The sequence below is a fragment of the Pseudomonas fluorescens genome (genome assembly GCF_001708445.1).
GTDB classification, from domain to species: domain Bacteria; phylum Pseudomonadota; class Gammaproteobacteria; order Pseudomonadales; family Pseudomonadaceae; genus Aquipseudomonas; species Aquipseudomonas gorinensis.
On sequence record NZ_CP015637.1, the window covers coordinates 6352674 to 6465003 of the forward strand.

Below are 112330 nucleotides of genomic sequence, written 5' to 3' on the forward strand. Positions count from 1 at the left end.
CGCAAATAACAAAACCCGTCGTCGTTTCCTGCCGAACCTGCAGCATCACCGCTTCTGGGTTGAAGAAGAGAAACGTTTTGTTCGCCTGCGTGTATCTGCCAAAGGCATGCGTATCATCGACAAGCGTGGCATCACTGTCGTGCTGGCCGAAATCCGCGCCGCTGGCAAGATCTAAGGAGCTCTATCATGCGTGAATTGATTCGAATGATCTCTAGCGCCGGTACTGGTCACTTCTACACTACCGACAAGAACAAGCGTACTACCCCGGACAAGCTCGAAAAGAAAATGTTCGACCCGCGCGTTCGCAAGCACGTGATCTACAAAGAAGGCAAAATCAAGTAATTGGTTTTCTTCCTTGTGAAAAAAAGCCCGTATCTCACGATGCGGGCTTTTTTTTGCCTGGCGTTTGTTGATCAGGCCTTCTGCTCGAACACCACGTAGATCTTGCGGCACGGTTCCAGCACTTCCCAGGTACCACTGAAGCCGGCGGGGATCACGAAGCGGTCGCCGGCGCGCAAGGTCTTGGCGTTACCGTCGCCGTCGCGCAGTACCGAAACCCCCTGCACAATTTCGCAGTATTCATGCTCGGTATAGTTGACCTTCCACTGCCCGACTTCTCCTTCCCAAACCCCGGCGCTCATCTGGCCGCATGGGCTGTTGTAGTGGTTGTAGATCGTTTGTTCGGGGTCGCCCTTGAGGATTTTCTCGGCGGCAGGGCGGTAGCGGTCGGGCGCCGTGTTGGCCTGGCTGAAGTCGACGATGTCCTGGATGCTCATGTGCGTGTCCCGTCTGGCCTGCGGTTGGAGAGCCCAAAGTCTATGTTTATTAAAATGAACATCGCAAGGGCGTTTACCGCCGTTATGTCAAATATATTGAAACATCCCCAGCCGCTGGTTTAGGGTGGCAGCTGCCTTGAGCCGAACAGCAGGCTGGCCGGGCAAGAATTCTTTGAGGCTGCCGGGGGACATCACCTGGCCCTTGTATTCAATAAGAGGAGGACACTCGCATGACCACCCTGACCCGTGCCGACTGGGAACAACGCGCCAAGGACCTGAAGATCGAAGGCCGCGCCTATATCAATGGCGAATACACTGCCGCCGCTTCCGGTGACACCTTCGAATGCATCAGCCCGGTCGATGGCCGCCTGCTCGCCACCGTTGCCAGTTGCGATGCCGCCGACGCCCAGCGCGCCGTGGAAAATGCCCGTGCCACCTTCAATTCCGGCGCCTGGTCGCGCCTGGCACCGGCCAAGCGCAAGGCCGTCATGATCCGTTTCGCCGCGTTGCTCAAGGCCAATGCCGAAGAGCTGGCGCTGCTTGAAACCCTGGACATGGGCAAGCCGATCAGCGACTCCCTGAACATTGACGTGCCTGGCGCAGCCAATGCCCTGAGCTGGAGCGGTGAGGCGATCGACAAGATCTATGACGAAGTCGCCGCCACCCCTCACGATCAGTTGGGTCTGGTAACCCGTGAACCGGTTGGTGTCGTCGGCGCCATCGTGCCGTGGAACTTCCCGCTGATGATGGCCTGCTGGAAACTGGGGCCGGCGCTGTCCACCGGTAACTCGGTCATCCTCAAGCCCTCCGAAAAATCCCCGCTGACTGCCATCCGCATTGCGGCCCTGGCCGTTGAGGCCGGCATTCCAAAAGGCGTGTTCAACGTGCTGCCGGGCTATGGCCATACCGTGGGTAACGCGCTGGCGCTGCACATGGATGTCGACACCCTGGTGTTCACCGGCTCGACCAAGATCGCCAAACAGCTGTTGATCCGCTCCGGCGAATCGAACATGAAACGCGTATGGCTGGAGGCGGGCGGCAAGAGCCCGAACATCGTGTTCGCCGATGCCCCGGATCTGCAAGCCGCGGCCGAATCCGCCGCGGGTGCCATTGCCTTTAACCAAGGCGAAGTCTGCACTGCCGGTTCACGCCTGCTGGTGGAGCGCTCCATCAAGGATAAATTCCTGCCGCTGGTGATCGCCGCGCTGAAGGGCTGGAAGCCAGGCAACCCGCTGGACCCGGCCACTAACGTCGGCGCGTTGGTGGACACTCAACAGATGAACACCGTGCTGTCCTACATCGAAGCCGGCCATGCCGACGGTGCAAAGCTGGTGGCAGGCGGTAAGCGTACCCTCGAAGAAACCGGTGGCACCTACGTCGAACCTACGATTTTCGATGGTGTGACCAACGCCATGAGGATCGCCCAGGAAGAAATCTTTGGCCCGGTCCTGTCGGTCATTACCTTCGACAGCGCTGAAGAAGCCATCGCCATCGCCAACGATACCCAATATGGGCTGGCGGCGGCGGTATGGACGGCCGATATCTCCAAGGCGCACCTGACCGCCAAGGCCCTGCGTGCCGGCAGCGTGTGGGTCAACCAGTACGATGGCGGTGACATGACCGCGCCATTCGGGGGGTTCAAGCAGTCGGGTAACGGTCGCGACAAGTCCTTGCATGCGTTCGACAAGTACACCGAGCTGAAGGCGACCTGGATCAAGCTGTAAGCAGCGCCGCTGAACCCCTGTAGGAGCGAGCTTGCTCGCGAAAAACGTCAACGATAACGCGTGCTGTCTGGTAACACGCGGTGTCCTTGAGTTCTTCGCGAGCAAGCTCGCTCCTACAGTTCGTTTGCAACCCTGAAAAGTATCCACAGGAGCGTGGAAATGCGTTGGGCGACTTATTTCGCCGTCCTGGCCTCGGTACTCAGTGTCGGCCTGGCGCTGGGCGTGAGCATGCCACTGGTATCCCTGCGCCTTGAGGGCTGGGGCTACGGCAGTTTCGCCATCGGCGTGATGGCCGCGATGCCTGCCTTTGGTGTGCTGCTGGGTGCCAAGGTCTCCAGCCGCCTGGCCTCTTGGCTGGGCACTGCCAACCTGATGCGTCTGTGCCTATGGGCCGGTGCCGTGTCCATCGGTTTGCTGGCGATCCTGCCCAGTTACCCGGTGTGGCTGGTGCTGCGGCTGATGATCGGGGTGATCCTGACCATCGTGTTTATCCTGGGTGAAAGCTGGATCAACCAATTGGTAGTGGAGCAGTGGCGCGGCCGGCTGGTGGCGCTGTACGGCTGCAGCTATGCCTTGAGCCAGCTGTCAGGGCCACTGCTGCTGGGTGTGATCGGCACTGATCATGACTACGGTCTCTGGGTGGGTGCGGGCCTGCTGATGGTCGCGCCGCTGTTGCTGCTGGGGCGTTCCGGCGCGCCGACGGCCGATTCGTTCAGTGTGACCCTTGGCGACCTGTGGCGCTTCTGCCTGACACTGCCGGCGATTGCCTGGGCGGTGGCGTTATTCGCCGCGTTCGAAGCGATGATTCTGACACTGTTGCCGGTGTATTGCCTGCAGCAGGGCTTCACCGCCGAGATAGCCTTGGCGATGGTCAGCACCGTGGTGGTGGGTGATGCGCTGCTGCAATTGCCCATCGGTGCCTTGGCCGATTACTTGCCGCGGCGCACGCTGTTCTTGAGTTGTGCGCTGCTGTTGCTGGCGTCGAGCCTGGCGATTCCGTTGTTGATGCAGACGGTGTTGATCTGGCCGGTGTGGGTGCTGTTCGGCGCCAGTGCCGGAGGGTTGTTCACCTTGTCGCTGATTCTGATTGGCGAGCGCTACCGTGACGATGCGCTGGTGCGCGCCAATGCCCATATCGCGCAGCTGTGGGGGATCGGCTGCTTGATCGGGCCGTTGGTGGCGGGTGCAGGCAGCCAGTGGATCAGCGGGCATGCCCTGCCTTGGCTGATGGCGGCCGGGGCGCTGGGGCTGGTGGTGCTGTTGTTGCGCCAGGGCGCATTTGGTGCTGCGCAGCCCGCTTGATCTGGAAGCAATCAACTGTGGGAGGGGGGCTTGCCTCCTCCCACATTGGATCTTCGCTGTTCTTAGAGCATGCGTTCCAGGCCGACCGAGTTGGCGAACCACGCATTGAACCGGCGCCACCAACTGCCCGGCTCGCGGGTCAAGGTGTGTAACTGACCGTTATCCTCGGTCACCCACACCACTTGGCCATTCTGCAATTTCGCCTCATAACTCAAGGCGGGTGCCATGCCTTGCAGTGCCAGGTTGCGTACGTGTTCCGCCAATTCGGGGCTGTCGACCAATACGCCCACTTCGGTGTTCCACAACACTGAGCGCGGGTCGAAGTTGAATGAGCCGATAAACGACTTCGTCCGATCAAAGATCATCGCTTTGCTGTGCAGGCTGGAGTCCGAGCCCTTGAACGTGCCGCGGCGAAACAGGTGTGGGCCGCTGCCTGCGCCAGGGGCACCCGGTTGGCGGCGCAATTCGTAGAGTTTCACCCCATGTTCCAGCAGCGCCTTGCGATACGGCTCGTAGCCGCCATGCACAGCGGGTACGTCGGTGGCTTCAAGGGAGTTGGTCAGCAGGCTGACCGACACGCCGGCGTCGGCGCGACCGGTGAGGTACACCAGCCCAGGTTGCCCAGGCACGAAGTACGCCGAGATCATGATCAGCTCGTGGTTGACGCCTTCCAGTTCCGGCGACAGTTGGGTAGTCAGCAGGAGTCGAGGATCCGGATCATTCTTGGCCAGCACCTTGCTCGGCGCGTCCCACAGCGCCTGGTTCCAGGCCCAGATCAACTCGCGGCGCCAGATGTCCATGCGCGGTTTGGTCTTGTAGGCGCGCAGGCGGTTGTACAGGGCGTGGTTCTGCTGGCGGGATTGGGCCAGGGATTCCTCCAGGAGAAGCCGTGCAGTCGCCAGGTCACCTTTGGATGGCAGGTTGGAGATGAACTCATTAATGGGTTTGCTCAGGGCGCTGTTCCAGTACTGGTCGAAGCTGTGGCCCAGCTGCTCGGCCACCGGGCCCACACTGAGCATGTCGATATCGGTGAAGTTGAGGTTGGGTTCGGCGTCGAAATACTCGTCCCCGAGGTTACGCCCACCGACGATGGCCACGCTGTTGTCCGCCACCCACAGTTTGTTGTGCATGCGCCGGTGTTGCAGCGACAGGTTGAACAGCCGCCCCATGGTCCGTGTTACGCCGGTGCTGCGCCCCAGATGCAGAGGGTTGAACAGGCGAATCTCGATCTGGGGATGAGCGGCGAGGGTGGCGATGATCTGGTCGAGGCCATCGCTGGTGGTGTCGTCCAGCAGGATGCGAACCCGCACACCACGATCAGCTGCCTTGAGCAGTTCATCCACCAGCATGCGCGTGCTGATGCCGTCGTGGACGATGTAGTACTGCAGGTCGAGGCTGGTCTGGGCATTACGGATCAGCTCGGCGCGGGCCATGAACGCTTCACTGCTGTTGGGCAGCAGGCGAAAGCCAGAGCGGCCTTGGTAGGGCGCGGCCTGGGCCTGGATCGAGCGGCCGAACGACGAATCCTTCGCTGGCAGGGCGTCGCTGGGGATGCGTGGCGCATTGACCGTGGCGCAACCGCCCAGGGCCAGGGCTCCCAGCAGGAAAAACGGTAAAAGCCGTCGAATCATCAAGGGAGTCGCTTCCAGATCAGGGCGGTTGTCGGCATATGACGGCAATTTCCCAAGAAAGGTCAGTCGGCCGCCTCGGCCAGCAGCTTGCTCGCGGCGGTGCCGACCTTGCGCACGGCTTCTTCAATCTGTGGCGTTGGCTTGGCAGCGTAGTTCATGCGTAGGCAATTTCTGTACTTGCCGGAAGCCGAAAAGATGCTGCCCACCGCCACCTGTACGCCTTGTTCCATCAGCACGCGGTTGAGCTTGAGGGTGTCGAAGCCCTCCGGCAGTTCTATCCACAGCATGAAACTGCCTTGCGGCCGGCTGGCGCGGGTGCCCGCCGGGAAGTATCGGCTGACCCAGTCGAGCATCAAGTCGCGATTACGCTGGTATTGCGTACGCATCCGCCGCAAATGCGGTTCGAAATGGCCGCCCTTGAGGAATTCGGCGATAGCGATCTGCGGCTGGGTGGCGGTGGAGCCGGTGCTGATGTATTTCATGTGCAGCACCCGCTCCAGATAGCGACCCGGCGCGACCCAGCCGATGCGCAGGCCTGGCGCCAGGGTTTTTGAGAACGAACTGCACAGCAGCACGCGGCCGTCCTCGTCGAAGGATTTGATGGTGCGCGGACGCGGGTAGCTGTAGGCCAGTTCGCCGTACACATCGTCTTCGATGACTGCCACGTCAAAGCGCTGGGCCAGGGTCAGCAACGCTCGCTTGCGGGCCTCCGGCATGATGTAGCCCAGGGGGTTGTTGCAGTTGGGGGTCAGTTGGATGACCTTGATCGGCCACTGTTCCAGCGCCAGTTCCAGGGCTTCCAGGCTGATGCCGGTGAGCGGGTCCGTGGGGATTTCCAGCGCCTTCATGCCCAGGCCCTTGAGGGTCTGCATGGCACCGTGGAAGCTGGGTGAGTCCACCGCCACGATATCCCCGGGCTCGCAGATCGCACGGATGCTGGCGGACAACGCTTCATGGCAGCCGGTGGTGATCACGATGTCTTCGGCACTCAGTTGGCAGCCGGAATCCAATGACAGTCGGGCGATTTGCTCGCGTAATTCCATACAGCCGAGGATGTTGTCGTAATACAACCCCGGCAGATCCTGGCGCCGACTGACGCGACCCAGGCTGCGCAGCAGGGGCTTGAGGGTGGGTGACAATACATCCGGCATGCCGCGACCCATCTGTATGACGTCTTTGCGCGGGACTGCGCGAATCAATTCCAGCACCTGATCCCACTGGGAGATTTCCACCGGGCGCTGGGCCGGGCGGCCGATCTCGGGCAGCGCCGGCAACTCCCGACCCACCGGTACAAAGTAGCCGGACTTGGGCTTGGGCATTGCCAGGCCATTGTCTTCCAGTAACCGATAGGCCTGCTGCACGGTGCTCAGGCTGACCCCGTGCTCGACGCTTAGGGCGCGTACGGACGGCAGTCGATCGCCGGGGCGATAGAAACCCTGTTCAATGCGCGTGCCCAGTAATTCGGCGAGGTTAACGTAAAGCGTCATGGCGGTCGCTCCGGGAGACCAGTACAGATAGGTGAAAAATACAGGATTCAGCCGCGCATGGGCAGTTTCTGTATGGATTTAATAAAGAAGGGTTGGATCTGTAATGGTTTTGCCTGCTCGCCCATTCTAGTCACTCATGGCAACAAGCAAATGAGGGGCAGCAAAATGAACGGCATGAGTGATGTGCGGCTGATGTTACACAGTCAGGAATTGCAGGCTGGACAAGAGCGGGCGACCTCGCCGCGCGAGATCAGCCGCTGGAGTCTGTTCTGGCACCGCCGCCATACGCGCAAGGCCTTGCTGCACTTGACCCGCGAGCAGTTGCGTGACGTTGGGTTGACCCCAGAGCAAGCACGCCAGGAAGGCCTGAAGCCTTTCTGGCGTGATTGATCAGACCCATTCTTTAAGGCGGTGCCAGAGCATCCCCAGCGCCAACAGCGGCGAACGCAGGTGCTTGCCGCCGGGGAAGGTGATGTGCGGCACCTGGGCGAACAGATCGAAGCGGCCCTGCTGTTGGCCGCTGATGGCTTCGGCCAGCAGTTTGCCGGCCAGGTGTGTGGCGTTGAGGCCATGGCCAGCGTAGGCCTGGGCGTAATACACATTGGGTTGATCCGCCAACCGGCCTATCTGCGGCAGGCGGTTGGCGCCGATGCCGATCATGCCGCCCCATTGGTAGTCGATCTTCACGTCAGCCAGCTGTGGGAACACCTGCAACATCTTTGGCCGCATGTAGGCGCCGATGTCCTTGGGATCGCGTCCGGAATAATGGCAGGCCCCGCCGAACAGCAGTCGACGATCGGCGGACAGGCGGAAATAATCCACGGTCACCCGTTGGTCACACACCGCCATGTTCTGCGGCAACAAGTTGGCGGCTTGTACCGGGCTCAAGGGTTCGGTGGCGATGATGTAGCTGCCGGCGGGCAGCACCTTGCCGCTCAGTTGCGGGTTGAGGCCGTTCAGGTAGGCGTTGCAGGCCAGCACCAGGGTCTTGCTGCGTACGTTGCCCTGAGCAGTGTGCACGTTGACCTCGGGGCCATAGTCGATGCGCGTCACTTCGGACTGCTCGAACAGGCGCACGCCCAATTGCCCGGCGGCTGCCGCTTCACCCAGTGCCAGGTTCAGCGGGTGCAGATGGCCGGAGCCCATGTCGATCATGCCGCCCACGTAGCGGTCGGAGCCGATCACGCTGCCCATCTCACTGGCTTGCAACAGGCGCACTTCGTGGCGATAACCCAGGCTGCGCAGTTCTTCGGCGTCTTCGGCCAGGCCATGCAGGTCGCGGGGTTTGTTGGCCAGGTCGCAATAGCCCCAGGTCAGGTCGCAAGGGATCTGGTAGCGTTCGACGCGTTCACGCACGATCTCCACGGCCTCCAGGCCCATGAGTTTCATCTGGCGCACGCCCTCGTTACCAATCACGTTGGCGAACTGCTCCAGCCCGTGGCCGACACCGCGAATCAACTGGCCGCCATTACGCCCGCTGGCGCCCCAGGCGATCTTGCGCGCCTCCAGCAGCACCACGCTGAAGCCGCGCTCAGCCAACTCCAGGGCCGTATTGAGCCCGGAGAAACCGCCGCCGATCACGCACACATCAGCGCTCACCTCGCCGGTCAACATCGGGTAATCCGGTTGCGGCACGCTGCTGGCGGCGTAGTAGGAAGCGGTGTGCCGGGCGCTGGCAGTCATGGGGAACATCCCTGTTTGGAAAATTTGACGCAGGATACAGCGGTCGGACGAAGCTGTCTGCGCAGGGCGTTTTGCTTCAGAATCTACGTCTATTCGCCGTTCGGTACGTGTTTCGATGAGTTGCAACAGCCAGAAAATCAGTGCGCTGCGCCGACAGATTCCTTCGTTCGAGTGCGTTCCCGGTTGCCACGATTGCTGTGGGCCGGTGACTACATCGCCCGAGGAAATGTCCCGCCTGCCGCGCAAAACCGCGGCCGAGCAGGAAGCCGCCATGGACGAGCTGAACTGTGTGCACCTGGGGCCCAATGGCTGCACGGTGTATGACGAGCGGCCGTTGATCTGCAGGCTTTTCGGCACCACCAAGACCTTGCCTTGCCCCAATGGGCGGCGGCCGGTGGAGCTGATTCACCCACGGGTGGAGAAGCAGATCCATGAATACATGGCGAGTACCCGGCAGGTGCTGGTCTAACGATGTACGCGGTCAAAATGTGGGAGGTGCTTGCTCCCACCTTTGACCCCGTTGTGTCAGTCAGTCCGGAATTGGCAGGTTCAGGCTCTCTTTCACCTCTTCCATCACGATATAGCTCTTCGACTCCCGCACATGGGGCAGCTTGAGCAGGATATCGCCGAGCAATTTGCGGTACGACGCCATCTCGGAAATCCGCGCTTTCACCAGGTAGTCAAAGTCCCCCGACACCAGGTGGCATTCCAGCACATGGGGCAGTTTCAGCACGGCGCGGCGGAACTCTTCAAAGGTGTCGCCGGATTTGTAATCGAGGCTGATCTCGACAAATACCAGCAAACTTCCCTTCAAATGCTGGGGGTTGAGCCGTGCGTTGTAGCCCATGATGATCCCTTCGCGCTCCAGCCGCCGTACCCGCTCGGTGCACGGCGTGGTGGAGAGCCCGACCTTTTCCCCCAGCTCGGTGAACGAAATTCGCCCGTCGGTTTGCAGGATGCGCAGGATGTTGCGATCGATCTTGTCCAGCTCCCGCTTGGTCTGAGTGTTGGTACGCATAGGGGATACGCCTCTGTGAAAAGGGTTTTTGCCGAGAATTGTCGCCAAATATAGGCAGTTATATAGTGAAATGCACTGGCGATTGCTTTTTATACTGCGCACATCATTGCTCGAACAACACACGTCGGCGGTCAAGCCGCGATGAGGATATAAAAATGCGCGTTCTGGTCTTGGGTAGCGGCGTCATTGGTGTGACCAGTGCCTACTATTTGGCGCGGGCTGGCTTTGAAGTCGTCGTGGTCGACCGTCAGCCTGCCGCTGCCATGGAAACCAGTTTCGCCAACGCCGGCCAGGTGTCCCCAGGCTACGCCTCGCCATGGGCCGCGCCGGGTGTGCCCCTCAAGGCTATCAAGTGGCTGCTGCAACGCCACGCCCCGCTGGCGATCAAGGCCACGGCCGATATTGATCAATACTTGTGGATGGCGCAGATGCTGCGTAACTGCACCGCCAGCCGCTACGCGGTGAACAAGGAGCGCATGGTGCGCCTGTCCGAGTACAGCCGCGATTGCCTCGACGAACTGCGCGCCGAGACCGGCATCGCCTACGAAGGCCGCAGCCTCGGCACCACCCAGCTGTTCCGCACCCAGGCCCAGCTCGATGGCGCCGCCAAGGACATCGCCGTATTGAAAGAATCCGGGGTGCCGTTCGAGCTGCTCGACCGCGCCGGTATCGCCCGTGTTGAGCCAGCCTTGGCCAGTGTCACCGATATCCTCGCCGGTGCCCTGCGCCTGCCCAACGACCAGACCGGCGACTGCCAGATGTTCACCACCCGCCTGGCCGACATGTGCAGGCAACTGGGCGTGGAGTTCCGCTTCGAACAGGACATCCAGCGCCTCGACTACGCTGGCGACCGCATCAACGGTGTGTGGATCGACGGCAAGCTGGAAACCGCCGACCGCTACGTGCTGGCTCTTGGCAGTTACTCGCCGAAGTTGCTCAAGCCGTTGGGGATCAAGGCCCCGGTGTACCCGCTCAAGGGCTACTCGTTGACCGTGCCGATCACCAACCCGGCGATGGCCCCCACCTCGACCATTCTCGACGAAACCTACAAGGTCGCGATCACCCGTTTCGACAACCGCATCCGCGTGGGTGGCATGGCTGAAATTGCCGGTTTTGACCTGTCGCTTAACCCGCGTCGGCGTGAAACCCTGGAGATGATCGTCAACGACCTTTATCCTCAGGGCGGCGATTTGACTGAAGCCACTTTCTGGACCGGCCTGCGCCCGACCACACCCGACGGCACACCGATTGTCGGCGCCACCCCGTTCAAGAATCTGTTCCTCAATACCGGCCACGGCACCCTCGGTTGGACCATGGCCTGTGGCTCTGGCCGCTTGCTGGCTGACCTGATGGCGAAGAAAACCCCGCAGATCAGCGCCGAAGGCCTCGATATTTCCCGTTACGGCAACCACCAGGAGTCCGCAAAACATGTCAATCCAGCGCCAGCTCACCAATGAGCGCATGAGCCAGATCGTTGTCCACAGCGGTACCGTGTATCTGGCAGGCCAAGTCGGCGACGACATGAGCGCCGGGATTGAACAGCAGACCCGTGAAACCCTGGCCAATATCGAGCGCCTGCTGGACCTGGCGGGTACCGACAAGACCAAGTTGCTGTCGGTGACGATCTACCTGAAAGACATCGATGCCGACTTCGCCGGCATGAACGCGGTATGGGACAAGTGGTTGCCCAAAGGTGCTGCCCCGGCCCGTGCCACGGTTGAAGCGAAACTGTGCGAACCGGAAATCCTGGTAGAGCTGTCCGTCGTGGCCGCTTTGCCATAAACAACGATCCCTCTCCCGGTGCCGACGCGGTTAGTCGGCGCCGGTTTTTTCTCCACTCTGCCGCCTAGAAGCCTGCCGCCATGCGTCCAGCCCGTGCCCTGATCGACCTCCAAGCCCTGCGCCACAACTATCAATTGGCCCGTGAAGTCACGGGGGCCAAGGCCCTCGCCGTGATCAAGGCCGATGCCTACGGCCATGGTGCCGTGCGGGTGGCCCAGGCGTTGGAAGCCGAGGCCGACGGGTTTGCCGTGGCCTGCATCGAAGAAGCACTGGAACTGCGAGCTGCCGGCATTCGCGCGCCGGTGTTATTGCTGGAAGGTTTTTTCGAAGCCGATGAGCTGCCGCTGATCATCGAGCATGATTTCTGGTGCGTGGTGCATTCGCTGTGGCAACTGGAAGCTATCGAACAGGCCACCCTGAGCAAGCCGCTGACCGTCTGGCTCAAGCTGGACTCGGGTATGCATCGCGTGGGCCTGCACCCCAAGGATTACCCAGCGGCGTACCAGCGGCTGCTGGCCAGTGGCAAAGTCGCCAAGATTGTATTGATGAGCCATTTCGCTCGCGCCGATGAACTCGATTGTGTGCGCAGCAATGAACAGGTGGCCGTGTTTGAGGCGGCGCGCCAGGGCTTGTCAGCCGAGGTCAGCCTGCGTAATTCGCCTTCGGTGATGGGCTGGCCAAATGTATCCAGCGACTGGGTTCGGCCAGGCATCATGCTGTACGGTGCGACGCCGTTTGGCGAAGACCAGGCCATCGCCGCGCGTTTGCAGCCGGTGATGACCCTGGAGTCGAAAGTCATCTGCGTGCGTGAACTGCCGGCCGGCGAGCCGGTGGGCTACGGCGCCAAGTTCATCACGCCAAAACCGATGCGCATCGGCGTGGTCGCCATGGGGTACGCGGACGGCTACCCACGCCATGCGCCAACGGGCACGCCGGTGCTGGTGGCGGGGCAACGCAGCCAGTTGCTGGGGCGTGTGTCCATGGACATGCTATGCGTCGACCTCACCGATGTACCCCAGGCCGGCCTCGGTTCCACCGTGGAACTGTGGGGCAAGAATATTCTTGCCAGTGATGTTGCAGTCGCCGCCGAGACCATTCCCTACCAGATCTTCTGCAACCTTCGCCGTGTGCCAAGGCTCTATTCCGGGGCTTGATCGACCTCGACGAACGGAGCCGGCCAGGATTTAGGCCCAAGTGTTGTAAATACTGAACGCTGTCGCCATGATAACGCTCAATTACAACAAAGCCTGAATCCTAGGAGGCTCCCGCATTGGACGTCGGCGAACGACTGCAATCCATCCGTAAACTGAAGGGTCTTTCCCAGCGCGAGCTCGCCAAGCGCGCGGGTGTCACCAACAGCACCATTTCGATGATCGAAAAAAACAGTGTCAGCCCTTCCATCAGTTCCTTGCGCAAGGTGCTGGGCGGCATCCCTATGTCGATGGTCGAGTTTTTTTCTGAAGAGATCCTCCAGGAAATACCGACACAGATCGTCTATAAAGCCAATGAGCTGATCGACATCTCCGACGGAGCCGTCACCATGAAACTGGTGGGCCGGGCGCACCCGAGCCGGGCCATCGCATTTCTCAATGAAATCTACCCGCCAGGCGCCGACACCGGCGAAGAAATGCTCACCCACGAAGGCGAAGAAACCGGGATTCTGGTGGAAGGTCGACTGGAGTTGGTTGTCGGTCTTGAAACTTTTGTGCTCGAAGCCGGCGATAGCTACTACTTTGAAAGCACCAAGCCCCATCGTTTTCGCAATCCGTTCGACGTGCCGGCGCGACTAATCAGCGCAGCCACACCCGCGAACTTTTAACAACAGAGGCGCCCTGCCAGCGTTGCAGAGGTTCCCGCAGCCGTATTCCGCCAGGCTGAATCTCCCTTTGTTTAATGGGGTTGTTTCAGCCAGGCGGGCTAACCGTTATACTTTCGCCGCCTGCGAAACCGTGGCCGCAGGCGTGAATAGCCACCATTGAGGGTGAACGCGTGAACCTAATTATGAAAATGCTGGCTGCACCAGCAACCGTACTGGCCCTATGGGCTGTCAGCGCTCAAGCTGCGACCAATGATGACATTGCCAAGCGCCTGGAGCCTGTAGGCCAGGTTTGTGTCCAGGGGCAGGAATGCAAGGGGATGGAGGTGGCTGTGGCTGCTGGTGGCGGGGGCGCGGCTAAAACGCCTGATGATGTGATCGCCAAGCACTGCAACGCATGCCACGGCACCGGCCTGCTGAATGCTCCGAAGATCGGTGATACCGCTGCCTGGAAAGAGCGGGTAGGTCATCTGGATACTGTATTGGCGGAACTCAAGATCGAGGACCCGCAGAAAGGCACCAAGGGGTTGGCCCAGGTCGCCAAGCATGGCTTGAACGCCATGCCTCCGATGGGGACGTGTGCTGATTGCAGCCTCGAAGACCTTGAAGGTGCGATCAAGAAGATGTCCGGTCTGTAATCAGCCGATCTTCGTCAAAAATGCCGCTTACGAGCGGCTTTTTTGTGCCCGTAATGTGTGTTTCGAGGCTGTTCTTTGCAGCAAAGACCCTGCAAGCTCGGTCAAACCCCTAATCACGGAATGTTCAGGAGGGTCGGATGGTGCAGTTGTGTTCAATCGAGCAAGCAGTTGACGACGTACTGGCACGCTTGCCGGCGCATATCCACATGGGCATGCCCTTGGGACTGGGCAAGCCGAACCTGTTCGCCAATGCGCTGTACCGGCGTATCGCCAAGCTGCCGGAGCGGGCGCTGACGATCTACACCGCGCTGAGCCTGGGCCGTCCGGCCTTGGGCGATGGCTTGCAGAAGCGCTTTCTCGAACCCTTTATCGAGCGGGTGTTTGGCGATTACCCCGAGCTGGATTTTCTCGCCGACCTGCACAAGGACAGTCTGCCGGCGAATATCCACGTGCAGCAGTTTTTCATGCAGCCTGGCAGCTTGCTCCACAGCACCTCGGCGCAGCAGGATTACGTGAGCAGCAACTACAGCCATGCCGCACGCGACATCAATGCCGCCGGCCTCAACCTGGTGGCGCAGTTGGTGGCCAGCAGCGCCGAACACCCCGATCGCCTGAGCCTGAGCTGCAACCCCGACATCACCCTCGACCTGTTGCCGATGATCGCCAAGCGTCGCGCCGCAGGGGAAACCATTCTGGTGGTTGGCCAGGTCCACAGCGATTTGCCCTACATGCCTGGCGATGCCGAGCTGGGCATGGACGAATTCGACTACCTGCTCGATGAAAAGGACAGCACCACCTTATTCTCCACGCCGAACATGCCCGTGGGGTTCCAGGATCACTTTATCGGCCTGCACGCCAGCACCCTGGTGCGTGATGGGGGAACCTTGCAGATCGGCATCGGCTCGATGGGCGATGCGCTGACGGCCGCGCTATTGGCGCGCCAGGCCGACAACGAAGCCTATCGCTTGCTGCTGACGGACCTGGATGTGTACCAGTGGGCGCCACTGATCAGTCGTGAGGGGGGTGTCGATCCCTTTGCCCGCGGTCTTTACGGCTGTAGCGAAATGTTCGTCAACGGTCTGCTGGTGCTGGCGGATGCGGGAATTGTGCGACGCAAGGTCTACCCCGATGTGGCAACCCAGGCACAAGCCAATGCCGGGCTCCTTGACGACGCGGCACAACCCGATGGTGTCTCGATCCACGGCGGCTTCTTCCTCGGGCCGCGCAGTTTTTACCAGCGCTTGCAGGAGATGACCTACGCCAAGCGCCAGGCATTCAACATGACCCGCATCAGCTACATCAACGAGCTGTACGGGCAGGAAGAGCTCAAGCGTTTACAACGCCTGGATGCGCGGTTTATCAACAGCGCGATTGCGGTGACATTGCTCGGTGCCGGGGTTGCCGACCAACTGGAAGGTGGTCACGTGCTCAGCGGCGTGGGCGGGCAGTACAACTTTGTTGCCCAGGGCCATGCGCTGGAAGGTGCGCGATCGATCCTGATCCTGCGCAGTTGGCGCGAGGCGGGGGGCGAGGTCAGTTCCAATATTGTCTGGGAGTACGGCCATTGCACCATCCCACGGCACCTGCGGGATATCGTCATCACTGAATACGGCATTGCCGACCTGCGTGGGCAGACCGATGCCAAGGTGATCGAGGCGTTGCTCAACATTACCGACTCACGCTTCCAGGCCGACTTGATCGAGCAGGCGCAAAAGGCCGGCAAGTTGCCCAAGGATTTCCAACTGGACCCACGCTTCAGCGACAACACGCCGGAGCGGCTCCAAGGTATCCAGGCGCGGCATCGCCGACTGTTTCCGGAATATCCGCTGGGTACTGATTTCACCGATGAGGAGCGGGATCTGTTGCGCGCGTTGAACTGGCTCAAGAGCAAATTCAAACTGACGGAGATTCTGGAGTTGGGCAAGGCGGCGCTGGATGCACCGGAGCCGGAGGCGTTTCCTGAACATCTGGTGCGGATGCGGTTGGATAAGCCGGAGGGTTTGAAGGAGGACCTCTACCAGCGTTTGTTGCTTGCCGGCCTCCAGGCTACCGCGCATTAATTGTCAGTCGGTTAAGGTTTTTTTGTAGGAGCGAGCTTGCTCGCGAAAAACGTCAACGATAACGCGTGTGTCCTGAAGGAACGCGGCGCCTGTGAGTTTTTCGCGAGCAAGCTCGCTCCTACAGAAGGCGATGTTGGCCTAACTGACGGGCATTGGGGTTTACCCCCTCCCACATTTTGATCGTGCTCACCTGGCATTTGCTGTGTAGCAAATTACTCGATGAAGGTAACGACGCCACCTTCCAGCGACTGCACACGCGCCAGCGACTCAACCCGATAACCCTGCGCATCCAGCTCCGCCCGACCGCCTTGGAACGACTTCTCGATCACAATCCCCAAGCCCGCAACGGTCGCGCCGGCCTGCTTGATGATCGAGATCAGGGCCTGGGAGGCCTTACCGTTGGCCAGGAAGTCATCGATGATCAGCACGCGGTCACTGCTGGTCAGGTGGCGTGGCGAGATCGCCACGGTGCTTTCTACTTTTTTGGTGAAGGAATACACCGTTGCCGACAGCAGGTTTTCGGTGAGGGTCAGGGATTGCTGCTTACGGGCGAAAATCACCGGCACGCCGAGGTTCAGGCCGGTCATGATCGCTGGGGCAATCCCTGATGCTTCGATGGTGACGATCTTGGTGATGCCCGAGTCCTTGAACAGCGCGGCGAACTCGTCGCCGATCAGCTTCATCAGCGCGGGGTCGATCTGGTGGTTCAGAAAGGCGTCGACCTTGAGTACCTGATCGGAAAGCACGATGCCTTCTTCGCGAATTTTCTTGTGCAGTGCTTCCACGGAAAGCTTCCTCTAATGGCGCGTTGTGCGCCGAAAGTAGATTAAAAAGTAGTCGATTCTAGCGCTTTAACATCGCGCGTATATCCGCCAGGGCGGTGTTGCCGCGAACGGCCTTCACCTCGGTCGGGGTGTCGTCATTGCCTTCCCAGGCCAGGTCGTCCGGCGGCAGTTCATCCAGGAACCGGCTGGGGGCACAATCGATGATTTCGCCGTATTGCTTGCGCTTGGCGGCAAAGGTGAAGGCCAGGGTCTGACGCGCGCGCGTAATGCCCACGTAGGCCAGGCGTCGTTCTTCCTCGATGGTGTCGGCTTCGATGCTGGAGCGATGGGGGAGGATTTCCTCTTCCATGCCCATGATGAACACGTAGGGGAATTCCAGGCCCTTGGATGCATGCAAGGTCATCATCTGTACCCCTTCGGCGCCGTCTTCCTCTTCCTGCTGGCGTTCGAGCATGTCGCGCAGCACCAGCTTGCCGATGGCGTCTTCGACGGTCATTTCGCCGTCTTCGTCTTTTTCCAGGGTGTTCTTCAGCGCTTCGATCAGGAACCAGACGTTGCCCATGCGGTAATCCGCGGCCTTATCGCTGGAGCTGTTGGTGCGCAGCCAGTTTTCATAGTCGATGTCCATGACCATGCTGCGCAGGGCGCTGATCGGGTCTTCGCCGGCGCACTGTTCGCGCACTTTGTCCATGAAGCGCTTGAAGCGCGACAGGCGATCGGTGAAGCGCGTGTCCAGGTGTTCGCCCAGGCCGATTTCGTCGGTGGCGGCGTACATCGAGATCTTGCGTTCGGTGGCGTAGTTGCCGAGCTTTTCCAGGGTGGTGGAACCAATCTCGCGGCGCGGCACGTTGATGACGCGCAGGAAAGCATTGTCGTCGTCCGGGTTCACGATCAGGCGGAAGTAGGCCATCAGGTCCTTGACTTCCTGGCGTCCGAAAAAGCTGTTACCGCCCGACAGGCGATACGGCACCTGGTGGTGCTGCAACTTCAGTTCGATCAGCTTGGCCTGGTAGTTGCCGCGATAGAGGATCGCGAAATCGCTGTAGGGCCGGTCGGTGCGCAGGTGCAGGCTGAGGATCTCCACGGCCACGCGCTCGGCTTCGGCGTCCTCGTTGCGGCAGCGGATCACGCGGATCTCGTCGCCGTGGCCCATCTCGCTCCACAGTTGTTTTTCAAACTCGTGGGGGTTGTTGGAGATCAGCACGTTGGCGCAACGCAGGATTCGGCTGGTGGAGCGATAGTTCTGCTCCAGCATCACCACTTTCAGGGACGGGTAGTCGTCCTTGAGCAGCATCAGGTTTTCCGGGCGGGCACCGCGCCAGGCGTAGATCGACTGGTCGTCGTCGCCGACCACGGTGAACTGGTTGCGCGTGCCGATCAGCAACTTCACCAGCAGGTACTGGCTGGCGTTGGTGTCCTGGTATTCGTCCACCAGCAGGTAGCGCACCTTGTTCTGCCACTTTTCGAGGATGTCGGCGTGTTCCTGGAACAGCTTGACCGGCAACAGGATCAGGTCGTCGAAGTCCACGGCGTTGAACGCCTTGAGCGTGCGCTGGTAGTGGGTGTAGACGATGGCGGCAGTCTGCTCCTTGGGGTTGCGCGCGTTTTCCAGGGCTTCGGCGGGCAGGATCAGGTCGTTTTTCCAGGCGCCGATCATGTTCTTGATCTCGTCGACGCCGTCGTCGCCCGCGTATTCCTTCTGCATGATGTCGGTCATCAGGGCTTTGACGTCGGTCTCGTCAAAGATCGAGAAGCCCGGTTTGTAGCCCAGCCGCACATGCTCCTTGCGGATGATGTTCAGGCCCAGGTTGTGGAAGGTGCACACGGTGAGGCCACGGCCTTCGCCACCCTTGAGCAGGGTGCCGACACGCTCTTTCATTTCCCGCGCCGCCTTGTTGGTAAAGGTCATGGCGACGATGTACTGGGCGCGGATGCCGCACTGCTGGATCAGGTGCGCGATCTTGCGGGTGATCACGCTGGTCTTGCCGGAGCCTGCACCGGCGAGCACCAATAGAGGGCCGCCGACGTAGTTCACGGCTTCTTGCTGCCGGGGATTGAGTCGGGACATACGGAATTTCAGGAGTCGTTGTTCAAAAGGGCGGGCATTTTAACAGGCTGGCAAGATTCTGCTGCCCTGGATCGACGGTGTGACGTACCACTCGATCTAAATTTGCCGGTTTTGATACTTTGCCGCAGGATGTGTGTGTATTTATACGAATGTTTACAGTCTGCGCATTTGATAACCCCTATCGTTGGTGATTATCAGACCGCACGTCATAATGCCCACCGCCATCGATATTTTGCAGAGTCTAGGGAGCTAGCTTGTCTACGCCTGTCGAACCCTTGCGTTTGCTGCTACTGGCCGATGAGCCAGCGTGGGCAGCGTTGTTGCGCGAGTGCCTGGCGCCGATGGGCGATGGGGCTGTGCTGATCAGCGCACCCAACTGGGACTCGGTGAGTCGTCTGTTCGATGACGACCACACTGCCGTGCTGTTGACCACGCCCTGCCTGCAACCCGGCCCTGGGCGTTGCAGCCTGCCGTGCGTGTTGTTGCTGGAGGAGGAGCCTCTGGTTGCGCCACTGGGGGTCAGTGACTGGCTGGTCCGTCATGCCCTGGACGCCGACACCCTGCGCCGCTGCCTGCGCCATGTGCGCGAGCGTGGCCTGTTGGAAAACACCCTGCAACGCCTGGCCGAACAGGACCCGCTCACAGGTATCGCCAACCGCCAGGGTTTCCAGACCCTGCTGGCTGCGCGCCTGGCTGAGAACGACGGCCGCGGCCTGGCCCTCGGTCATTTGGACCTCGATAACTTCCGCCATGCCAACGATGCCCTCGGTCACCAGGCCGGCGACCGACTGATCCTGCAAGTGGTCTCGCGGCTCAAGAGCCAGCTTGAGGCCGGCGACCAACTGGCGCGCCTGGGCAGCGACGAGTTCGCGTTGCTGATCGACACCCGTCGCGCTCCTCAGCGTGCCGAATGGATGGCCGAACGCATCACCGAAGTCATGGCCGAGCCTTATTGGGTGGACGGCGAAAGCCTGCTGATCGGTTGCAGCCTGGGCGTGGCGCACGCCCGTGCTCGCGCGGGCGCCGACCCGCTGATGTGGCATGCCCACATCGCCATGCAGCAGGCCAAGAGTACCCAGGGCTGCACGTTTCATATCTTCAACGAACGTATCAACCGCAACGCCCGCAGCCTGGCCGACCTGGAAAGCGAACTGCGGCGCGCCTTGCGCCGTGATGAGCTGGAGCTTCACTACCAGCCGCGCCTGGACCTGGACGACGGGCATATCGTCGGCCTGGAAGCCTTGGTGCGCTGGCGCCACGGTGAGCGCGGCCTGTTGCCGCCCAGCGAGTTCGTGCCCTTGGCCGAACAGAGTGGCCTGATCGTACCGCTGGGCTACTGGGTGATCGCCCGTGCCCTGCGTGACATGCAAGACCTGCGCGAACGTGGCCTGCCGGCATTGCACATGGCGGTCAATCTGTCGTTTCGCCAGTTCCAGGACAGTCAGTTGCTCTCGACCCTCAGCCGACTGATTGCGGAGTGCGGTGTGGATGCGCAATGGCTTGAATTCGAACTGACGGAAACCGCTGTCATGCGGCGCAGTGACCTGGTCAAGCAGACCATGGATGCCCTTGGCCGCCTCGGTGTGCGGTTTTCCTTGGATGACTTCGGCACCGGCTTCTCGTCGTTCGTGCACCTCAACAGCCTGCCGATTGCCTTGTTGAAGATCGACAAGAGCTTTGTCGGTGGAATGGAGGAGCGGGAAGAGAACCGCAAGCTGGTGCACGCGATGATCAACCTGGCGCACAACCTGAATCTTGAAGTGGTGGCCGAAGGTGTCGAAACCCCGGAACAGCTTGCGCTCTTGCGCTTGTTCGGTTGCGATCAGGCCCAGGGTTACCTGATCAGCAAGCCGCTGCCGTTGCCCGAGTTGGTGGAATACCTGACGTTCGGGAAAAGCCAGCAGGCGTTGCTGGGTTGAGCAGGGTTTTTATTCTGTCTGTGCGGTCTGAAATGCTGGCTGTGATTCAGGCTCCTGGCGAATCATGCGTTTCATTTTTGCCTCAAACGCCCACGTCAGGCTGACGGCCGCGCAGGCCAGGCCCAGCGCCAAGCCCCACCATACGCCAGTCGGCCCCCAGCCCAAGGTGAAGGCCATCAACCAGGCGGAGGGCGCGCCGATCAACCAGTAGCAGCCAAGCCCCACCAGGAACGTGGTCTTGGCGTCTTTGAGCCCGCGGATACAGCCCATGGCGATGGTCTGCACGCCGTCGAACAGCTCGAACCAGGCGGCGACGGCCAGCAGGCTGACAGCCAGCACGATGACATCGTGAAACGCCGGGTCGTTATGGTCGATGAACAGCCCGATCAGCGGGTCTGAAAACAGCCAAAACACCAGGGCAAACCCCAGCATCACCACTGCGCCAAAGCCGATGCCGACTCGGCCAGCCATGCGCGCCTGCAGCAGTTGGGCGGCGCCATAATGCTGGCCGATGCGCATGGTCACCGCGTAGGACAACCCCGCCGGAACCATGAATGCCACCGAAACTATCTGCAGGGCAATCTGATGCGCCGCCAATTGCGTACTGCCCATGGTGCCCATGCACAGTGCGGCGAAGGCAAACAGCCCGACTTCCACTGCATAAGTACCGCCAATCGGCAGGCCCAGGCGCCACAGCTCGCGCAGGTATTGAGTGTTGAGACGCAGCAGGCCGCTGCTTAGCGGGTAGGCCGCATACGCCCGGTTGCTGCGGATGTACCACATCAGCGCCAGCGCCATGCTGTTGGCGACGATCGCCGTGACCAGGCCGATGCCCATCAAGCCAAGTTTCGGCAAGCCGAACATGCCTTCGATCAAGGCATGGTTGAGCAAGTAGTTGACCACCGTGCCGCCGAGGCTGATCACCATGACCGGTGTGGCCTTGCCGATGGCGCTGGTAAAACCGCGCAGGGCCATGAAACTCAGGTAGCCGGGCAGGGCGAACGGTAGGATCGTCAGGAATTGCCCCGCCGAGTGCACGTTGGTTTCGGTTTGGCCGAACATCAACAGCACCGGCTTGAGGTTCCACAGCAGCAAGGCCGCCACCAGCGCCATCAGCCAGGCGAGCCATAGCCCGGCCTGGGTCAGGCGCGTGGCGCCTTCGATATCGCCCGCGCCGTGGCGGATGGCAACAAGGGTGCCCACGGCGGCAATCACGCCGATGCAAAAAATCGCTACAAACGAATACGTCGCCGCGCCGAGGCCGCCGCCGGCCAGGGCTTCAGGGCTCAGGCGCGCCATCATCAGGGTGTCGGTCAGCACCATCAGCATGTGCGCCAACTGGGAGGCAATCAACGGCCCTGACAACCGCAGAATGGCCCAGAGTTCGGTACGTGCCGGATGCCGCATGATCATCACGCTCAGAAAGTCAGAGAATTGGGGAGGGGTTGATTCTCGGCGCTCTCAGCCCATTGCACAAAGGGATAAAAGCGATCGTTTGCATGATTAAAACTCATGCCTGATTGATTCTGGTAGGGTTTGCCCATTGCGCTGTCGGAGCTTTCCCTATGTCTCGTCGTCTTCCTCCGCTGTATGCCTTGCGGGCCTTTGAAGCCGCATCGCGGCACAACTCCTTCACCCGCGCCGCTGAAGAACTGTCGATTACGCAAAGCGCAGTGAGCCGACACATCCGCACCCTGGAAGAGCACTTCGCCTGCCGCCTGTTCCAGCGCAGCGGCCGTAACCTGCAGCTCACCGAAGCCGCGCGCCTGCTGTTGCCTGGCGTGCGCGAGGGATTTGCCGCGCTGGAACGGGCCTGTCATACCCTCAATGCCGAAGACGACATCCTGCGTATGAAAGCGCCGTCCACCTTGACCATGCGCTGGCTGCTGGCGCGCCTGAGTCGCTTCCGGCATTTGCAGCCGGGCAACGAGGTGCAACTGACCAGCGCATGGATGAGCGTGGATGAAGTGGACTTCAATCAGGAGCCATTCGATTGCGCGGTGTTGTTGAGCGATGGGCATTTTCCGGCGGATTGGGAGGCCAGCTACCTGTTCCCGGAGTTATTGATTCCGGTGGGTGCGCCGAACCTGTTGAGTGACGGTCCCTGGGACGTGAGCCGCCTGGCCACCGCCGAGTTGCTGCACCCCACGCCCGACCGTCGGGACTGGCGCAGTTGGCTGGAGCGCATGGGCCTGGCTTCCCAGGTGTCGCTCAAGGGTGGGCAGGTGTTCGATACCCTGGAGCTGGGCATGATCGCCGCTGCGCGCGGCTACGGGGTGTCCATGGGCGATTTACTGATGGTGGCCGAGGACGTCGCCCAGGGAAGGCTGAGCTTGCCGTGGCCAACGGCTGTCGCCAGTGGTGAAAGTTACTACCTGGTGTGGCCGAAAACCCGCCCGGGTGGCGAGCGCTTGCGTCGGCTGGCGGAGTTTCTGCAGGGCGAAGTGCAGGCGATGGTGCTGCCGGCAGTCGAGCGTCTCGATTGAATCGCTTCAGCGCTTTCTCGCAACCGTTTGCGTGATACCCCTGTGAATAGCTCAAGTATTGCCCAAGCCCGCCGAAGCAGGTGTGTTGGAACTATCGTGCACCAACGTTACCCACCAGATAATTCGCCGAGCAGCGCTATGAGATCAGGATGATCCTGGCCTCGGCCAGGAGCTGTCATGTCTCAACCTCGTGCCCGGATCGCTTCCCAGTTAGGTCTTGCATTAGCCGTGATTCTGGCTGTCGTTATCAGCGGCAGCACTGTTTTCGCCTTGCGTTCCCTTGACTCCGCCAACCTCGCCACCCGCGAGGAGCACTTGGCCAGCGAGGCGCGCTTGCTTGCCGACCAACTCAATACCTTCCACAGCACCTTGCGCGAGAGCACTCAGCGTTTGAGCGGGCTGTTTGAAAAGCGTTTCGGCGCGGGTTTGAGCGTGCACGGTGATCAGCAGATGGCTGTGGCTGGCGTACAGACCCCGGCCCTCTACCTGGGCAGTGACCTGTTGAACAATGATTTCGATGAGGTCGATGAATTCAAGTACACCTCCGGCGGCGTGGCCACCGTGTTTGTGCGCAGCGGCGAAGACTTTATCCGCATCAGCACCTCCCTGACCAAACAGGATGGCAGCCGCGCCATCGGTACGGCCCTGGACCACCAGCACCCGGCCTATCAGCGCCTGCTCGCGGGGCAGAGTTATGTCGGCCGCGCCGTGTTGTTCGAACGTTCCTACATGACCCAGTACACGCCCGTGCGTGACGCGGCTGGCAAAGTTATCGCGGTGTTGTTTGTCGGCTTCGACTACACCGACGCGCAGAACGCGCAGTTCGACAACCTCAAGCGCTTCCGCATCGGCCAGACCGGTTCACTGGCCCTGTTGGATGAACAGAAACGCTGGCTGGTGCCACCCGCTGGCGTGCAGGCGCTGGATCAAGCGGTTCCGGTGATGCTGGACCTGGCCAAGACCCCAGGCAAGGGCCGCTTCTGGAGCGACAAGAACGAAGATTTCTACAGCGTCTCGGTGCCGTTCGAGGGCGGCCCGTGGTCGGTGGTTGCGAGCATGCCCAAGGCCGAGATTCGCTCGGTGACCTGGGGCGTCGGTATTCGCCTGGTGATCGGCAGTGTGCTGGCGATGCTGCTGGCGGTGGGGGCAACGGTCTGGTTGTTGCGCAGCAAGCTGGCCCCCTTGAGTGACCTGGTACGCCAGGCCGAAGCCCTGGGCGCGGGTGACTTGAGCGTACGCCTCAATGTGTCCAGCCATGACGAGATCGGCCAACTGGCACGCAGCTTCAACCAGATGGGGGAAGCGCTGTCGACCATGGTTTCGCATATCCGCAAGGCGGCTGAAGAGGTCAACGGCCGTGCCCAGGCACTGTCCGGGTTATCCGGCGGCGCCTATGAAGGCATGGAGCAGCAGTCTGGCGAGATCACCAGCATGGCCGGCGCGGTCGAAGAGTTCAGCGCCACCTCACTGAATATCGCTGACAACATGGGCAATACCGAACGCCTGGCCCAGGAAAATGCCCAGCAGACCCGTATCGGGCGCACGTCCATGCAAGAGGCGTCGTCGTCCCTGGAGCATATCGCGACCGCGCTGAACAGCACTGCCACCGTCATCAACACCCTGGGCCAGCGCTCCCAGGAAATTGGCGGCATCGTCGGGGTGATCACCGCGATTGCCGAACAGACCAACCTGCTGGCACTGAACGCCGCCATCGAAGCCGCCCGCGCCGGTGAACAAGGCCGTGGCTTTGCGGTGGTGGCCGATGAAGTGCGCAACCTGGCGTCGCGCACCCGCCAGGCGACCGACGAAATTTCCGGGATGATCCAGAGCATCCAGCAGGAAACCGGCAACGCCATCAGCACCATGGAACACGGCAATGCACTGATGCAGGAAGGCCTGGCGCGTAATGCCGACGTGGCTTCGGCGCTGGCGCGGATCGACGAGCAAAGCCGCTCGGCCGGTCAGCAGTTTGCTGCGATCACCACCGCCACCCAGGAACAGAGCAGCACGGCGACCTTGCTGAGCAGCAACTTGCAGAGCATTGCGCTGGCCAACAGCGAGCAGCGTGAGGTGGTGTCCAACCTGGCCATTACCGCCAAGGAACTGGAGACGCTGGCGGCAAGCTTGCGGCACGAGGTGGATCGTTTTCGTTGAAGGCGGCCCAGGGCGTGTGTCTAGCGGGTCTTGAGCGCGTTAGCCAGGCGCAGCATGGCGATTTCGATTTCATGGGCGGTCAAGGACGAGTAGCCCAATAGCCAGCCCTGTTTCTGTGCGGTGCCGGCGTATAGCCGACTCAGGCCGGACAGTTGCACACCCGCGCTGGCGGCCTTGTGGATGGTTTTTTCTTCCGACCAACCCTCATGGAGCACGCAGGGAATTTGCAGCCCGCCTTGGGGGCGGCATGCCGTGACCACGCCGTCCAGATGCTTGCCGATGGCATCGAGCATGACGGTTTGGCGCCCGGCGTAGAGTTTGCGCATTGCGCGCACATGGGCGTTGTAATGACCGTCCTCCATAAAACGCGCCAGGGTCAATTGCAGGAGTTGAGGCGTGTGGCCGTCCATCATGCTGCGAGCATAGGTGAAGGCTTTGACCAGCGCAGGGGGCAGCACCATGTAGCCCATGCGCAGCCCGGGGAAGAGGGTCTTGCTGAAGGTACCGAGGTAAAGCGTGCGCTGGTACTTGTCCAAGCCCTGTACACAGGCCGTGGGTTTGCCGTCGTAGTGGAACTCGCTGTCGTAGTCATCTTCGATGACCCATTTGCCTTTTTCCGCCGCCCAGTTGATCAGCTCAAGCCGCCGTTCCAGTGTCAGCGTGGCGCCGGTCGGGTATTGATGGGAGGGCGTGACATACACGCAGTGGGCGCCGCTGCGGTCGGCGTGCAGCAGGTCGGTGCGGATGCCCGATTCATCGACATCGATGGGCACGACCTTGGCCTCGGCGGTTTCAAAAGCCTTCCTGGCGCCGTAGTAGCCCGGGTTTTCCAGCAGGATCGGCTGGCCGACGTCCACCAGCAACTGCGCGCATAGAAAAAGCGCCTGGCGCGTGCTGCTCAGCACCAGGATCTGGTCGGGCGAACACTGGGCGCCGCGTTCAAGGTTCAAATACGTAGCGATGGCTTTGCGCAACGGCTCGGCCCCTTGCGGGTCGCCGTGCAACAGCACGCTGCTGCGAGAGTCCCTCATCACCTGACGTTGCAGGCGTTCCCAGACGTCGGTGGGAAAGGAGCGGGTTTCAGGCAGGCCCGTGGCGAAGGCTTTGATCACCTGCTGGTCGTTTACGCCACCGCTGTCGAGGATCATCCGTCCGCGCTGGCTCAAGCCGGTGCCGAGGGGCGCGAGACTGCTTTTGCCTGCCTGCGCCTTGATACGGCGGCCGGACCCGCCGCGCAATTCGGTGCCGAGGGCCTCGCACACATAACTGCCGGAACCTTCGCGCCGCGCGATAAAGCCATCGCGCTGCAACTGCACGTAGGCGTTCTCCACCGTATCGCGTGCGATCCCCAATGACTTGGCCAACACCCGCGTCGCAGGCAGCTTCAGGCCGGGCGCCAGTGCCCCGTCGAGGATCAACGCCCGCAGCGCGCGTTGAATTCGCTGGTGCAGGCCCAACCCCTGGAGCTGCACATCGTCAAGGCGCATTTTCAGGGTTTCAAGCTCGAACGTTTTCGCCATGCGGTCTGCCTTTCCTCGAAGAATTGGCCGGTAATGGCAGGCCAGTCTATCCGTAGACTTGGACCCGAGCCACAGCCTTCACGTTGGCGGACAACCCACTGCGTGAGGCTCAATTTCTCGTATGGCAAGGAGCAATGCCCTCATGTCTTCTTCGATATCGTCGTCTTCGCTGCGCCCACGCGACCTGTTTCACCCCCTGGTAGCCGGTCTGATTTCAGTCATCGTCAATTATGGCGGTACGTTCATCCTGGTGTTCCAGGCCGCCAAGGTGGCCGGGCTCAGCGCGGAGCTGACCGCTTCGTGGGTCTGGTCGGTGTCGATCGGTGTTGGGGTGACGGGGCTGGCTCTCAGTTGGGTGAGTCGTGAGCCGATCATCACCGCGTGGTCGACTCCCGCGGCGGCGTTTCTGATCGTCGCGTTGTCGACCACGCCTTATGCCGAGGCGGTCGGTGCGTACATCATTTCGGCCGTGGCATTTGTGCTGCTCGGGTTGTCCGGCTGCTTTGAAAAAGTCATCCGGTTGATTCCGCCAGGCATTGCGGCCGCCATGCTGGCCGGCATTCTGCTGCAGTTCGGGATCGGCGCATTCAGTGGCATGAGCCTGGACCCTGCCCTGGTGGGGTTGCTGATTGCCGCTTACGTTGGGTTCAAGCGGTTTACCGCGCGCTACGCGGTCGTCGGAATTCTGGTGCTCGGGCTGGTATTGCTGCTGGTGCAAGGGCGAGTGGATCTATCGGGATTGTCCCTGCAATGGGCCGCGCCGGTTTTCACCCAGCCTGAATTCTCCGTCAATGCGCTGCTCAGTGTGGCATTGCCGCTGTTCCTGATCACCCTCACGGGCCAGTACATGCCGGGCATGCTGGTGTTGCGCAATGATGGCTTCAAGACCAGCGCCAACCCCATCCTGGCAGTGACCGGGCTGGGCTCGCTGTTGATGGCGCCATTCGGCTCGCACGCGTTCAACATCGCGGCCATCACGGCGGCCATCTGCACGGGCAAGGAAGCCTCGGAAGACCCGTCCAAACGTTGGCTCGCGGGTGTTACCGCTGGGGTGTTCTATATCCTTGTCGGGGTGTTCGGGGTGACGTTGGCCGCCTTATTCATGGCGTTCCCGTCGGCGTTTATCACCACGTTGGCCGGCTTGGCCCTGTTGGGCACCATTGGCACCAGCCTGGCCAACGCCATGGCGGACACCCGATCCCGTGAAGCTGCGCTGATCACCTTTCTGGCCTGCGCCGCAAACATCACCCTGCTGGGGATCGGTGGAGCGTTTTGGGGGTTGTTGATCGGATTGGCCGCGTATGTGCTGCTGAACGGCCGCCTGCCCCGTCGCCGGGCGACTGTGGCGCCGGTCTCCGAGCCGGTGGTGACGGCGAAGGGAGCGGCCCAATGATGCGCGCCAATCAGCCGTTAACGACCTGCCTGTGCGTGAGCGCGTGGTTGCGCTGTGCCGCCGTCGCCCGGTGTATCGCCGAGGGGTGTTTCTAGCCGTTTGCGCCGTCGACTTGGCTGGAGGCCGAGGGCCGGTATTGCAGTGCTTCGGCAATGTGGTTGCGGCCGATAGTGTCTGCGCGCTCCAGGTCCGCCAGAGTGCGGGCGACCTTGAGCAGGCGGTGGGCGGCTCGAAGGGACAGGGTCAAGCGCTCGCAGGCGCTTTCCAGCCAGGCTTCATCCGGCTTGGACAGCGCGCAATGCTGGCGCAACCCAGAGAGATCCAGGAACGCATTGGCGCAACCCTGGCGCCGCTGTTGATGCTCTCGAGCCTGGGCGACCAGCGCGGAGGCGGTGGATGTGTCGCCGCCGGGCTGTGGGGTCGGGTTCAGCGCGGTGATTTCGCGGGCGACCGTCAAGTGCAGGTCGATCCGATCCAGCAAGGGCCCGGAGAGTTTGTTGCGATAGCGTTGGATTTGCTCGGGCGTGCAACGGCATCGGTTGCAGGGCGCGCCCATATAACCGCAGGGGCAGGGGTTCATCGCCGCCACCAGTTGGAAGCGCGCGGGGAAGCGCACTCGGTCACGGGCGCGGGAAATCACGATGTGCCCCGACTCCAGTGGCTCGCGCAAGACCTCCAGCACCTTGCGATCAAACTCCGGGAGTTCATCCAGGAACAGCACTCCATGATGGGCCAGGGTGATTTCCCCCGGCTGCGGTTTCGATCCGCCGCCCACCAGTGCCGGACCGGAGGCTGAATGGTGTGGCTGGCGAAACGGCCGGTGGGGCCAATGGCTCAGCGGTGCCAGGCTGACCACGGATTGAATCGCCGCCACTTCCAGTGCTTCCTGTTCACTCAATGGCGGCAGCAACCCGGGCAGGCGGCTGGCGAGCAAGGTCTTGCCGGTACCTGGTGGCCCGCTGAACAGCAGGTTATGTGCGCCCGCTGCTGCAATCAGCAGTGCGCGCTTGGCTGACAGCTGGCCCTGAACTTCACTCAGGTCCGGGTAGGGTTTGTTCGAATACAGCAGCCCGTCAGACTTGTAGGGCTCAATCGGTGCATGCCCATTCAGGTGTGCCACCACCTGCAGCAGGTGATCCACGGCAATGACCTTCAGCCCGGATGCCAGGCACGCTTCCTCGGCATTCGCCCGCGGCACTATCACGGTGCGCCCGGCCTTGCGCGCCGCCAATGCGGCGGGCAATACGCCTTTTACCGCCCGCACCTCGCCGGACAACGCCAACTCCCCCAGGCACTCCACGTCATCCAGCATCAACGCCGGCACCTGCACACTCGCCGCCAGGATCCCCAGGGCGATCGCCAGATCAAAGCGCCCACCGTCCTTGGGCAGGTCGGCGGGCGCGAGGTTGAGGGTGATACGGCGGGAAGGATATTGCAGCGCTGAGTTGAGGATGGCACTGCGTACGCGGTCCTTGCTTTCCTTGACCGCGGTTTCTGGCAGCCCCACCAGGGTGAGCGACGGCAACCCGTTGGCCATATGCACTTCGACGGTGACGGCAGGGGCTTCGACGCCGACCTGGGCGCGGCTGTGGACGATGGCGAGGGACATGCTCGTTCCTTGAAAGAGGTGGCCGCTTCCTGCGGTTTTTCAAGGGTAGACGAGGTGGGGAAGAGCGAGGCGGGGAGGTTTTACAGAACGTATCCAGAACAAAAGGTAGAGCAAATGTGGGAGGGAGCAAGCCCCTTCCCACACTGATCGCATTTATTCCGCAGGAGGGTTCAACCGCGCTTCCAGCTCTGCAACTTTCGCCTCCAGGCTCTCCAAGCGCGCACGGGTGCGGGCAAGTACGACCATCTGGCTATCGAATTCTTCCCGGCTCACCAGGTCCAGCTTGCTGAAGCCGCTTTGCAGCAACGCCTTGAACTGGCTTTCGATTTCATTGCGGGGCAGCGGGGTGTCGCCGCTGAACAGGCGAGAGGCGTGGCCGCTCAGGGCGTCGAGGAGGTCTTTGGGCGCGAGCATGGGAAATATTCCGGAAAACTGTTGGCGGGCAGTGTATCACGCAGCGTCTATAGTCATTTCCACGGCCGCAGGCGCACGCTTTTCGCGCATGGGGGCGGGCGTCTGCGCACTGTTTTCGTGCGCAATGGCGCCGCCAAAAAGCCTCGCAGGTGGGCGTAGCGGAGCAAAGGACTGATTTCAGTGATTTTTACGGAGCTGGCAAGGTTTCTGCTTAGACGATCATGACCCATGCACTGATGCAGTCGCTGTGACGAATGCAGTGCGCCGACGGATCAGGGGTACAGGTTTCGTCACCAGTGGTTCGCTGGCGTTGCAACGGCAACTGCTCTTGCGACGACGCGTTACAAAGCCAGGCACTGCGCTTAGACTTGAGACGGGTTTGTTTTCCTGGGGCAAGTCCACCAATTCGGGAGAGAGTTTTCATGAAGCTAGTCACTGCCATCATCAAGCCGTTCAAGTTGGACGATGTACGCGAGTCGTTGTCCGAGATCGGCGTGCAGGGCATTACCGTTACTGAGGTCAAAGGCTTCGGTCGGCAGAAGGGTCACACCGAGCTGTATCGCGGCGCGGAATACGTGGTCGATTTCCTGCCGAAGGTGAAGATTGATGTCGCCATTGACGACAAGGATCTTGACCGGGTTATCGAGGCGATAACCAAGGCCGCCAACACCGGCAAGATTGGTGACGGCAAGATCTTCGTGGTCAATCTGGAACAGGCTATTCGCATCCGTACCGGCGAAACCGATACCGACGCAATCTAAGCCGCCAAACCCCAACGCCCCAGGAGAAAACAATATGACTCTGCGTAAATTCGCAGGGCTCGGAGCCCTGTTGTCCATCGTAATGCCAAGCCTGGCCATGGCGGCAGACGAAGTGGCGGCTCCAGTCCTCAATTCCGGCGACACGGCGTGGATGCTCACATCCACCGCGCTGGTGCTGTTCATGACCATTCCCGGCCTGGCCTTGTTCTACGGCGGCATGGTGCGCTCCAAGAACATTCTTTCCGTGATGATGCAGTGCTTCGCCATTACCGGCTTGATCACCATCCTGTGGTTCGTCTACGGCTACAGCATGGCGTTCGACACCACGGGTATGGAAGCAGGCGTCGTCAACTTCAACTCCTTTGTGGGCGGCTTGTCCAAGCTGTTCCTGTCGGGTGTGACCCCTGCCAGCATCACCGGCCCGGCGGCGCTGTTCCCTGAGGCGGTGTTCGTCACCTTCCAGATGACCTTTGCCATCATCACTCCGGCGCTCATCGTCGGCGCCTTCGCCGAGCGTATGAAGTTCTCCGCGATGCTGATCTTCATGGGCGTCTGGTTCACCCTGGTCTACGCACCGATTGCCCACATGGTCTGGGGCGGTCCGGGTTCGTTGCTGGGTGACTGGGGCGTGCTGGACTTCGCTGGCGGTACCGTGGTGCACATCAACGCCGGTGTGGCCGGCCTGGTCGCGTGCCTGGTCCTCGGCAAGCGTAAAGGTTTCCCAACCACGCCAATGGCGCCACACAACCTGGGTTACACCCTGGTGGGTGCGGCCATGCTGTGGGTGGGCTGGTTCGGCTTCAACGCCGGTTCCGCTGCTGCGGCCAACGGCACTGCCGGTATGGCAATGCTGGTGACCCAGATCGCTACTGCTGCCGCTGCGCTGGGCTGGATGTTCGCCGAGTGGCTCACCCACGGTAAGCCAAGTGCCCTGGGCATCGCCTCGGGTGTGGTGGCGGGCCTTGTGGCAATTACGCCGGCAGCCGGCACTGTGGGCCCGATGGGCGCGCTGATCATCGGCCTGGCGGCGGGTGTGGTGTGCTTCTTCTGCGCGACGACCCTGAAACGCAAACTGGGCTACGACGATTCCCTGGACGCCTTCGGTGTTCACGGTATCGGCGGTATCCTCGGCGCAATCCTCACCGGTGTGTTTGCAGCGCCGGCACTGGGTGGCTTCGGCACCGTGACTGATGTGGCGGCCCAAGTCTGGATTCAGTGCAAAGGCGTCGGCTTCACCGTGATCTATACGGCTATTGTGACCTTCATCATCCTCAAGGTGCTGGACATGGTCATGGGCCTGCGGGTTACCGAAGAAGAAGAGGCTGTCGGCCTCGACTTGGCGCAACACAACGAACGCGGCTACAACTTGTAAGTACGCAAAAAAAAGATGCCCGGCTTGCCGGGCATTTTTTTGCCTGGTGTTTGTCAGTCATAACAAGCTGTACCGGTTTTAGCGCAAAGTTTGTGATGACGCGCACACGGTACTTGTAAGCGTGCGAATGTCTTACAGCCATGTAGGCGTATTCGGCACTTTGTTTTTTCCCAGAGCGCGCTAGAATGCGCGCCGATGGGCGGAGAACTGTATGTGGCAACAGACCCTGATTACCTTGCGGGCCAAGCCCCGGGGTTTTCACCTGGTAACCGATGAGTTGCTTGCCGGCTTGCCTGAGTTGAAGGCATGCCGCGTGGGCCTGTTGCACCTGTGGCTGCAGCATACCTCGGCTTCGTTGACCATCAACGAGAATGCCGATCCGGCGGTTCGTCGTGACTTCGAGCGTTTCTTCAACTCGCTGGTGCCGCAAGGGCGTGCGGGGTTTGAACACAACGACGAAGGCCCGGACGATCTGCCGGCGCACTTCAAGGCCAGTCTCCTGGGCTGCCAGCTGAGTTTGCCGGTCAAGGCCGGCCGCTTGGCGATGGGGACCTGGCAAGGTGTTTATCTGGGCGAGCACCGTGATCATGGTGGTGCTCGTAAAGTCCTCGCCACCTTGCACGGTGATGGGGCATAAGCCACTGGTTATCCGGTGGATGTTGATTTTTTTCCGGCGACCTCGACAGAGGGTGAGGCTGGGCTATAACTAATCTGCTTTTCGCAAGTCATGAGGTAGAACATGAGCGACGATGATCTGGAAAACGACGAACTGGAAGTAGGTGACGAAGACGACACCGAAGAAGGCCTTGAAGCGGCGGCGGAAGACGTTGCCGACGACGATGGCGGTGACGATGTTCCTGTTCCGGCTGCCAAGGGCAAGGCGAAGGCTGCTGTTTCGGTAGACGAATTGCCGAGCGTTGAAGCCAAGAACAAAGAACGCGATGCGCTGGCCCGCGCGATGGAAGAGTTCCTCGCTAAAGGCGGCAAGGTGGTTGAAGTCGAGCCCAACGTGGTTGCAGATCCGCCCAAGAAGCCTGACAACAAGTATGGCAGCCGGCCTATCTAAGGCCCGCCGCATGCCTGTATGAAAAAGCCCGCCGTCGCTGCGGGCTTTTTCATGCTTGCTGATTTATTTGAGCTTTGTGGTGATCCAAATGTGGGAGGGGGCTTGCCCCTCCCACATTTGGATCTCCAGTGCTACTGCCACTTGCGGAGTAATTCCGGCAGCTCCGTGAGGCTACGAATCTCCGCGTCGGGGCGTTTATCTGCTTCCCATGCCTTGGCGTTGGGGTTGAACCACACCGCCCGCAGCCCCGCCTGCTGCGCCCCGGCAATGTCGTCCCCGGGGTGATCGCCAACATGCACAGCCGCACTGGCATCCACTCCACCGCGCTGCAGCGCTTCCTGAAACAAGCGCGCATCCGGCTTGGCGATCCCAATATCTTCGGCACGCAGCGCAAAGTGGAAGTAGTCCGCCAGGCCCACACGCTGCACATCGGCATTGCCATTGGTTATCACACCCAGCAGAAAGTGCTGGCGCAGCGCTTGCAGCATCGGCTCGGCTTCGGGGAAGGGCGTGAGCTGATGGCGGGCGTGAATGAACGCTTCGAAACACACATCGGCCATTTCGGTGGCCTGAGGCTGTGGATAACCGGCCTCTTCAAACGCATGCATCAACACTCGATGGCGCAGGACGCTGATGCGGTGCTTGAGTTCGGGATGACGTTGCAGCACTTGCTGGCGCAGGCTGGCGAAGTGCTCCAGGGGCAAGTCGCCGACCTTGGAGGCATGGGTGGCCAGCCATTCGCGCATTGACGCCTCGGCGCTGACGATGACGGGGACGTTGTCCCAGAGGGTGTCGTCCAGGTCGAAAGTGATCAGCTTGATACTCATGAGTCGCCGCCCTTGATACGTTTGGCCCGTGGATGGGCACTGTCATACACCGTTGCCAGGTGTTGGAAGTCCAGGTGGGTGTAGATCTGCGTGGTCTTGATATCGGAGTGGCCGAGCAGTTCCTGTACTGCGCGCAGGTCCTGGGATGATTCCAGCAGATGGCTGGCGAAGGAGTGCCGCAGCATATGCGGGTGCAGGTTTTGCCCCAGTTCGCGTTCGCCCGCCGCCTTGACCCGTACCTGGATGGCCCGTGGCCCCAGGCGCCGACCTTGCTGGCTGACAAACACCGCATCATCGGCCGGGTTGGTGAGGGCGCGCAGTGGCAACCACAGTTGCAGGGCTTCCCGGGCCTTCCTGCCCACTGGCAACACGCGGGTCTTGCTGCCTTTGCCGAGCACTTGCACGAGGCCGTCCGCCAGGTCCAGTTGGTCGAGGTTCAGCCCCGTCAGCTCCGATAGGCGCAGGCCCGAAGAATAGAACAGTTCGAGGATCGCCTGGTCGCGATGGGCCAGGAAGTCGTCCTCGACCGCGCCGTCGAGCAGTTGCAGGGCGCGGTCGGTGTCGAGGGTCTTGGGCAGGCGCCGCTCGCCCTTGGGTGGGGCCAGGCCGTTGGCTGGGTCGTGATCGCACAGGCCTTCGCGGTTGAGGTAGTGGTAGAGGCCGCGCACCGCCGACAGCAACCGGGCCAGGCTGCGTGAGGATTGGCCTTGCTGGTGCAGGCGCGCGATCAGGCTGCGCAGGCCCTGGATATCCAGGGCTTTCCAGCTGGCGATCTGGTGTTTCTCGCAGTAGGCCAGGACCTTGTTCAGGTCCCGTCGGTAGGCTTCCAGGGTGTGGGGCGACACCTGGCGCTCGCTGCGCAGGTGAGCGCAGTAGGCGTCCAGTTGCCGTTCCATGGCTAGCGCACCGCGCGCAGGGCGGTAGTGAAGCGCGGCAACACGCGGCCCAGGACTTCGGCGATGTAGGTGAGGAAAAGGGTGCCCACCGAGCTCTTGTAGTGCGCAGGATCACGGCTGGCGATGGCCAGTACGCCGTGCAGGCCCTGGTGGCTGAGGGCAACGACGGCGGTGGAGCCGATCTGCTGGCGTTGTTCAGCGCCAAACAGGAAGTCCAGTTCGTGCTCGCGCAAGGTGCCGCTGATGGTCTTGCCTTCGGAGAGCAGGCCGCCGATCGCGGTCTGTGCTTCGCTGCCGCTGACCCAGCGTCCCACCGGCATCGGGTTGTCGCTGAAGAGGATCAAGCTGACAAAGGGCACCTGGAAATCCTGGCGCAGGCTGTCTTCCACGGCGATCACCGTTTCTTCCAGGCTGGTGGCATCCATCAGGGTCAGGATCAGGCGGCGGGTCTTGTCGAACAGGCGGTCGTTATCGCGGGCCACGTCCATCAGGTGCGAGAGCCGATGGCGCATTTCTATGTTGCGCTCGCGCAGGATCTTCATCTGCCGCTCCACCAGTGACACGGTATCGCCGCGCTGGTGGGGGATGCGCAAGGCCGGCAACAGTTCTTCATGCTCAACGAAGAAGTCCGGATGAGCCTCAAGGTACGCCGCGACAGCGGCGGCCTCCAGGCTTTCGCTCGGGGATGCTTGTGCGGGTACTTGAGGCTTATCGGTCATTTGCTTGGCTCACTCATAGACGGACCTGTCCTTCGTATACGCGCGTGGCCGGCCCGGTCATCATCACCGGGTGGCCGGGGCCTGCCCATTCGATGGACAGGCGTCCACCTGGCAGGTCGATCAGCAGCGGCGAATCCATCCACCCCTGGCTGATTGCGGCTACGGCAGCGGCGCAGGCGCCGGTGCCGCAGGCCTGGGTTTCTCCGGCGCCGCGTTCCCACACACGCAATTGCGCGCGGGAACGGTCGATCACCTGCAGGAAGCCCACATTGACCCGTGCCGGAAAGCGCGGGTGGTGTTCGATCTTCGGCCCCAGTTCATGCACGGGGGCATTGTTGATGTCGTTGACCCGCAGTACTGCATGGGGGTTGCCCATGGACACTGCGGCGATGTCGACGGCCTTGCCTTCAACGTCCAGCGTGTAACTCGTGGCCTGCTCGCTGGCCTGGAACGGAATGTCCGCCGGCACCAGGCGCGGTGCACCCATGTTGACGCTGATCTGGCCGTCGCTGCGCACATCCAGTTCGATCACACCGCTCTTGGTCTCGACGCGAATCTGCCGCTTGGCGGTCAGGCGCTTGTCCAGCACAAAGCGCGCGAAGCAGCGGGCGCCGTTACCGCATTGTTCCACCTCGGAGCCGTCGGAGTTAAAGATCCGGTAACGGAAATCCACCTCCGGGTTGCTCGGCGCCTCAACGATCAGCAACTGGTCGAAGCCGATGCCGGTATGACGGTCGCCCCACTGTTTAGCGTGCTTGGGCAGGATGTGCGCGTGCTGGCTGACCAGGTCAAGGACCATGAAGTCATTGCCCAGTCCGTGCATCTTGGTAAAACGCAGCAGCATGGCTTACTCCGGCAGCAGGCTTTCGCCAGCATACAACTCGGCTACCGTCTCGCGGCGACGCACTTCAAACGCTTGATCACCGTCCACCAGCACCTCGGCGGTACGCCCGCGGGTGTTGTAGTTGGAACTCATGACAAACCCGTAGGCACCGGCCGAATGAATGGCCAGCAGGTCGCCTTCTTCCAGGGCCAGTTGACGATCCTTGGCCAGGAAGTCGCCGGTTTCGCAGATCGGGCCGACGATGTCATAGGCGCGGGCTTCACTGTCGCGAGGCGTTACGGCGGTGACATCCATCCAGGCCTGGTACAGCGCCGGGCGGATCAGGTCGTTCATCGCGGCATCGACGATCGCAAAATCCTTGTGCTCGGTGTGCTTGAGGTACTCGACCTGGGTCAGCAGCACGCCGGCGTTGGCCACGATATAGCGGCCTGGTTCGAACAACAGCGCCAGGTCGCGGCCGCCGATATGTTCACGCACGGCGGCAATGTAGTCGGCAATCAGCGGAGGCTCTTCATCGCGATAACGCACACCCACGCCGCCACCGAGGTCGATGTGGCGCAGGTAGATGCCGCACTCGGCCAGGCGATCGGTCAGCGCCAGCAGGCGGTCCAGGGCATCAAGGAACGGGGGCAGGCTGGTCAGTTGCGAGCCGATATGGCAGTCGACGCCCAGTACTTCCAGGTTCGGCAGTTGGGCGGCACGGATGTACACGTCCTCGGCGTCGGCGATGGCGATGCCGAACTTGTTCTCTTTGAGACCGGTGGAAATGTACGGGTGGGTGCCGGCATCGACGTCCGGGTTGACGCGCAGTGAGATCGGCGCGCGAACGCCCATTTCGGCGGCGACGACCTGCAGGCGCTCCAGCTCGTCGGTGGATTCGACGTTGAAGCAATGCACGCCGACTTCCAGGGCACGACGCATGTCTTCGCGGCTCTTGCCGACGCCGGAGAACACAATCTTGTCAGCCTGGCCGCCTGCGGCCAGAACACGTTCCAATTCGCCACGGGACACGATGTCGAAACCAGCGCCCAGGCGCGCCAGGACATTGAGTACACCGAGGTTGGAGTTGGCCTTCACCGCATAGCACACCAGGTGCGGCACGCCGTCCAGCGGATCGGTGAACGAGCGGTATTGCGCTTCGATGTGCGCGCGCGAGTACACATAGGTCGGGGTGCCAAAGCGTTCGGCAATCGCGGACAGCGCCACGCCCTCCGCGAACAGCTCGCCGTCCCGGTAGTTAAAAGCGTCCATGATTTACCCTTAGTAAGTGTCGTGCTTGTGCGCTTTTTGCGACGATTGCGCCTGTTCATTCGGGTCTTTGCTGTCATCAGGCAGGTACAGCGGGCCTTTTTGACCACAGGCACTAACGAGGCAGGCGACCGCGACGAGCGCAGCAAGGGAAGAGATCAGGCGCTTCATGGCGAAATCCTTGAATATGCATTAATTGCGCCCGAGTATACCGACCACCTGCCAGCTTGCCTATGCGCTGGAATACCCGTCCGGCGGGGCTTTGCTGAGTGGGTTGAGAAACGGGCTACGCTGGCGGGGGATATTTCATGCCGTCAGTTGTGATGAAATCGGTATCCTTTGCAATCGGCGGGGCTCGCCCGTATCGTGCGCCGCTCGAGCAAAACCAGACACTTTTGAGGTTGCCACAATGAGTTTGACCGAAGCCCGTTTTCACGACCTGGTGGATTCGACCCAGCAGGCGCTGGAAGATATTTTCGACGACAGCGGCCTGGATGTGGACCTGGAAAACTCGGCCGGGGTGCTGACCGTCAAGTTCGAGAACGGCACTCAACTGATCTTCAGTCGCCAGGAACCGTTGCGCCAACTGTGGCTGGCGGCACGTTCCGGTGGTTTTCACTTCGATTACAACGAAGAAGACTGCAATTGGCAGTGCGATACCAGCGATGAGCTGCTCAGCGAAATGCTCGCGCGCCTCTCGCTGGAGCAGGCAGGCATCGAGTTGAGTTTCGATGAGCTGAACCCCGACGAGAACTGATCGTGACCGAGCCTGCACCTGTACGTCCGCCGAAGCCGCTGTTCAGCAATGTCAGCCCGGCCGTGCCGTCACCTTGTATCAGTTTGTGTCGGCTGGACGAGGAGAAAGTTTGCCTTGGTTGTTTCCGCCACGTGGAAGACATCCGTGAATGGCGCTCCGCCGACGATCAGCGGCGGCGGGTGATCGTGGCCCAGGCCGAGCAGCGCAAGGCCGCGCCTTGACCCCGTCTTGTTTATTTACGGTGCTGTGGTAGTGTCCGGGTACACCTCAACTCATCGAGGTCCGTGAGAACCCCGCCTTTTCCTGGCGGGGTTTTGCTTTTTTGTGCAGAAAAAAGGAGTCTGCCTGAATCATGACCGCACCTTCCATCATTCTTACCCGTCTCGACGTGCAGCGTCTTGAGCAACTGATCGACCGTGTAGGCGAGGACTCACCGGGTGTCGAAGCCCTTCAACACGAACTCGACCGCGCCGAAGAAGTGGTTGGCCACGATGAAGTGCCTGCGAATGTCGTGACCATGAACTCCAGCGTGCATTGCCGCGAGCAAAGCAGCGGAAAGGACTATCACCTGACTCTGGTTTACCCCAAGGATGCCAACGCCGACGAAGGCAAGATTTCGATCCTGGCACCGGTGGGCAGTGCGTTGCTTGGCTTGCAAGTGGGCCAGCATATCGACTGGCCGGCTCCCGGCGGCAAGACTCTCAAGCTCAAGTTGCTCAAAGTGGAAGGCCAGCCCAAAGACGGCGGCGCTTTCTCGCTTTAAATCTGGTTCAGTGCTTCATTGAGCGCTTGCTCCAGCTCGGCCTTGTAGCGCAGGTACAAATTGCTCGGGCTTTGCACATCACCGATCAGACCCGACAGGTCCAGATCAGTGATATAGCAGCGGTAGCGCTCGGTTTCGCGGCGCTGCCCGACGATCTCCTGGGCGACCACTGCAAACAGCTGGTCGCCAAATTCCAGTTCGGAAAACTCCCGCTGATTGCAGTACAGGGTAATCCCCACTTGGCCCGGCGCCGCCTTGCCGATAATCGCCTGCACGTCATAAAACGGCTTGTTGGCCGGATTTTGTGGTGCTGGCCGAGGCTCTATGCCGCGTGCACGGTTATTGCCTGACGGTAATAGTTGGTAGTACAGGGTTTGCACCGCGCCCAGCGGTTCCTGTGGGTCCAGCGGCGACAGCGCGTCCCGGCGATAGATGATCGATTGCAGGAAGCGCTGCAGCGGTGCCAACAGGCTCTGCTCGTCATGAAACGGCAGGCGCTGCTGCCAGAGCGCGTTGAACTCATCCAGCACATACAGCTCGGCGAAGCCTTCATTGACCCGGTAGAACACTTGCACGCAATCGGCCATACCCATGGGCAAAAGCAGCGCCAGGTCGTGGTCCTCCAGGGCCATGGCATCCAGGTGCAGCGGGCTGTAGCTGGCCAGTTCTTCGCTGAGGTAGGCGATCAGCGCATCCTGGGTCGCCAGTGATACGTGGGTGGCCTGGCCGGGCATCAACTCCATCACGTGATAGTGCTGTTGCACCTGGAGCAAGTAGCGGTGATTGCCCTGCCCCAGCAGCAGGTTCTGCGCCGTGTCGAAGATTTCTTCTACGCGCTGGGCAATGAACTGCGCACGGTTGTGACAGAAGCAGCGCACCCGTAGCCGCGGCAGGTGATCTGATGGCAGCTGGTTGAGGTAGTCGCGCAGGCAATCGAGCAGAGCATGGGGGCCGTCGTAGCGGCTGACCATCACCTCGTTCCAGCTATTGAGGGTGACCTGGTCGAGGGTCAGCACCAGGTTGTCGCGCACACCGGCGTAGCTCAGGGAGTCGGTGCGCTCGGTGGTCATCAGGATATTCAGGTCGCGGTGATGCTTGAGCGGGTCGACGCCGACGTTGATCAACAGCAATACCTCTTCGGGCACCGCCGAGCGTAACAGGCGTTCTTCAGCGACGCTGGGCAAGGGTAGGGCAATGCTCTGCTGCAGGCTGCCCAGCAGGTTGAACAGCTCGAACTCGGTCATGTCGCTGGTGCCCGGGTGCAGCGCCAGGCGAGTGCTGCTGTCGATCACGCCGTTGCGGTGGCACCAAGTCAGCATTTCCAGCAAATCGCGGCTGCGCTTGATCGGCGCAAAGTGCTCCCATTCCAGGGCGGTGAGGTTGCCGTTGTACAGCCCCCAATGGTGCTGGCCCGGCTCTTTGCGGTTGGGCGATTGCACCAGGGTCAGGGTGTCTTCGGCCAGGTCCGGGGCGATGCCGGGGTTGATGAACTCGACTTTGCCGGCTTTACGCTCGAACGCCGCATATAGGCGGCGGCCGAGCACATTGAGGTCACGCTTATTGATCAGGCTGACTGTCTGTTCGCTGCGGGCGAATTGCGTCAGGAAGCGATAGCTGTAGTTCAGCTCACTGACCAATGCGCGACGCTCGGAGGCGACCTGGCGCACTTTCCATTGGCTGCGGCTGTCCAGCAGGGCCAATTGGCGCGGGTTCCAGCCCCACTCCTGGGCCAGGCGCTCCAGCAACAGGTGTTGCCAGCTAGAGCTACGCTGGCCAGCGCTGAGCTTGCGGTTGACCTTTAAATACAGCGCTCGCCTTACCAGCTCCAGGCGCTCCGGTTCGTTGCGGACCTTGAGGTATTCCTCGATGCGGCGATAGACCACGATGTAAGGGTCCAGCTCATCCAGATCCATCTGGTTGGCGAACACCGCCTGCTTGAAGCGCAGGCTCAGGCACTGCACGTTTGGGTGCTCGCTGGCATAAACCTCGGTCAGCAGCAGCTTGAGCACTGACTTGTAGGGCGACTCGATGCCTTTGAACAGTTGCCACAACCCGGCGCCGATGAATTCGCCCGGAGGGATGCGTGCCAGGTGGCCCAGGTCAAGGGTTTCATCGGCGCGTATAAAGCGCTTGGAGATCAGCGTGTGGGTGAATTCGGCGTAGCGGGTTTCTTCATAGACGGGCACCAGCCACCAGATCGGTGTACGGCCAGCCAGCCAGATGGCGGTGCGGTAGAACTCGTCCAGCAGCAGGTAATGCTGGGTGGTGCCGCAGTCGTCGGAGCTCAGTTGGGTGTCGCGCTCACCCAGTACGAAGCGCGTCGGCTCAATCAGGAAAAAATGTGCCTCGGCGCCCATGCTCAAGGCCCAGGCCTCCAGCAGCTGGCATTTCTTGCGCAGCTCGGCCAGTTCGCTTTCGTCCAGGTCGGCGGCGTGGCACACCCACACATCCATATCGCTCTGGTCTGCCTGGGCCAGGGTGCCGAGGCTGCCCATCAGGAACAGGCCATGGATCGGACGGGGCGGGTTGCCATGGCGCGGCTTGTAGGAGAATGAACGGGTCAGGCGCTGGGCTTCGGTCAGGGCCTGGGCATCAGGCTCGAAGTTCGACAGCCCGGCCGGTGTACTGCCCGACACATAGCCTGGCAGGAGCGGGTGATTGACGTGGAAAAACAGCGGCAACAGTGTCAGTACGCTTTGCTGGCGCGGCGTTAGCCCGTCGATGGCGCGGGCTATGCGGCCTTCGTTGAGGGCCATGAAGCGCGCGCGCAGCTGAGCCAGCACCTTGCGGTCGATGCCTTCGTCCAGGTCGGGGCGGATTTCATGGGTGCGGGTCATGTCGAACTCGGTGGCTCGCAAGGCCCGACATGGGCGGCCGTGTAGGAGTTTACAGTCAGAAGCGTAGGAGGTTTAGAGGGAAATGTTTTTTGACGTCAGAATTTTCTCGCGTCCACAGCAGCGCCCTCGGAATCCGCAAGGGGCGGACTCCATGGGCGGTATCAGGTGTCAGGCGGCTTCTTTGCTTGTCGCGGTGCTCAAGATCGTCAGCAGGGTTTGCGCTTGCTCGGCGGCGTCTCGGCCAAGGCTGGTCAGATAGCCTCCGTCCGGCTGGTCGATCAGCTTTTTCTCGAACAGGCGTTTGGCCGCGGCGATGGCAGTGGGAGCGGCAGTCTGGTGGACTTTCAGACCTTCCTGGGAGCTGCCCAGGTTGAAGAGTGCAAGGATTTCCAGTTCGGCAACCAACTCAGGGGTATACGACATAAGGACTCCAGACTTTCTAAGAATTTATTAGAGGCTAGCAGGCCATAAGGTGAACGCACTTTGGCGGGCTGTCCAGTGAGAAAGTCATGGGTATTGATATGCCGCAGATTTGTGGCGAGGAAGCAGGCTTCCCGGCCACGCGGAGGGGGGCTTCAGTCGTTTTCCGGCGGCAATTCCGGCAGCGCCCGCAGGGCTGTCTCATACCATTGGGTATCGAATGCACGGTCTTCGTCGAGCATCTGGTCGATTTCAACCGCCAGCACATGGGCCATGAGATTCAGAATCTCCTCGCGCTCGTAACCTACCAGGGTCAGCTTGTTGAACGTGGCCTTGGCGGCAGGCGGAGTGTCGCTTTCGATCTGATTCTCGATGGCTTCGATCAGTGTACTTTCGGTGAACGCTTCTTCGTCGCTGTCGATATCGGTCGGCTCGCTCATGGCAGGCTCCTCAAGGAAAGGGCGCCAGTCTAACTCCATTCAGGCCGGTGATGCTGCTGGTCAGGGCGGGCCCGGGCCTCTATAACTCTTGCGGCCAACCCCGCACACGGCCTGGAGGCTTTGCGATGCTCAAGCTTTACGGATTTTCGGTCAGTAACTACTACAACATGGTGAAACTGGCGCTGCTGGAGAAGGGGCTACCGTTCGAAGAGGTGCCTTTTTACGCCGGGCAAACCCCTGAGGCGCTTGCCGTCAGCCCGCGAGGCAAGGTGCCGGTACTGGGGGTGAAGCAGGGTTTCGTCAATGAAACCAGCGTGATCCTCGAATACATCGAGCAAACCCAGGAGGGCCGTTCGCTGCTGCCTGCTGATCCTTTTCAGCGTGCCCAGGTGCTGGCGTTGTGCCGGGAAATCGAGCTGTACATCGAACTGCCCGCCCGCGCGTGTTTCGCCGAGGCGTTTTTCGGCATGCAGGTGCCGGACGCGATCAAGGAGAAATCCAAGGCTGAGTTGCTGCTGGGGATCGGTTCTTTAGGTCGGCACGGCAAGTTCGCGCCTTATGTGGCAGGTGAGAGCTTTACGATTGCGGATCTGTATTTCATGTATAGCGTGAACCTCGCCTGTGCCGTGGGCGAGAAGTTGTTTGGCCTGGACCTGTTGGCTGAACTCCCGGCGGCCAAAGTGTTGCTGGAGCGGCTGCATGCCATGCCCAATGCGCAGAAGGTGGCGGCGGACAGGGAAGCCGCGATGCCGGCGTTCATGGCGATGGTTGCGGCCAAAAAGTGATCCCAGTGTGGGAGGGGGTTGCCCCCCCCTCCCTCATTTTTCAGCGGCTGGCGAGGAGGGCCTGGCCGCGCACGACGGCTGCCTTCACCTGCGCCGGTGCGGTGCCGCCCACGTGGTTACGGGCATTCACCGAGCCTTCCAGGGTCAGCACGGCAAACACGTCCTGCTCGATCTGGTCGCTGAACTGGCGCAGTTCTTCCAGGCTCATTTCCGCCAGGTCCTTGCCGGTGTCCACGCCGTATTTCACGGCATGGCCGACGATTTCGTGGCAGTCGCGGAACGGCAGGCCACGGCGTACCAGGTAGTCCGCCAGGTCCGTCGCGGTGGAGAACCCACGCAGGGCTGCTTCACGCATGATCGCGTGCTTGGGCTTGATCGCGGGGATCATGTCGGCAAAGGCACGCAGCGAATCACGTAGGGTGTCGGCGGCGTCGAACAGCGGTTCCTTGTCTTCCTGGTTGTCCTTGTTGTAGGCCAAGGGCTGGCCTTTCATCAGGGTCAGCAGGCCCATCAGTGCGCCGAATACGCGGCCGCTCTTGCCACGCACCAGCTCGGGCACGTCGGGGTTTTTCTTTTGCGGCATGATCGAGCTACCGGTGCAGAAGCGATCCGGCAGGTCGATGAACTGGAATTGCGCGCTGGTCCACAACACCAGTTCTTCGGAGAAACGCGACAGGTGCATCATCGCGATACTGGCGGCGGCGCAGAATTCGATGGCGAAATCGCGGTCCGACACGCCGTCCAGGGAGTTGCCGCCCACGGCATCGAAGCCCAGCAGTTGTGCGGTGTATTCGCGGTCGATCGGGTAGGTGGTGCCGGCCAGCGCGGCGCTGCCCAAGGGCATGCGGTTGGCGCGCTTGCGGCAATCCACCAGGCGCTCGTAGTCGCGGCTGAGCATTTCGAACCAGGCCAGCAAGTGGTGGCCGAAGGTGACAGGCTGGGCGGTTTGCAGGTGGGTGAAGCCGGGCATGATGGTGTCCGATTCGCGCTCGGCCTGTTCCAGCAAGCCTTTCTGCAGGCGAGTTATTTCGGCCAGGATCAGGTCGATTTCATCGCGCAGCCACAGGCGGATATCGGTGGCCACCTGGTCATTGCGGCTGCGCCCGGTGTGCAGTTTCTTGCCGGTCACGCCGATGCGGTCGGTGAGGCGGGCCTCAATATTCATGTGCACGTCTTCCAGGTCGACGCGCCAGTCGAACGTACCGGCTTCGATCTCACCGCGAATGGTGGTCAGGCCGTCGATGATGCTGTCGCGCTCGGCGTCGGTCAGCACGCCGACCTTGGCCAGCATCGTGGCGTGGGCGATCGAGCCCATGATGTCGTGGCGGTACAGGCGCTGGTCGAAGGTGACGGAGGCGGTGAAGCGGGCGACGAAGGCGTCGACGGGTTCACTGAAGCGGCCGCCCCAGGACTGGTTGGTCTTGTCGGTGCTCATGGATTCGCTCGTGATCTGCTTAAAAGAGGCGTGGAGGTGTGCCGCCGATAATAACAGGGTTGCTCGTGGAGGCGGTGCTGTGGGTGGCCGGCATTTTTATTTGCGCGAAGGATGGCTAAGTGCCTTGCCGCCGAGCGCGTCCGGGAAGAGACTGGGGCCAGGTGCTTGTTGAAACGATATTTGAGGATTGAGTAATGTCGTCTCAGCGAGCGTCTACAGTTGGACTGATAGTGTGTGAATGCACCAAAGTCGGGTGATGCGGTCATAACCCAGACTATCCATTAAAAAGGGGGGTATTCGGATTGTGTATCAGCAAACCCTACGACTATGCCCAAGGGCAGCAGGTTTTGGGCGCTATTGAACAGGTCCGGGTAAATATGCGTGCCGCTCTCAGGGCACTTTTTGCCGCTCGCGCTAGTCTTAGCGTGGATCGCTGTGACGCAAGTCACCGCACCTGTCTACGCTATCCTTGTGCGAGACTCACGCAGGAATCCAGCGCAATATGAATGTCCTGATCGTTGATGACGAACCCCAAGCCCGCGAGCGACTGAGCCGCCTGGTCAGTGAACTCGAGGGTTATACAGTCCTTGAACCGAGCGCCACCAACGGGGAGGAGGCGTTGACGTTGATCGATAGCCTCAAGCCGGATGTGGTGCTGCTCGATATCCGCATGCCCGGCCTTGATGGCCTGCAGGTCGCCGCCCGCCTGAGTGAGAGAGAATCACCTCCGTCGGTGGTGTTGTGCGCTGCCCAGGAAGAGTTTTCCGCGGAAGCGTTGGAAGCCAGTGGTGTCAGTTTCCTGGTCAAGCCGGCGACTGGCGACGCGTTGCTCAAGGCATTGAAAAAGGCCGAGCGCCCTAACCGGGTCCAACTCGCTGCCCTGACTCAACCTGCCGCCCAGAGTGGCAACGGGCCGCGCAGCCATATCAGTGCGCGTACGCGCAAAGGTATCGAGCTGATCCCCCTGAGCCAGGTGGTGTACTTCATTGCCGATCACAAGTACGTGACGCTGCGCCATGAAGCCGGTGAAGTCCTGCTCGATGAGCCGCTCAAGGCTCTTGAAGATGAGTTTGGCGACCGCTTTGTGCGAATCCACCGCAATGCGTTGGTGGCCCGCGAACGAATCGAGCGCCTGCAACGTACGCCCCTGGGGCACTTCCAGCTGTTCCTGAAAGGGCTCAATGGCGATGCCTTGATCGTCAGCCGACGCCATGTCGCCGGCGTGCGCAAGATGATGCAGCAGCTTTAGCCCAAGGGCTGTAGCGTGGACTGCAGTGCTTATCCCGGTGTGATGCGGCCAGGGAGGCCCCGCACTTGCTGATTCAAATCAAAGCGTATTTGCCTGAGCTGTTATTATCTGCCGTATCTATTCAGTACGGATTGATCCATGTCCTCTCGCGAAATCCGCATCGCCACTCGTAAAAGCGCCCTGGCCTTGTGGCAGGCCGAATACGTCAAAGCTCGCCTTGAAGAGGCTCATCCAGGTCTCAAGGTATCCTTGGTGCCCATGGTGAGTCGCGGCGACAAGCTGCTGGACTCGCCGCTGTCGAAGATTGGCGGCAAGGGCCTGTTCGTCAAGGAGCTGGAGACCGCGCTGCTGGAAAATGAAGCCGACATCGCCGTGCATTCGATGAAAGATGTGCCCATGGACTTCCCCGAAGGCCTGGGCCTTTTTTGCATCTGCGAGCGCGAAGACCCGCGCGATGCGTTCGTTTCCAATACCTATGCATCTCTGGATGAGCTGCCTTTGGGCAGCATCGTCGGCACTTCGAGCCTGCGTCGCCAGGCGCAGTTGTTGACCCGTCGTCCAGACCTGCAGATCCGCTTTCTGCGCGGCAACGTCAACACGCGCCTGGCCAAGCTGGATGCCGGCGAATATGACGCGATTATCCTCGCTGCGGCCGGGCTTATCCGCCTTGGCTTCGAAGACCGTATTACGTCAACGATCAGCGTTGAAGACAGCTTGCCCGCTGGCGGCCAGGGTGCGGTAGGTATTGAATGCCGCACGGCAGACAGCGAAATCCACGCGTTGCTCAACCCCCTCGATCACCACGACACCGAAGTGCGCGTCACGGCCGAGCGCGCCCTGAACAAGCACCTCAACGGTGGCTGTCAGGTGCCGATCGCCTGCTACGCCGTGCTCGAAGGTGACACTCTATGGCTGCGTGGCCTGGTTGGGGATCCGGCCGGTGGCACCCTGCTCACCGCCGAGATGCGCGGGCCACGGCGTGATGCGAGCGCCCTGGGTATCCAGGTGGCTGAAGAGCTGCTGGAAAAAGGCGCTGGCGCCATTCTGCAAAAAGTCTATGGCGAGGCCGGTCCGCAGTGACCGGCTGGCGTGTGCTGCTGACGCGGCCTGCCGAGGAGTCGAAGGCCCTGGCGGCGTCGTTGTCCGAAGCCGGCATTTTCAGCAGCAGCCTGCCCTTGCTGGAGATCGAGGCGTTGCCGGTCACGCCCGCACAACAGGCGGTTTTCCGCGACCTGGGCCGTTATTGCGCAGTGATCGTGGTGAGCAAACCGGCTGCGCGCCTGGGTTTGCAACAGCTGGAGCGACACTGGCCGCAATTGCCGTGGTTCAGCGTTGGCGCGGCGACCGCCCAGGTGCTGGCTGACCAGGGCCTTGACGTTCACTATCCGCCCACCGGTGACGACAGCGAAGCCTTGCTCGCCTTACCCGCCTTGCGCGAGGCTATTGCACGCCCTGGGGCGCGGGTGTTGATCCTGCGGGGGGAAGGCGGCCGAGAACTGCTGGCTGAGCGTTTGCGCGAGCAAGGTGCTAGTGTCGACTATCTGGAGTTGTATCGCCGCTTCCTGCCGGCCTACGACGCCGGGGTACTGATGCAGCGCATCCAGTTGGAACGCTTGAACGGCCTGGTGGTCAGCAGTGGGCAGGGTTTCTTGCATCTGCAAGCCCTGGCCGGACCCGATTGGCCACACGTGGCCCGACTGCCGTTGTTCGTACCCAGCCCGCGAGTCTATGAGATGGCGCGGGACGCTGGGGCAGAAAATGTTGTGGATTGTCGCGGCGCGAGTGCTGCGGCTTTGTTAGTGGCGTTAGGCGGCTTTGTCTTATAAAAACATCCCGCCCCCACTCTCTGATACGCAAAGGACGGATACGTGAGCGATACAGCCTTGCCTAAAGATGAAACTCAGCCCGCGCTCGATGCGCCGGTCGAGACACCGGTCGCCGCGCCACGCCGTGGCAATGGCCTGGCAATCGTTGCCCTGCTGCTGGGCGCCGCGGGTGTTGCCGTTGGCGGTTGGGGGATCTGGCAGGTCCGTGCCCTGCAAGCCAGCAGCCAGCATCAATTGGGCCAGGTGCAGACCCTTGATGACCAGTCCCAGTCTCTCAAGCAAGGCCAGCAACAGTTGGCGGCACGCCTGGCACAGTTGCCGGGCGCTGATGAGCTGGAGGAGCGTCGCCGCCTGGTGGCCCAGTTGCAAGGTGATCAGCAGCGCCTGAACCAGCGCCTGGAAACCGTGCTGGGGGCCAGCCGCAAGGACTGGCGCCTGGCTGAAGCCGAGCATCTGATCCGTCTGGCGAGTTTGCGACTGTCGGCCTTGCAGGATATCAACAGTGCTCAGTCGCTGGTCCAGGGCGCCGATGAGATCCTGCGCGAGCAGAATGATCCGGGTTCCTACGCTGCCCGCGAGCAACTGGCCAAGAGCCTGGCCGCGCTGCGCAGCACCGAGCAGCCGGACCGTACCGGGTTGTATCTGCAATTGGCGGCGTTGCGCGATCAGGTCGTGCAGCTGGCGGCGATTGCGCCGGAATACCAGCTTACGGAGCCGGCTTCCCAAGGGCGTCCAACCACGGACACTGACAACCGTTGGAGCCAATGGTGGGAACAGATTTCCCGTTACTTCCGCATCGATTTCAACCCCGATGACAACATTCGCCCGCTGCTGGCCGGCCAAGGCTTGAACCAGGTGCGTCTGGCCCTGAGCCTGGCCCTGGAGCAAGCTCAATGGGCCGCGCTCAATGGCGAGTCGGCGGTGTACAGCCGTTCGCTGGGTGAAGCGCGTAGCGTGTTGCAGGACAACTTCAACCAGGACAACCCCCAGAGCAAGGCGATGCTGGCACGGATCGCCGAGCTTGAGCCCAAGGCCGTCTCGGTGGTGACACCGGACCTGGCCGCGAGCCTGGCGGCCGTGCAGGCGTATCTCGAGCGTCGTCATCTGTCTGCTGACGAAGCCAAGGCTTCGGCTGGCACGCCGGCGACCCAGGAGTAGAGCCGATGAAGCGTTTCTATGTGATCCTGGTGCTGGCGATTGCGATCGCCCTGGCACTGGCCGTGGGCATCTCGAAACATACTGGCTACGTGCTGATTACCTATCCCCATGTGCTGCATTACGAGTCGAGCCTGTGGGCCACCCTGGTGGCGGTGTTTGTCATCGTCCTGGCGATCTACCTGCTCCGCGTGTTGCTGAGCCTGGTGACCACCTCCGGTGGCGTGGTCAACCCATGGTCGCGCCGTAACCGCAGCCGTCGCGTACAAATCGCGATCGAACAGGGCCAGATGGACCTCGCCGAAGGGCGCTGGGCCAGTGCCGAGCGCCACCTGCACCGGGCTGCCGAAGCCGAGCGTCAACCGTTGCTGTATTACCTCGGCGCGGCCCGTGCGGCCAATGAGCAGGGGCGCTACGAAGAGTCGGACAGCTTGCTCGAGCGCGCCCTGGAGCGTCAGCCTCAAGCCGAGCTGGCGGTTGCCTTGAGCCATGCGCAATTGCAGACGGACCGCGGCGATACCGAGGGCGCCCTGGTGACCCTGCAGGCGATGCATGAGCGCCATCCCCATAACGCCCAGGTACTGCGTCAATTGCAGCGCCTGCATCAGCAGCGGGGCGACTGGTCGTCGGTCATTCGACTATTGCCCGAGTTGCGCAAAGACAAAGTCTTGCCCCCTGGTGAACTGGCCGAGCTGGAGCGTCGCGCCTGGGGTGAAAACCTGAGCCTGGCGGCCCAGCGGGAAGAGCAGGGCGAAGCCGGTTTGCAGTCCCTTGAACGGGCCTGGCAGCAACTGACCTCTGCCCAGCGTCAGGAGCCGCAGCTGGTGTTGGCCTACGCTGAGCAACTGCGTCAGTTAGGCGCGGATGCCAAGGCCGAGGAAGTGCTGCGGGGTGCGATCAAGCGCAGCTACGACAGCCATCTGATTCGGTTATACGGCCTGCTGCGAGGCAGTGACCCGGCGCGGCAACTGAAGTTTGCCGAAGGCTGGCTCAAGGACCACTCCGGTGACGCCAGCCTGCTGTTGACTCTGGGTCGCCTGTGCTTGCAGAACAGCCTGTGGGGCAAGGCACGGGACTACCTGGAAGGCAGCCTGCAGGTGCAGCGCAATCCCGAAGCCTGCGCCGAGTTGGCGCGACTGCTGGCCCAATTAGGCGACACTGAGCGCAGCAACCAGCTGTTCCAGGAAGGCCTGGGTCTGCTGGACAGTCGGCTGCTGGCCTCTCCATTGCCGGTACCGGCGCGGGTTTGAGGTAGGAAAAAGAGTGAGCGTTGGCTCGGAATTGTCTGGTAGCCAACGCTTCAATTTTGCCAATGGCCTCGGTTTAATGGGGCTCGTAATGTGTTCCTACGTATTCCTAGGTGATGCCCTTCGCGTTCTGACGGGATGTCCCTACGTTTTCGCGGAATCGTCTGCTCTAGCGTGTATTGAAAGGGCTCGGGCCTTTCCTCTACCGTAACGGCCTATCTCTTGCGTTACGGATCGACAATGTCTTTGGCCCCCTCACGCTCCCTGTTTTTGCTGGCGTTCATGGCAGGTGCGCTGACGTTGAGCGCATCGTTCTATCTGGAATATGGCGCGCTGCTTCGGCCCTGCTTCCTGTGCCAGGTGCAGCGGCTATTTTTAGCGGTCTTTACGCTGATCAACCTGAGTGCTGCCATTCATAACCCCAAGCGCTCTGGCGTCTTCCTTTACGGGTTGGCAAGCATGAGCTGTGCCGTGCTCGGCGCGACTGCCGCCGTACGCCAGGTGCTGCTGCAGAACAGCGTGCCGGATCAAGCCCCCGATTGTTGGCCCAGCGCACAGGACATGATTGAAAACCTGTCGCTTGAGGATGCGGTGCGCTCGGTGTTCAAAGGCACCGTCGATTGCATGGAGATAAACTGGACGCTGTTCGACCTGAGCCTTCCGGAGTGGAGCCTGTTGTTCTTCGTGGCGATGCTGATCCTGGGAGGCGTGCAGTTTTCGCGGCTGTTGTTCAGTCAGCGTTTAAGCTTGGCAAGGCACTGAAAACAGCTCAAAAGCTGTAGGACGGGATTAAACACTTGTATGAACTTTCTCTCCTGCGTACCTTGAAGCCATAGTCATGCGGGCATAATCTGGCCCGCAGGCGTTATGAAACTGTTAGCCAGATGCTGCCTTGTCCGGCCGCCGCTTTATCCTTGAAGTGTTGCGCGGGCACAGCGCGGCAGCGCCCCCAATAGGGAAGAGAGATCATCATGCTGGAAAGTTGTCAGAATGCTCAGGAACGCTGGGGTGGGGTGCACAAGCTGATCGACAGCTGGTTGAAGGCACGTCACGAACTGGTTCGGGCCTTTGATGCTCTTGGCGCCAAGCCCGAGTCTCTGGCTGAGAATCGCAAGCCGTTGCAGGAGTTCTGTGGCGTGTTGGTGGACTACGCGTCGGCTGGCCATTTCGGTGTCTATGAGCAGCTGACCAAAGAGGCGGAAGCCTTCGATGATCAGCGTGGGCTGGAACTGGCCGAGACTCTTTACCCGCGCATTGATGTCATCACTGAGAAATTGCTGGCGTTCACCGATCTGTGTGATGCCGGCCAATGTGTTGCCGAGAAATTCAAGGAGTTGGGTGGCCTGCTCCATGAGCGTTTCGAACTGGAAGATTGCCTGATCGAAGTACTCCACAACGCCCATAAGGAAGAGACGGCCACCCAGGCCTGACCTTTGCTGGCGAGATAAAAAAACGGTGCGCATGGCGCACCGTTTTTTATTGGGTCAGTGGCGAGTACCGAGCAACTCGATCTCGAATACCAACGGTGTGTAAGGCGGGATCAATTCGCCGGCCCCGTCGGCGCCATACGCTTGTGCCGAAGGGATCACCAGTCGCCATTTCGCGCCGACAGGCATCTGTTGCAACGCACTGCGCCAGCCGTCGATCACACTGTCCAGGCGGAACCATTGAGGCTGGGTGCTCTGATCGAACACCGTACCATCGGGTAAACGCCCCACGTATTTCACTTGCACCTCATCGCTGGCCATTGGTTTGTTGCCATTGCCGGGCGTCAGCTCTGTGAGCAGGATGCCATCCGCCAATTCGCGCACACCGGTTGCCGATTTTTCCTTGGTTAAAAGTTGCTGTTCCGCCGCCAGCGCTTTTTCACTTTTTGGAACCTGTGTGTCGGCTTCACTCTGTTCTTCGTGCTGGGCCAGAATCTGTTCGATGCGTGCGTTATCCAGTGCCAGTGGCTTGCCTTGATACGCTTGCTTGAGGCCCTCGACCAGCGCCTGGATCTGCAGGTCGGGGACCTCCTGGCGCAGCCGTTCGCCGAGGCTGGCGCCCAGGCTGTACGCGAGGTCGTGCTGGTCCTGGGGTGAGGTTTTGGGCGGCGACTGCTCGCTTGCATCAGCCCCGCCAAGCACCAAGCCAAGCACAAGAAAAAGGTAACGCGACATACGCATGTCTCCCGCCGAAAGTGCGACGGATTATGCCAGTGTGATGAGGTAAAAAGTGGCGTGGTCTTTCGTTATATCGATAAGAATTTTCGCACGGTGCAACGCAAGGCAAAGGATACTGTCAACATGCCCTAGCGGCGGTAAGAGCAGAGGGCTAGTATGAGCCGCACCCACGTCAGCCAGGAGGTAAACCATGTCGGCCAAACAGAAGCCTGTAAATACCCCGTTGCATTTACTCCAACAACTTTCGGGCAGCCTGCTCGAACATCTGGAAAGCGCATGTTCCCAAGCGTTGGCCGATGCAGAAAAACTGCTCGCCAAACTGGAAAAACAACGCGGTAAAGCGCAAGAGAAGCTGCACAAATCCCGCACCAAACTGCAAGACGCCGCCACTGCCGGCAAGGCCAAGGCACAAGCCAAAGCCAAAGACGCTGTCAAAGAACTTGAGGACCTGCTGGACGCCCTCAAGGATCGCCAAGCCGAAACCCGCACCTACATTTCCCAACTCAAAAAAGATGCTCAAGAAAGCCTGAAATTGGCCCAGGGCGTTGGTCGTGTGAAGGAAGCTGTATCTAAAGTGCTCGGCGCTCGTACCCCTGCAAAAGCTGTAGCGACCAGCGCGGCGAAAAAACCGGCGAGCAAAGCTGTTGCAGCGAAGGCGCCGACTAAAGGGGCTGCCAAGCCAGTGGCTAAAACCGCTGCTGCAAAACCAGCCGCCAAGCCAGCTGCCAAAACCGCTGCTGCAAAACCAGCCGCCAAGCCAGCTGCTAAAACGACTGAGCCCTGTAGCGTACAGGACCCGGTCCGCTGTAGCCTAACCAACAGCTGTCCAGCTTTTGGGGCGCACTTCAGTCTGCCTGCTATGGATGTGCTAGCTGACACACCGCTATCGGGGGCAAGCCCCCTCCCACATTTTTTGATCGCATTGATTCAGTCAGAGGCTGTTACCACTCGGCAAAGCTGCCATCGGCATGACGCCAGATCGGGTTGCGCCAGCGGTGGCCGACGGCCGCGCGCTCGATCACGTATTCCTCGTTGATCTCGATGCCCAGGCCCGGCCCGTTGGGGATCTTCACGAAGCCCTGGTCATAGTCGAACACGCCCGGATCGCGCACGTAGTCGAGCAGGTCGTTGCTCTCGTTGTAGTGAATGCCCAGGCTCTGCTCCTGGATAAACGCGTTGTAGCAAACCGCGTCCAGTTGCAGGCACGCCGCGAGGGCAATCGGGCCCAACGGGCAGTGCAGGGCCAGGGCCACGTCGTAGGCTTCGGCCATGTTGGCGATCTTGCGGGTTTCAGTAATACCGCCGGCATGGGAAGCGTCCGGCTGGATGATGTCGACATAACCTTCGCTGAGCACACGCTTGAAGTCCCAACGCGAGAACAGGCGCTCGCCCAGGGCAATCGGCGTGCTGGTCAGCGGTGCGAGTTCTTTCAGCGCTTCATAGTTTTCGCTGAGCACCGGCTCTTCGATAAACATTAGTTTGTACGGGTCCAGTTCCTTCATCAGCACCTTGGCCATGGGCTTGTGCACGCGGCCATGGAAGTCGACGCCAATGCCCACGTTAGGGCCCACGGCATCGCGCACGGCGGCGACGTTGGCCAGGGCCAGGTCGACCTTTTCAAAGCTGTCGACGAACTGCAATTCTTCGGTGCCGTTCATTTTCACCGCAGTGAAGCCACGGGCCACGGCTTCTTTGGCGGCGCGGGCGGTGTCGGCGGGGCGATCGCCGCCGATCCATGAATACACGCGGATCTTGTCGCGCACCTGACCGCCCAGCAGGTCGCTGACCGACACCCCCAGGGCTTTGCCCTTGATGTCCCACAGCGCCTGATCGATGCCGGCCAAGGCGCTCATGTGCACGGCGCCGCCGCGATAGAAGCCGCCGCGGTAGAGCACGGTCCAGATGTCTTCGATATTGCGTGGGTCCTTGCCGATCAGGTAATCGGACAGTTCCTCGACCGCCGCCGCCACGGTGTGGGCGCGGCCTTCGACCACGGGTTCGCCCCAGCCGGTCACGCCTTGGTCGGTTTCAATCTTGAGGAAGCACCAGCGCGGTGGAACGATAAAGGTCGTCAGTTTGGTGATTTTCATCTTCTTATCTCTCTTGTCGATGCAGCGCCAAGGCGCAAAGCTTGCGATCAGTTCAGGGCATCAATTCAGCGCGTTCCAGGCCGCGACATAGGCTTGGGCACTGCTCGCCACCTGGTCCACGGACATGCCCGGCTTGAACAACCCCGAGCCGAGGCCAAAGCCCCTGGCGCCTGCGTCGAAATACACCTGCATGTTGTCCGGGGTCACGCCACCTACCGGCAGCAACAGCGTGCCCGCCGGCAAGACCGCCAGCCACGCCTTGATCACCGCCGGCCCCATTTGCTCGGCCGGGAACAGCTTCAACACATCCGCACCTTCGGCCAGCGCGGCAAACGCCTCGGTCGGGGTGGCAACGCCGGGCGACAGGTACAGGCCCGCGGCTTTCGCGGCGCGCAGCACCTTGGCATCGCTGTGCGGCATCACGATCACCTGGCCGCCGGCGGCCTTGACCTGCTCGACCTGCTCGGGCGTCAACACCGTGCCGGCGCCGATCAGGCAATCGTCGGGCAGGCTGTCGCGCAGGGTGCGGATGCTGGTGTAAGGGTCGGGTGAGTTGAGCGGAACTTCGATTACCCGGAACCCGGCCTCGTACAGCACCTGGCCGACCGCCTCGGCTTCGTCTGGGCGCAGGCCGCGCAGGATGGCGATCAAACCGTTGTGTGCAAGTGCTTGCTTGAGCATGTCAGGCCTCCAGGGCAGGTTGAATGAGCCCGGCCGCCAGCGCCAGTTGCCATAGGCCGCGCTCGGTGGCTTCCTGTGCCAGGCTGACGTGGGCGAAGTCGCAGAGCGCGAGGGCGCGTTGATAGCGGGCACAGAGTGGCGCGGCACCGACCAGGATGATCGGCGTGTGTTTGGCGCCAGCCGGCAAGCCAGCGAGTTCATGACCGATCAGCAGGCCGGAGAGGTAATCGGGTTGCTGCTCGGCGCCGAGTTCGGCGGTCAGCCCCAGGGTGCGTGCACTGAACAAGGTCGACAGCACCCCGCGCTGACCGTCCGACGAGCGCGCAACCCGCACGCCTCGGTCGAAGGCGTCGGCCTGGAAATGCTCGGGGGTCTTCTGGGTGCGGCCGAGAATGCTGTGCTTGCTCAGCACCGCGAACAGCTCGCCGGTCATGAAGGTGTCGAAGTGGGTGATGCAGCCGTCGGCGACCTCGACCCATTTGGAATGGCTGCCGGGCAGGCCGATCAATAACTCACCACCGGCCCGCAGGTTTTGCAGCACGCCCAGCACCTGGGTTTCTTCGCCGCGCATCACATTGGGCAAGCCGACCTGTTCGATAACGCCGGGCACGATATACACATCGACACCGCGCAGGCTGCGTACGCGGTGCAATGCCTGGCCCAGGCTGGCGACATCGACAGGGGTATTGCGATAGGCCGCCTCGCTCCAGCCCTGGGCGCTGCCGACCATGCCACAGGCAATGACCGCAAGGGTCGGTTGGGCATCGAGCCAATCACCGCAGGCGGCATCGAATGCCAACTCGAAGCCATTGCTGCAGTGCGTGCCAGCGATGTCCCGTGGCTCAACAGGCAAGTGCATGATCCCGAACGCCAGCGAGCGCTGTTCGAGCACGACGCCAGCCGGGCCAAGTTTATAAGCACGAAGGGAGCTGGTCCCCCAGTCGAGCGCGATCAATTGCGCCTGCATCGCTTCACCTGAAATGAGTGGGTGCTGAAAAAAGCAGATGAGCGAATATAAACCTATGCCGGCGAATATCTCAATATATAAATATCAGTCCCATATAGTGGGACAAGGCAGTGTGAATCCCAAGACTTCCGCGCCTGGTAACAGCAGGAAGAAATCGGTTTATCGGGGAAGGGAAGTTAAAAACCCGACAGATCCAGCTCGCGCATCGCGCCCATCCAGATCGCGTAGTCGGTGTGGTCCTTCAGGTCATTGCCGGTGTCCGGGTGCAGGAACACCACCAGGCCATTGCGATTGAGCGCCAGCCACGGCAGCATCACACCGATGTATTCCGGGTCGAACGCCAGTTGGCAGCTCCAGTCCGGATGCGGGCCGACCGGCCGCTCATGCACACGGCCCATGTGCAGCGGGAACAGCCTGGCGGCGTCCTCACAGAACTGGCGCGCCTGGTCAAGGGTGCTGGCGTCGAAGTAGACATGGGCGTGGTAGCCCTTGATACGTTGCATGGCGAAATCCGCGTCCAATGTGCGGCAAATCCTAGACCGCAATCGACGGCAGGGCCAGCCCGGTCAACGACTGTGCGCTGCTCGCCTGTTCCGCCAGCAACCAGTCGACAAAACGTTCCACCAATTGGCCCCGTCGTTTGCGCTGGGGTTGCACCACGTAATAGCCGAAGCGCGAGATCACCGTGTCGCTGATCGGCCGGCACAGCCACTTCTGTTCCAGCAGGTTATCGACCAGGTGACGCCAGCCGATGGCTACTCCCTGGCCAGCAATCGCCGCCTGGATCAGCAGGGTGTAGTTATCAAAGCGCAATTGGCCAGGGGTCGGAGCGCGGGTAATGCCCAGCTCGCGAAACACGCCGCTCCAGTCGAACCATTGGCTGTTGTTTTCCTGGCGCAGGTGCAGCAGGGGATAGTCCGGCAAATTCTGCACCGTCAATGGCGTGGCCTGGTCCCTGAGCCACTGCGGGCTGCACACGGGGAACACTTCTTCGTTGAACAGCCACAGGCTGTCGCCCTGCTTGAAACGGCCATCGCCGAATAACACTGCCACGTCGATGTCGCTACGCAGGGTCGCATGGTTGCGCTCACTGGTGACCAGGCTCACATCCACCTGGGGGTTGGCCGCGTGGAAGCGATGCAGGCGCGGCATCAGCCAGTAGGCGGCGAAGGCGAAGTCGGTGGCCACTTGCAGCACTTCATGCTGGTCCTGCTGGGTGATCACACTCAGGCCGTGATTGATGGCTTGCAAACCGCCTTGCACATGCTCGAACAGCAGGGCGCCGGCATCGGTCAGTTCGATGCCACGGTAGATGCGATCAAACAGGCGGATCGCCAGTTGTTCTTCGAGACGCTTGATCTGTTGGCTGATGGCGGGCTGGGTAGTGCCCAGCTCTACCGCGGCAGCAGTAAAGCTGCGATGGCGCGCCGCCGCCTCGAACGCACGCAGCAGGTCGAGGGATACATCGCCGAGGGCTTCATACATAAGCTGTGCTTATCCTAGACATTGCCTTTCATGGGCTTTACCCCATTCTGCATGGGCTGCATGCTCATTCGCATAAACACCGCCTATGGAATGCCGAAGACCCATGAAGCGCAAGAACATTCTTTTCATCATGGCCGATCAAATGGCCGCGCCGCTGCTTCCGTTCTACGGATCTTCCCCGATCAAACTGCCGAACCTGAGCCGCCTCGCGGCGCAAGGCGTGGTGTTCGACGCCGCCTATTGCAACAGCCCGCTGTGTGCACCGTCGCGCTTTACCCTGGTCAGCGGCCAGTTGCCGAGCAAGATTGGCGCCTATGACAACGCGGCCGATTTTCCCGCCGATGTGCCGACCTACGCCCACTACCTGCGTCGCCTGGGCTACCGCACCGCGTTGTCGGGCAAGATGCATTTCTGCGGCCCGGACCAGTTGCACGGCTACGAAGAGCGCCTGACCAGCGACATCTACCCGGCCGACTATGGCTGGGCGGTGAACTGGGACGAACCCGACGTACGACCCACCTGGTACCACAACATGTCATCGGTGCTGCAAGCCGGCCCGTGTGTGCGTACCAACCAGCTGGATTTCGATGAAGAGGTGGTGTTCAAGGCCCAGCAGTACCTGTTCGACCATATCCGCGAGGCCGGTGACCAGCCGTTCTGCCTGACCGTGTCGATGACCCATCCTCACGACCCGTACACCATTCCCAAGCCGTTCTGGGACCTGTACGACGACAGCGACATCCCTTTGCCTGCGACGCCCGCCCAGGCCGATCTCGACCCGCACTCCCAACGCCTGCTCAAGGTCTACGACCTGTGGGACAAGCCGCTGCCGGTAGACAAGATCCGCGACGCGCGCCGTGCTTATTTCGGCGCATGCAGCTACATCGACAGCAATGTCGGCAAGCTCCTGCAAACCCTGGAAGACACCGGGCTGGCCGACGATACGATCATCGTCTTCTCCGGCGACCATGGCGACATGCTCGGCGAGCGCGGCCTCTGGTACAAAATGCACTGGTTTGAAATGGCCGCGCGCGTGCCGCTGCTGGTCAGTGCACCGGGGCAGTTCGCGGCGGGTCGCGTGACCCAGGCTGTCTCCACCGCCGACCTGCTGCCAACCCTGGTGGAACTGGCCGGTGGCGAACTGGACGCGCGCTTGCCGCTGGATGGCCGCTCACTGGTCCCGCACTTACAGGGCAAGGGCGGGCATGACGAAGTGTTCGGCGAATACATGGCCGAAGGCACCATCAGCCCGCTGATGATGATTCGCCGTGGCGCGTACAAATTCATCTACAGCGAAGACGACCCGTGCTTACTGTTCGATGTGCAAAACGACCCGCACGAGCGGGAAGACCTCAGCCAGTCACCGGAACACCGACCACTGTTCGAGGCGTTTTTGAGTGAAGCGCGGGCCAAATGGGACATCCCGGCGATCCACCAGCAGGTGCTCGCCAGCCAACGCCGTCGTCGCCTGGTGTTCGAGGCGCTGACCCAAGGCAAGCTGAAGAGCTGGGATCACCAGCCACTGGTCGACGCCAGTCAGCAATACATGCGCAACCATATCGACCTCGATGACCTGGAGCGCAAGGCACGTTATCCACAACCCTGCCAAACCAATAAATAGACAGAGGGAAGGCCATGCAAAAGTTGACTGCGGTAGTGGGCATGTTGGTGCTGAGTAGCGCCAATGCGTATGCAGACACCAGCTGTGACACGGTAAAAATGGCCGATCCGGGCTGGAGCGACATTGCCGCCACCAATGCCATCACTGGTTTTCTGTTGAACGGCATGGGCTACAAGGTCAAAGTCGACACCCTGGCGGTGCCGATTACCTTTGGCGGGCTCAAGGACGGCCAGGTGGATGTGTTCCTGGGTAACTGGATGCCGGCGCAGCAGGGCTTCTATGACAAGTTCGTGGCCAATGGCGAGGTGGTGCAACTGGCGAAAAACCTCGACGGTACCGAGTTCACCCTCGCCGTGCCGGACTATGTGTGGGACGCCGGGGTGCATGACTTTGCCGACCTGAACACATTTGCCGACAAGTTCGACAAGAAGATCTACGGGATCGGCTCCGGTGCGCCGGCCAATATCTCGTTGCAGGAAATCATCAAGAAGAATGACTTCGAGCTGGGCCAGTGGAAGCTGATCGAGTCCAGCGAACAGGCAATGCTCGCCGAAGTGTCACGGGCCGTGAAGAAACAACGCTTCGTCACCTTCCTCGGCTGGACACCACACCCGATGAACGTGCAGTTGAAAATGCACTACCTCAAAGGCGGCGAGAAATACTTCGGTGACACCGGCAGCGTGTATACCCTGACCCGTAAAGGGTATGCACAAGCCTGCCCGAATGTTGGAAAGCTGCTGACCAACCTGAGTTTCACCCAGGAGATGGAGAACAGCATCATGGCTGAGGTAGTCAACAACAAGGTCAGCAACGCGGATGCGGCGAAGACGTGGCTCAAGACCAACCCGGCAGTGCTGGAAAAGTGGCTCGATGGCGTGAAAACCGTAGATGGCCAGGATGCGTTGCCAGCGGTAAAAGCCAAACTCTAGATGACACCTCCGCCCTTTGGAGAGGAGTCCCGTGACAGGCTTGCTTGCTCTGACAGGCTGACTTTCTGTGGCAAACGAGCTTGTCGTGGTGATCGGGCTTGTTGTGGCGAGCGGGCTTGTTGTGGCGAGCGGGCTTGCCCCGCGTTGGGCTGCGCAGCAGCCCCAGTGAAGGCCGCGCAATCCTAACCGTGGGATCTGGAGCGTCTGGTTTTGGGGCCGCTTCGCGCCCCAACGCGGGGCAAGCCCGCTCGCCACAACAAGTCCGCTCGCCACAACCTGATAATCTGCCCCGAACCTTTCTATCCGAGTTTGCGATGCACAGGCCCAACCGCCACACACTCTTCCCCTTCCTGAGCTGGCTGCCGCGTCAAACCCGAGCCAGCGTCGGTCGGGACGCGATGGTCGGGCTCAGCGGCGCCGTCCTCGCCTTGCCGCAGTCGATTGCCTACGCCCTCATTGCCGGTCTTCCCGCCGAATACGGCCTGTACGCCGCAATTATCCCGGTACTGATCGCCTGCCTCTGGGGCTCGTCCTGGCACTTGATCTGTGGCCCTACGGCGGCGATTTCCATTGTGCTGTACGCCAGCGTCAGCCCGTTGGCCGTGCCCGGGTCTCAGGACTACATCACCCTGATCCTGTTGCTGACATTCCTGGCCGGGCTGTTCCAGTGGTTGCTGGGCATGCTGCGCTTTGGCGCGCTGGTGAACTTCGTCTCGCATTCGGTGGTGCTGGGTTTCACCCTGGGCGCCGCCGTGGTGATTGCCCTGGGGCAGTTGCCTAACCTGCTGGGCCTGGATTTGCCGAGCCAGGCCACGGCAATCAATAGCCTGCTCGCACTGATCCACCATAGCGGCGAATGGGACCACGCATCGCTCGCCCTCGGGCTCGGCACTTTGCTGGTGGGCGCGTTGCTCAAATACCTTGTGCCTCGCTGGCCAACGCTGCTGATCGCGCTGGCCTTGGGTAGCCTGGCGGCATGGCTGTGGCCGGGGATGTTCGGGCATGTGGCGCGGGTCAGCGCGTTCATCGGCAAACTGCCGCCGTTCAGCCCGTTGCCGCTGGATCCGGACATGATCCTGCGCCTGCTGCCCAGCGCCGTTGCGGTGGGCATGCTGGGGCTGGTGACCAGCCTGTCGATTGCCCGTTCGCTGTCAGCTCGCTCGCAACAACTGCTCGATGCCAACCAGGAAGTTCGTGCGCAGGGTTTATCCAATATCGTTGGTGGATTTTTCTCCGGGTATTTGTCAGCCGGTTCCTTCACCCGCTCTGGCCTCAGCTATGAGGCGGGCGCCTGTTCGCCGTTGGCAGGGGTGTTTTCCGCCTTATGGGTGGCCTTGTTTGCGCTGTTCGGCGCCGCACTGATCGCGCATATTCCGATCCCGAGCATGGCCGCCAGCATCTTGCTGATTTCCTGGGGCCTGGTGGATCGTCGGGGTATTCGCGCGTTGTTCCGCGTGAGCCGGGCAGAATTCGTAGTGATGAGCCTGACCTGCGTCGCCACCTTGCTTCTGGAGTTACAAACGGCGATTTATGCGGGGGTGTTGGCGTCGTTGTTTTTCTACCTCAAGCGCACGTCCCAGCCACGGGTTCAACAATGGCGTGACGGGGACGAAGATGTGTTGCGCGTCGGCGGGTCGATTTTCTTTGGCGCCAGCCATTACCTGCAAGTGCGCTTGCAAAGCTTGCAGGGTGTACGGGTAGTGATCGAGGCGCAGCAGATCAACTTTATCGACTATTCCGGGGTGGAGATGCTGCACCAGGAGGCGCGTCGTTTAAGAGGGCTGGGGCGTAGCCTGACACTGCGCCGCGCCAGGCCGCAGGTGGTGGAGGAGTTGAAAAAACTGGAAGGGGCCGACCAATGCCCCATCCATTTTGAAGACTGAATACGGTTAAACAGGTGGGAGGGGGCAAGCCCCCTCCCACAGTTTGTTGAGTGTCAGACCAACTGGCGGCGCAACTCGGCCAACACCGGCGCCGAATCCGGCCGCACACCACGCCACAGGAAGAATGCTTCCGCCGCCTGCTCCACCAACATGCCCAGGCCATCCATCGCCACTGCCGCGCCCTGTTGGGTGGCCCAGTGGCAGAACGCGGTCGGTTCCTTGGCGTACATCATGTCGTAGCAAAACGTCTTGCCCGGCTCGATCAAGCTACTGGCAATCGGCGGTACATCGCCTGACAGGCTGGCGGACGTGGCATTGATGATCACGTCCACCGGCTCACGCAGCCAATCGAAACCACTGGCAGACACCGGGCCCAGGTCGTCGAACAATTCGGCGAGCATTTCAGCTTTTTCCACCGTGCGGTTGGCGATGATCAATGAGGCAGGTCGCTCGGCCAGCAATGGCTCCAATGCGCCACGTACCGCACCACCGGCGCCGAGCAACAGGATGCGTTTACCTTGCAGGCTCAACCCGGCGTTGACCGTCAGGTCGCGCACCAGGCCGGCGCCATCCGTGTTATCGCCCAGCAAGCTGCCATCGGCCAGCTTGCTCAAGGTGTTCACCGCGCCGGCACGCTCGGCGCGCTCGGTCAGGGTGTCGGCCAGGCGGTAGGCGTCCTCCTTGAACGGTACGGTGACGTTGGCACCACGGCCATGCTGGAAAAACTCACGGGCACAACCGATGAAATCCTCCAGCGGCGCGAGCAAGCTGCTGTAGTCCAGTTGCTCGCCGGTCTGCTCGGCGAACATGCGGTGAATCAACGGCGACTTGCTGTGGCCGATGGGGTTGCCAAACACCACATAACGATCCATCAAACCGCCGCCTTAGGCGTAGCAACGCCGAGCCAGTCGCGGTCTTGCAGGAAGTAATCGGTAAGGCGCGCTTCTTCGCTGCCGGCCTCGGCTTTCCAGTCGTAGCTCCAGCGCACTTGCGGCGGCAGCGACATGAGGATCGATTCGGTACGCCCACCCGATTGCAGGCCGAACAGGGTGCCGCGGTCGTAGACCAGGTTGAACTCCACGTAGCGACCACGGCGGAATTCCTGGAATTCACGTTGTTGCGCGGTATAAGCCATGGCTTTGCGACGCTGCACAATGGGCAGGTACGCATCGATGTAGGCGTCGCCGATGGCGCGGATAAAAGCGAAGCAGGTGTCGAAGTCCCATTCGTTCAAGTCATCGAAGAACAGGCCGCCAATGCCGCGCGGTTCGTTGCGATGCTTGATATGGAAGTAGGTGTCACACCAGGCTTTGTAGCGTGAATACACATCCGGGCCAAACGGCGCACAGGCCTGCTCGGCGACGCGGTGCCAGTGGATGCAATCTTCTTCGTTGCCGTAGTAGGGCGTGAGGTCAAAACCGCCACCAAACCACCACACCGGTTCTTCGCCTTCTTTTTCGGCGATGAAGAAACGCACGTTGGCATGGGAAGTCGGCACATGAGGGTTGTGCGGGTGGATCACCAGCGATACGCCCAGGGCCTCAAAACCGCGACCGGCCAGCTCGGGGCGGTGCGCGCTGGCGGACGGTGGCAGGCCGCTGCCAAACACGTGGGAAAAATTGACGCCGCCTTTTTCGATCACCGAACCGTTTTCGATCACACGGGTGCGACCGCCGCCGCCGGCTGGCCGGGTCCAGGCGTCTTCGATAAAACGAGTGTCCGCCTCGAAGGTTTCCAGGGCGCTGCAAATGCGGTCTTGCAGGTCAAGCAGGTAGGCTTTTACAGCCTCGGTGCGGGTAGTCATGGCATCACCTTGAATCGGGCAAAGCTACGCGAGGCCATGCGGCGTCGGCGGCAAATGGGCGCACAGGATACCACTGCACCTGCATACCACTGCACTTAGGTGCGTCGCTGTTGACGAAGATCAAGCTTAGGAGTCCGATAGGGGGCTACGCGATTTCGACCTCAGGAGAAGTGCAGATGGCCAAAAGAATCCAGTTCAGCGCCCACGGCGGCCCCGAAGTACTTGAGTATGTGGACTACACACCGGCCGAGCCAGGACCGCAGCAGGTTCGAGTGCTTAACAAAGCCATTGGCCTGAACTTCATCGACACTTACTACCGCAGCGGGTTGTATACGCCGCCGGCCCTGCCATCGGGACTGGGTGCGGAAGGCGCGGGTATCGTCGATGCGGTGGGCAGTGAGGTCACCCAATTCAAGGTCGGTGACCGCGTGGCCTACGGCAGTGGCCCACTCGGCGCCTACAGCGAATTGCACGTGCTGCCCGCCGCCAACCTGGTGCACCTGCCGGACGACATCAGCTTCGAACAGGCCGCCGGCGCCATGCTCAAAGGCCTGACCGTGCAGTATCTGCTGCGCCAGACCTATGAGTTGAAGGGGGGCGAAACCATCCTTTTCCACGCCGCTGCCGGTGGCGTGGGTTCCCTGGCGTGCCAATGGGCCAAGGCCCTGGGTGTGAAGCTGATCGGTACCGTCAGCTCGCCGGAAAAAGCCGCACTGGCCAAATCCCTGGGCGCCTGGGAGACCATCGACTACAGCAAGGAAAACGTCGCACAACGCGTGCTGGAATTGACCGACGGCAAAAAGGTGCCCGTGGTGTACGACGGCGTCGGCAAGGACACATGGCTGACCTCATTGGACAGCGTGGCGCCACGCGGCCTGGTGGTGAGCTTTGGCAATGCCTCGGGCGCGGTGGATGGGGTGAACCTGGGGATACTCGCAGCCAAAGGCTCGCTGTACGTGACGCGGCCAACCCTGGCGACCTACGCCAACAATCCGGCGAACCTGCAGGTGATGGCGGATGATCTGTTTTCGATGATCAAGAGCGGCAAGGTGCGCATTGATATCAACCAGCGCTTCCCGCTGGCGGAGGCGGCGAAGGCCCAGACCGAGTTGTCGGGGCGGCGTACCACGGGGTCGACCATTCTGTTGCCTTGAGGGCCTCTTCGAGGGCAAGCCCTCTCCCACATTTGAACCCTGTCCGTCATGACAACACGGTCAAATGTGGGAGGGGGCTTGCTCCCGATGGCCGCGACGAGGTCTCAAGAAGGCCGCACCACCTCACCGGTCGCCAAATCGCGAATCAAGCTGGGGTTCTTGCGCCCACCCAGGGCGCCCCCCAATACCAGGTCGACCTGGCCACGGAAATACTGCTCCACCCGGATCCGCGTACGCGCCGCCGGGCGCCCTTGGGGGTTGGCCGAGGTCGAGATCAGCGGGCCCACCAGCGCGCACAAATCCCGCACCAACGGATGATCGCTGACCCGCAATGCCACGGTGTCATGCACACCCGTGACCCACTCCGGCAGCAAATCCTGGTGGGGTACCAGCCAGGTATTCGGCCCCGGCCAGGTGCTGGCCATGCGGTCGATCCATTCCTGCGGGAAGTCTTCGAAGAGAAAATCGAACTGGCGGATAGTGTCCGCCACCAGGATCAGGCCCTTGTCCACCGAACGGTTCTTGATCGCCAGCAGTCGGTCCACTGCGTCTTCGTTCCACGGATCACAACCCAGGCCCCAGACCGCCTCGGTTGGATAGGCAATCACCGCGCCTGCGCGAATTTCTCGTGCGGCTTCCAGCACACGCCACCTGTTGACCATTGCTCACTCTCCGGACTAAAGCTCTGCGCAGTTTACCGATCTTCGTTACAAAACCTAGCAGCGCGCGAGCCAGCGCCCACTTTCACAGATCACCTGACCTTCCAGCTCCAGCTCGGTCAGGGTAGCCAGTAGCTCTGGCAAGGGGCGCCCGCTGGCAATCGCCAAGGCTTCGCTGGTGTGGGGCGCCGCATGCAGCAACGCCACCAGCGGATGAGTGACCGGCATCGGCGCGGGGCGCGACAACGCCTGCCAGCCGCGCAAACCTTCGAGGATGTGCTCGATGGTTTCCACCAGCACCGCGCCATCGCGGATCAACTGGTGACACCCCTTGGCCCCGGGATGGTGGATGGAGCCCGGGATCGCATACACCTCGCGCCCTTGTTCGGCCGCCAGCCGTGCAGTGATCAGCGAACCGCTGGCCATGCTGGCTTCCACCACCAGCACACCGAGGGACAGGCCGCTGATAATGCGGTTGCGCCGAGGGAAATTACCGGCCTGGGGCGCGGCATCGAGTGGAAACTCGGAAACCACGGCACTGCCCTGGGCAATCATCGCCGCCGCGAGCCGTCGGTGGCGCTGTGGATAAAAGTTTTCGAGCCCGGTGCCCAGCACGCCAATTGTCTGCCCACCAACATCCAATGCCGCTTGATGCGCCGCACCGTCAATGCCCAGGGCCAGGCCACTGGTGATGACAAAACCGGCGCTCGCCAAGCTGCGGGAAAAGGCGGCGGCAGTGTCCATTCCAGGGCGCGAAGCGCGGCGGCTGCCGACCACGGCCAGCTGTGGTTTTTCCAGGATAAAAGGGTCGCCAGCAACGAATAACAGCGGCGGTGCATCGTCGATCTCGGCAAGCAGGGCGGGGTACTCAGGTTGGTCCCACATCAGCAAATGCTGGGCCGGGTGCCCCAGCCACGCCAATGCCGCACTGGCACCATCGCGGACTTCGTGGCTCCGCCGGGCATCGCCACTGATGGCCGGCAACCCCAGGGAACGCCAGGCACTGGCGGGCGCGCTGAGCGCCTTCGAGGCGCAGCCGAATGCCTCGATCAATAGGCGAAAACGCTTTGGACCCAGTTCCGGCAACCTGTGCAAGCGCAGTCGCGCTTCCAGTTCGGACGGGGAAATTTCACTGCGGTTTATCGGAAACATCGGATCATCCTTGACCGGAACAAGCTGTGGATAACTCTGTTGGTAACTTATTTAGCAGGCTATTTATTGCGTTTGACGGGCAGTCTCGAAACGGTCCATCACGGCCAATGAACGCGAAGCGCTGAGGACCAAGCCATAACTGAGCTTTTCATAGGTGCGAAACACCAGCAGGGTGCCGGCGCGCTCATCGGGAAGTGTCACGGATGCGCCCGTCAGGACGTCGCGTACGCTGGCACCGGCTTTGATCACCGTTAGCAGATGGCCTTCGACCAGACCATCGCGGCGGCCTCTGTTCAAGGTCACGGCGTCCAGCACGCCAATCTGGCTCACGCCCTTGGGAATATCGATGATTTGCCCCTGGATAAAGGGCGTCGCCGTTGGCGTCTCCAGGTTGGCCAGTTCAACGGGTGGCTGGTTGCGCAGCAGGCGGTCGCCGGGGCGCACTTCCTGGGTCACCCGTTGCACAGCCAGGGTGGTGAGGTCGCCGGCCATCATGAAGCGTGCGGTGCCGATATCGTCGGCATTGATACCCAGCCATTCCTGGGTTTGGGGGTCGGTGTAGACCTTGCCCCGGCGAAAGATCCCATAGCTGGGCTGGGTCGGATCCAGGTCGCCCCTGGCATGCACGCGCTCGCCACTGGCGCCCAACACTCGCCCCGCGTCTGCCGCGACAATGTACGGCGCGTTGTCCAGGTCCTGGGGCGAATCGAGAATACGGTTATGTAACAAAAAACGCTGGATGGCCTGTTGCGTGGCGGGGTCCAGGCGCTGGCCGGACGGTGGCAGCAAGGCCATTGCGAAGGGGGCCCACAGCAGTAAGACGAGCAGCGATTTCCTCATGGGGTGAATCTCCTTTATTATGTGCGTTCGCGTGAAATGCCTTGGCCTTCGCGGCTTTCGAACGTTTCACACCGGCTGCCTGGGTCCGTCCCGACGCCGATTTGCCTCTACCTCACATGTGCAGCAATTACGCTTATGGCTATTTTGAACATCCTCGAATTCCCCGACTCGCGCCTGCGCACGATCGCCAAACCGGTGGCCGTAGTGGACGACAAGGTTCGTCAGTTGGTCGATGACATGTTTGAAACAATGTATGAAGCCCCGGGCATTGGCCTCGCCGCCACCCAGGTCAATGTGCATCAGCGTGTCGTGGTCATGGACCTGTCGGAAGATCGCAGCGAGCCACGGGTGTTCATCAACCCCGAATTCGAGCCGCTGACCGACGAGATGGGCGAATACCAGGAAGGCTGCCTGTCGGTGCCGGAGTTCTATGAGAACGTCGAGCGCCCGCTGCGCGTGAAGATCAAGGCCCTGGACCGCGACGGCAACCCCTACGAGCTGGTCGCCGAAGGCCTCCTCGCGGTGTGCATCCAGCACGAATGCGACCACCTCAACGGCAAGCTGTTTGTCGATTACCTGTCCACGCTCAAACGTGACCGGATCAAGAAAAAGCTGGAAAAAAAGCATCGCCAGCAAGCTTGATGCCCTTCTTCCAAAGGCTTGCTGCGGCAAGCCTTTTTCTTTTGTGACTGCTTTTAACCGAGAACGCCCATGACCGAGCCACTGCGCATTGTTTTTGCCGGTACCCCTGAATTCGCCGCCGAACACCTCAAGGCGCTGCTCGCCAGCCCTTATGACATCGTTGCGGTGTACACCCAGCCGGATCGCCCGGCCGGGCGCGGGCAAAAACTGATGCCGAGCCCGGTCAAGCAATTGGCGCTCGAGCACAACATCCCCGTGCTGCAACCGCCAACCCTGCGTAACGCCGATGCCCAGGCCGAACTGGCCGCGCTGAAACCGGACCTGCTGGTGGTGGTGGCCTATGGCTTGATCTTGCCGCAGGTGGTGCTGGATATCCCGCGCCTCGGTTGCATCAATAGCCATGCCTCGCTGCTGCCACGCTGGCGCGGCGCCGCGCCGATCCAGCGCGCCGTGGAAGCGGGCGACAGCGAGAGCGGCGTGACCGTGATGCGCATGGAGGCGGGTTTGGACACCGGCCCGATGCTGCTCAAAGTCACCACCCCGATCACGGCCGCAGACACGGGTGGCAGCCTGCACGACCGCCTCGCCGAGATGGGCCCGCCCGCCGTGATCCAGGCCATTGCCGGTCTCGCTGCCGGAACCCTGCAGGGTGAGGTGCAGGACGACAGCCTGGCCACCTACGCCCACAAGCTGAACAAGGACGAAGCCCGCATCGACTGGAACCGCCCGGCTGTAGAGCTGGAGCGCCTGGTGCGTGCGTTCAATCCGTGGCCGATCTGCCACAGCACACTCAGTGGCGAAGCCTTGAAAGTCCTGGCCGCCACCCTGGCCAACGGCAAAGGCGCCCCCGGTGAAATCATCGGCGCCAGCAAAGAGGGCTTGTTGGTCGCCTGCGGTGAGCAGGCACTGTGCCTGACCCGCCTGCAATTGCCAGGTGGCAAGGCGCTGAATTTCAGCGATTTGTACAACAGTCGCCGTGAGAAATTTTCCCTGGGCACGATCCTCGGGGCGGTAGCCCAATGAACCCGCGTCTGGCCGCCGCCAAGGCCCTGGCCGCCGTGCTCAACGGCAAGGCTTCGCTGAACAGTTCGCTGCCCACCCAGCTGGATAAGGTCGAAGACCGTGATCGCGGTTTCACCCAGGACCTGGCCTTTGGCACCGCGCGCTGGCAGCCACGCTTGTCGGCGCTGGCGGCCAAGCTGCTGCAAAAGCCCTTCAAGGCGGCCGATGCCGATGTGGAGGCGCTGCTGTTGGTGGGCCTCTATCAGTTGCTCTATACCCGCGTGCCGGCCCACGCAGCCATCGGTGAAACCGTTGGTTGCGCCGACAAACTGAAAAAACCCTGGGCCAAGGCCCTGCTCAACGCCGTACTGCGCCGCGCCCAACGCGAAAGCGAAGCGCTGCTGGCCGAGCTGGAGCATGACCCGGTGGTGCGCACCGCACACCCGCGCTGGCTACAGAAATCCCTGAAAGCCTTCTGGCCTGAGCAATGGGAAGCCATCTGCGCGGCCAACAATGCGCACCCGCCGATGATCCTGCGGGTCAACCGTCGCCATCACAGCCGTGATGCGTATCTGCAATTGCTGACGAACGCAGGCATCAACGCCACGCCATGCGTGTACAGCACCGACGGCATTGTGCTGGAAGCGGCCACCGACGTGCGCAGCCTGCCGGGTTTCGCCGAAGGCTGGATCAGCGTCCAGGACGAAGCCGCGCAACTGGCCGCCGACCTGCTCGACCTGGCTCCCGGCCAACGCGTGCTGGACGCCTGCTGTGCTCCAGGCGGTAAGACATGTCACATCCTCGAAGTTGAAAAGGACCTGGCCGGTGTAGTAGCTGTCGATCTTGAAGCCAAGCGCCTGGTGCGCGTACGCGAAAACCTCGCACGCCTTGGGCTCAGCGCCGAACTGATCGCCGCCGACGGCCGCGACACCGCCACCTGGTGGGACGGCAAACCGTTCCAGCGCATCCTGCTCGACGCGCCGTGTTCCGCCACCGGTGTGATCCGCCGCCATCCGGACATCAAGCTCACCCGTCAACCCGACGACATCGCCGCCCTGGCCGTGCTGCAAGGCGAACTGCTCGACGCCCTGTGGCCGACCCTGGAGGTCGGCGGCATCCTGCTCTACGCCACCTGCTCTACGTTGCCCACCGAAAACACCGAGGTCATCGAGGCCTTCCTTGCGCGCACCAGCGGTGCGCGCGAACTGGACCTCGCCACGAGCGCCGGCATCAAGCAGCCCCATGGCCGCCAACTGCTTGCACAGCAAGGCGGACACGATGGCTTCTACTACGCCAAACTGATCAAGATTGCCGCCGCACGCGGCTGAATGGGTTTAAGGGAGTGACCGGATGAAAATCATCATCCTCGGGGCAGGGCAGGTCGGTGGCACGTTGGCCGAACACTTGGCCAGCGAAGCCAACGACATCACCGTGGTCGACACCGATGCCGAGCGCCTGCGTAACCTGGGCGACCGCCTGGATATTCGTACTGTGCAGGGCCGTGCATCGTTTCCTACGGTGCTGCGTCAGGCGGGTGCCGACGATGCCGACATGCTGGTCGCCGTCACCAACAGCGACGAGACCAATATGGTCGCCTGCCAGGTCGCCCACACCCTGTTCCATACCCCGACCAAGATCGCCCGTGTTCGCGAAGCTGCGTACCTGACCCGCGCCGGCCTGTTCGACAATGATGCGATCCCGGTGGACGTGTTGATCAGCCCCGAACAAGTGGTGACTCACTACATCAAGCGCCTGATCGAAATTCCTGGCGCCTTGCAGGTGATCGACTTCGCCGACGGCAAGGCGCAACTGGTCGCGGTGAAGGCTTACTACGGTGGCCCGCTGGTGGGCCAGCAACTGCGCCAGCTGCGCGAACACATGCCGAATGTGGAAACCCGCGTGGCGGCGATTTTCCGCCGTGACCGGCCGATCCTGCCCCAAGGCGATACGGTGATCGAAGCCGATGACGAAGTTTTCTTCATCGCCGCCAAAGCCAATATTCGTGCGGTGATGAGCGAAATGCGTCGGCTCGACGAGACGTATAAACGCATCGTCATCGCCGGTGGCGGGCAGATCGGCGAGCGCTTGGCCGAGGCGATCGAGAGCCGCTACCAGGTAAAAATCATCGAGATGAGCCCGGCACGCTGCCGGCATTTGTCCGACACCCTCGACAGCACCGTGGTCCTGCAAGGCAGCGCCTCGGACCGCGACCTGTTGATGGAAGAAAACATTGCCGACGCCGATATCTTCCTGGCCCTGACCAACGATGATGAAGCCAACATCATGTCTTCACTGCTGGCCAAAAGGCTGGGGGCCAAGAAGGTGATGACCATCATCAACAACCCGGCCTACGTCGACCTGATCCAGGGCGGCGATATCGACATCGCTATCAGCCCGCAGCTGGCCACTATCGGCACCTTGCTTGCCCATGTGCGCCGTGGCGATATCGTCAGCGTGCACTCCCTGCGCCGAGGCGCCGCGGAAGCCATCGAGGCGATTGCCCACGGTGATTCGAAGTCGAGCAAAGTGATTGGCAAAGCCATTCGGGATATCGGCCTGCCACCGGGCACGACCATTGGCGCGATCATTCGGGATGAAGAAGTGATCATCGCCCACGACGACACGATGATCGCCACCGGGGACCATGTGATCCTGTTCCTGGTGGATAAGAAACATATCCGCGATGTGGAGAAGCTGTTCCACGTGGGGTTGAGCTTTTTCTGATTAACCGGAGTGACCGACATGCTCGAATCCCTGGAAAAAATGCTCGCCAAGGGTGTGGATAACGCGCTGCTGCGCTTTGGGCTGGGCAAGGGCTATCTGGACTTGAAGGACAACGCCAAGGCGGCGGAGCATTTGCACAAGTGTGTCGAGTTCGATCCGAAGTATTCAGCTGCGTGGAAGCTGCTGGGCAAGTCTTACGCCGGATTGGGCAATCATCCGGCTGCACGACAGGCCTGGGAGAAGGGCATTGAAGCGGCACAGGCCCATGGCGACAAACAGGCCGAAAAAGAGATGGCGGTATTCCTGAAAAAACTCGACCGCCAGGCTTGAGCGGAACTCAAATGTGGGAGGGGGCTTACCCCCTCCCACATTTGGTTTTGTATTGGCCTTGGGTCAGCGCTGGGTCAGTACCACCGCGCCTCACCCGGCGGGCGTTTCTTGAAGCGTTTCATGCTCCACATGTACTGGCTTGGGTAGGCGCCGACGTAACGCTCCACCACCTTGCTCATCGCCGCGCAGGACGTAGCAGTGTCGGTGCTGTACATGTCTTCCGGCGCCGCTTCCAGAATCACTTTGTAGCCCGAGCCATCCGGCAGGCGCAGCGCATGCAGGAACACACCGACGGCCTTATGGCCGGCGAGCATGTTCGGCACGAACTTGCTGGTCAGCGCCTGCGTAGCGAAGAACGGCACGAAGATCCCGGCGGATTCCGCCGGTTCAGGGTCGGCGGGGATGCCCACCTGGCCACCTTTGCGCACTTCCTTGATCACACTGAGGATACCTTCCTTGGTGGAGGCGGCCACGCGGTTACCCAGTTGCACGCGCTGCTTGCGTAATAAGTCGTCCACGGCCTTGAGCTTGGGCGGGCGGTAGAAAATGATCGGTTTGCACTGGCTGCAATAGAAATGGTTCAACACTTCCCAATTGCCCAGGTGGCTGGTGATACCGACCACGCCTTTGCCTGAGGCCAGGGCTTCATGCAGCACTTCCAGGCCCTCGACCTCGCGCACCAGGTCGATGGAACGCTGCGCCGGCCAGATCCAGGCGCAGGCGCTTTCGGTCAAGGACTTGCCGATGTCCATCAGGCTGCGGCCCACCAGGCGCTCGCGTTCGGCCGGGTCCATGTCCGGGAAGCACTTGGAGAGGTTGATCCGCACCGTGTCGCGGGAGCGGTTGGGGGTTTTCCACATGATCCAGCCAATGGCCGAACCCACGGCTTGCACCGCGCGCCAAGGCAGCAGGGCAAACAACCGAAGAGCGCCTACCAGCAAGGCGCCTTTAAACTTTTCCACAGGTCACTCCTGATCGTGTGTAGTGCGCAAAGCGCGCATTCTAACCGGCGTTGGCCAGGTCCGCGTAACGGTCACAGTCCTGGGTGTGGTCCATGACCATGCCTGAAGCCTGCATGAACGCGTAGCAAATGGTCGGGCCGACAAAGGTGAAACCGGCTTTTTTCAGGGCACGGCTCATGGCCTCAGCCTCCGGCGTAATCGCCGGGACTTCGCTGCGGTCCTTGAAATGATTGATCTTGGGCACGCCGCCGACAAACGACCAGAGCAATCCCACGGGGTCCTCCAGCGCCAGCCAGGCCGCGGCATTTCGGCGGGTCGCGTTGAGCTTCAAGCGATTGCGCACAATGCCTGGGTCGAGCATCAACGCTTCGATCTCAGCGTCGGTCAGGCGCGCCAACCGCTGCGCATCAAAACCGAACAAGACCTTTCGATAATGCTCGCGTTTGCGTAAAACGGTGATCCAGGAAAGGCCCGCCTGGAACCCTTCGAGCAAAAGCAACTCGAACAAACCCTGCGCGTCGCGCAGCGGCGTTCCCCACTCCTGATCGTGATAAGCCATGTACAGCGGATCTTCAGAACACCAAAAGCAGCGTGGCATAAGGCTCCAGGGGATGGTGGCGCGGCCGAATCGGGTATACTCCCGCTCTTTAAATCGCAGCCCAAGTAACAGGTGAATTTCGTGAGCCAGCCTACGCCAGCCGTGCGTACCTTCCAAGACTTGATCCTCGCCCTCCAGCAATACTGGGCCGAGCAAGGTTGTGTGGTACTTCAGCCCTACGATATGGAAGTAGGCGCCGGCACTTTCCACACCGCTACCTTCCTGCGGGCCATCGGCCCGGAAACCTGGAACGCCGCTTATGTGCAGCCCAGTCGTCGCCCGACTGACGGCCGCTACGGCGAGAACCCGAACCGTCTGCAGCACTACTACCAGTTCCAGGTGGTACTGAAGCCGAACCCGGACAACTTCCAGGAGCTGTACCTGGGCTCGCTGAAACATGTCGGCCTGGACCCGCTGGTCCACGACATCCGTTTCGTCGAAGACAACTGGGAGTCGCCAACCCTGGGCGCCTGGGGCCTGGGCTGGGAAGTCTGGCTCAACGGCATGGAAGTGACGCAGTTCACCTACTTCCAGCAAGCGGGCGGCATCGAGTGCTACCCGGTGACCGGCGAGATCACCTACGGTCTTGAACGCCTGGCCATGTACCTGCAAGGCGTGGACTCGGTCTACGACCTGGTGTGGGCTGACGGCCCGTTCGGCAAAGTGACTTACGGCGATGTGTTCCACCAGAACGAAGTGGAGCAGTCGACCTATAACTTCGAACACGCCAACGTCGAGAAGCTGTTCGAACTGTTCGACTTCTATGAAAGCGAAGCCAAGCGCCTGATCGAACTGGATCAGCCGCTGCCGTTGCCGAGTTATGAAATGGTGTTGAAGGCCTCCCATACCTTCAACCTGCTGGACGCCCGCCGTGCCATCTCGGTAACCGCGCGTCAGCAATACATCCTGCGTGTACGCACCCTGGCGCGTTCCGTCGCCCAAGCCTACCTGCTGGCACGCGCCAAGCTGGGCTTCCCGATGGCAACCCCGGACCTGCGTGATGAAGTGTTGGCTAAGCTGGAGGCTGCACAATGAGTGCTCAAGATTTCCTGGTTGAACTGGGCACCGAAGAGCTGCCACCCAAGGCATTGAACACCCTGGCCGATGCGTTCCTGGCCGGTATCGAAAAGGGCCTGCAGACCGCCGGCCTGAAGTTTGCCGCGAAAAAAGTCTACGCCGCGCCACGTCGCCTGGCCGTGTTGCTGACCGCGCTGGAAACCCAGCAGCCGGACCGCAGCATCAACCTCGACGGCCCGCCACGCCAGGCGGCTTTCGACGCCGAAGGCAACCCGACGCAAGCCGCACTGGGCTTCGCCAAGAAGTGTGGCGTCGAGCTGAGCGAGATCGACCAGAGCGGCCCGAAACTGCGTTTCAGCCAGGTCATCAAGGGCAAGCCGACCGCCAGCCTGTTGCCGACGATCGTTGAAGACTCCCTCAACGACCTGCCGATCCCTAAGCGCATGCGCTGGGGGGCACGCAAGGAAGAGTTCGTGCGCCCGACCCAGTGGCTGGTGATGCTGCTCGGTGACCAGGTCATCGACTGCACCATCCTTGCCCAGAAAGCCGGCCGCGATTCCCGTGGTCACCGCTTCCACCACCCGCAAAGCGTACGTATCACCGCGCCGGCCAACTACCTTGATGACCTGCGTGCAGCGTACGTGCTGGCGGATGCCAATGAGCGTCGCGAGCTGATCAGCAAGCGCACCGAAGAGCTGGCCCGCCTGCAGGAAGGTACTGCCATCGTGCCGCCAAACCTGCTCGACGAAGTGACCGCCCTGGTTGAATGGCCGGTGCCGCTGGTGTGCTCGTTCGAGGAACGCTTCCTCGACGTGCCGCAGGAAGCGCTGATCACCACCATGCAGGACAACCAGAAGTACTTCTGCCTGCTGGACGTGGACGGCAAATTGTTGCCGCGCTTTATCACCGTGGCCAACATCGAGAGCAAGGACCCGCAGCAGATCATCGCCGGTAACGAGAAAGTCGTGCGCCCGCGCCTGACCGACGCCGAGTTCTTCTTCAAGCAAGACAAGAAGCAGAAGCTCGAAGACTTCAACCTGCGCCTGCAAAACGTGGTGTTCCAGGAAAAACTCGGCAGCGTCTACGACAAAGCCGTACGGGTTTCCAAGCTGGCGGCCTACATTGCCCCGCGCATTGGGGGTGACGCGGCATGGGCCGCGCGTGCCGGCCTGCTGTCCAAGTGCGACCTGGCCACCGAGATGGTGGGCGAGTTTCCGGAGATGCAAGGCGTTGCCGGTTACTACTACGCCCTCAATGACGGCGAGCCGGACGATGTCGCCCTGGCACTGAACGAGCAGTACATGCCGCGCGGTGCTGGCGCCGAGTTGCCGACCACCCTGACCGGTGCGGCCGTGGCCATCGCCGACAAACTCGACACCCTGGTGGGTATCTTCGGTATCGGCATGCTGCCTACTGGCAGCAAAGACCCCTATGCCTTGCGCCGGGCGGCGCTGGGCGTGCTACGGATCCTGATCGACAAGAAGCTCGACCTCGACCTGACCCAGGCCGTGGTGTTCGCTGTCGGCCAGTTTGGTGGCAAGGTCAAGCAAACCGGCCTGGCTGAACAGGTACTCGAATTCGTATTCGACCGCCTGCGTGCGCGTTACGAAGACGAAGGCGTGGACGTTTCGGTGTATCTGTCGGTACGTGCCCTGCAACCAGGTTCGGCGCTGGACTTCGACCAGCGCGTACAGGCCGTACAAGCGTTCCGCAAGCTGCCGGAAGCCGATGCCCTGGCCGCCGTGAACAAGCGTGTATCGAACCTGCTGAGCAAGGCCGAAGGCCTGGGCAACGCCGATGTCGACCCTGGCCTGTTCGCCGATGCCAAGGAGTTTTCGTTGAACTCGGCTATCGCCAAGGCCGAAAACGCGGTGAAGCCGCTGATCGCCGAACGTAACTACGCCGAAGCCCTGGCACGCCTGGCCACCTTGCGTGAGCCGGTGGACGCGTTCTTCGAAGCGGTGATGATCAATGCCGAAGATGCTGGCGTGCGGAAAAACCGCTACGCCATGCTGGCGCGTCTGCGCGGCCTGTTCATCAACATCGCTGACATTTCCGTACTGGGCTGATCATGTTGAAACTGCTGATTCTCGATCGGGACGGAGTCATCAATTACGACTCCGACGCTTACATCAAGTCGGTGGCGGAATGGATTCCATTGCCCGGTTCGATCGAGGCCATCGCGCAGTTGAGCAAAGCCGGCTGGACGGTGGCCATTGCCACCAACCAGTCCGGCATCGCCCGCGGCTATTACGACATCGCCACACTGGACGCCATGCACGCGCGCTTGCGCACATTGGTGGCCGAGCAGGGCGGTGAGGTGGGGCTGGTGGTGTACTGCCCCCACGGGCCGGATGAGGGCTGCGATTGCCGCAAACCCAAGCCTGGCATGCTGAAAACCATTGCAGAACATTACAACGTGCCCCTGGCTGGGCTATGGTTCGTCGGGGACAGCCTCGGTGACCTGGAGGCGGCCAAAGCCGTCGACTCTCAGCCAGTTTTGGTTAAGACCGGGAAAGGCGAAAAGACCCAGGCGAAAAACCTGCCGGTAGGCACCTTGATTTTTGACGATCTGGCGGCGGTTGCCGCAGAACTTATCAACAACTAGCCGCCCTCGACTTCCTGACCAAGGACTGTTCGGGAGTGCGCTTTTAACAGGCGGGCGTTGTCCCGCAACGGTAAATGCCGCCATGTCGATTTTGCAGGCCATCAGAACCTTCTTCTTTTACCTGCTGTTGGGCACCAGCTCGTTTCTCTGGTGCACCCTGAGCTTTTTTATCGCGCCCTTCCTGCCGTTCAAAGCGCGCTATCGCTTCATCAACGTCTATTGGTGCCGCTGTGCGTTGTGGCTGACCAAGGTGTTCCTGAACATCCGTTTCGAGGTCAAGGGCGCGGAAAACGTCCCGGACCAGCCTTGCGTGATTCTGTCGAACCACCAGAGCACCTGGGAGACGTTCTTCCTGTCGGCGTACTTCTCGCCTTTGAGCCAGGTGCTCAAGCGTGAACTGCTGTACGTGCCGTTCTTCGGCTGGGCCATGGCCATGTTGCGGCCGATCGCCATCGACCGTGACAACCCCAAGGCCGCACTCAAGCACGTGGCCAAGAAGGGTGATGAGTTGCTCAAGGACGGTGTGTGGGTGCTGATCTTTCCGGAAGGTACACGCGTGCCCTACGGTACCGTCGGCAAGTTCTCCCGGGGCGGCACCGCGTTGGCGGTCAATGCCCACCTGCCTGTGTTGCCCATTGCCCACAACGCCGGCAAGTTCTGGCCAAAGACCGGTTGGGCCAAGCGTGCTGGCACTATCACTGTGGTGATTGGCGAACCGATGTACGCCGAGGGGGAAGGGCCGCGGGCCATTGCCGCGCTGAATGACCGCGCTGCCGCGTGGAACGAAGCCCAGCAACGCGCCATGGGTTCGCTGCCACCGGAGCCGGTGGTGGTCGAGACGCCGGTGATTTGAGGTTCTGTGGATAACCTGTGTACGGATTGTTGGCAAATTGGCATTTTTACCGTCTAACAACCTGATTTAATTACATATTTCCCCGCATCATAAAATCCATAAAAACGTGCATAAGTTTTTTGCGCAGTAAAAAACCGGTCCTTGAGACCGGTTTTTTATACACAGCCGAATAGTACGTGGGTCAGTCTTCCAACAAGGGCAGTTGCAGGCTGAATGTGGTGCCTTTGCCTACCACACTTTCACACCTGATAAGGCCACCATGGCGCTCTACAACGGCCTTGACCATGGTCAGCCCCAATCCAAGACCTTCACTGCCTTGAGCGGACTCGAAGCGCCGATACTGGCTGAACAGCTCGGGTAAATCTTCAGCGGCAATCCCCGGGCCCTGGTCGCTGATGCGGCATTCCAACCAGCCTTGTGCGCTGCTGTGTCTCAACCTTACCGTGGTACCGGACGGGGAATACTTGATCGCATTCTCCAGCACGTTGAACAACGAACGCGTGAGCAACGATTGATCGGCTGAAACCATGCCTTCGTCCGCCTCGTCGAGGTCATGGACCAAGTGAATGCCCTTGAGCTGCGCAATCAGCGCCACCTGGTCGAAGGCATCCATCACCAGCATGGCGAACAGCGTCGGCTGGAATTGGTAGCCGTCAGCTTCCGCCTTGGCCAATTGCACGAAGGACTCGGTGAGGCTCAAGGCACGTCGAACCTGTTGCTCGATCTGGGCGAATACGGGCGACTCACCATTGTGCACATCCAACAGCGCGAGGATCGCCGAGTGGGGTGCGCGCAAGTCGTGAGAGAGGAAGCGCAGCATCGTCTCGCGGTGCTGCTGGGCCTCACGTTCCTTACTCAGGTCTGTCAGGCTCAGTAGCCATCCGAGTGCGACGTCACCGTCGGCGGGCAACAGCGGCGCAAGTTCCATTCGCAGGCTGCGTTGATGAATGTCGCGGAACTCGACGAGTTCGAGCGCCGCAAGCGCGGGTCGCACGCCGTTATGCAACGGTGGATACCCCAGGTCAGCGAGTTGTTCGAGAAGGTTTTCGCTGACCAGGTCATTACCGAACACATCGCGGGCGATGCGGTTAGCCAGCAGGATGTTGCCTTTGGGGTCGGTGATCAGCGTCGCCACCGGCAGGCACTCCAGGCCATCGGCCATAAAGCGGCGAGTGTCCCGCGTACGACCGACAGCTTGCTCAAGGGCGAAGATACGCGCCTGCAACACATCCCCCTTGCTGGCCGGCGCGCGACGGCGTTCGGGCAGTACTTTGGGTTCGTTATCCAGCCGCGCCAGTTCCCAGCCGAAATAGGCGAGGATCACACTCAAGCGGCGCCAATTCCAGATCAGGTAACTCAACAGCAGGCCAATCAGGCAGGCCGCCGGCGACCACCAGTGCCCCAGGCGTAACAACGCCCAGGAACCGAGCAGCGCAACCGCCATGCAGCCCAACGTCATCCACAATGCATAGCGCGGCCGGTACAGCAGCAGGCCGAGCAACAACGCCACCAGGAACGTCGCCATCGTTGCCGCCAACCAGCCAGGCAGATCGACAATGCTGCGCCCTTGCAGCAAGCCATTGAGCACGTTGGCCTGGATCTCCACCCCCGCGGTCGTGCCCACGGTGGAGGAGAGGGGTGTAACGAACCGGTCACCCATCCCCGAAGCGGTAGCCCCCACCAGGATCAGGCGATTACGTAGCAGTTCGGAAGGGACTTCACCATGTAATACGCTGACGTAGGACACGCTGGGAAAATGAGTGTGCGGCGCGATGAAAGGGATACGGATGGCGTGCTCGCGATGCCAGGTTTGAGCACTTGAATCCTGGGGCTCCCCCGGCATGGCCTGGGCTTCGCCGCTCAACTGGTACGCCAACCACGCCAACTGCGCGGCGGTGGCTGCAGGCGGTCCTTCACGCATGTACAGGCTGCGCACCACGCCGTCGCTGTCCGCCTCAACATTAATATGCCCAACGCCCTTGGCGCATTTGAGCAGCGGCAGCATCTGCTCCCCTGGCTCGCTGTAGCTGGCGGTGCCCTCGCGCACCAGTGGCAACAGCACATTCCCCGCGTTGCACACTGCCTCGGCCAGGCGTTTGTCGTTGGCAGCGTTGCCGGGCTCGCTGAAGATCACATCAAACAGAATGCCTGCCGGTTGCGCGGCACTCAGGCGATCGATCAAGTCGGCGTGCAAGCTGCGTGGCCAGGGCCATTGGCCGAGCTTTTTCAAGCTCGCGTCATCAATTGTTACCAGCAAGATGCGTGGGTCAACGGGTAAGGGGGTAAGACGGCGCAGGCTGTCATACAACGGATTGTTCAGGGCGAGGCCGGGGCTCAAGGACAGATAGGCCGTGATCGGCAGCAACAGTAAACCGATCCACAACCACTCGCGGACCAACCCGTGGAACAGGCGTTGGGCATGGGTGGGTTGGCGTTTCTCGGCCTTGCGCCAGAACATCATTGGTCAGCCACCGGAAGCCTGCGCCTGCGTGGCGGGCGGGTAGTAGAAGATGTCATAGACCCCGGTTTCTCCTTCCAGGCCATGCTCGTCATACGCCGATACACGAACGTGATAGAACGATGCCTTGAGCCCAGTGAAGCTCATTTTCGGCTCACTGGAAAAGTTTTCCTGCTGGATGTTCATAAAGGCTTTATCAGTCGCCACTTGGGCGCGATACCGCCGGGCACCGGGCAACGGTCGCAGGTACAAACGCCAGACCGGCGCATCACCTTTCTGCCCATCCTGGCCGATAAGCCTGGGCGCGGACAGTAACTCAACGGGGTGAAGATCACCTTGTTGCTTGAACAGCAGGCCTTGCCGGCCATCGACCTTGACCTCTGCTTCGGCAGGCGCGGTTTTCAGGGCGCGATTGACCGCCACCTGACCATCAAGCACCTCCAGCATGGACTGTTCACCGTCATCACGTACTCGAAAGTGCGTGCCTCGCACACCCAACACACCGACAGGGGTGATGATCTGGAACCGGTCGTAATCACTGGCTCGCTTGATCACATACGCTTCAACCTGGCCTTGTTCGAGTATGACCTGCGGAATCGACCGCTTCTCGACCAGGCGCAAGCGCACCTGGGAACTGGAGGGCAGCACCAGCCGCGAGCCATCCCCCAACGACAGGCTGACAAACGCCGACGCCGATGTCTTCACACCCTCCTGCTCATCGATGGTCATGCCTTCCTGCAAAGGCATTGCCTTGCCTCGCGGGTCGAGTTTCCAGGCATCCCCGGTGACATGCTGGACGACGGCCGGCAAAGGTTGCGCACGGCAAAGAAAATCATCATCGAGGTAGGGGGGACGCGTCTTGGCACCGGCGCTGGCCGAAGCTACCAGGATCAACAGGGCGGGGAGGGTACGGCGCGTCGCGCGGGGAGAGAGGGTCATGGTGCTCATTAAGGTATGGGTTCCAGAAGGCATCTGACATCAACGCGCAGGTGTTGGCGGCAGCGTACCTGTCGGCTGATCCTTTTACTTACGATCGGGAGCCGGTATCTTTCCCACCTGGGTATCGAGGACTTTCAATGGCTTAACGGCCCTTTGATATCAGCGTACCGAGAGTTCCAAGGGGGCGTTGAATCTGACCACAATTCTTCAGATTCAGAGGCCGGCAACTGTGCAGTATGTGCCATATATCCAAGGCCGTCGGCTGCCTAATATTAGAAGAAAGGACCTTCGACATGCGTGTCGCAATACTGGATGACGAACCCGCTGAACTGCGGCGGGTGGAACAGACACTGCGACAAATCCCCAGTATCACGGAACAGCCCTGGTCTCTGCATTGCTTCGAACGCGGTGAAGACCTGCTGCGCCAACTGCGCCGCGAAACCTTTGACCTGCTGATACTCGACTGGCAATTGCCTGATATCAGTGGCATCGCGATACTGCGCTGGACACGCGAACACATGGAAGCGCCCCCCGCGGTCATCATGCTGACCAGCCGTGATGCCGAGAGCGATATTGTCACTGCGCTCAACAGCGGCGCCGATGATTACGTCAGCAAACCCTTTCGACCCAATGAGCTCAAAGCGCGAGTCACCGCCGTTTTGCGTCGGCATGGTTTTCAGAAGTCCGCGAACAACGAAGTACAAAGCTTCAACGACCTGACCTTCGATGACGCCGAACTCACTGTTACCCGTGCGGGCAAACCAATCAACCTGACCGAACGCGAGTACCGATTGGCCAGTTGCTTGTTTGCCAATCTGGCACGGCCGCTTTCCCGAGAGTACCTCTATGAGCGGTTCTGGAGCCATGAGGAAATGGTCTCTTCAAGACCGTTGGATACGCATATCTATCGGCTGCGTAACAAGCTTGGCCTGACGGCCGACCGGGGTTGGCAGCTGTTGACCATCTATGGGTATGGGTATCGGTTGGAGAGTGTGGCGCCGGCGACTCAACGCTGAAAATCACGATGTTCCACGTGGAGCATTTTAAAAAACGGCCTGAGCAGTCCAGGCCGTTCTCGGTTCCAACAGGATTGTCGTGTTGATGCCGACCCCGGGATTGACCGATCGGTGAAATCTCGGCAACTGGGTCAACTCGGCATCGGCGCCAACCATCAGTAAGAACGGGCCCCTTCTCGGGTGGGTTTAGCGACGTTGCGCTCGAATAATCTGTGGGAAAACTCCAGTACCGCCAGCAACAGTTGAACGACACCCAGCACCAGCAAGAAAGGCGAAGCGCCACCGCTGACGGCCAATACCTGCAGTACCACTACGATCACGCGCAGCAAGGCGCTGAGACGGGCATGTTCGCGTGTGGGGGCTCGCCAACGCACAAAGCCCCACACAAGGTATGCCCAGGCGCCGATGTTGAGCAGGAACATGGCCGTGGGGTCGAGCGTCGAGAAGCGGCTGTTGAAGCCCAGTTGTTGATCGACCCATTGGATCATTGAATAGGCCCAGACGGACACCATCGGCAAGGCGAATGGGGCCATTGCAAGAATGTCGTATATAGCGCCAACGCGTACGATTTTCTCATGTGTGGATTGGGTCATTGCGGGTCTCCTCCTTGAGTGGTTGGTTCAGCAAGTCGCGAATTTCTTGGAACTCTCCCGATTTCAGTCCATTACGATGGCGCTCGGCCAAAACCTGGACAATATGCCCAGCGCGGGAGTCGGCGTCGACGATGTAGCCGGGAACTGCCGCTCGTTGCCGCAGCGCGACAAGATCGCTGAAACGTTCATCCGCCGCCATGATGGTCCGCGCCACAGTCGTCTGGACGTTGCAGAGCCCCAGAACTGCAAAGAATGTGTGTGGGTTTTCCAATTGATAGATTTTTGCCAGAGCATTCAACGCTGCCTTGGATACGGAATATGAGAGCATCCCCGCACGTTGGCGCAGTGCCGAAATCGATGATGAGAAGACCACGGTACTGGGGGGCGGCGTCGCACTCAGCATAATATCCAGGACCATTTTTACGGCGCCCAGGTTGAGCGCCAAGACGCTATTGAACTCCTGCATCGAGGTCTGCGTGGCCAGTTGGGGCGCGCCGCCGAACCGTCCCGCATTCAGGTAGACGGTCTCTACCGGGGCAGGGGTGCGCGATAGTAACGTCTGCAAGATTGCCGGTGCGCGCTCGATATCGGTCAAATCGCACCGCATAAAGTGGAAGTGCTCCTGTGGCGGGATATTGGCCGCAGGATTTCGTGACACCGCGAGCACCTCGTCGCCCCTGGCCAGGTGATAGCGTGCCAGGGCGTTGCCGATACCGGTGCTTACACCGGTGATCAATATGCTAGCCATGATTACCCCTAGAATTTGCCGATGTGATAGCCGCCATCGGCGCTGAGCACTGTGCCGGTGATATAGCTGGATCTCTTGCTCAGCAAAAACATGATCGCATCGGCGATTTCCTCTGGCTGGGCAAAGCGCTTCATGGCCGTCACGTCACGCTTGCGCTGGGTGTTTTCCGGATGGGCAGCCAGCCGTTCCGGAGAGTTCATACCTCCCAGTGTCGGCCCGGGCGCTACGGCGTTGACGCGCACGGCAAAGCCGGAATCGCTGTCGCAGGCATTCTCCATGGCGGCGACCTGCGTCAAGGCATTGAGCGCTGTCTTGCTGGCGACGTAGGCCGCCTGATTGGCCATCGGCATCACGCCAGCGCACGAGGAAACATTGACGATCGCTCCATCGGGGTACTGGCTGATCAATGCCAGTTCTTTTTGCAGGCAGTAAAGGGGGCCGTTCAGGTTGGTGTGGATGACCCTGTTCCAGTCCTGCGGCTGGATTGTCGCGATCGGCGCGTAGGGGGCGGTAATGCCTGCGTTGTTGATGGCGTAGTGCAACTGATCAACCTCGCCAGCCACCTTCCCGAAGGCTTCGGCTACTGAAGTTTCCGACGCTACATCGCAAAAGATGAACTGCGCCGAAGCCCCGAGTATCTCCAGAGCGGCGGCAGCCTTTTGCTCGTTTCTGCTCATCAGGAACAGCCGCGCGCCCGCTCCGGCCAGTTGCTTTGCCACGGCTAGGCCGATACCGCTTGCTCCGCCGGTGATGACGACGTTCTTGTCTTGAAATTCCATGTTATTGATTCCCGTAATGGATGTGAGCGGGCCGCTTGTAATGCTCATTCACGCAGCAATACACCCGATCGAGTTGCGGATTGCTCTTGTCTCGAAAGCAGTTACCGTCAAACCGGCATTGCTGGACCTGATCCTCATGGCCGGCGAGCGACTTGCTGATCAGGTCGTTATCGGCAAAAAGGGCTCGGCTCATGCCGACCAGATCACAGTGACCCAGCCGCAGTTGATCTTCTGCCTCCTGCAGCGAGCCAATGAAACCGGCATAGCCGACCGGGAGCGAGGTGAACGACTTGATCAGCCGCACCCCTTCGACGAACTGTCGCTGAATCTCAGGATGGGCAGAAAGCATGTAGCGGAAGGTTTCCTTGATGGTGATCGAGCACATGATTGCCGACGTCCCGGCGTCCGCCAGAGCAGCCACTACGTCCTCGAGCAGTTCCGGTTGCTGCCCGCTGGTGCCCAGACAATCATCGATGCCCAGGCGCACGGAAACCTCCAGGTCTCCAGCGGTAACCCTATGAATGCGGTCGATGACTTCCAGCAGGAACCGCGCTCGCTTGAGCGGGCTGGCGCCATAGGCGTCACGCCGATGGTTGGTCCAGGGCGATAGAAAACTGCTCAGCAGATAGCCGTTGGATGCCTGGAGCTGGACCATTTTGGCGCCGGCCTGTCTGGCACGCAGAGCCGCTTGGGCAAACTGATCGCAGACAGCGTCGATGTCCTCGACACTCATCTCTACCAACAGATCGGCACCGCTGCTACCGGATAACGCACTGCGGCTCGGGCAAAGCAGCGGTTGGCCGCTGATCTGCGTGCCACCTTGGGCTCCGTAATGCTGAAGTTGCACCACCACCGGACAGTCCCGCTGGTGGCCGTACTCCACCAGCGGCGCGAGCTTTTCCAGGTTGGCATCGCTGTGCAGGCACAGGCCTCGCGCATGCAGGCGCGTGGAGGGCGCTATGGAGGAGTTGCCCAGTACCACCATGGCGCAGCCACCGTCGATCACATGTTGATAGAAAGTGAGCATTTCTTCGGACAGCGAACCGTCCGAGGTGGCCAGGTCGATGCCCATCGGGGCGAAATACAATCGGTTTTTCAGCGAAACGCTCTTACCGATCACCAGTGGGCGTTGTGAAAGCTCATAGCTCATGGGCGAACGATCCTCATGCCACGATTTGCTCGTGGGCCAGAGGGGCTGGTGAAGAGGCCGCGGCCCATCGCATCTGCCCGGCAAAGAAGCAGTGGCACTTGATCGTTTCACGGAGTTCGCTGGCCTGGTCCTTGGACAACTTACCGAACACCAGCACCCGCTGGTCGGATTCGCCGGTGGAGCAGGTCGAAGCAACTGGCAGGCTGAGGAAACCACCCCCTTCGATGTAGAGCGATACGGTGCTGACCGTGCTCCAATCGATGGCCCCGGCTTGATGAGTCACCAGCACTCCCAGTACCGAGAGCAGGCTCAGCCTGGCTTGCAACACGCTATCGGCGTGATGCACGAGGATGTTCTTGGGCAAGCGATCGGAAGGGGTAAACCAATGATCCTGAGGGTAGTTCAACGAGCGCATGCGTTTGAACAGCGGTAACTTGATCACTGCGCCTTGCAGCCAAAGACGCGACACCAGCCGACCGTTCTGATAGAAGTTCGCGCACTTGTCGATGGACTTGGGTTGTGATCGCCTGAGGCCCTGGGCCTGCTGCACCACGATTTCGACTTCATAGGCCGATTCGGTGTAGGCATTGAAGGAAATGCGCAAGTCTTCGATGGAAATGGAAACTGCGCCGCGCCGGTGCCCCAAGTAGTTGTAGACGTAGTAGTACATGGCTTGCCTGGCCACCTCGATCAACATCAGGCCCGGCACATGTTCGTGCTGCTTGTTATAGAAGTAGTAATTCTTGGTGTCATTGATCAACAGATAAGACCCCTGCCTGGCCTTATCCCACTGCGCGAGCGCTTCAAGGCACTCGATCATGCGTAATACCTGGTCGGACGGTATTTCGGCATCACCGCCCTGAAAATGCTGGGCAAGGTAGCGTTGGGCCTGCAGGGGGATGAATTCAGCCGTGAGGATGAAGTGGTCGCCGCACTCGGTATAGAAATCAGTCAGGCGGATCTCGAAGGTGGAGAGTGTGCTCGCCTGTTCCGCACTGATTTTCAAGGGCAGATAGCGCAGCACATACTGGCCATCTTGCGCACTGTACAGCGCCTCGAACAGGGCCTGATCCTGCGCGTTGCCAGCCAGTATTTCTGCACCAATCGTAGTACTGAGAAAACTGGGCAGAATCAGCCTTGGTCGAGCGATCAGGACATCCTTGGGGCTGTCTTTGTGCAACAGATGGGGGTCAATCAAGTCTGCGCAGTTCATGGGTTGCGATCTCCAAGTGAGCGAATTGGGGAATGTAGGGGGAGACGGGACAGCAAAAGCTTAATGATGGGCCCATGTACCGGCGCCACCGGCAGCATGTAGAGGCGGCCGAAAGTATTGAAGGTCTTGACGGAGGTGGTGATATGCAGGCAACGCGGTTGCGTGAGTGTTGTATCGATCGAGACCATGACCGCCAGATGGGTATCGCGTGAGGTCAGTACCAGCTTGTGTGCGCTGAGGGCCTCGACGGTGAAGAAATCGAGCTTTTCGCCGACCGTCGGGACGCACTCTGGTGTGACGCCCGAGAACCCGCCGATCTTCTCGACGTGAAAGTGCTGCGAGATGCTGTCGCGCAGCCTGAACGCACCTTTGAGCCAGGCGGGCGTCGCGGCCGTCATCAGGCAATACAGTTCGAATACCGTGGATTCGGTGTCGATGATCGCGCTGGCCGAATGCAGAAAACCTAGCTCATGGAGCTCGGCCACCAGGCTGGCGCACGGTGGGATCTGGGCGTTTGGCGTCTTCATGATGGATGACACCTTATTGCAGCAGGGCGATTTGCGCCTGCTCGGCCTGCAATAGCATGTTTTCGTAGAGCTGGTCGGCGGATGCCTGGTCCTCAATGACCTGTTCGGCGACATTCTGAGCGATGACGTCGATTGATTCGTCGTCGATGAATACCGATTCGTAAACCCCGACGACAGGCAGGTAGATACCTTTGACGTACGCCACCGTCTGCTGCAAAGGCCTGAGCAATTCATCCAGTGTGTAACGGTTGAACCCGCCAGCGCGGTAGCCTGTGGATGGCGCCCCCACTGTGGTGACGATCATGAACTCCTTGTTCTTGAGCTTGTCGCCACCGCGTGCGTAGGCATAGCCGGGGGTGAACACTTCATCGATCCACTGTTTCATGATTGCCGGGCAGGAATACCAATACAACGGAAACAGCAACACGATGCGGTCATGGGCATCGAGCAACGCCTGCTCTGCACGAACATCGAACCCGGTGGGCGTTACCGCGCAAGACAGGCTATGGACCTTGACGCCACGATGGCTGATCTTGCTCATGATCGCGATATTGACGCGGGAAACCGAGAGATCCGGATGCCCCGAAATGACAATGACTTTTTTCATGTAGGGCCCATGTCCTTTATATGGTTGAAATGCCGATGCAGCGCTATTTAAGAACAGGGGCCTGAAGTTGTAACCTAACCTTTTGGGGAGGCGGCTTGCCCAATTTGCCGGCAGCGGCAGGCCATTCGTAGTGCTTCAGGCCACTTCTCGATCAACAAGGCTGGGCGGTACCCTGATCCAGTTGGCCATGATCTTTTGCCCTTCGATCACGGTCAGCTTTTCCCCGCAATGAGCGTCGAAGCCCGCTTTGCGCAACAATCGGGCGATCCCCGGCGGAGATACCGTGATCAATTGGCGAACCTCGTGGCGAGCCGCGACCTTGAGCACTTCGTGCAGCAGCGCCACGGCGTTCGGCGATGACATTGAATGGCCAGTGAAGGTCTGTTGCTGCAGGTCGACGGCAGCAAAACGGGAGATTTCCCAGATGTCCGCCGAATGAGGGAGTGCCTGGTCGCCGAGCACCTGGGGAAACACTTCTCCCAGCAGATAGGGCTTGTGTGTGGGCAGCAGCCGCGCTACGCCGACGATGCGCGGGCCTTGATGGGCGATCACGTATACCGTGTCGTCGCGATCGAATTGATCCAGCTCCTCACCGATCGCACAGTCCAGATGCCATCCAAGTTTCTCGACAAATACGCGATAGCGATATCGCAGCAGGGCCTGCCACAGTTCTATCGGTAATGTAAGGCGCGTACCCGTGGTCATATACATGAGGAACCCTCGGCAAATAATCGAGGGATAATTCAGCAGAATAATCGAATGCTTAGGTACTGCTCTTTTGGGCAGGTGCGTCTTCAACGTGCGAGTATTATTGTTGTTGTTCTCACTCGGCGCCGTTAACGCTTCAGCGGTGCACACATGAGTGGTGTCTCAGACGAGCAAGCCCAGTGTAGTGGCGCGCACTACGGTAGCGGTGCAGTTATGGACGCCCAGTTTCGAGCCTGCATTGCGCAGGTGAAACTTGATGGTTTCCCGCGATAGCGAGAGGATCAAACCGATCTCGTAGGCAGTCTTGCCGTCGGCTGCCCACTTAAGGACTTCACATTCGCGCCGCGACAGCGATTTTTCCTGCGGTAATTGCCACTGCGGTGTCAGTACTCGCAAGAACCCCTGATGGGCGACATTCACCAAAAACCGCATGTATTTTTGATTGGATGCGAGCTCTTGCGCAGTAATAGCGTCGCTGGGGCGCGCCAGTGTCAGCATGCCGCCGCTACCGCGGCCGTCCAGACAGGATTGAGCCCAACCATGGACCAGTCCGGCTGCGCGGGCTTCCTCCCACATCTGCGGGGTTTGCTGGGTTATTTGCTCGTCCCAGACAATCGGTATCGTCGATTTCGTGCAGTGTTGCACTGTCGGGTCCACGGCAATGTATTCGCACTGGGCATAGCGTTGTCGCCACGAAGGCTGAAAATTGTTGCTCATCACGACCGCAGGGCGGGTGACGGGTATAGGTATTCGGATCCCATAGGCGCAATAGTCGAACCCTAGGTGTCTTGCAGTGCTTACGATCCGATCCAACAATTCAGCTTCAGTTTGGGCATTGTCGATCGTGTGTAACAGGTCATCCATCCACTTCACTGTCATTCTCCTTGAATTGACCTTGTTACGCTCTATCTGCGCCGACTATCACTTTCGGACGCACTCATGACACAGGGTAGTGCTGCTACTGCTTGGTAACTTGCCAGACCAGTGATCGGTATTGGGATTACTGCCGCTAGGCAAGGGTAGCCTGACTGCGGCGGGAAATCATTGAGCTGGAACAATTCATTGACAGTTGGTGACCGAGCGTTGGGAAGTTTGAGACGTTCTGTTACCTGAACCCTGTGATGGCGTCACCACCGAATTGGCCCCGCTGCCGATAACTACAACAGCGCTAAAAATCTCTGTTTTTAAAGACAAAAAAGCCAACGTTTAAAAACGTTGGCTTTTTCAGTCAGTTGAGCTGACAAGCTTGAGTCATCTATTTGTGAAAGTTCTCATTTATTCTGAGAACCTCCACCTGATCAGAAGTCCAGGTTGGACACCGCCAGGGCATTGCTTTCGATGAAGTCACGACGTGGCTCGACCGCATCACCCATCAGGGTGTTGAAGATCTGGTCTGCGCCAATAGCGTCTTCGATGGTCACACGCAGCATGCGGCGCTGAGCTGGGTCCATGGTGGTTTCCCACAGTTGATCCGGGTTCATCTCACCCAGACCTTTGTATCGCTGGATGGTGTGGCGCTTGGTGCTTTCAGCCATCAGCCAGTCGAGGGCTTCCTTGAATTCCTTGACCTGCTTCTTGCGTTCGCCACGTTGAATATAAGCACCGTCGTCCAGCAGGGTGCTCAGTTGCGCGCCCAGGGTTACCACGGTCTTGTAGTCATTGCTGCCGAAGAAGTCGCGGTTGAAGGTGACGTAGTTCGACAGGCCGTGGGAGATCAGCTCGACCTCTGGCAGCCAAACGTTACGTTCACGGTCTTCACGCAGGCTGGCCTTGTACACCAGGCCAGACTTCTCGACGGTGCGCAGGCGCACCTCGTACTGAGCCAGCCAATCCTGCATGTGGGCATGATCGCCCAGCTGCTCCAGGCTCACGGCCGGCAGATAGATGAAGTGCTCGGTCAGCTCCTGAGGGTACAGGCGCGACAAACGCTTGAGGGTTTTCATCACCATGCGGAAGTCGTTTACCAGACGCTCCAACGCCTCACCGGAAATACCCGGTGCTTCGTCGTTCAAGTGCAGGCTCGCGTCTTCCAGGGCCGACTGCGTCATGTACTCTTCCATGGCGTCGTCGTCTTTGATGTATTGCTCTTGCTTGCCTTTTTTCACTTTGTACAGTGGCGGCTGGGCGATGTAGATGTAGCCGCGCTCGATCAACTCCGGCAACTGACGGAAGAAGAAGGTCAGCAGCAGGGTACGGATGTGCGAACCGTCGACGTCAGCATCGGTCATGATGATGATGTTGTGGTAACGCAGCTTGTCGATGTTGTATTCCTCGCGACCAATACCGCAGCCCAAGGCTGTGATCAAGGTGCCGACTTCCTGGGAGGAAATCATCTTGTCGAAGCGGGCTTTCTCAACGTTGAGGATCTTACCCTTCAACGGCAGGATGGCCTGGGTGCGACGGTTACGACCCTGCTTGGCGGAACCGCCAGCAGAGTCACCTTCCACCAGGTACAGTTCGGAAAGGGCAGGGTCCTTCTCCTGGCAGTCAGCCAGTTTGCCGGGCAAGCCGGCGATATCCAACGCGCCTTTACGACGAGTCATCTCACGGGCCTTACGCGCCGCTTCACGGGCACGTGCCGCATCGATCATCTTGCCGACAACCAGCTTGGCTTCGTTCGGGTTTTCCAGCAGGAAGTCGGAGAAGTATTTGCCCATCTCCTGTTCCACTGCTGTCTTCACTTCGGAAGACACCAGCTTGTCCTTGGTCTGGGAGCTGAACTTAGGGTCCGGCACTTTTACCGAGATAATTGCGGTCAAGCCTTCACGGGCGTCATCACCGGTAGTGGCGACTTTGTGTTTCTTCGCCAGGCCTTCAGCTTCGATATAAGTATTCAGGTTACGCGTCAGCGCGGAACGGAAACCCACCAGGTGAGTACCGCCGTCGCGCTGTGGAATGTTGTTGGTAAAGCACAACAGGTTCTCGTTGAAGCTGTCGTTCCACTGCAACGCGATTTCCACGCCGATGCCGTCTTCACGCTGGATGTTGAAATGGAACACCTGGTTGACCGCAGTCTTGTTGGTGTTCAGGTATTCAACGAATGCACGCAGACCACCTTCGTACTTGAACAGCTCTTCCTTGCCGCTGCGCTCATCCTTGAGGACGATGCCGACACCGGAGTTGAGGAAGGACAGTTCACGAATACGCTTGGCCAGGATGTCCCAGCTGAAGTGGATATTCTTGAAGGTGTCAGCCGAAGGCTTGAAATGAATCTGGGTACCGGTGGACTCACTGTCGCCAACAATTTTCATTGGTTCTTGTGGCACACCGTGGACGTAGGTCTGTTCCCAAATCTTGCCGCTACGGCGAACAGTAAGGATCAACTCTTCAGACAGAGCGTTCACTACCGACACACCCACACCGTGCAAACCACCGGAGACTTTATAAGAGTTGTCGTCGAACTTACCGCCGGCGTGGAGCACGGTCATGATGACCTCTGCCGCCGATACGCCTTCTTCTTTGTGCACATCTACCGGAATGCCACGACCGTTGTCGCGCACGGTGATGGACTCATCCGGGTGGATGATGATGCTGATGTCGTCGCAGTGACCGGCCAGAGCTTCGTCGATGGAGTTGTCGACCACCTCGAACACCATGTGGTGCAGACCGCTACCATCATCGGTGTCGCCAATGTACATACCGGGACGTTTGCGTACGGCATCCAAACCTTTCAGCACTTTAATGCTGGTCGAGTCGTACGTGTTTTCTTCGCTCATGCCTTCACTCCCGATGGTCGTGGGTCTGGGTGATACGGCCTTGTTCCACGTGGAACAAAGCGACTGGCGTTTCCGTCTGCCAGCCTTCCCTCAATAATTCGTGGTCTACACAGGTGATAAAAACCTGGCAGCGTAATTCTTCTAACAAACGGCATAACGCGAGGCGGTGTTGCTCATCGAGTTCGGACGGCAAGTCATCCACCAGATAAATACACTGGCCACGCCTGGCCTGGCTAACGAGATGCCCCTGGGCGATCCGTAAAGCACACACCACCAACTTCTGCTGACCACGGGACAAGATGTCCGCGGCATTGTGTGCGCCTAATCTAAGGCGCAAATCAGCCCGTTGGGGTCCGGCCTGGGTATGGCCGATTTGCTGATCCCGCTGCAAGGACGTGGCGAGCACTGCACTCAGCTCGCGCTCTTTGTCCCAACCACGGTAGTAACTCAGCGTCAGCCCCTCGAGATCCAACAACTCACTCAAGGTCTGCTCAAAGACTGGTTTCAAGGCTTTGATATAGGCGCGGCGGTATTCATCAATTTCGTCGCTGGCCAGGCACAGTTCCCGGTCCCAGGCCGCTTGCGAAGCGGCGTCAAGTGTACCATGCCGCAGCCATGAGTTCCGCTGCCGCAGGGCCTTCTGCAGGCGCTGCCACGTGGCCATGAATCGCGGTTCCACGTGGAACACTCCCCAATCGAGGAACTGACGCCGGATCTTCGGTGCGCCTTCTAATAAACGGAAACTGTCTGGGTTGATCAATTGCAGCGGCAGGATTTCCGCCAGTTGCGCCGCACTGCGAGCATTTTGCCCATCAATGCGAATTTGAAACTCCCCGCCACGATCGCGGGAGATCCCCAAGCTGCTGTGCCCACCTTCAGCCAATTCAACTTGGCCAAACACTGTGCACGCCAGTTGTTCGTATTGAATCACCGGCAACAGTCGAGCACTGCGGAATGAACGGGCGAGCCCCAGCAAATGGATGGCCTCCAGCACGCTGGTTTTGCCACTGCCGTTGGCGCCATGGAGGATATTGATGCGTGGGGAGGGGGAGAAGGTCACCGGGTGCAGATTGCGCACCGCGGTGACCGAGACGCGACTGAGGGACATCTAGCTTCTGCTGAGCATGATTACAGGCGCATCGGCATAACAACGTAAGCCGAGTCGTCGTTATCGGATTCTTGCACCAGGGCGCTACTGTTGGAGTCCGACAGGATCAGGCGCACCTGTTCCGTGGTCATCACGCCCAGCACATCAAGCAAGTAGCTCACGTTGAAGCCGATTTCCAGCGAACCGCCGTTGTAGTCGACGCCCACTTCTTCTTCCGCTTCTTCCTGCTCCGGGTTATTGGCCTGGATCTTCAACTGGCCGTTGGCCAATTGCAGGCGGATACCGCGGTACTTCTCGTTCGACAGAATCGCGGTACGGCTGAAGGCTTCACGCAGGGCCTGACGATCGCCGATGACCAGCTTGTCACCGCCTTTAGGCAGCACACGCTCGTAATCCGGGAACTTGCCGTCAACCAGCTTGGAGGTGAAGGTGAACTCCCCCGTGGTCGCGCGGATGTGATGCTGGCCCAGGACAATGCTGACGTTGCCATCCGGTTCGGTCAGCAAACGTGCCAATTCAAGGATACCTTTACGCGGCACGATCACCTGGTGACGGTCCGGCTGACCGATATCAGCACGCATCGAGCACATTGCCAGACGATGACCGTCGGTGGCCACGGCACGGATGATGCCTTCCGACACTTCCAGCAGCATGCCGTTGAGGTAGTAACGCACGTCCTGCTGGGCCATCGCGAAGCTGGTGCGCTCGATCAAACGGCGCAGCTTGCTTTGCTCCAGGCTGCAGGTCAGCGAGCCAGGGCCTTCTTCAACGGTGGGGAAATCATTGGCTGGCAAGGTAGACAGCGTAAAACGGCTGCGACCGGCCTTGACCACCAGCTTCTGCTCATCAACCTTGATGTCTATCAGCGCATCGTTGGGCAGGCTCTTACAGATGTCCATCAGCTTGCGCGCGGGCACGGTGATCTCGCCAGGTTCGGCGGGTTCTTCGAGCTGGACGCGCCCCACCAGCTCGACTTCCAGGTCGGTACCGGTCAAGGACAACTGCTGGCCTTCGACAACCAGCAATACGTTGGAGAGCACCGGCAAGGTCTGTCGGCGCTCGACGACGCCTGCGACCAGTTGCAGGGGTTTCAACAGGGCTTCGCGTTGAATGGTGAAATGCATGGTCTAGTCCCTTGCCTTAATAAGCTGCGCTGGTGTCATCACGTAGTCAGTGTACGCAGCAGGTTCTTGTAGTCCTCGCGAATATCCGCGTCGGATTCCTTAAGTTCGTTGATTTTGCGGCACGCGTGCAAGACCGTGGTGTGGTCGCGACCGCCAAACACATCACCGATTTCCGGCAGGCTGTGGTTGGTCAACTCCTTGGAGAGTGCCATAGCCACCTGACGCGGACGAGCCACCGAGCGCGAGCGGCGCTTGGACAGCAGGTCGGAAATCTTGATCTTGTAGTACTCCGCCACGGTGCGCTGGATGTTATCCACACTAACCAGCTTGTCCTGGAGTGCCAGCAGGTCTTTCAAGGATTCGCGAATCAACTCGATGGTGATGTCGCGGCCCATGAAGTGCGAGTGTGCGATCACCCGCTTGAGCGCGCCTTCCAGCTCACGCACGTTGGAGCGAATGCGTTGGGCAATGAAGAATGCGGCGTCGTGGGGCAGGTCGACCTTCGCCTGGTCAGCCTTTTTCATCAGGATCGCAACGCGGGTTTCCAGCTCCGGCGGCTCTACCGCAACGGTCAGGCCCCAACCAAAGCGCGACTTCAGGCGTTCTTCCAGGCCTTCGATTTCCTTCGGATAACGGTCGCTGGTCAGGATGACCTGCTGGCCGCCTTCGAGCAGGGCGTTGAAGGTGTGAAAGAACTCTTCCTGGGAACGTTCCTTGCGGGCGAAGAATTGAATGTCATCGATCAACAAGGCATCAACGGAACGGTAGAACCGCTTGAACTCGTTGATGGCATTGAGCTGCAGGGCCTTGACCATATCAGCCACGAAGCGCTCCGAGTGCAGGTACACGACCTTGGCATTCGGGTTCTTCTTTAATAGATGGTTACCCACAGCGTGCATCAAGTGAGTCTTACCCAAGCCAACGCCACCATAAAGGAAGAGTGGGTTGTAACCATGCTTGGGGTTATCGGCCACTTGCCAGGCGGCCGCCCGGGCCAGCTGGTTGGATTTACCTTCGACGAAGTTCTCGAAGGTAAAGGTGCGGTTCAAGTAGCTGGTGTGCTTGAGCGCGCCTTCCACCTGCACAGTGCGCTGTTCCGCGCGAACCGGGGCCTGCTGCGAGCTGGCACCTGCCATTGGGTCGAAGCTGTCGCGGGACGGCTCTTCATTTATAGGCGCGTTTTTCTGCGACGAGGATTTTGAAGGCGTCGGAGCAACCGGTGCTGGCGAGTTATTAACAGGCGCGACAGCGGACTGTGCCTGCGAGGCACTCGCTGCCAACGGCGCATTCGGCGCAGCGCGAGGCGCCGAGCTGCGTTTGCTGCCTATTAATAAGGAGAGCACGGGCGCGAGGCCATTGCCATGCTCATCGAGCAATTCGAGAACGCGGCTCAGGTACTTCTCGTTGACCCAGTCGAGAACAAAACGATTGGGTGCGTAGACACGCAACTCGTCGCCTTCGGCTTCGACCTGTAGCGGACGGATCCAGGTGTTGAATTGCTGGGCAGGCAGCTCATCGCGCAAAAGCTCCACGCACTGCTGCCAAAGTTCCACTGACACGGATATCCCCTAAGTTGAAAGCCGGTGAGGCAAAAACAGCCGCCATTGTAGCGGCCAGCCGCCCACTTATCCACATGTAGGTTGCTCACACACCAGCCAAAATCAATGCCTTAACCGTAAAGAAGGCGACAGATGGTCTGTGCATAAGCTCTGTGGATAAGCGCACCTAAGCCCATTGTACAAGTGGGGTCGAAAGTCTGTGGGTAACCGGCCTGTGGATAACAAGCCATTCCACACACAGCTTATCCGACAGCGCAGCACAGGCAGAGCACCGTTTCTCCCCCGTGTTGTCATTCTCTGTACATCACGTGGAATATGGCCTCAAGGCAGTTATCCACAGACGAACGCTTCCCTAGCTTTTATAAGCTTTACAGAAAAGCTTTAAATAACTTCCTTCTTTATTTTTATATCTATGGCATTGCCCATGGAAGCCAGGCGGACAGAAAAGGCCTGGATACGTGCAAAGATCTAATTAAAGGAAAAGCTGGTTGGAAATTGACCTAGAGGCTTGCTTTCTCTAGAATCGCCGGTCTCTTAAAACGGGGGCCATTCCGGCCCGTTGTGGACGAACCAGGTAACAACGCCATGAAACGTACTTTCCAACCAAGCACCATCAAACGCGCCCGTACCCACGGCTTCCGTGCTCGCATGGCCACCAAGAACGGCCGTGCTGTCCTGTCGCGTCGCCGCGCCAAAGGTCGTGCGCGTCTGGCAGTTTGATAATCCGGTACTGGTGGTGAGTCAGGACTTCAGTCGGGAAAAGCGCCTGCTTACCCCCCGGCACTTCAAGGCAGTCTTTGACTCCCCCACCGGCAAGGTTCCGGGGAAAAATCTCCTGCTCCTTGCGCGTAACAACGATCTGGATCACCCCCGTCTCGGGTTGGTGATCGGCAAGAAGAGCGTAAAGCTCTCCGTTGAGCGCAATCGCCTCAAGCGTCTGATGCGCGAATCGTTTCGCCTCCACCAGGACACTCTGGTTGGTTGGGATATTGTTATCGTCGCGCGCAAAGGCTTGGGGGACGTAGAAAACCCCGAATTGATTCAGCATTTCGGCAAGCTCTGGAAACGTTTGGCGCGTACCCACAAGCCAGCACCAGCAGTCAGCACCGAAACTGTAGGGGTAGACAGCCTTGATGCGTAAACTGGCGCTCGTTCCGATCCAGTTTTACCGTTATGCCATTAGTCCTCTGATGGCCAACCACTGTCGTTTCTACCCCAGTTGTTCCTGCTACGCGTTAGAGGCCATAGAAAATCATGGTCTTCTGCGCGGTGGCTGGCTGGCCTTTCGTCGTTTAGGCCGCTGTCATCCGTGGAATCCCGGTGGTTATGACCCGGTTCCACCTATCCCTACCTCCCGTTCTTCTTCGATGGCCGAGTAATCATGGATATTAAACGCACGATCCTGATCGTCGCCCTGGCAATCGTGTCCTACGTCATGGTTCTTAAGTGGAACCAGGACTATGGCCAAGCTGCCCTGCCGACTCAGAATGTTGCTACCAATCAGGCTGCGCCGGCTATTCCGGACACCCCGCTGGGTAACAATGCGTCCGCGAGTGCCGATGTTCCCAGCGCGAATGGCGAGACAAGCGCCCCTGTAGAAACGCCAGTAGTCACCAATAAAGACCTCATCCACGTCAAAACGGATGTGCTCGACCTGGCTATCGATCCACAAGGTGGTGATATCGCCCAGCTGAAGCTGCCGCTTTATCCACGTCGCCAAGACCATCCGGGTGTTCCGTTCCAGCTGTTCGATAACGGCGGCGAACGCGTTTATCTGGCACAAAGCGGCCTGACTGGCACCAACGGTCCGGATGCTCGTGCTACCGGTCGTCCGGTTTATTCGACCGAACAGAAGACTTATCAACTGGCTGATGGCCAAAACCAGTTGAACGTTGACCTGAAATTCAGCCTCGATGGCGTCAACTACATCAAGCGTTTCAGCTTCACCCGTGGTTTGTACGACTTGAAGGTCACTTACCTGATCGACAACGAAAGCGACAAACCGTGGAGCGGCAACCTGTTTGCCCAGCTCAAGCGTGATGGCAGTTCCGATCCGTCTTCCAGCACCGCCACCGGCACCGCGACTTACCTGGGCGCCGCCCTGTGGACAAGTAACGAGCCGTACAAAAAAGTGTCGATGAAAGATATCGACAAGGGCGCGCTGAAAGAAACCGTTCAAGGTGGCTGGGTTGCCTGGCTGCAACACTACTTCGTGACCGCATGGATTCCGAACAAGGGTGAAGCCAACCTGGTGCAAACCCGCAAGGACAGCCAGGGCAACTACATCATTGGCTTTACTGGCCCGGCGTTGACCGTCGCTCCAGGCGCCAAGGCTGAAACCAGCGCTACCTTGTATGCCGGCCCGAAAAGCCAGGCAGTACTGAAAGAGTTATCCCCAGGCCTGGAACTGACTGTGGATTACGGCATCCTGTGGTTTATTGCCCAGCCGATCTTCTGGCTGCTGCAACATATCCACAGCATCGTCGGCAACTGGGGCTTCTCGATCATCTTCCTGACGATGCTGATCAAGGGGATCTTCTTCCCACTGTCGGCCGCCAGCTACAAGTCGATGGCGCGCATGCGTGCCGTGGCCCCTAAATTGGCCGCGCTGAAAGAACAACATGGTGACGACCGGCAGAAAATGTCGCAGGCCATGATGGAGTTGTACAAGAAAGAGAAGATCAACCCGCTGGGTGGATGCTTGCCGATTCTGGTACAAATGCCGGTATTCCTTTCGCTGTACTGGGTACTCCTGGAAAGCGTGGAAATGCGCCAGGCTCCGTTCATGCTGTGGATAACTGACCTGTCGATCAAAGACCCGTTCTTTATCCTGCCGATCATCATGGGCGCGACCATGTTTATCCAGCAGCGCTTGAACCCAACGCCGCCGGATCCGATGCAGGCCAAGGTAATGAAAATGATGCCAATCATCTTCACCTTCTTCTTCCTGTGGTTCCCAGCTGGCCTGGTGCTGTACTGGGTGGTCAACAACGTGTTGTCGATCTCTCAACAGTGGTACATCACACGTAAGATCGAAGCGGCTACCAAAAAAGCCGCGGCGTAACTTACTCTGTGGATAACCACTCAAGACGCCCCCTAGTGGGGCGTTTTGCTTTCCGTCACTTTTGTTCTGGAACCTGCTGATGAGCGCTCCTCGTGAAACCATCGCTGCTGTCGCTACCGCTCAAGGTCGCGGCGGTGTCGGTATCGTTCGAATTTCCGGGCCGCTCGCCGGCATTGCCGCCAAAGCCATCAGTGGTCGTGATCTCAAGCCTCGCTACGCGCATTACGGCCCCTTCCTGGATGCGGATAACGGGGTATTGGACGAAGGCTTGGCACTTTATTTCCCGGGCCCTAATTCCTTTACCGGCGAAGATGTCCTCGAATTGCAAGGACACGGTGGCCCGATCGTCCTGGATATGTTGCTGCAACGCTGCCTGCAACTGGGTTGTCGCCTGGCGCGCCCGGGAGAATTCAGCGAGCGGGCATTCCTCAACGACAAGCTCGACCTAGCGCAGGCCGAAGCGATAGCCGACTTGATCGAGGCCAGTTCTGCACAGGCTGCGCGCAATGCATTGCGCTCGCTGCAGGGGGCGTTTTCCCTGCGTGTGCATAACTTGACCGAGCAACTGATCAGCCTGCGTATCTACGTGGAAGCGGCGATTGATTTTCCGGAAGAGGAAATCGACTTCCTTGCCGATGGCCATGTATTGGCGATGCTGGACAAGGTCCGCGACGAATTATCCACAGTACTGCGCGAAGCCGGGCAAGGCGCCTTGCTGCGTGACGGCATGACCGTGGTGATTGCCGGTCGACCCAATGCCGGTAAATCCAGCTTGCTCAATGCCCTGGCGGGGCGTGAAGCGGCGATCGTTACCGAGATTGCCGGTACCACACGGGATATCCTGCGCGAACATATCCACATCGACGGTATGCCCTTGCATGTGGTCGATACCGCCGGTCTGCGTGATACAGACGACCAGGTGGAAAAGATCGGTGTAGAACGGGCGCTCAAGGCCATCGGCGAAGCGGATCGGGTGCTGCTGGTGGTGGATGCCACCGCACCTGAAGCTGTTGATCCTTTTGCGCTGTGGCCGGAATTCCTTGAACAACGGCCAGACCCGGCCAAAGTCACCTTGATCCGCAATAAGGCTGACCTCACAGGGGAAGCCATTGCCATGGAAACCAGTGACGATGGCCACGTCACCATAAGTCTGAGTGCGAAGTCGGCCGGGGACGGCCTGGAGCTGCTGCGTGACCACCTCAAGGCCTGCATGGGTTACGAACAGACTTCAGAAAGCAGCTTCAGCGCTCGCCGCAGGCACCTGGAGGCGTTGCGTCATGCCCGCGCGGCCTTGGAACACGGTCGGGCACAGCTGACCTTGGCGGGGGCAGGGGAGCTGCTGGCTGAGGATCTACGCCAGGCCCAACAGCTGTTGGGCGAAATCACGGGGGCATTCAGCTCGGATGATTTGCTGGGACGGATTTTTTCCAGCTTCTGCATCGGTAAATAGTCTTTCGTTTTCCACAGGCAGGCCATTCGCGCCTGTCTGTTTCTTTCGCGTCACCCGATTTCCTCCTTTCTCTATGCATAACCAGGTCGTGGGTGGCCTCCGCGTGCGCGCAATTTGCTTCAGTGCTCCCATTTCTGTGGATTAAGCCCTGTGAATAACCGCCCCTGTGCTCGGTTGATAACAGGGCTCGAAACCTGGGCTAAAACCCGCCTGTGGATAACCACCTGTTTAATCCACAGGCTTAAAGCACTTATCCAAGCCCCTCATGGGCACATGACCACAGACTTTTAAAGCGCTGTACACGAAGAAAATAAAGGCCTGTAGAGATCTATCCACAGAAAGGTGCCTCAGTAGAAATAAACATAAAAACAAAGATTTAATAAACTTCTCTCTTTTAATTTCTATTGTCTGTGATTCATCCACAGCTGGTTAAATTTTGTGCAAAGGGTTCTTTAGGGAGGGCTAAGTCCCTATACTTGCCGCCAAAGCTCTAAAACCAGCTCAACCAATCAATTCCTAATTACCTACATAAGCAGGCACGAGGTGCGTGGTGGATTTCCCTTCCCGTTTTGAAGTGATCGTCATCGGCGGCGGTCATGCCGGTACCGAGGCAGCACTGGCGTCAGCACGCATGGGCGTAAAAACCCTGTTGCTGACGCACAACGTGGAAACCCTCGGTGCGATGAGTTGCAACCCTGCCATCGGTGGGATCGGCAAAAGCCATCTGGTCAAGGAAATCGACGCCCTTGGCGGCGTGATGGCCATGGCTACCGACAAGGGTGGCATTCAATTTCGCGTGCTCAATAGCCGTAAAGGCCCGGCCGTGCGTGCCACACGGGCTCAAGCCGACCGCATCCTGTACAAAGCAGCGGTTCGCGAAACCCTGGAAAACCAGCCGAACCTGTGGATATTTCAACAGGCCGCCGATGACTTGATCGTCGAGCAAGACCAGGTACGTGGTGTCGTCACCCAGATGGGCCTGCGTTTCTTCGCGGAATCCGTGGTGTTGACCACCGGTACCTTCCTCGGCGGACTTATCCACATCGGCATGCAGAACTATTCCGGCGGCCGCGCCGGTGATCCTCCGTCGATTGCGTTGGCAAAGCGCCTGCGTGAATTGCCGCTGCGTGTCGGTCGCCTGAAAACCGGGACCCCGCCGCGTATCGACGGGCGGTCCGTGGATTTCTCTGTGATGACCGAGCAAGCCGGCGATACACCGATCCCGGTCATGTCGTTCATGGGCTCCAAAGAACAGCACCCGAAACAGGTGAGCTGCTGGATCACCCACACCAATGGCCGCACCCACGAAATCATTGCCGCGAATCTCGACCGTTCGCCGATGTACTCCGGGGTGATCGAAGGCATCGGTCCACGGTATTGCCCGTCGATCGAAGACAAGATCCACCGCTTTGCCGACAAGGAAAGCCACCAGGTCTTCATCGAGCCCGAAGGCCTGACCACTCATGAGCTGTACCCGAACGGGATTTCCACTTCCCTGCCGTTCGATGTGCAAATCCAGATCGTGCAATCGATTCGCGGCATGGAAAACGCACACATCGTGCGCCCGGGCTACGCCATCGAGTACGACTACTTCGACCCGCGTGACCTGAAGTACAGCCTGGAAACCAAAGTGATCGGCGGTTTGTTCTTTGCCGGACAAATCAACGGCACCACCGGTTATGAAGAAGCTGGTGCCCAAGGTTTGCTGGCCGGAACCAACGCTGCATTGCGTGCCCAGGGTAAAGACAGCTGGTGCCCGCGTCGCGATGAGGCGTACATCGGTGTATTGGTCGACGACCTGATTACCCTGGGCACCCAGGAACCGTACCGGATGTTCACGTCCCGGGCGGAATATCGCCTGATCCTGCGCGAAGACAACGCCGACCTGCGCCTGACCGAAAAAGGTCGCGAACTGGGCCTGGTCGATGACGCACGCTGGGCAGCCTTCTGCAAAAAACGCGAAAGCATCGCGTTGGAAGAGCAGCGCCTGAAAAGCACCTGGGTCCGCCCGGGCACCGAGCAGGGCGATGCGATTGCTGAAAAATTCGGCACGCCGCTGACCCACGAATACAACTTGCTGAACCTGCTGTCCCGTCCGGAAATCGACTACGCTGGTCTGGTCGAAGTGACCGGGCAGGGCGCAGAAGATCCGCAGGTCGCCGAGCAGGTCGAAATCAAGACCAAATACGCCGGTTACATTGACCGCCAGCAGGACGAGATCGCCCGCTTGCGCGCCAGTGAAGACACCAAGCTGCCTGCGGATATCGACTACACCGGCATTTCCGGGTTGTCGAAGGAAATTCAAAGCAAGCTGGGGATAACTCGGCCGGAAACCCTGGGCCAGGCGTCACGTATCCCTGGCGTAACCCCGGCAGCCATTTCGCTGTTGATGATTCATTTGAAAAAACGCGGCGCGGGCCGTCAGTTGGAGCAAAGCGCTTGAGTTCGTTGGTCACCTCGCAACACGCCGAAGAGTTATCCACAGGCGCACGCCAACTGGGTGTGCATCTGACCGAAACCCAGCAAGAGCTGCTGCTGGGCTACCTGGCCCTGTTGATCAAATGGAACAAGGCTTACAACCTCACGGCGGTACGCGATCCCGATGAAATGGTCTCGCGGCATTTGCTCGACAGCCTGAGCGTGATGCCGTTTATCGAAAACGGCCGCTGGCTTGACGTGGGCAGTGGCGGCGGCATGCCTGGTATTCCGTTGGCTATCCTGTTTCCGGAGTCGCACGTGACCTGCCTGGACAGCAATGGCAAGAAAACCCGCTTCCTGACCCAGGTCAAACTGGAGCTGAAGCTGGACAACCTGCAAGTTATCCACAGTCGTGTCGAAGCCTTCGTACCCGAACAGCCCTTCAGCGGAATTGTTTCCAGGGCGTTCAGCAGTATGGAGAACTTCTGCAACTGGACCCGCCACCTGGGCGACCGCGAAACCCGTTGGCTGGCAATGAAGGGCGTTCATCCAAGCGACGAGCTGTTAGCATTGCCGGCAGACTTCCACCTCGATAGCGAACACGCCTTGGCCGTACCCGGTTGCCAAGGCCAACGCCATCTGCTGATACTGCGCCGCACGGCATGATTGGGAACACAAGCAAGAATGGCTAAGGTATTCGCGATAGCGAACCAGAAAGGTGGCGTGGGCAAAACCACCACCTGCATCAACCTCGCAGCATCCCTGGTCGCGACAAAGCGCCGGGTGCTGTTGATCGATCTCGATCCACAGGGCAACGCCACCATGGGTAGCGGTGTGGATAAACACGGCCTGGAAAACTCGGTCTACGACTTGCTGATTGGTGAGTGCGACCTCGCCCAGGCCATGCACTACTCCGAGCATGGCGGTTATCAACTGCTGCCGGCCAACCGCGATTTGACCGCGGCGGAAGTCGTGCTGTTGGAAATGCAGATGAAAGAAAGCCGCTTGCGCAGTGCCTTGGCGCCGATCCGCGAGAATTACGACTACATCCTGATCGACTGTCCGCCGTCGCTGTCGATGCTCACGCTCAACGCTTTGGTGGCTGCCGATGGGGTAATTATCCCCATGCAGTGCGAGTACTACGCACTGGAAGGGTTGAGCGACCTTGTGGATAACATCAAGCGTATCGCCGAGTTGCTGAACCCGAACCTGCAGATCGAAGGCTTGCTGCGGACCATGTTCGACCCGCGCTTGAGCCTGATGAACGATGTTTCGGCGCAGCTCAAGGAACACTTTGGCGAGCAACTGTACGACACCGTGATCCCGCGCAATATCCGTCTGGCCGAAGCGCCAAGCTACGGCATGCCGGCTTTGGCATACGACAAAACATCGCGTGGTGCGATTGCCTACCTGGCCCTGGCCGGCGAGATGGTTCGTCGCCAACGCCGCAATTCACGCACTGCTGCAGCCCAGCCAACTTAAGGAATCCCCATGGCCGTCAAGAAACGAGGTCTCGGACGTGGACTGGATGCGCTCCTGAGTGGTCCGACTGTCACGACCCTTGAAGAACAAGCGGTGCAGGCCGACGAGCGTGAGCTGCAACACCTGCCGCTGGACCTGATCCAGCGCGGTAAATACCAGCCACGGCGGGACATGGACCCCCAAGCGCTTGAAGAGCTGGCCAATTCGATCAAGGCTCAGGGCGTGATGCAGCCGATCGTGGTACGCCCGATTGGTGGTGGCCGCTTCGAAATCATTGCCGGTGAACGCCGCTGGCGCGCCAGCCAGCAGGCCGGCAAGGAAACCATCCCGGCGATGGTGCGCGATGTCTCGGATGAAACTGCCATCGCCATGGCGTTGATCGAGAACATCCAGCGAGAAGACCTCAATCCGATCGAAGAAGCGATCGCCCTGCAGCGTTTGCAGCAGGAATTCCAGCTGACCCAGCAACAAGTGGCCGAGGCGGTGGGTAAATCCCGCGTCACGGTCTCCAACTTGTTGCGCCTGATCGCTCTGCCGGAAGTCATCAAGACGATGCTTTCCCATGGCGATCTGGAAATGGGTCATGCCCGCGCTTTGCTCGGTTTACCGGAAAATCAACAAGTTGAAGGGGCGCGACACGTTGTCGCACGAGGTCTCACCGTTCGTCAGACTGAAGCCCTGGTTCGCCAGTGGCTCAGTGGCAAACCTGCACCGGTCGAAACGGCCAAACCTGATCCGGATATCGCGCGTCTCGAGCAGCGCCTGGCCGAGCGCCTGGGCTCTGCGGTGCAAATTCGCCATGGCAAGAAAGGCAAAGGCCAATTGGTCATCGGATATAACTCGCTCGATGAGCTTCAGGGCGTCCTTGCCCACATTCGCTGAAACATTTGCTTATGTAGCGCGTGATCGGAAATCACTACCCGGCAGTTGAATAGGGGCAGAACCGCCCCTATACTCTGCGCGCATTTTGTCGGCACAAATTATGCCAAGTTATTGATTTCCGGCAGCCGACCATTGAGGAGCAAGAGTGATGGAAACCCGCACGCCAAACACGTTGCCGTTCCATCGCTTGGCCGTTTTCCCGGTTTTATTGGCTCAATTTGTCATGGTGCTGATCGCCGCATTGGCGCTTTGGTACTGGCATGGAGTCGTAGCCGGGTATTCAGGACTCTGCGGAGGCCTGATAGCCTTGCTGCCCAATATGTATTTTGCTCACAGGGCCTTTCGGTTTTCCGGCGCCCGAGCAGCCCAGGCCATCGTCCGGTCTTTTTATGCCGGCGAGGCGGGGAAACTGATTTTGACGGCAGTGCTGTTTGCACTGACCTTTGCAGGTGTGAAGCCATTGGCGCCGCTGGCTGTATTCGGCGTCTTCGTGTTGACCCAACTGGTCAGCTGGTTCGCTCCCCTGCTAATGAAAACAAGACTTTCGAAACCTTAGGGCGTTTGAGGCAACCATGGCAGAAACAACCGCTTCGGGCTATATCCAGCACCACTTGCAGAACCTGACCTTTGGTCAGCTTCCCAACGGCGGCTGGGGCTTCGCCCACACCGCAGCAGAAGCCAAGGAAATGGGCTTTTGGGCTTTCCACCTGGATACTCTGGGCTGGTCGGTCGCATTGGGTCTGATCTTCGTCCTGATTTTCCGCATGGCGGCAAAGAAGGCGACCTCCGGTCAGCCGGGTGCCTTGCAGAACTTCGTTGAAGTATTGGTCGAATTCGTCGATGGCAGCGTGAAAGACAGCTTCCATGGCCGTAGCCCAGTGATTGCACCGCTGGCACTGACCATCTTCGTCTGGGTGTTCCTGATGAACGCCGTCGACCTGGTACCGGTCGATTGGATTCCTCAACTGGCCATCCTGATTTCCGGCGATCACCACATTCCATTCCGTGCGGTTTCCACCACGGATCCTAACGCCACCCTGGGCATGGCCCTGTCGGTGTTCGCGTTGATCATTTTCTACAGCATCAAGGTCAAGGGCATCGGCGGCTTCATCGGCGAACTGACCCTGCACCCGTTCGGCAGCAAGAACATCTTCGTTCAAGCCCTGCTGATCCCGGTGAACTTCCTGCTGGAATTCGTAACCCTGGTCGCCAAGCCGATTTCCCTGGCACTGCGACTGTTCGGCAACATGTATGCCGGCGAGCTGGTATTCATTCTGATCGCTGTGATGTTCGGCAGTGGTCTGCTCTGGCTTAGCGGCCTGGGCGTTGTTCTGCAGTGGGCGTGGGCTGTGTTCCACATCCTGATCATCACCCTGCAGGCGTTTATCTTCATGATGCTGACCATCGTCTACCTGTCGATGGCGCACGAAGAGAACCATTAAGACCAGTCTCGACTAGTCTGATGTCCTTCCCGGTGAAACGGGAAGGTGGCCTGAAAGGGCTATGAAACGATTTGTTTTACCGCTTTAAAATCTAAAAAACCTAAACCATACGACGTAAAAGTCGGGAGGAAAGATGGAAACTGTAGTTGGTCTAACCGCTATCGCTGTTGCACTGTTGATCGGCCTGGGCGCCCTGGGTACTGCCATTGGTTTCGGCCTGCTGGGCGGCAAATTCCTGGAAGGCGCAGCGCGTCAGCCAGAAATGGTCCCAATGCTGCAAGTTAAAATGTTCATCGTTGCCGGCCTGCTCGACGCCGTAACCATGATCGGCGTTGGTATCGCTCTGTTCTTCACCTTCGCGAACCCCTTCGTTGGTCAACTCGCTGGCTAATCACTCGAATTTTCGAGTTGATTGGGGTGATGGACAACGAATGAGCGAGGTGTTGGCGTGAACATTAATGCAACCCTGATTGGCCAATCCGTTGCGTTCTTCATTTTTGTAGTGTTTTGCATGAAGTTCGTGTGGCCTCCGGTCATCGCGGCTTTGCACGAACGTCAGAAGAAGATCGCTGATGGTTTGGACGCTGCCAGCCGTGCAGCTCGCGACCTGGAGTTGGCCCAAGAGAAAGTGGGTCATCAACTGCGCGATGCTAAAGCACAGGCAGCTGAAATCATTGAGCAAGCCAAGAAGCGCGGCAACCAGATCGTCGAAGAGGCTGTTGAAAAAGCCCGCGTCGAAGCTGACCGTGTGAAGGCTTCGGCTCATGCCGAGATCGAACAGGAACTGAACGGCGTCAAAGACGCGCTGCGTGCCCAACTGGGTGCTCTGGCGGTCGGCGGTGCTGAGAAGATCCTCGGTGCCACAATCGATCAAAACGCGCACGCGGAGCTGGTTAACAAACTGGCTGCTGAAATTTAAGCGAGGGCGATCATGGCAGAACTGACCACGTTGGCCCGACCTTATGCTAAGGCAGCCTTCGAGCACGCCCAGGCCCACCAGCAGCTGGCCTCTTGGTCAGCCATGCTCGGCCTGGCTGCAGCAGTGTCGCAAGATGACACCATGCAGCGCGTGCTCAAGGCCCCGCGCCTGACGAGCGCAGACAAGGCCGCCACTTTTATTGAAGTGTGCGGCGACAAGTTTGATGTGAAAGTGCAGAACTTCATCCACGTCGTTGCCGAAAACGACCGTCTCCCGCTACTGCCGGAGATTGCCGCTCTGTTCGACCTGTACAAGGCCGAAGCGGAGAAATCGGTAGACGTTGAAGTGACCAGTGCTTTTGCATTGAACCAAGAACAGCAAGACAAACTCGCCAAGGTTCTCAGTGCACGACTCAATCGGGAAGTGCGCCTGCAAGCTACGGAGGACGCATCCCTGATTGGTGGTGTCGTTATCCGCGCCGGCGACCTGGTTATCGATGGCTCGATTCGCGGCAAAATCGCGAAACTTGCCGAAGCATTGAAATCTTGAGTTTGAAGGGGCAGCAGAGCAATGCAGCAACTCAATCCTTCCGAAATAAGTGAAATTATCAAGGGCCGCATCGACAAGCTCGATGTGACCTCCCAAGCCCGTAACGAAGGCACTGTCGTCAGCGTATCTGACGGTATCGTGCGGATTCACGGTCTGGCCGACGTCATGTACGGCGAGATGATCGAGTTTCCGGGCGGCGTCTACGGTATGGCCCTCAACCTGGAGCAAGACTCCGTAGGTGCCGTTGTATTGGGTGCGTACACCAGTCTGGCTGAAGGCATGAGCGCCAAGTGCACCGGCCGCATCCTGGAGGTTCCGGTTGGTAAGGAACTGCTGGGTCGCGTAGTCGACGCACTGGGTAACCCTGTTGACGGTAAAGGTCCACTGGGCAACACCGAGACCGATGCGGTCGAGAAAGTTGCTCCAGGCGTGATCTGGCGTAAGTCGGTAGACCAGCCTGTACAGACTGGCTACAAGGCTGTCGATGCCATGATCCCTGTCGGCCGTGGCCAGCGTGAGCTGATCATCGGTGACCGTCAGATCGGTAAAACCGCTCTGGCGATCGACGCGATCATCAACCAGAAGAACAGCGGCATTTTCTGCGTCTACGTAGCCATTGGTCAGAAGCAATCGACCATCGCCAACGTGGTTCGCAAGCTGGAAGAAAACGGCGCCCTGGCCAACACGATCATCGTGGCTGCCAGTGCTTCGGAATCTCCTGCGCTGCAATTCCTGGCACCGTACTCCGGTTGCACCATGGGTGAATTCTTCCGCGACCGCGGTGAAGACGCGCTGATCGTTTATGACGATCTGTCCAAGCAAGCAGTGGCTTACCGCCAGATTTCCCTGCTGCTGCGCCGTCCACCAGGCCGTGAAGCTTACCCAGGCGACGTGTTCTATCTCCACTCCCGTCTGCTGGAGCGCGCATCCCGCGTTTCGGAAGAATACGTAGAGAAGTTCACCAACGGCGCAGTGACCGGCAAAACCGGTTCCCTGACCGCATTGCCGATCATCGAAACCCAGGCTGGCGACGTTTCCGCGTTCGTTCCGACCAACGTGATTTCCATCACCGACGGTCAGATCTTCCTGGAATCGGCCATGTTCAACTCGGGCATTCGCCCTGCAGTGAACGCCGGTGTTTCGGTATCCCGTGTGGGTGGTGCCGCTCAGACCAAGATCATCAAGAAGCTCTCCGGTGGTATCCGTACCGCTCTGGCTCAGTACCGTGAACTGGCGGCATTCGCCCAGTTCGCTTCTGACCTGGACGAAGCGACCCGTAAGCAACTTGAGCATGGTCAGCGCGTTACCGAGCTGATGAAGCAGAAGCAATACGCCCCAATGTCGATCGCTGACATGGCGTTGTCGCTGTATGCCGCTGAGCGTGGGTTCCTGACCGACGTTGAAATCGCCAAGGTCGGCAGCTTTGAACAAGCGCTGATTGCTTACTTCAACCGCGATCACGCCGAATTGATGGCGAAGATCAACGTGAAGGGTGACTTCAATGACGATATCGACGCTGGCATGAAAGCCGGTATCGAGAAGTTCAAGGCCACCCAAACCTGGTAAGCCGCAGCGGGAGCCGCAAGGCTCCCGCTTGCTAACCTGATAGGTGTTACATGGCAGGCGCAAAAGAGATTCGCAGTAAGATTGCGAGCATCAAAAGCACGCAAAAAATTACCAGCGCCATGGAAAAAGTGGCGGTCAGCAAAATGCGCAAGGCACAAATGCGCATGGCTGCTAGCCGTCCTTATGCGGAGCGTATCCGCCAGGTAATTGGGCATCTGGCCAACGCCAACCCGGAATACCGCCACCCGTTCATGATCGACCGCGCAGTCAAGCGTGTGGGTTATGTGGTAGTGAGCAGTGACCGTGGTTTGTGCGGTGGTTTGAATACCAACCTGTTCAAGGCCCTGGTCAAGGACATGGCGGTAAACCGCGAAAACGGCGTCGAGATCGATCTGTGTGTCGTTGGTAGCAAGGGTGCGGCCTTTTTCCGTAACTTCGGCGGTAACGTCGTTGCAGCTATCAGCCACCTGGGTGAAGAACCGTCGATCAATGATCTGATCGGCAGTGTGAAGGTGATGCTGGATGCGTACCTGGAGGGCCGGATTGACCGCCTGTCCGTGGTATCCAACAAGTTCATCAACACCATGACCCAGCAGCCAACCGTGGAGCAATTGATCCCACTGGTGGCGACCCCGGATCAGGAACTCAAGCACCACTGGGACTACCTCTACGAACCAGACGCCAAAGAGCTGCTTGACGGCTTGATGGTGCGCTACGTGGAGTCGCAGGTGTACCAGGCGGTGGTCGAGAACAACGCAGCTGAACAAGCGGCGCGGATGATCGCGATGAAAAACGCTACCGATAACGCCGGTGATCTGATCAGCGATTTGCAGCTGATCTACAACAAGGCGCGTCAGGCTGCGATCACCCAAGAGATCTCGGAAATCGTCGGCGGCGCTGCCGCGGTTTAACGGTTCAAATATTCAGAGGATCCAGCTATGAGTAGCGGACGTATCGTTCAAATCATCGGCGCCGTTATCGACGTGGAATTTCCACGCGACAGCGTACCGAGCATCTACAACGCGCTGAAAGTACAAGGCGCGGAAACTACCCTGGAAGTTCAGCAGCAGCTGGGCGACGGCGTAGTTCGTACCATTGCGATGGGTTCTACCGAAGGCTTGAAGCGCGGTCTGGACGTTGTCGACTCTGGCGCTGCCATCTCCGTACCGGTCGGTAAAGCGACCCTGGGCCGGATCATGGACGTACTGGGCAACCCGATTGACGAAGCTGGCCCG

Annotated in this window: 112 protein-coding genes (2 of these 112 only partly in view); 63 read left to right on the forward strand and 49 right to left on the reverse strand. The window is 60.0% G+C overall.

Features of this window, described 5'->3' with window-relative positions; all coding sequences use genetic code 11:
- Together rpmB and rpmG are read left to right on the forward strand one after the other, a co-directional pair.
- On the forward strand, positions 1 to 175 hold the 3' portion of the coding sequence (gene rpmB, locus A7317_RS28475) for a 50S ribosomal protein L28 (RefSeq protein ID WP_003176907.1). The gene continues 59 nt to the left of window position 1, outside the view; 175 of the gene's 234 nt are visible here — the last part of the coding sequence; its start codon lies beyond the left edge, outside the window; the stop codon is at positions 173 to 175.
- An 11-nt stretch (positions 176 to 186) separates the two neighbouring features.
- Positions 187 to 342: a 50S ribosomal protein L33 gene (gene rpmG / locus A7317_RS28480; protein ID WP_003176906.1), complete on the forward strand. Its 156-nt coding sequence runs from the start codon at positions 187 to 189 to the stop codon at positions 340 to 342.
- Between the two features lie 71 nt (positions 343 to 413).
- On the opposite strand, the gene A7317_RS28485 is transcribed toward rpmG, so the two are convergent.
- A complete protein-coding gene (locus tag A7317_RS28485) occupies positions 414 to 776 on the reverse strand; it encodes a cupin domain-containing protein (protein WP_024078091.1) in 363 nt (120 codons plus the stop codon).
- Between the two features lie 230 nt (positions 777 to 1006).
- Here A7317_RS28485 and A7317_RS28490 point away from each other — a divergent pair, with 230 nt between their 5' ends.
- On the forward strand, positions 1007 to 2500 hold the full coding sequence (locus A7317_RS28490; RefSeq protein WP_024078090.1) for an aldehyde dehydrogenase: 1494 nt from the start codon (positions 1007 to 1009) through the stop codon (positions 2498 to 2500).
- A gap of 159 nt (positions 2501 to 2659) precedes the next feature.
- Positions 2660 to 3802, forward strand: coding sequence for an MFS transporter (locus A7317_RS28495; RefSeq protein ID WP_069077269.1), 1143 nt, complete (start codon positions 2660 to 2662; stop codon positions 3800 to 3802).
- A 62-nt stretch (positions 3803 to 3864) separates the two neighbouring features.
- On the opposite strand, the gene A7317_RS28500 is transcribed toward A7317_RS28495, so the two are convergent.
- Both A7317_RS28500 and A7317_RS28505 read right to left on the reverse strand, forming a co-directional pair.
- Positions 3865 to 5433, reverse strand: a complete 1569-nt coding sequence (locus tag A7317_RS28500; protein ID WP_069077270.1) for a phospholipase D family protein — start codon at positions 5431 to 5433, stop codon at positions 3865 to 3867.
- Positions 5434 to 5495: 62 nt separating this feature from the next.
- Positions 5496 to 6920 carry a PLP-dependent aminotransferase family protein gene (locus tag A7317_RS28505; RefSeq protein WP_069077271.1) on the reverse strand — a complete coding sequence of 475 codons (1425 nt, stop codon included), beginning with the start codon at positions 6918 to 6920 and terminating at the stop codon, positions 5496 to 5498.
- A gap of 165 nt (positions 6921 to 7085) precedes the next feature.
- Between A7317_RS28505 and A7317_RS28510 the strand changes: the two genes are divergently transcribed.
- Positions 7086 to 7310: a DUF1127 domain-containing protein gene (locus A7317_RS28510; protein WP_024078086.1), complete on the forward strand. Its 225-nt coding sequence runs from the start codon at positions 7086 to 7088 to the stop codon at positions 7308 to 7310.
- Here A7317_RS28510 and A7317_RS28515 read toward each other — a convergent pair whose 3' ends face one another.
- On the reverse strand, positions 7311 to 8603 hold the full coding sequence (locus tag A7317_RS28515; RefSeq protein WP_069077272.1) for an NAD(P)/FAD-dependent oxidoreductase: 1293 nt from the start codon (positions 8601 to 8603) through the stop codon (positions 7311 to 7313).
- A 115-nt stretch (positions 8604 to 8718) separates the two neighbouring features.
- Between A7317_RS28515 and A7317_RS28520 the strand changes: the two genes are divergently transcribed.
- Positions 8719 to 9072 (forward strand): YkgJ family cysteine cluster protein, encoded by a 354-nt coding sequence (locus A7317_RS28520; protein ID WP_017135860.1) that lies wholly within the window; start codon positions 8719 to 8721, stop codon positions 9070 to 9072.
- Between the two features lie 60 nt (positions 9073 to 9132).
- On the opposite strand, the gene A7317_RS28525 is transcribed toward A7317_RS28520, so the two are convergent.
- Positions 9133 to 9621 carry an Lrp/AsnC ligand binding domain-containing protein gene (locus A7317_RS28525; RefSeq protein ID WP_003176896.1) on the reverse strand — a complete coding sequence of 163 codons (489 nt, stop codon included), beginning with the start codon at positions 9619 to 9621 and terminating at the stop codon, positions 9133 to 9135.
- Between the two features lie 155 nt (positions 9622 to 9776).
- On the opposite strand from A7317_RS28525, the gene dadA reads away from it, so the two are divergent.
- From dadA to A7317_RS28555, 6 genes are all read left to right on the forward strand, one after another.
- Positions 9777 to 11078, forward strand: a complete 1302-nt coding sequence (gene dadA, locus A7317_RS28530; protein WP_024078084.1) for a D-amino acid dehydrogenase — start codon at positions 9777 to 9779, stop codon at positions 11076 to 11078.
- Complete coding sequence (locus tag A7317_RS28535; RefSeq protein ID WP_024078083.1) at positions 11050 to 11403, forward strand: RidA family protein; 354 nt, start codon at positions 11050 to 11052, stop codon at positions 11401 to 11403. Before dadA ends, A7317_RS28535 begins: the two co-directional genes overlap by 29 nt.
- Positions 11404 to 11483: 80 nt before the next feature.
- On the forward strand, positions 11484 to 12557 hold the full coding sequence (gene alr, locus A7317_RS28540) for an alanine racemase (RefSeq protein WP_024078082.1): 1074 nt from the start codon (positions 11484 to 11486) through the stop codon (positions 12555 to 12557).
- A gap of 116 nt (positions 12558 to 12673) precedes the next feature.
- Positions 12674 to 13222 carry a cupin domain-containing protein gene (locus A7317_RS28545; RefSeq protein ID WP_003176893.1) on the forward strand — a complete coding sequence of 183 codons (549 nt, stop codon included), beginning with the start codon at positions 12674 to 12676 and terminating at the stop codon, positions 13220 to 13222.
- A 170-nt stretch (positions 13223 to 13392) separates the two neighbouring features.
- Positions 13393 to 13857 (forward strand): c-type cytochrome, encoded by a 465-nt coding sequence (locus A7317_RS28550; RefSeq protein WP_172831364.1) that lies wholly within the window; start codon positions 13393 to 13395, stop codon positions 13855 to 13857.
- Positions 13858 to 13994: 137 nt separating this feature from the next.
- The gene (locus A7317_RS28555) at positions 13995 to 15917 is read left to right on the forward strand and encodes an acetyl-CoA hydrolase/transferase C-terminal domain-containing protein (RefSeq protein WP_069077273.1); all 1923 of its coding nucleotides are present in this window, start codon (positions 13995 to 13997) and stop codon (positions 15915 to 15917) included.
- Between the two features lie 212 nt (positions 15918 to 16129).
- Here A7317_RS28555 and A7317_RS28560 read toward each other — a convergent pair whose 3' ends face one another.
- Positions 16130 to 16702: a xanthine phosphoribosyltransferase gene (locus tag A7317_RS28560; protein ID WP_024078079.1), complete on the reverse strand. Its 573-nt coding sequence runs from the start codon at positions 16700 to 16702 to the stop codon at positions 16130 to 16132.
- Positions 16703 to 16760: 58 nt separating this feature from the next.
- Complete coding sequence (gene rep, locus A7317_RS28565; protein WP_024078078.1) at positions 16761 to 18770, reverse strand: DNA helicase Rep; 2010 nt, start codon at positions 18768 to 18770, stop codon at positions 16761 to 16763.
- Between the two features lie 254 nt (positions 18771 to 19024).
- On the opposite strand from rep, the gene A7317_RS28570 reads away from it, so the two are divergent.
- The gene (locus A7317_RS28570; RefSeq protein WP_024078077.1) at positions 19025 to 20689 is read left to right on the forward strand and encodes a putative bifunctional diguanylate cyclase/phosphodiesterase; all 1665 of its coding nucleotides are present in this window, start codon (positions 19025 to 19027) and stop codon (positions 20687 to 20689) included.
- Positions 20690 to 20698: 9 nt separating this feature from the next.
- On the opposite strand, the gene A7317_RS28575 is transcribed toward A7317_RS28570, so the two are convergent.
- Positions 20699 to 22102 carry a NorM family multidrug efflux MATE transporter gene (locus tag A7317_RS28575; RefSeq protein WP_069077274.1) on the reverse strand — a complete coding sequence of 468 codons (1404 nt, stop codon included), beginning with the start codon at positions 22100 to 22102 and terminating at the stop codon, positions 20699 to 20701.
- Positions 22103 to 22254: 152 nt separating this feature from the next.
- Between A7317_RS28575 and A7317_RS28580 the strand changes: the two genes are divergently transcribed.
- Positions 22255 to 23175 (forward strand): LysR substrate-binding domain-containing protein, encoded by a 921-nt coding sequence (locus A7317_RS28580; RefSeq protein ID WP_024078075.1) that lies wholly within the window; start codon positions 22255 to 22257, stop codon positions 23173 to 23175.
- Between the two features lie 177 nt (positions 23176 to 23352).
- Positions 23353 to 25329, forward strand: coding sequence for a methyl-accepting chemotaxis protein (locus A7317_RS28585; RefSeq protein ID WP_069077275.1), 1977 nt, complete (start codon positions 23353 to 23355; stop codon positions 25327 to 25329).
- Positions 25330 to 25349: 20 nt separating this feature from the next.
- On the opposite strand, the gene A7317_RS28590 is transcribed toward A7317_RS28585, so the two are convergent.
- Positions 25350 to 26849, reverse strand: a complete 1500-nt coding sequence (locus A7317_RS28590) for a PLP-dependent aminotransferase family protein (RefSeq protein WP_069077276.1) — start codon at positions 26847 to 26849, stop codon at positions 25350 to 25352.
- Between the two features lie 142 nt (positions 26850 to 26991).
- Here A7317_RS28590 and A7317_RS28595 point away from each other — a divergent pair, with 142 nt between their 5' ends.
- Positions 26992 to 28242: a benzoate/H(+) symporter BenE family transporter gene (locus A7317_RS28595; protein WP_069077277.1), complete on the forward strand. Its 1251-nt coding sequence runs from the start codon at positions 26992 to 26994 to the stop codon at positions 28240 to 28242.
- Positions 28243 to 28333: 91 nt separating this feature from the next.
- Here the strand turns inward: A7317_RS28595 and A7317_RS28600 are convergent, their stop codons facing one another.
- Positions 28334 to 29851 carry a YifB family Mg chelatase-like AAA ATPase gene (locus tag A7317_RS28600; RefSeq protein ID WP_069077278.1) on the reverse strand — a complete coding sequence of 506 codons (1518 nt, stop codon included), beginning with the start codon at positions 29849 to 29851 and terminating at the stop codon, positions 28334 to 28336.
- Between the two features lie 153 nt (positions 29852 to 30004).
- Positions 30005 to 30265 (reverse strand): accessory factor UbiK family protein, encoded by a 261-nt coding sequence (locus tag A7317_RS28605; protein WP_010567183.1) that lies wholly within the window; start codon positions 30263 to 30265, stop codon positions 30005 to 30007.
- Between the two features lie 422 nt (positions 30266 to 30687).
- Here A7317_RS28605 and glnK point away from each other — a divergent pair, with 422 nt between their 5' ends.
- The 4 genes from glnK (at position 30688) to sutA (ending at position 33464) form a co-directional block, all read left to right on the forward strand.
- Positions 30688 to 31026 (forward strand): P-II family nitrogen regulator, encoded by a 339-nt coding sequence (glnK, locus tag A7317_RS28610; RefSeq protein ID WP_002555808.1) that lies wholly within the window; start codon positions 30688 to 30690, stop codon positions 31024 to 31026.
- 34 nt (positions 31027 to 31060) lie between these two features.
- Entirely contained in the window at positions 31061 to 32398 is a 1338-nt protein-coding gene (locus A7317_RS28615; protein ID WP_024078070.1) for an ammonium transporter, read from the forward strand.
- Between the two features lie 211 nt (positions 32399 to 32609).
- Complete coding sequence (locus A7317_RS28620) at positions 32610 to 33035, forward strand: secondary thiamine-phosphate synthase enzyme YjbQ (RefSeq protein ID WP_017845176.1); 426 nt, start codon at positions 32610 to 32612, stop codon at positions 33033 to 33035.
- 102 nt (positions 33036 to 33137) lie between these two features.
- On the forward strand, positions 33138 to 33464 hold the full coding sequence (sutA, locus tag A7317_RS28625; protein ID WP_010567186.1) for a transcriptional regulator SutA: 327 nt from the start codon (positions 33138 to 33140) through the stop codon (positions 33462 to 33464).
- 131 nt (positions 33465 to 33595) lie between these two features.
- Here the strand turns inward: sutA and A7317_RS28630 are convergent, their stop codons facing one another.
- From A7317_RS28630 to lptM, 6 genes are read right to left on the reverse strand one after another with little or no spacing between them, the layout of a single operon-like run.
- On the reverse strand, positions 33596 to 34291 hold the full coding sequence (locus tag A7317_RS28630; RefSeq protein WP_069077279.1) for an HAD family hydrolase: 696 nt from the start codon (positions 34289 to 34291) through the stop codon (positions 33596 to 33598).
- Positions 34288 to 35187, reverse strand: coding sequence for a tyrosine recombinase XerC (gene xerC, locus A7317_RS28635; protein ID WP_024078068.1), 900 nt, complete (start codon positions 35185 to 35187; stop codon positions 34288 to 34290). The genes A7317_RS28630 and xerC overlap by 4 nt, the downstream gene beginning before the upstream one ends.
- Positions 35188 to 35189: 2 nt before the next feature.
- On the reverse strand, positions 35190 to 35906 hold the full coding sequence (locus A7317_RS28640; protein ID WP_024078067.1) for a DUF484 family protein: 717 nt from the start codon (positions 35904 to 35906) through the stop codon (positions 35190 to 35192).
- A gap of 13 nt (positions 35907 to 35919) precedes the next feature.
- Positions 35920 to 36750, reverse strand: coding sequence for a diaminopimelate epimerase (dapF, locus tag A7317_RS28645; protein ID WP_024078066.1), 831 nt, complete (start codon positions 36748 to 36750; stop codon positions 35920 to 35922).
- A 3-nt stretch (positions 36751 to 36753) separates the two neighbouring features.
- On the reverse strand, positions 36754 to 38001 hold the full coding sequence (gene lysA / locus A7317_RS28650) for a diaminopimelate decarboxylase (RefSeq protein WP_024078065.1): 1248 nt from the start codon (positions 37999 to 38001) through the stop codon (positions 36754 to 36756).
- A gap of 9 nt (positions 38002 to 38010) precedes the next feature.
- A complete protein-coding gene (gene lptM / locus A7317_RS30445) occupies positions 38011 to 38169 on the reverse strand; it encodes an LPS translocon maturation chaperone LptM (RefSeq protein ID WP_024078064.1) in 159 nt (52 codons plus the stop codon).
- Between the two features lie 238 nt (positions 38170 to 38407).
- Between lptM and cyaY the strand changes: the two genes are divergently transcribed.
- The 3 genes from cyaY (at position 38408) to rnk (ending at position 39518) form a co-directional block, all read left to right on the forward strand.
- A complete protein-coding gene (gene cyaY, locus A7317_RS28655; protein ID WP_024078063.1) occupies positions 38408 to 38755 on the forward strand; it encodes an iron donor protein CyaY in 348 nt (115 codons plus the stop codon).
- Between the two features lie 2 nt (positions 38756 to 38757).
- A complete protein-coding gene (locus A7317_RS28660) occupies positions 38758 to 38976 on the forward strand; it encodes a DUF1289 domain-containing protein (protein ID WP_024078062.1) in 219 nt (72 codons plus the stop codon).
- A gap of 131 nt (positions 38977 to 39107) precedes the next feature.
- Entirely contained in the window at positions 39108 to 39518 is a 411-nt protein-coding gene (rnk, locus tag A7317_RS28665; protein ID WP_024078061.1) for a nucleoside diphosphate kinase regulator, read from the forward strand.
- Here rnk and A7317_RS28670 read toward each other — a convergent pair.
- The 3 genes from A7317_RS28670 to A7317_RS28680 all read right to left on the reverse strand — a co-directional run bounded on the left by A7317_RS28670 (position 39515) and on the right by A7317_RS28680 (position 43215).
- Positions 39515 to 42355 (reverse strand): class I adenylate cyclase, encoded by a 2841-nt coding sequence (locus tag A7317_RS28670; protein WP_069077280.1) that lies wholly within the window; start codon positions 42353 to 42355, stop codon positions 39515 to 39517. The genes rnk and A7317_RS28670 overlap by 4 nt on opposite strands.
- Before the next feature lie 168 nt (positions 42356 to 42523).
- Positions 42524 to 42778: a TIGR02647 family protein gene (locus A7317_RS28675; RefSeq protein WP_024078059.1), complete on the reverse strand. Its 255-nt coding sequence runs from the start codon at positions 42776 to 42778 to the stop codon at positions 42524 to 42526.
- A gap of 152 nt (positions 42779 to 42930) precedes the next feature.
- Positions 42931 to 43215, reverse strand: coding sequence for a hypothetical protein (locus tag A7317_RS28680; protein ID WP_024078058.1), 285 nt, complete (start codon positions 43213 to 43215; stop codon positions 42931 to 42933).
- 125 nt (positions 43216 to 43340) lie between these two features.
- Between A7317_RS28680 and A7317_RS28685 the strand changes: the two genes are divergently transcribed.
- On the forward strand, positions 43341 to 44000 hold the full coding sequence (locus A7317_RS28685) for a glutathione S-transferase family protein (RefSeq protein WP_024078057.1): 660 nt from the start codon (positions 43341 to 43343) through the stop codon (positions 43998 to 44000).
- Positions 44001 to 44040: 40 nt separating this feature from the next.
- Here the strand turns inward: A7317_RS28685 and argH are convergent, their stop codons facing one another.
- Positions 44041 to 45435 carry an argininosuccinate lyase gene (gene argH / locus A7317_RS28690; RefSeq protein WP_024078056.1) on the reverse strand — a complete coding sequence of 465 codons (1395 nt, stop codon included), beginning with the start codon at positions 45433 to 45435 and terminating at the stop codon, positions 44041 to 44043.
- 502 nt (positions 45436 to 45937) lie between these two features.
- Here argH and A7317_RS28695 point away from each other — a divergent pair.
- The 7 genes from A7317_RS28695 to A7317_RS28725 all read left to right on the forward strand — a co-directional run bounded on the left by A7317_RS28695 (position 45938) and on the right by A7317_RS28725 (position 52342).
- Positions 45938 to 46684 carry a LytR/AlgR family response regulator transcription factor gene (locus tag A7317_RS28695; protein WP_024078055.1) on the forward strand — a complete coding sequence of 249 codons (747 nt, stop codon included), beginning with the start codon at positions 45938 to 45940 and terminating at the stop codon, positions 46682 to 46684.
- A gap of 138 nt (positions 46685 to 46822) precedes the next feature.
- Positions 46823 to 47764 carry a hydroxymethylbilane synthase gene (hemC, locus tag A7317_RS28700; RefSeq protein ID WP_069077281.1) on the forward strand — a complete coding sequence of 314 codons (942 nt, stop codon included), beginning with the start codon at positions 46823 to 46825 and terminating at the stop codon, positions 47762 to 47764.
- Positions 47761 to 48510 (forward strand): uroporphyrinogen-III synthase, encoded by a 750-nt coding sequence (locus A7317_RS28705; RefSeq protein WP_069077282.1) that lies wholly within the window; start codon positions 47761 to 47763, stop codon positions 48508 to 48510. The genes hemC and A7317_RS28705 overlap by 4 nt, the downstream gene beginning before the upstream one ends.
- A gap of 42 nt (positions 48511 to 48552) precedes the next feature.
- A complete protein-coding gene (locus tag A7317_RS28710) occupies positions 48553 to 49668 on the forward strand; it encodes a uroporphyrinogen-III C-methyltransferase (protein ID WP_069077283.1) in 1116 nt (371 codons plus the stop codon).
- 5 nt (positions 49669 to 49673) lie between these two features.
- On the forward strand, positions 49674 to 50915 hold the full coding sequence (locus A7317_RS28715; RefSeq protein WP_024078051.1) for a heme biosynthesis protein HemY: 1242 nt from the start codon (positions 49674 to 49676) through the stop codon (positions 50913 to 50915).
- Positions 50916 to 51152: 237 nt separating this feature from the next.
- On the forward strand, positions 51153 to 51674 hold the full coding sequence (locus A7317_RS28720) for a disulfide bond formation protein B (RefSeq protein WP_024078050.1): 522 nt from the start codon (positions 51153 to 51155) through the stop codon (positions 51672 to 51674).
- Positions 51675 to 51883: 209 nt separating this feature from the next.
- A complete protein-coding gene (locus A7317_RS28725; protein ID WP_024078049.1) occupies positions 51884 to 52342 on the forward strand; it encodes an Rsd/AlgQ family anti-sigma factor in 459 nt (152 codons plus the stop codon).
- Between the two features lie 54 nt (positions 52343 to 52396).
- On the opposite strand, the gene A7317_RS28730 is transcribed toward A7317_RS28725, so the two are convergent.
- On the reverse strand, positions 52397 to 53074 hold the full coding sequence (locus A7317_RS28730; RefSeq protein ID WP_069077284.1) for an FKBP-type peptidyl-prolyl cis-trans isomerase: 678 nt from the start codon (positions 53072 to 53074) through the stop codon (positions 52397 to 52399).
- A 193-nt stretch (positions 53075 to 53267) separates the two neighbouring features.
- On the opposite strand from A7317_RS28730, the gene A7317_RS30455 reads away from it, so the two are divergent.
- On the forward strand, positions 53268 to 54113 hold the full coding sequence (locus A7317_RS30455; RefSeq protein WP_269465937.1) for an AlgP family protein: 846 nt from the start codon (positions 53268 to 53270) through the stop codon (positions 54111 to 54113).
- On the opposite strand, the gene dgoD is transcribed toward A7317_RS30455, so the two are convergent.
- From dgoD to A7317_RS28760, 5 genes are all read right to left on the reverse strand, one after another.
- Positions 54019 to 55167 (reverse strand): galactonate dehydratase, encoded by a 1149-nt coding sequence (dgoD, locus tag A7317_RS28740; protein ID WP_069077285.1) that lies wholly within the window; start codon positions 55165 to 55167, stop codon positions 54019 to 54021. The genes A7317_RS30455 and dgoD overlap by 95 nt on opposite strands.
- A gap of 60 nt (positions 55168 to 55227) precedes the next feature.
- The gene (locus tag A7317_RS28745; protein ID WP_024072583.1) at positions 55228 to 55848 is read right to left on the reverse strand and encodes a 2-dehydro-3-deoxy-6-phosphogalactonate aldolase; all 621 of its coding nucleotides are present in this window, start codon (positions 55846 to 55848) and stop codon (positions 55228 to 55230) included.
- A 1-nt stretch (position 55849) separates the two neighbouring features.
- A complete protein-coding gene (locus tag A7317_RS28750; RefSeq protein ID WP_069077286.1) occupies positions 55850 to 56815 on the reverse strand; it encodes a 2-dehydro-3-deoxygalactonokinase in 966 nt (321 codons plus the stop codon).
- Between the two features lie 176 nt (positions 56816 to 56991).
- Positions 56992 to 57318 carry a DOPA 4,5-dioxygenase family protein gene (locus tag A7317_RS28755; RefSeq protein ID WP_069077463.1) on the reverse strand — a complete coding sequence of 109 codons (327 nt, stop codon included), beginning with the start codon at positions 57316 to 57318 and terminating at the stop codon, positions 56992 to 56994.
- A 31-nt stretch (positions 57319 to 57349) separates the two neighbouring features.
- Positions 57350 to 58300 carry a choline sulfate utilization transcriptional regulator gene (locus A7317_RS28760; RefSeq protein ID WP_024072580.1) on the reverse strand — a complete coding sequence of 317 codons (951 nt, stop codon included), beginning with the start codon at positions 58298 to 58300 and terminating at the stop codon, positions 57350 to 57352.
- Positions 58301 to 58403: 103 nt separating this feature from the next.
- On the opposite strand from A7317_RS28760, the gene betC reads away from it, so the two are divergent.
- The 3 genes from betC to A7317_RS28775 all read left to right on the forward strand — a co-directional run bounded on the left by betC (position 58404) and on the right by A7317_RS28775 (position 62733).
- Positions 58404 to 59921, forward strand: coding sequence for a choline-sulfatase (gene betC / locus A7317_RS28765; RefSeq protein ID WP_024072579.1), 1518 nt, complete (start codon positions 58404 to 58406; stop codon positions 59919 to 59921).
- Between the two features lie 14 nt (positions 59922 to 59935).
- On the forward strand, positions 59936 to 60850 hold the full coding sequence (choX, locus tag A7317_RS28770) for a choline ABC transporter substrate-binding protein (RefSeq protein ID WP_069077287.1): 915 nt from the start codon (positions 59936 to 59938) through the stop codon (positions 60848 to 60850).
- A 314-nt stretch (positions 60851 to 61164) separates the two neighbouring features.
- Complete coding sequence (locus A7317_RS28775) at positions 61165 to 62733, forward strand: SulP family inorganic anion transporter (protein ID WP_024072577.1); 1569 nt, start codon at positions 61165 to 61167, stop codon at positions 62731 to 62733.
- A gap of 53 nt (positions 62734 to 62786) precedes the next feature.
- Here the strand turns inward: A7317_RS28775 and aroE are convergent, their stop codons facing one another.
- Both aroE and hemF read right to left on the reverse strand, forming a co-directional pair.
- Positions 62787 to 63605, reverse strand: coding sequence for a shikimate dehydrogenase (gene aroE / locus A7317_RS28780; RefSeq protein ID WP_069077288.1), 819 nt, complete (start codon positions 63603 to 63605; stop codon positions 62787 to 62789).
- Entirely contained in the window at positions 63605 to 64537 is a 933-nt protein-coding gene (hemF, locus tag A7317_RS28785) for an oxygen-dependent coproporphyrinogen oxidase (RefSeq protein WP_024072575.1), read from the reverse strand. The genes aroE and hemF overlap by 1 nt, the downstream gene beginning before the upstream one ends.
- A 176-nt stretch (positions 64538 to 64713) precedes the next feature.
- Between hemF and A7317_RS28790 the strand changes: the two genes are divergently transcribed.
- A complete protein-coding gene (locus tag A7317_RS28790; protein ID WP_069077289.1) occupies positions 64714 to 65691 on the forward strand; it encodes an NADPH:quinone reductase in 978 nt (325 codons plus the stop codon).
- Between the two features lie 104 nt (positions 65692 to 65795).
- On the opposite strand, the gene A7317_RS28795 is transcribed toward A7317_RS28790, so the two are convergent.
- The 3 genes from A7317_RS28795 to A7317_RS28805 form a co-directional block, all read right to left on the reverse strand.
- On the reverse strand, positions 65796 to 66353 hold the full coding sequence (locus tag A7317_RS28795; RefSeq protein WP_024072573.1) for an L-threonylcarbamoyladenylate synthase: 558 nt from the start codon (positions 66351 to 66353) through the stop codon (positions 65796 to 65798).
- Between the two features lie 54 nt (positions 66354 to 66407).
- Entirely contained in the window at positions 66408 to 67502 is a 1095-nt protein-coding gene (gene dprA / locus A7317_RS28800) for a DNA-processing protein DprA (RefSeq protein WP_024072572.1), read from the reverse strand.
- 63 nt (positions 67503 to 67565) lie between these two features.
- Entirely contained in the window at positions 67566 to 68342 is a 777-nt protein-coding gene (locus A7317_RS28805) for a hypothetical protein (protein WP_024072571.1), read from the reverse strand.
- A 135-nt stretch (positions 68343 to 68477) separates the two neighbouring features.
- On the opposite strand from A7317_RS28805, the gene def reads away from it, so the two are divergent.
- The 5 genes from def to A7317_RS28830 all read left to right on the forward strand — a co-directional run bounded on the left by def (position 68478) and on the right by A7317_RS28830 (position 73040).
- On the forward strand, positions 68478 to 68984 hold the full coding sequence (gene def, locus A7317_RS28810) for a peptide deformylase (protein ID WP_024072570.1): 507 nt from the start codon (positions 68478 to 68480) through the stop codon (positions 68982 to 68984).
- Positions 68985 to 69053: 69 nt separating this feature from the next.
- Entirely contained in the window at positions 69054 to 70007 is a 954-nt protein-coding gene (gene fmt / locus A7317_RS28815; RefSeq protein WP_069077290.1) for a methionyl-tRNA formyltransferase, read from the forward strand.
- Positions 70004 to 71314 (forward strand): 16S rRNA (cytosine(967)-C(5))-methyltransferase RsmB, encoded by a 1311-nt coding sequence (gene rsmB / locus A7317_RS28820; RefSeq protein WP_069077291.1) that lies wholly within the window; start codon positions 70004 to 70006, stop codon positions 71312 to 71314. The genes fmt and rsmB overlap by 4 nt, the downstream gene beginning before the upstream one ends.
- Before the next feature lie 22 nt (positions 71315 to 71336).
- Positions 71337 to 72710, forward strand: coding sequence for a Trk system potassium transporter TrkA (gene trkA, locus A7317_RS28825; RefSeq protein ID WP_024072567.1), 1374 nt, complete (start codon positions 71337 to 71339; stop codon positions 72708 to 72710).
- An 18-nt stretch (positions 72711 to 72728) separates the two neighbouring features.
- Positions 72729 to 73040 carry a tetratricopeptide repeat protein gene (locus A7317_RS28830; RefSeq protein WP_024072566.1) on the forward strand — a complete coding sequence of 104 codons (312 nt, stop codon included), beginning with the start codon at positions 72729 to 72731 and terminating at the stop codon, positions 73038 to 73040.
- Positions 73041 to 73114: 74 nt separating this feature from the next.
- On the opposite strand, the gene A7317_RS28835 is transcribed toward A7317_RS28830, so the two are convergent.
- A complete protein-coding gene (locus tag A7317_RS28835) occupies positions 73115 to 74002 on the reverse strand; it encodes a lysophospholipid acyltransferase (protein ID WP_017848962.1) in 888 nt (295 codons plus the stop codon).
- 40 nt (positions 74003 to 74042) lie between these two features.
- The gene (locus A7317_RS28840) at positions 74043 to 74600 is read right to left on the reverse strand and encodes a DNA-3-methyladenine glycosylase I (RefSeq protein ID WP_024072564.1); all 558 of its coding nucleotides are present in this window, start codon (positions 74598 to 74600) and stop codon (positions 74043 to 74045) included.
- 81 nt (positions 74601 to 74681) lie between these two features.
- Here A7317_RS28840 and glyQ point away from each other — a divergent pair, with 81 nt between their 5' ends.
- From glyQ to A7317_RS28860, 4 genes are all read left to right on the forward strand, one after another.
- Complete coding sequence (gene glyQ, locus A7317_RS28845) at positions 74682 to 75635, forward strand: glycine--tRNA ligase subunit alpha (protein ID WP_003213601.1); 954 nt, start codon at positions 74682 to 74684, stop codon at positions 75633 to 75635.
- The gene (gene glyS, locus A7317_RS28850; RefSeq protein ID WP_024072563.1) at positions 75632 to 77686 is read left to right on the forward strand and encodes a glycine--tRNA ligase subunit beta; all 2055 of its coding nucleotides are present in this window, start codon (positions 75632 to 75634) and stop codon (positions 77684 to 77686) included. Before glyQ ends, glyS begins: the two co-directional genes overlap by 4 nt.
- Complete coding sequence (gmhB, locus tag A7317_RS28855; RefSeq protein ID WP_172831391.1) at positions 77686 to 78225, forward strand: D-glycero-beta-D-manno-heptose 1,7-bisphosphate 7-phosphatase; 540 nt, start codon at positions 77686 to 77688, stop codon at positions 78223 to 78225. Before glyS ends, gmhB begins: the two co-directional genes overlap by 1 nt.
- 82 nt (positions 78226 to 78307) lie before the next feature.
- Complete coding sequence (locus tag A7317_RS28860) at positions 78308 to 79078, forward strand: lysophospholipid acyltransferase family protein (protein WP_024072561.1); 771 nt, start codon at positions 78308 to 78310, stop codon at positions 79076 to 79078.
- Positions 79079 to 79259: 181 nt separating this feature from the next.
- On the opposite strand, the gene A7317_RS28865 is transcribed toward A7317_RS28860, so the two are convergent.
- Entirely contained in the window at positions 79260 to 81539 is a 2280-nt protein-coding gene (locus tag A7317_RS28865; RefSeq protein WP_024072560.1) for a CHASE2 domain-containing protein, read from the reverse strand.
- A gap of 3 nt (positions 81540 to 81542) precedes the next feature.
- On the reverse strand, positions 81543 to 82475 hold the full coding sequence (locus A7317_RS28870; protein WP_223817836.1) for a FecR family protein: 933 nt from the start codon (positions 82473 to 82475) through the stop codon (positions 81543 to 81545).
- Positions 82476 to 82768: 293 nt separating this feature from the next.
- On the opposite strand from A7317_RS28870, the gene A7317_RS28875 reads away from it, so the two are divergent.
- Entirely contained in the window at positions 82769 to 83491 is a 723-nt protein-coding gene (locus A7317_RS28875; protein WP_024072558.1) for a response regulator transcription factor, read from the forward strand.
- A 155-nt stretch (positions 83492 to 83646) separates the two neighbouring features.
- Here A7317_RS28875 and A7317_RS28880 read toward each other — a convergent pair whose 3' ends face one another.
- The 13 genes from A7317_RS28880 to dnaA all read right to left on the reverse strand — a co-directional run bounded on the left by A7317_RS28880 (position 83647) and on the right by dnaA (position 97323).
- Entirely contained in the window at positions 83647 to 84084 is a 438-nt protein-coding gene (locus tag A7317_RS28880) for a hypothetical protein (protein ID WP_024072557.1), read from the reverse strand.
- A complete protein-coding gene (locus tag A7317_RS28885) occupies positions 84065 to 84832 on the reverse strand; it encodes an SDR family NAD(P)-dependent oxidoreductase (RefSeq protein WP_024072556.1) in 768 nt (255 codons plus the stop codon). Before A7317_RS28885 ends, A7317_RS28880 begins: the two co-directional genes overlap by 20 nt.
- A gap of 8 nt (positions 84833 to 84840) precedes the next feature.
- On the reverse strand, positions 84841 to 85611 hold the full coding sequence (locus tag A7317_RS28890) for an SDR family NAD(P)-dependent oxidoreductase (RefSeq protein WP_069077293.1): 771 nt from the start codon (positions 85609 to 85611) through the stop codon (positions 84841 to 84843).
- Between the two features lies 1 nt (position 85612).
- The gene (locus A7317_RS28895) at positions 85613 to 86761 is read right to left on the reverse strand and encodes an NADH:flavin oxidoreductase (protein ID WP_024072554.1); all 1149 of its coding nucleotides are present in this window, start codon (positions 86759 to 86761) and stop codon (positions 85613 to 85615) included.
- A 13-nt stretch (positions 86762 to 86774) separates the two neighbouring features.
- The gene (locus A7317_RS28900; RefSeq protein WP_069077294.1) at positions 86775 to 87974 is read right to left on the reverse strand and encodes an AfsA-related hotdog domain-containing protein; all 1200 of its coding nucleotides are present in this window, start codon (positions 87972 to 87974) and stop codon (positions 86775 to 86777) included.
- Complete coding sequence (locus tag A7317_RS28905; protein ID WP_069077295.1) at positions 87971 to 88501, reverse strand: DUF2867 domain-containing protein; 531 nt, start codon at positions 88499 to 88501, stop codon at positions 87971 to 87973. The genes A7317_RS28900 and A7317_RS28905 overlap by 4 nt, the downstream gene beginning before the upstream one ends.
- 13 nt (positions 88502 to 88514) lie before the next feature.
- Positions 88515 to 89108: an NAD(P)H-dependent oxidoreductase gene (locus A7317_RS28910; protein ID WP_024072551.1), complete on the reverse strand. Its 594-nt coding sequence runs from the start codon at positions 89106 to 89108 to the stop codon at positions 88515 to 88517.
- A gap of 135 nt (positions 89109 to 89243) precedes the next feature.
- Positions 89244 to 89819, reverse strand: coding sequence for an acyl-homoserine-lactone synthase (locus A7317_RS28915; protein ID WP_041160802.1), 576 nt, complete (start codon positions 89817 to 89819; stop codon positions 89244 to 89246).
- A 159-nt stretch (positions 89820 to 89978) separates the two neighbouring features.
- Positions 89979 to 90695 (reverse strand): helix-turn-helix transcriptional regulator, encoded by a 717-nt coding sequence (locus A7317_RS28920; RefSeq protein WP_051448857.1) that lies wholly within the window; start codon positions 90693 to 90695, stop codon positions 89979 to 89981.
- Positions 90696 to 91114: 419 nt separating this feature from the next.
- On the reverse strand, positions 91115 to 93532 hold the full coding sequence (gyrB, locus tag A7317_RS28925; RefSeq protein WP_024072543.1) for a DNA topoisomerase (ATP-hydrolyzing) subunit B: 2418 nt from the start codon (positions 93530 to 93532) through the stop codon (positions 91115 to 91117).
- Between the two features lie 4 nt (positions 93533 to 93536).
- Complete coding sequence (recF, locus tag A7317_RS28930; RefSeq protein WP_024072542.1) at positions 93537 to 94640, reverse strand: DNA replication/repair protein RecF; 1104 nt, start codon at positions 94638 to 94640, stop codon at positions 93537 to 93539.
- A 20-nt stretch (positions 94641 to 94660) separates the two neighbouring features.
- Positions 94661 to 95764 (reverse strand): DNA polymerase III subunit beta, encoded by a 1104-nt coding sequence (gene dnaN / locus A7317_RS28935; protein ID WP_005783345.1) that lies wholly within the window; start codon positions 95762 to 95764, stop codon positions 94661 to 94663.
- Positions 95765 to 95802: 38 nt separating this feature from the next.
- Positions 95803 to 97323 (reverse strand): chromosomal replication initiator protein DnaA, encoded by a 1521-nt coding sequence (gene dnaA / locus A7317_RS28940; RefSeq protein WP_024072541.1) that lies wholly within the window; start codon positions 97321 to 97323, stop codon positions 95803 to 95805.
- A gap of 585 nt (positions 97324 to 97908) precedes the next feature.
- On the opposite strand from dnaA, the gene rpmH reads away from it, so the two are divergent.
- From rpmH to atpD, 17 genes are all read left to right on the forward strand, one after another.
- On the forward strand, positions 97909 to 98043 hold the full coding sequence (rpmH, locus tag A7317_RS30460; protein WP_003213577.1) for a 50S ribosomal protein L34: 135 nt from the start codon (positions 97909 to 97911) through the stop codon (positions 98041 to 98043).
- 13 nt (positions 98044 to 98056) lie between these two features.
- A complete protein-coding gene (gene rnpA / locus A7317_RS30465; RefSeq protein WP_020302575.1) occupies positions 98057 to 98464 on the forward strand; it encodes a ribonuclease P protein component in 408 nt (135 codons plus the stop codon).
- A complete protein-coding gene (yidD, locus tag A7317_RS30470; RefSeq protein ID WP_077430980.1) occupies positions 98457 to 98702 on the forward strand; it encodes a membrane protein insertion efficiency factor YidD in 246 nt (81 codons plus the stop codon). Before rnpA ends, yidD begins: the two co-directional genes overlap by 8 nt.
- Positions 98703 to 98704: 2 nt before the next feature.
- The gene (yidC, locus tag A7317_RS28950) at positions 98705 to 100387 is read left to right on the forward strand and encodes a membrane protein insertase YidC (RefSeq protein ID WP_069077297.1); all 1683 of its coding nucleotides are present in this window, start codon (positions 98705 to 98707) and stop codon (positions 100385 to 100387) included.
- A 79-nt stretch (positions 100388 to 100466) separates the two neighbouring features.
- The gene (gene mnmE, locus A7317_RS28955; protein WP_069077298.1) at positions 100467 to 101837 is read left to right on the forward strand and encodes a tRNA uridine-5-carboxymethylaminomethyl(34) synthesis GTPase MnmE; all 1371 of its coding nucleotides are present in this window, start codon (positions 100467 to 100469) and stop codon (positions 101835 to 101837) included.
- Positions 101838 to 102387: 550 nt separating this feature from the next.
- Positions 102388 to 104280: a tRNA uridine-5-carboxymethylaminomethyl(34) synthesis enzyme MnmG gene (mnmG, locus tag A7317_RS28960; protein ID WP_069077464.1), complete on the forward strand. Its 1893-nt coding sequence runs from the start codon at positions 102388 to 102390 to the stop codon at positions 104278 to 104280.
- Positions 104277 to 104921, forward strand: a complete 645-nt coding sequence (gene rsmG / locus A7317_RS28965; protein ID WP_069077299.1) for a 16S rRNA (guanine(527)-N(7))-methyltransferase RsmG — start codon at positions 104277 to 104279, stop codon at positions 104919 to 104921. The genes mnmG and rsmG overlap by 4 nt, the downstream gene beginning before the upstream one ends.
- An 18-nt stretch (positions 104922 to 104939) precedes the next feature.
- On the forward strand, positions 104940 to 105737 hold the full coding sequence (locus A7317_RS28970; RefSeq protein ID WP_015886651.1) for a ParA family protein: 798 nt from the start codon (positions 104940 to 104942) through the stop codon (positions 105735 to 105737).
- 9 nt (positions 105738 to 105746) lie between these two features.
- The gene (locus A7317_RS28975; protein WP_024078256.1) at positions 105747 to 106619 is read left to right on the forward strand and encodes a ParB/RepB/Spo0J family partition protein; all 873 of its coding nucleotides are present in this window, start codon (positions 105747 to 105749) and stop codon (positions 106617 to 106619) included.
- A gap of 148 nt (positions 106620 to 106767) precedes the next feature.
- Positions 106768 to 107175 carry a F0F1 ATP synthase subunit I gene (locus A7317_RS28980; protein WP_024078255.1) on the forward strand — a complete coding sequence of 136 codons (408 nt, stop codon included), beginning with the start codon at positions 106768 to 106770 and terminating at the stop codon, positions 107173 to 107175.
- Between the two features lie 16 nt (positions 107176 to 107191).
- On the forward strand, positions 107192 to 108061 hold the full coding sequence (gene atpB, locus A7317_RS28985) for a F0F1 ATP synthase subunit A (protein WP_024078254.1): 870 nt from the start codon (positions 107192 to 107194) through the stop codon (positions 108059 to 108061).
- 133 nt (positions 108062 to 108194) lie between these two features.
- Entirely contained in the window at positions 108195 to 108452 is a 258-nt protein-coding gene (gene atpE, locus A7317_RS30475) for a F0F1 ATP synthase subunit C (RefSeq protein ID WP_002555987.1), read from the forward strand.
- Between the two features lie 57 nt (positions 108453 to 108509).
- Entirely contained in the window at positions 108510 to 108980 is a 471-nt protein-coding gene (locus tag A7317_RS28995) for a F0F1 ATP synthase subunit B (RefSeq protein WP_015886647.1), read from the forward strand.
- A 12-nt stretch (positions 108981 to 108992) separates the two neighbouring features.
- Positions 108993 to 109529 carry a F0F1 ATP synthase subunit delta gene (locus A7317_RS29000; protein WP_053258794.1) on the forward strand — a complete coding sequence of 179 codons (537 nt, stop codon included), beginning with the start codon at positions 108993 to 108995 and terminating at the stop codon, positions 109527 to 109529.
- 21 nt (positions 109530 to 109550) lie between these two features.
- Entirely contained in the window at positions 109551 to 111095 is a 1545-nt protein-coding gene (atpA, locus tag A7317_RS29005; RefSeq protein ID WP_003177064.1) for a F0F1 ATP synthase subunit alpha, read from the forward strand.
- A 50-nt stretch (positions 111096 to 111145) separates the two neighbouring features.
- The gene (gene atpG / locus A7317_RS29010) at positions 111146 to 112006 is read left to right on the forward strand and encodes a F0F1 ATP synthase subunit gamma (RefSeq protein ID WP_003233565.1); all 861 of its coding nucleotides are present in this window, start codon (positions 111146 to 111148) and stop codon (positions 112004 to 112006) included.
- Between the two features lie 27 nt (positions 112007 to 112033).
- A protein-coding gene (atpD, locus tag A7317_RS29015; protein WP_024078252.1) for a F0F1 ATP synthase subunit beta crosses the window boundary here: on the forward strand, positions 112034 to 112330 show its beginning. It continues 1080 nt past the right edge of the window; only the first 297 of its 1377 coding nucleotides appear in the window; it begins with the start codon at positions 112034 to 112036; its stop codon lies beyond the right edge, outside the window.

Bases quoted from the DNA above. Each gene is read 5' to 3' on its own strand.
- A7317_RS28525 (WP_003176896.1), bottom strand. From the start codon at position 9,621: ATGCGTACCAACACTCAGACCAAGCGGGAGCTGGACAAGATCGATCGC.
- betC (WP_024072579.1), top strand. From the start codon at position 58,404: ATGAAGCGCAAGAACATTCTTTTCATCATGGCCGATCAAATGGCCGCG.
- atpA (WP_003177064.1), top strand. From the start codon at position 109,551: ATGCAGCAACTCAATCCTTCCGAAATAAGTGAAATTATCAAGGGCCGC.
- A7317_RS28535 (WP_024078083.1), top strand. From the start codon at position 11,050: ATGTCAATCCAGCGCCAGCTCACCAATGAGCGCATGAGCCAGATCGTT.
- A7317_RS28805 (WP_024072571.1), bottom strand. From the start codon at position 68,342: ATGAGGAAATCGCTGCTCGTCTTACTGCTGTGGGCCCCCTTCGCAATG.
- A7317_RS28870 (WP_223817836.1), bottom strand. From the start codon at position 82,475: ATGACCCTCTCTCCCCGCGCGACGCGCCGTACCCTCCCCGCCCTGTTG.
- A7317_RS28920 (WP_051448857.1), bottom strand. From the start codon at position 90,695: ATGACAGTGAAGTGGATGGATGACCTGTTACACACGATCGACAATGCC.
- dgoD (WP_069077285.1), bottom strand. From the start codon at position 55,167: ATGAAAATCACCAAACTGACGACCTTTATCGTTCCACCGCGCTGGTGC.
- A7317_RS28695 (WP_024078055.1), top strand. From the start codon at position 45,938: ATGAATGTCCTGATCGTTGATGACGAACCCCAAGCCCGCGAGCGACTG.
- A7317_RS28720 (WP_024078050.1), top strand. From the start codon at position 51,153: ATGTCTTTGGCCCCCTCACGCTCCCTGTTTTTGCTGGCGTTCATGGCA.
- A7317_RS28730 (WP_069077284.1), bottom strand. From the start codon at position 53,074: ATGTCGCGTTACCTTTTTCTTGTGCTTGGCTTGGTGCTTGGCGGGGCT.
- rnk (WP_024078061.1), top strand. From the start codon at position 39,108: ATGACCGCACCTTCCATCATTCTTACCCGTCTCGACGTGCAGCGTCTT.
- mnmE (WP_069077298.1), top strand. From the start codon at position 100,467: ATGAGCGCTCCTCGTGAAACCATCGCTGCTGTCGCTACCGCTCAAGGT.
- dprA (WP_024072572.1), bottom strand. From the start codon at position 67,502: ATGTTTCCGATAAACCGCAGTGAAATTTCCCCGTCCGAACTGGAAGCG.
- A7317_RS28900 (WP_069077294.1), bottom strand. From the start codon at position 87,974: ATGAACTGCGCAGACTTGATTGACCCCCATCTGTTGCACAAAGACAGC.
- recF (WP_024072542.1), bottom strand. From the start codon at position 94,640: ATGTCCCTCAGTCGCGTCTCGGTCACCGCGGTGCGCAATCTGCACCCG.
- A7317_RS28675 (WP_024078059.1), bottom strand. From the start codon at position 42,778: ATGTCGTATACCCCTGAGTTGGTTGCCGAACTGGAAATCCTTGCACTC.
- hemC (WP_069077281.1), top strand. From the start codon at position 46,823: ATGTCCTCTCGCGAAATCCGCATCGCCACTCGTAAAAGCGCCCTGGCC.
- dadA (WP_024078084.1), top strand. From the start codon at position 9,777: ATGCGCGTTCTGGTCTTGGGTAGCGGCGTCATTGGTGTGACCAGTGCC.
- A7317_RS28970 (WP_015886651.1), top strand. From the start codon at position 104,940: ATGGCTAAGGTATTCGCGATAGCGAACCAGAAAGGTGGCGTGGGCAAA.
- A7317_RS28685 (WP_024078057.1), top strand. From the start codon at position 43,341: ATGCTCAAGCTTTACGGATTTTCGGTCAGTAACTACTACAACATGGTG.
- A7317_RS28490 (WP_024078090.1), top strand. From the start codon at position 1,007: ATGACCACCCTGACCCGTGCCGACTGGGAACAACGCGCCAAGGACCTG.
- sutA (WP_010567186.1), top strand. From the start codon at position 33,138: ATGAGCGACGATGATCTGGAAAACGACGAACTGGAAGTAGGTGACGAA.
- A7317_RS28840 (WP_024072564.1), bottom strand. From the start codon at position 74,600: ATGCCACGCTGCTTTTGGTGTTCTGAAGATCCGCTGTACATGGCTTAT.
- A7317_RS28775 (WP_024072577.1), top strand. From the start codon at position 61,165: ATGCACAGGCCCAACCGCCACACACTCTTCCCCTTCCTGAGCTGGCTG.
- atpE (WP_002555987.1), top strand. From the start codon at position 108,195: ATGGAAACTGTAGTTGGTCTAACCGCTATCGCTGTTGCACTGTTGATC.
- A7317_RS28640 (WP_024078067.1), bottom strand. From the start codon at position 35,906: ATGACCGATAAGCCTCAAGTACCCGCACAAGCATCCCCGAGCGAAAGC.
- A7317_RS28555 (WP_069077273.1), top strand. From the start codon at position 13,995: ATGGTGCAGTTGTGTTCAATCGAGCAAGCAGTTGACGACGTACTGGCA.
- A7317_RS28750 (WP_069077286.1), bottom strand. From the start codon at position 56,815: ATGCAGGCGCAATTGATCGCGCTCGACTGGGGGACCAGCTCCCTTCGT.
- A7317_RS28600 (WP_069077278.1), bottom strand. From the start codon at position 29,851: ATGTCCCTCGCCATCGTCCACAGCCGCGCCCAGGTCGGCGTCGAAGCC.
- glnK (WP_002555808.1), top strand. From the start codon at position 30,688: ATGAAGCTAGTCACTGCCATCATCAAGCCGTTCAAGTTGGACGATGTA.
- A7317_RS28590 (WP_069077276.1), bottom strand. From the start codon at position 26,849: ATGGCGAAAACGTTCGAGCTTGAAACCCTGAAAATGCGCCTTGACGAT.
- A7317_RS28580 (WP_024078075.1), top strand. From the start codon at position 22,255: ATGTCTCGTCGTCTTCCTCCGCTGTATGCCTTGCGGGCCTTTGAAGCC.
- dnaN (WP_005783345.1), bottom strand. From the start codon at position 95,764: ATGCATTTCACCATTCAACGCGAAGCCCTGTTGAAACCCCTGCAACTG.
- yidC (WP_069077297.1), top strand. From the start codon at position 98,705: ATGGATATTAAACGCACGATCCTGATCGTCGCCCTGGCAATCGTGTCC.
- argH (WP_024078056.1), bottom strand. From the start codon at position 45,435: ATGAGCACCGACAAGACCAACCAGTCCTGGGGCGGCCGCTTCAGTGAA.
- A7317_RS28885 (WP_024072556.1), bottom strand. From the start codon at position 84,832: ATGGCTAGCATATTGATCACCGGTGTAAGCACCGGTATCGGCAACGCC.
- lysA (WP_024078065.1), bottom strand. From the start codon at position 38,001: ATGGACGCTTTTAACTACCGGGACGGCGAGCTGTTCGCGGAGGGCGTG.
- xerC (WP_024078068.1), bottom strand. From the start codon at position 35,187: ATGGAACGGCAACTGGACGCCTACTGCGCTCACCTGCGCAGCGAGCGC.
- A7317_RS28715 (WP_024078051.1), top strand. From the start codon at position 49,674: ATGAAGCGTTTCTATGTGATCCTGGTGCTGGCGATTGCGATCGCCCTG.
- dapF (WP_024078066.1), bottom strand. From the start codon at position 36,750: ATGCTGCTGCGTTTTACCAAGATGCACGGACTGGGCAATGACTTCATG.
- A7317_RS28790 (WP_069077289.1), top strand. From the start codon at position 64,714: ATGGCCAAAAGAATCCAGTTCAGCGCCCACGGCGGCCCCGAAGTACTT.
- A7317_RS28745 (WP_024072583.1), bottom strand. From the start codon at position 55,848: ATGCTCAAGCAAGCACTTGCACACAACGGTTTGATCGCCATCCTGCGC.
- A7317_RS28670 (WP_069077280.1), bottom strand. From the start codon at position 42,355: ATGACCCGCACCCATGAAATCCGCCCCGACCTGGACGAAGGCATCGAC.
- A7317_RS28980 (WP_024078255.1), top strand. From the start codon at position 106,768: ATGGAAACCCGCACGCCAAACACGTTGCCGTTCCATCGCTTGGCCGTT.
- trkA (WP_024072567.1), top strand. From the start codon at position 71,337: ATGAAAATCATCATCCTCGGGGCAGGGCAGGTCGGTGGCACGTTGGCC.
- A7317_RS28515 (WP_069077272.1), bottom strand. From the start codon at position 8,603: ATGACTGCCAGCGCCCGGCACACCGCTTCCTACTACGCCGCCAGCAGC.
- A7317_RS29000 (WP_053258794.1), top strand. From the start codon at position 108,993: ATGGCAGAACTGACCACGTTGGCCCGACCTTATGCTAAGGCAGCCTTC.
- atpB (WP_024078254.1), top strand. From the start codon at position 107,192: ATGGCAGAAACAACCGCTTCGGGCTATATCCAGCACCACTTGCAGAAC.
- A7317_RS28910 (WP_024072551.1), bottom strand. From the start codon at position 89,108: ATGAAAAAAGTCATTGTCATTTCGGGGCATCCGGATCTCTCGGTTTCC.
- A7317_RS28905 (WP_069077295.1), bottom strand. From the start codon at position 88,501: ATGAAGACGCCAAACGCCCAGATCCCACCGTGCGCCAGCCTGGTGGCC.
- A7317_RS28975 (WP_024078256.1), top strand. From the start codon at position 105,747: ATGGCCGTCAAGAAACGAGGTCTCGGACGTGGACTGGATGCGCTCCTG.
- yidD (WP_077430980.1), top strand. From the start codon at position 98,457: ATGCGTAAACTGGCGCTCGTTCCGATCCAGTTTTACCGTTATGCCATT.
- A7317_RS28860 (WP_024072561.1), top strand. From the start codon at position 78,308: ATGTCGATTTTGCAGGCCATCAGAACCTTCTTCTTTTACCTGCTGTTG.
- A7317_RS28890 (WP_069077293.1), bottom strand. From the start codon at position 85,611: ATGGAATTTCAAGACAAGAACGTCGTCATCACCGGCGGAGCAAGCGGT.
- A7317_RS28915 (WP_041160802.1), bottom strand. From the start codon at position 89,819: ATGTATATGACCACGGGTACGCGCCTTACATTACCGATAGAACTGTGG.
- A7317_RS28725 (WP_024078049.1), top strand. From the start codon at position 51,884: ATGCTGGAAAGTTGTCAGAATGCTCAGGAACGCTGGGGTGGGGTGCAC.
- A7317_RS28495 (WP_069077269.1), top strand. From the start codon at position 2,660: ATGCGTTGGGCGACTTATTTCGCCGTCCTGGCCTCGGTACTCAGTGTC.
- A7317_RS28575 (WP_069077274.1), bottom strand. From the start codon at position 22,102: ATGATCATGCGGCATCCGGCACGTACCGAACTCTGGGCCATTCTGCGG.
- A7317_RS28795 (WP_024072573.1), bottom strand. From the start codon at position 66,353: ATGGTCAACAGGTGGCGTGTGCTGGAAGCCGCACGAGAAATTCGCGCA.
- cyaY (WP_024078063.1), top strand. From the start codon at position 38,408: ATGAGTTTGACCGAAGCCCGTTTTCACGACCTGGTGGATTCGACCCAG.
- A7317_RS28585 (WP_069077275.1), top strand. From the start codon at position 23,353: ATGTCTCAACCTCGTGCCCGGATCGCTTCCCAGTTAGGTCTTGCATTA.
- A7317_RS28605 (WP_010567183.1), bottom strand. From the start codon at position 30,265: ATGCTCGCGCCCAAAGACCTCCTCGACGCCCTGAGCGGCCACGCCTCT.
- glyS (WP_024072563.1), top strand. From the start codon at position 75,632: ATGAGTGCTCAAGATTTCCTGGTTGAACTGGGCACCGAAGAGCTGCCA.
- A7317_RS28520 (WP_017135860.1), top strand. From the start codon at position 8,719: ATGAGTTGCAACAGCCAGAAAATCAGTGCGCTGCGCCGACAGATTCCT.
- A7317_RS28630 (WP_069077279.1), bottom strand. From the start codon at position 34,291: ATGAGTATCAAGCTGATCACTTTCGACCTGGACGACACCCTCTGGGAC.
- atpG (WP_003233565.1), top strand. From the start codon at position 111,146: ATGGCAGGCGCAAAAGAGATTCGCAGTAAGATTGCGAGCATCAAAAGC.
- A7317_RS28830 (WP_024072566.1), top strand. From the start codon at position 72,729: ATGCTCGAATCCCTGGAAAAAATGCTCGCCAAGGGTGTGGATAACGCG.
- aroE (WP_069077288.1), bottom strand. From the start codon at position 63,605: ATGGATCGTTATGTGGTGTTTGGCAACCCCATCGGCCACAGCAAGTCG.
- A7317_RS30455 (WP_269465937.1), top strand. From the start codon at position 53,268: ATGTCGGCCAAACAGAAGCCTGTAAATACCCCGTTGCATTTACTCCAA.
- A7317_RS28880 (WP_024072557.1), bottom strand. From the start codon at position 84,084: ATGACCCAATCCACACATGAGAAAATCGTACGCGTTGGCGCTATATAC.
- A7317_RS28875 (WP_024072558.1), top strand. From the start codon at position 82,769: ATGCGTGTCGCAATACTGGATGACGAACCCGCTGAACTGCGGCGGGTG.
- lptM (WP_024078064.1), bottom strand. From the start codon at position 38,169: ATGAAGCGCCTGATCTCTTCCCTTGCTGCGCTCGTCGCGGTCGCCTGC.
- alr (WP_024078082.1), top strand. From the start codon at position 11,484: ATGCGTCCAGCCCGTGCCCTGATCGACCTCCAAGCCCTGCGCCACAAC.
- fmt (WP_069077290.1), top strand. From the start codon at position 69,054: ATGACCGAGCCACTGCGCATTGTTTTTGCCGGTACCCCTGAATTCGCC.
- A7317_RS28595 (WP_069077277.1), top strand. From the start codon at position 26,992: ATGTCTTCTTCGATATCGTCGTCTTCGCTGCGCCCACGCGACCTGTTT.
- A7317_RS28485 (WP_024078091.1), bottom strand. From the start codon at position 776: ATGAGCATCCAGGACATCGTCGACTTCAGCCAGGCCAACACGGCGCCC.
- rep (WP_024078078.1), bottom strand. From the start codon at position 18,770: ATGTCCCGACTCAATCCCCGGCAGCAAGAAGCCGTGAACTACGTCGGC.
- A7317_RS28620 (WP_017845176.1), top strand. From the start codon at position 32,610: ATGTGGCAACAGACCCTGATTACCTTGCGGGCCAAGCCCCGGGGTTTT.
- rsmB (WP_069077291.1), top strand. From the start codon at position 70,004: ATGAACCCGCGTCTGGCCGCCGCCAAGGCCCTGGCCGCCGTGCTCAAC.
- rpmG (WP_003176906.1), top strand. From the start codon at position 187: ATGCGTGAATTGATTCGAATGATCTCTAGCGCCGGTACTGGTCACTTC.
- rpmH (WP_003213577.1), top strand. From the start codon at position 97,909: ATGAAACGTACTTTCCAACCAAGCACCATCAAACGCGCCCGTACCCAC.
- choX (WP_069077287.1), top strand. From the start codon at position 59,936: ATGCAAAAGTTGACTGCGGTAGTGGGCATGTTGGTGCTGAGTAGCGCC.
- gyrB (WP_024072543.1), bottom strand. From the start codon at position 93,532: ATGAGCGAAGAAAACACGTACGACTCGACCAGCATTAAAGTGCTGAAA.
- def (WP_024072570.1), top strand. From the start codon at position 68,478: ATGGCTATTTTGAACATCCTCGAATTCCCCGACTCGCGCCTGCGCACG.
- A7317_RS28505 (WP_069077271.1), bottom strand. From the start codon at position 6,920: ATGACGCTTTACGTTAACCTCGCCGAATTACTGGGCACGCGCATTGAA.
- A7317_RS28680 (WP_024078058.1), bottom strand. From the start codon at position 43,215: ATGAGCGAGCCGACCGATATCGACAGCGACGAAGAAGCGTTCACCGAA.
- hemF (WP_024072575.1), bottom strand. From the start codon at position 64,537: ATGACTACCCGCACCGAGGCTGTAAAAGCCTACCTGCTTGACCTGCAA.
- A7317_RS28615 (WP_024078070.1), top strand. From the start codon at position 31,061: ATGACTCTGCGTAAATTCGCAGGGCTCGGAGCCCTGTTGTCCATCGTA.
- A7317_RS28500 (WP_069077270.1), bottom strand. From the start codon at position 5,433: ATGATTCGACGGCTTTTACCGTTTTTCCTGCTGGGAGCCCTGGCCCTG.
- A7317_RS28760 (WP_024072580.1), bottom strand. From the start codon at position 58,300: ATGTATGAAGCCCTCGGCGATGTATCCCTCGACCTGCTGCGTGCGTTC.
- A7317_RS28865 (WP_024072560.1), bottom strand. From the start codon at position 81,539: ATGATGTTCTGGCGCAAGGCCGAGAAACGCCAACCCACCCATGCCCAA.
- A7317_RS28510 (WP_024078086.1), top strand. From the start codon at position 7,086: ATGAACGGCATGAGTGATGTGCGGCTGATGTTACACAGTCAGGAATTG.
- A7317_RS28755 (WP_069077463.1), bottom strand. From the start codon at position 57,318: ATGCAACGTATCAAGGGCTACCACGCCCATGTCTACTTCGACGCCAGC.
- A7317_RS28895 (WP_024072554.1), bottom strand. From the start codon at position 86,761: ATGAGCTATGAGCTTTCACAACGCCCACTGGTGATCGGTAAGAGCGTT.